Origin of the sequence: Pseudomonas sp. efr-133-TYG-5 (assembly GCF_030209175.1) — a bacterium.
GTDB lineage: Bacteria > Pseudomonadota > Gammaproteobacteria > Pseudomonadales > Pseudomonadaceae > Aquipseudomonas.
This window is the reverse complement of record NZ_JARVSM010000001.1, coordinates 399,272-514,614: the sequence shown is the minus strand read 5'-3', so window position 1 is coordinate 514,614 and position 115,343 is coordinate 399,272. Positions and strand designations below refer to the sequence as shown.

Here is a 115,343-nt window from a genome sequence, read left to right as displayed (position 1 = left end):
ACTTCTTGCCTTACGCCCGTTCGGTGCTGGAGCAGGTCGAGCTCGCCGCGAATGTCTCGCGTCAACTGGCGACGGGCGCGGTGGGCAATCTCGCGCTGGGTTACGCCAGTTCGATCGCCCTGTCGGACATCTTCAGCGCGGCCATCCAGACGTTCTGTTCGGCGCATCCGCAGGTGCAACTGAACATCGAGGAAGGCGCGTCCAGCCAGCAATTCGCGCAGTTGATCGACGGACGCCTGGACATCGGTCTGAGCCGCATGCCTCCGCCCGCCGAAGCCAGCGAGATCGAAGCGACCTGCCTGGACAACGAGCCGCTGATCGCCGCCATCGCCAGCGACAGCCCGCTGGCCCGGCAGGCACAGCTGACTCTCGCCGAGCTGAGCGCCTACCCGCTGATCGCCTTCCCCACCGATTACGGTTCCGGGCTGAACCAGATCATCGACGCCTTGTACCGGCGCCACGCCCTGACGCCCCTGCCCGGCCCCAAGGGCAAGCAGATCACCTCGATCATCGCGCTGGTCGCCGCTGGCCGTGGCGTCGCTGTCGTGCCGCAATGCACCCAGGTACTGGCAAAACACGGCGTCACCTACCGCCCCCTGGCCGAACCCGAGGCCAGCGCGCCGTTGCTGCTACTGACGCGCAAGCACGAGCGCAGTCCGCTGGTCCGGGCGTTTGGCGAAATCATCCGGCAGACAGCGCAGAAGCAGCCTGCGACGTCTGTCCTTCCAGCGTAGTGTGACGGCGAACAGCGCCCGCCCGGAACACATCCGGATGGGGCGCTGCGCATCAGCCGCCACGGGCGTTTAAAAAAGCCGATTGGCCATGTGTTCCCCGCGTTCTTTCCAGCGTCGCACTGTTCACTGCCCGTTCCTGTCTGTCTGGAGTTTTTCTCGATGCCGTCGCCCAAATCCCTGCCCACCGCATTCCTCGGGCTCGCGCTGGCCTGTCCGGCGATGGCCGAGTCTCAAGGCCTGGAGCTGGGGCAGGTACTGATTCAAGCCGATGCACGCAGTGCCGAGGACGCGCCTGTCGCGGATGCCGAGAATCGCCTGGCGCAGGTGCCCGGTGGCAGCAATGTGGTGGACATGCGCCAGCCGTTGCAGGGCCGTGTGGCCAGCAATCAGGACGTGCTCGCCTATCAGCCCGGGGTCTATGCGCAGTCGGCGGGTAACGAGGGGGTGAAGATTTCGATCCGTGGCTCGGGGATCAACCGCGCGCCCGGTGCCCACGCATCGGGGCTGTACACCTTGCTCGACGGCCTGCCGCTGACCGGCCCGGGCGGCACGCCCTATGAACTGCTGGAGCCGCTGTGGCTCGATCACGTCGAAGTCCTGCGTGGCGCCAACGGCTTAGACCGTGGGGCCCTGGCCCTGGGCGGCGCCATCGATTACGTCAGTCACACCGGCTACGACGCGCCGAAGCTGCAAGTGCGCTATGCGCTCGGCAGCCATGGTTATCAGCAGCGTCAGGTCAGCTCCGGGCAGGTGCTGGGCGACTTCGACTACTACCTGTCGCTGACCGATGCCAATGCCGACGGCTATCAGGATCACACCGCCAGCCAGAGCCAGGGCGTGATCGCCAACGTCGGCTACCGCTTCAATCCGAACCTGGAAACGCGCTTCTACTTGCGTTATCGCGAGACCGACAACGATCTCGCCGGGCGAGTCAGCAAACATTCCATCGAGCACGATCCGCGCGCGGCCAACCCGGCCTACGTGTCACGCGACGACAGCCGCAAACAACCGGGCAGCATCTTTTTCGGCAACAAGACCACCTATTACATCGATGACGATTCGAGTATCCAGACCGGCCTGGTCTACCACGATTACCCGATGGACCTGCGCGAAGGGCCGAACCGCCTCAGAGTCGCCTACACCGACGTCAGCGGCACCTTCGATTACAAGCGCCGCGATACGCTCTGGGGCCGCGAGAGCAACAGCACGGTCGGCCTGCGCGTGACCAAGCACCTGCCGAATGACGGTGCCAGCGAACTGGTGCGCATCCCGACCGGCAACACCGCCGGCTACGCGCCGGGCACGCACATGCGCAACTTCACCTATCAGGGCTCGGACAGCGTCCTGCATGTCGGCAATGACCTGGAAATCGCCGATGACCTGTGGCTGACCACCGGCCTCGCCGCCATCTACACCCGTCGCGAAAGCGCTGTCACCTACCCGCAAAGCGGCGGCAAGACCAGCCTCGGCGATTGGGATTACGCGCCGCGCCTGGGCCTGCGCTATCAGCTGACACCCGACCTGCAGTTGTTCGGCAACCTCAGCCGTTCGGTGGAAGCGCCGCACCCGTGGTCGCTGATCTACAGCTCGAACATCCGCTTCCCCGCCGGCAATGGCCCGGCAACGGGCACCCAAAGCGATCCGATCAAACTGCAAAACCAGACGGCGACCACCCTCGAACTCGGCGGTCGTGGCGACAGCAGACTGGGCGCATGGAGCCTGGCCTGGTACTACGCGCAAGTGCGCCACGAATTGCTTTCGGTGCTGCCGGACGCCAACGCCACCACGCCGTACGAGCTCAATGCCAGCCCGACCGTGCACCAGGGCGTGGAAGCCAGCCTGCACAGCCCATTGTGGTCGGCCAACGATGGCGGCCGGTTGAGCCTGCGCCAGGCCTATACCTTCAGCGACTTCCATTACCGCGATGACGAGCGCTTCGGCGACAACCGCCTGCCCGGGCTGCCGATGCATTACTACCAGGGCGAACTGCGCTACGACTGGCCGCAGGGGTTCTTTGCGGCGCTGAACACGCAACTGTCATCCAAAGTCGCCGTGGATTACGCCAATAGCTACTACGCCGACCCTTACGCCACCTTCGGCGCCACCCTGGGCTACAACGCGCCCAAGGGCGACTGGCAGACCTGGCTGGACCTGCGCAACCTGACCGACCAGCGCTACGCGGCAACCGTCACCCCCGGCTATGACGACAAGGGTCAGGACGCGGCGCGTTCGACGCCGGGTGAAGGCATGGCGATGTATGTCGGGGCATCGTGGAGTTGGCGCTGAGGGCGGCTCACTTCAGCGGGACCGGGTTGAGCACTTCGACCCGCACCCGCATCCCGGGGGGATGCAGTTCGAGAAAACGCTTGAGAAACAGGCCCTGCGCCGGTTTCCCGTTACGGGTCAACTGCACGCAAAGCCATATCACCTGGCCGTTGATGGGCTCGCTGCGAATCATCAGGCGTTTCTCCAGATGGGTGTCTATATCGCCGACGATCACGCCCCGCAGGGCCTGCCCTTCTGCCTTCTTCGTATAGTCATGGGCCTCGTCCGGTGCCGGTTCGATATCGAGCAGAGCCTCGTAGCTCATCACATAATCGAACTTGAAATTCTGGCGGCGTGCAGCCTCCTCTTTCAACGTTTGTAGAAGCCTTTTCGCATCCTGCGCCGCTTTCGAGTCGTCCGGCATGCCTTGCACCACCAGATCGTAAATGATCGGCAAGTGGTCGCTGACGTACTTATGGTAGATGTAGAAGGCCCGGTTCTTGGCAGGCAGACTGTCGAAATTCGCGGGCGGTTCGTGCTCCGGCCCGAGCTTGAATTCGTCGATGTGCGCTTCGATCCATGCAATGACATCGATCACCGCCGCGTTGGCCGTCTGCTCATGCAGCACCTGGCCTTTGAGGAACATGTTGTCGTAGGCGCTGCTGGTGAAATTCGACGTGCTGCTCGGAGGGATTTTCCTCCAGGCCGCGGCCTTGTCGTAAATGCTCTTGAGCGAGGTGGCGGTGCATGCGTCGACCAGGGGTTCGAAGCCCTGTCCTTTGAACCGTTGATAGAGTTGCTCCGCCGCCTGCTGCTTCTTGCCGTTCGCCTGTACGCCTTGCCAGTCGAGGTTGAAGTCGCCCATGACCAGGGCATGCTCGGTGTCGGCCAGCGCGACACCCGCGCCGACGTCCGCTTTCATCAATTCATCCATCGAAGCCGCCCGTGCCTGCACGCCCTCGATCGTGTCGGCACCATAGGGGCCGTGGAACGTGACCAGCGCCAGCCGCGTCTTCGCCTGCGCATCGAACAGCCACACGTCGATGGGCGCCTTGTACGGACAGCGTCCATAGAATTTCGTCTTGCCGTCCTGATAACCGAGCACGTTGCCGCTTTTCTGCTTGATCGAATCCGCTTGGGAGGCCGGTGCATGCATCAGCAGCCCGGCCTGAAACCAGGACATCTGCGCACGCTTGCCGTTGAGCCAGACACCGTCCTGTGACGGCGCGAAAATCGTTGTGCTCTGGCGGACCAGCAGCGAATAGCTTTCCTGGGCACTGCCACGATAGAACGTGATTTCGTTGATGCACCCGCGCAGGTTGTTCAGGCTGGGCAACAGGGGGCCCATTTCCTGGCAGGTCAATGTGCCGTGGATGACCTGATCGCAGGCGCCGGTGCCCAACGGTTGCTTGCAGCCCGGACAGCGTTTTATGCGCAGGACGTAGCGCCAACTGTCATCCGTAGCAAGTTTCTTCAAGTCGTCCCAGTTTTTCTGCTGGACCTCGTTGAAGTTGTCGTCGAGGTAAAACCCCTCGTAGTAAAGACGAATCAGCGTGCAATCTTCCGACAGCAGTCTTTGCTTCCAGAGGTCGGTCGCCACTTTGCCGTTCACTGCCCAGCGTGTGAGCCACTTGGGAAACGCCGAGTACGCGGTGCAGAAGTTTTTCTCGGCATCTGTGGCTGTCTTGACCGGGTCGAAGCGCTTGGGGTCTGCGGCGTAGGCCACGTACATGCGCAGGATGGCCTTGGCGTTCTTTTCGCTGAATTTCTTCCGGCCCTTGTACGCGCCTTTGTGATCTGCCACGAACTTCATGATCGCTTTCTTGCCATCGAGCTTCTTGGCAGCGCGGGCCGCGCTTGCCAGGCAGGTTGCGACATCCTTGGTGTTCTTGGCGGTTACCTCGCAAAGCTTTGTCCACAGCTCGCAGAAGGCTGCGTAGTCGCGCCCCAGCTTGGCGCGCTCCACCCAACGCGGGTGATAGACGTAGATTCTCGTGGGCGGCATCCAGCGCTTGCCGGTCATTTCGCTGACCAACTGCAGGTAGCGCAACGGTTCGCCACCGTCCGGCCCGGGAGTGCCGTCATCGGGGCTCGTATCCTGGTCGTCGACGTCATCCAGGGGGGTCGAGTACGACACGTCCATGCTGTTGTCGTCCGGCACATCGTATTGGGCCGCATCCGCAACGTCGTCTTCGTCTTCGCTTTCTTCATCTTCGTCCGAGTCGGCATCCAGCTCGGCCTCATCGGCGACGGCCTTCCAGCCTCCCTGGCCGACATGCTTGCCTTCGATGGCATTCATGTTGACGTAAGACTCGGCGCGGGTTTCCAGCAACACGCAGACATCCACTGCCAGGTCTTCGAGGATGCGACTGATGATCACGTTGGCAAACGGGCTGGACAGACTCTTGCCGGCTTCGAAGGTCTGCACGTTCCACGAGACGATGCTGAGAATCGCCGGTGCCGGCGGGGTGTTGACCGTGACCGTATGGTCGCTTTCATCCGACATCGACCCCTGCACCGTGGATGTGGCGGCGTTGGCCTGTTTCAAGCACACGGCCTGAAGTTTGTCCTTGCGATTTTTGAGCAACTGCTCGAGGGTCAACAGGCTCGCCATGACGCTCAACTCCCTGAAGCGTATTTGCCATGTGCCGGAGGGGCCGCCTGACGGCCGTCATGCACGCTGCGGATTTTTTCGATGGTGATCGCGTCGGCGGTGCCTGTGACCGGCAACCCCCAATATTCCTGAAAGCGCCCGATGGCACGTTGGTCTGCCGCCGACAGCGGTTGCCGGTCTTCGGCATCGCAGGCGAACCCCAGGTTGCGTAAACGCTGGCGCCAGCCACCGGCAACGCGCCCGGGCAGCAAGGCGCCGAGGCTGATGTTCAGTTCGCGCAGGGCGCCGTTGGCAATGTACGACAGCACCGCCGAGGATGCCGCCGCGCTGACCCAGGCTTGCAGCACGCCGTCAGCGTCGGTGCGGCCCTGCACGGAGGCCTCGCCCGGCACTGCCAAGGTCCAGGCCAGGTCTGCCAGCGGCTGGAAGTCATCCAGCAGGCGCAGGCGCAGGCGCGAGGGCACGCCATGTCGCTTGAGGATGTAGCGCACCTTGGGCTGTACCGCGATGGTCTTGCGGCGGATTGCGGGGATAAACAGCACGTCGCCCTGAGCCAGGACGTTGCGGCTCTGGCGCACTTTGCGCAGTGCGTCATTGCGCGGGTGTTGCCACACGGTTGCGGGAAACAGGCCATGGGCCAGCGCCAGGCGATCCACCGAGTCGTCGGCCGCCGCCGTGTGCAGCGTCCCGCCGCGGATGTCTTCGTCGGCGGCCGCCGCCCAGTTGGCCTTGCCGGCACTTCGAGCCTGATCCTCGGACAGCGACTGCTCGGCTTCCAGCGTCCAGGCATCAAGATCCAGTTCGCAGGGGCAGAGGGTGTAAGTGCTGGCATCCAGGCCGTCAAAACGGGCCACGCCTTCTGCGCTGGTGCGGCTGCGCAGGCAAGCATTGCCCTGGCGCAATTCCAGGGCCACCCCGGCTACCGGTGCAGCGTCCTCCCCCAACATCAGGACTTCCACGGCAAACCTGTTCTGACAAGCGCTGACCGGCGAGGCGGATAGCGATCGGGCGGCGGCGGCCGCTTCAGCGGCGCTGATCATCGCAGCCACTGCGGCGCAGCGAGGCTGGCGTTGTCGGCCTGCACCCGGGCTTGATGCTCGCGGGTCGAAGTCAGCAGTTCCAGGCGCTGCGAGGGGCTGGAAACCGCCGGATCGAGCAGCATCGTGCGCATCCAGGCGTTTTCCGGTTTGAGGTCGAAATCGATGCCCTCTTCTGCGCACACGTTGACGAAACGGTGCAAGTCGCGCTCGTTGTACAAGTCATACGAGGCGGCCTTGGCCCGGGCCGCGGGTATCAGGACCGCAGCCTCTTGCGCGCTCAGCGGGAAAAATTCTTGCACATGATCCTTCAAGGTCTGCTCGAGGCGATCGCTCCAGACCTGCGTCATTGCCTGCATCTGTTCACTGCGAATGATCAGCATGGGGGCGCTTCCTTACACCGGACGCGAAAGAGATTATCGCTTCCCGCGGCATTTGGCCATCAGGGTTTTCCGCTGGATTCGCAGCCGTTCGCGCGCGTGCCGCGCGCCAGGCGCCAGTGGCATTGCACGCACGTTCTGTGGTGTGCTGTCTGCCACAGCCCAAACGGCTCTATCCAATCTCAGCCCGCAAACGATGAGGTCCGTTTCATGAGCAAAGCGCCCTACGTTCCGCCCAAAGTCTGGAAACACGAAGCGCCGTCCGGCGGTCAGTTCGCCAATATCAACCGCCCTACGGCCGGGCCGACCCACGAAAAAGCCCTGCCCGTCGGCAAGCATCCGTTACAGCTCTATTCTCTGGCCACGCCCAACGGCGTCAAGGTCACGATTCTGCTCGAGGAATTGCTGGCACTGGGGCACGCGGGTGCCGAATACGATGCGTGGCTGATCCGCATCGGCGAAGGCGATCAATTCTCCAGCGGCTTTGTCCAGATCAATCCGAACTCGAAGATCCCTGCCCTGCTCGACCACAGCGTGGCACCGCCGATCCGGGTGTTCGAATCGGGCTCGATTCTGCTGTATCTGGCGCAGAAATTCGGCGCCTTCCTGCCGGACGATCCGGCGGGACGCACCGAAACCCTCAACTGGCTGTTCTGGCAAATGGGCGCGGCACCTTACCTGGGCGGCGGTTTCGGGCATTTCTATGCGTATGCGCCGGAAAAAATGGAATACCCGATCAACCGCTTCACCATGGAAGCCAAGCGCCAACTCGATGTGCTGGATCGCCGCCTAGCGGAGAGCCCCTACCTGGCCGGCGACAGCTACACCATCGCCGACATCGCGGTGTGGCCGTGGTACGGGCAACTGGTGCGCAATAACGTCTATGCGGCGGCGGAGTTTCTGGCGGCCGAGGAGTACACCCACCTGCAGCGCTGGGCCGAAACCATCGCGCAACGCCCCGCCGTCATTCGCGGGCAACGGGTCAACCGCACCTGGGGCGATGAGGCGAGCCAGGTGCCGGAGCGGCACGAGGCAGCCGATCTGGACTGAGAAGCTGTACCCGCAGTGCCCGTCACCGTTCGCGCGCGGGCACTGCGCCGCGCCCTGCCCTGTGCCAGCTGCTGGCGCAGGATCAGGAAGGCTGCGGCAAAGGCAATGAATGTCGATCCCCCACGCGGCCGACCTGACGCGACAGCATGTCAGCGATACCGTCGAATCACTTGCGCCAGAATGCCAATGCCTTGCTCGATCGCCTCCACGGTCAGCCCCGCGTAACCGAGGATCAGCGCTGCCGGGCGCTCCCCCGTGGCCGGTACGGACTCGGCAAATAACGGCGTGAGTGGATAAACCCCGACTCCCTGTTCCAGCGCGGCAGCCTGCAAGGCCGGCTCTGCCTGCGCGCGAAGTGTCGGCAGCAACAACACGCCATGCAGGCCCGCCGCCATGCCGAGCAATTGCGCCTGTCCCGGCAGATGCCGGTCGATGGCTTCGATCAATGCTTTGCGTCGTCGCTCATTGGCCCGGCGCAACCGGCGAACATGGCGCTCGTAGATGCCACTGTCGATCAACGTCGCCAGGACGCTGTGCTCCCAGCGTGGCGATTGTCGGTCAGAGAGGCGTTTGGCCTGGTTGAAGACATGAACCAGTGCATGGGGCAACACCAGATAACCCAGCCGCAGCCGGGGCGTCAGGGCCTTGGAGACGGTGCCGGCGTAGATGACCCGTTCGTTTGCATCGATTGACCGCAGCGCATCGATAGGGCGCTGGCCATAACGAAATTCACCGCCGTAGTCGTCCTCGATAATCCACGCGTGGTGTTCATTTGCCCATTCCAGCAGCTCCAGTCGACGTGTGACGGACAACACCGAGCCCATGGGAAATTGATGCGACGGCGTCACATAGGCCAGTCGCACACGTTCGTCGTTGGGTAACTGGCCGGTGTCCAGGCCACCTTCGTCCACCGCAATCGGCAGCGCATGCGCGCCGACGGACTCGAAGCTGTAGCGAGCCATGCGGTAACCGGGGTCCTCGAAGACAAATGCATCGCCCGGATCGAGCAGCAGCCGGGCGCACAGATCCACACCCTGCTGCGATCCTTGCACGATGACTATTTGCTCGACATCACATGCCAGCCCCCTGGCGCGCCGCAAATAACCTTGCAAGGCGCTGCGCAGGCGCGCTTCTGCCGCAGGTTCGCCGTCCGGACGCTTGAGCAGCTCGGTGCGGTAGGCGCGCTGCCAGTCCAGCGCCGGAAAATCCCGTGAGTCCACCGCGCCATACCTGAAATCGATACGCGCACCGGGCGTAGCCATGCTGTAGGACTGCAGGGCGGCGACTCGCTGACCGTATAGCGACAGTGGCGGTTCCTGGTGGCGAGCCAAGGGTTTGTCGAGCGTCGGGGGCAAGGTATTCATACCGTCGGCCACCCGCGCCGTCTTGCCCTTGGCCGTGGTGATAAACCCCTCGGCGGCCAGTTGTTCGTAGACCGCCGTCACGGTGGTGCGCGACACACCAAGCTCCACGGCCAGCGCCCGCGTCGACAGCAGCGCCGCGCCCGGTGCGAGGGTTCGATCCTCTATCTGCGCGCGCAGCCGGGCATAGATCCGCCGTTCTGCGCCACGCTGGGGTGCCTTCGCCCGTGTTGACAACTGGTCCATGGAAAAACCTCGAAACTGGTACTTTTTCTTAGTCAGGTGATGCTCGAGATTATTGCTATGCCCGCCGCCCGAAGGAAATCCCTATGTACCATTTCGAATGCTTTGCCCAGACGCAACCTCAACCAGTGCGCAGAAGCACCAGGCAGGCAGCGCTGTGGAACTGACCCCTGTCACCGTCCTGGTCACCTTCGCCGGGGTGTTTCTGATCTGCTTCATGAAGGGCGCGTTCGGCGGTGGATTTGCCATCATCGGCATTCCGTTGCTGTCCCTGGTGATGGATCCGATCACAGCGGGTGGCCTGCTCGCGCCCCTGTTCATCGCCATGGACCTGTTCGGTCTGCGTTACTGGAAACCGTCCACCTGGTCCCGACCCGATCTGCAATTGCTGTTGCCCGGGTTAATCAGCGGAATCGGAATCGGCTACCTGGTGTTTCGCCTGCTGGATCACCGCGCGGTCGCCATTGTGATGGCGGTGATCACGCTGGTCTTCGTCGGTCTGTGGTTCAGATCCGGCGGCGAAATCCGGGTACAGCCGCGTTCCTCGCGCAAAGCGCTGGCGGCGGGCCTGACCTCCGGCATTACCACAATGGTCGCGCATTCCGGCGGGCCACCCCTGGCGATTTACCTGCTGCCGTTGGGCTTGAGCAAGCAGCTCTACGCCGGCACGACCAGCCTGTTCTTCACCGTTGGCAATCTACTCAAGGCGTTGCCCTGGCTGTTGCTGGCGAAACCGACGGGCAACGTGTTGAGTCTTGCGGCGATCTGCCTGCTGGCCGTCCCCAGCGGCGTCTGGCTGGGCTGGCGGCTGCACGAACGGCTGGAGCAACGGCAGATGTATCGAGCCTGCTATGCCCTGCTGGTGGTCACCGCGGTGAAACTCTTGTGGGATGGTATTGGAGGGTATATCGCCTGACTGCATGGCCAAATGGATTGGCGTTAGCGTTTGATCGACGAGGACGTGGATATGGCTGAGGGTACGCACAAGCAAGTGCTGGTAGCCGGCGCGGGGCCGCCGCTGCAACCCTAACGCCGTAGCTAGTCGGCGCTATCGAGCCGAGCCAGCAAGGGCTGGGTGCACAGGCTCATCTGTGCCGTCAGCCACGCCTTGAACGCCATGCAACTGGCGTTTTCGCTGAACGGTCTGGGCGACAGCAGGCAATAGCTCGAGCCATCCTGAATAAACCCGAACGGCGCGATCAGTTGTCCCCCGTCGAGTTCGTCCTGAACCATCAGCAACGACGCCATGCCGATTCCCAGCCCCGCCGTCGCCGCCTGGACACACAAATAGAAATGCTCGTAGTCGACGCGGCTGGCATCCGGCATGGCCTGCCCGGTCAGGCGCAGCCAGTTGTCCCACGCCTGCGGACGGGTCCTGCTGTGCAGCAGGCGCTGGCCGTGCCGTTGGCCATTGGCGAGCGGGCTGGACGGCACGCAGACCGGGCCGATCCACTCCGCGCAAATCGTCACGCTGTGCAGTGACGGGTCCCAGTGGAAGTCATCGCGGCGAATGGCGAGGTCGGCACCTGAACGAACGAAGTCGATCGGCCCGCCGGCGGTGAGCAACTGCACCTGGATATTCGGGTGGGCCGCATGAAAATCCGGCAAGCGCGGGATCAGCCATTTCATGGCGATGGTCGGTTCGCACGACAGCACGATGACCTCCTCGCGCACCTCGCGCTGCAGGCGTCCGACCACACTCTGCAGTTGCTCGAACATCGGTGCCGTCACGTCGAACAACAGGCGCCCGGCCTGATTGAGAAAGATCGCCCGATTGCGCCGTTCGAACAGCTCGACCCCGAGGGCCTCCTCCAGCAAGCGCACCTGGCGGCTGACCGCGCCATGGGTGACGTGCAGCTGCTGTGCGGCTTTGACGAAGCTCTGGGTCTGGGCGGCGGTGTTGAAAAAGCGCAAGGCGGCTAACGGAGGCAGGTTCATATAGACGATGAATTCTCACAGATTTCGCCGACTATAAATCGTTTTTCCCGGCGCCGCTCCTTCTCCATTATCCGCACGACTGTTGTTTCGAACGCCATAGGCGTCGCGTTGCAACCAATACCCTGCTGATCAACCTGTGACGAAAACTGGCGCAAACGCCTGCCGCCAGCTGGAGCGTGTTCATGAATGAAGTGTTTCTAATCATCGCCATCACCACCCTGGCGGTGATCAGCCCGGGCCCGGATTTCGCGATGGTCACCCGCAACAGTTACGCCTACGGGCGCAGAAGTGGGTTGCTCGCCGCGCTCGGGATTGCCTGTGGCGTGCAGGTTCACGTGCTCTACACGGTGTTCGGCGTCGCCGTGATCATCACCCAGACCCCCATGCTGTTCATGGCCATGAAACTGTTCGGTGCGGGCTACCTGATTTACCTTGGGGTGAAATCCCTGACGAACACCGGCGTACTGACACTGGAACAGGCAAGCAGCGCGGCGCCATCGGCGTGGAGCGTGTTTCGTACGGGTTTTCTGACCAACGCGCTCAACCCGAAAACCATGTTGTTCGTGGTTGCGACGTACAGCCAGGTGGTGCAGACCAGCCGTTCGCTCGGCGCCGATTTCGCTTATGGCCTGTTCATGTCGTTCAGCCATTGGGCGTGGTTCAGCATCGTTGCGCTGTTCTTTTCCGCCGCGTCGCTGCGCCGTCGAATGCTGGCAAAGCAGCGGATCATCGACCGGGTCATTGGCGTAGCGCTGATTGCCCTGGCGGGATGCCTGGTGCTGCCGGGATTGGGATTTGCCTGAGGCAAAACAGCACACCGGCTCAATCCTCGCGCGCGCGACTCGTCGATGATCCGCGCATCTTTGGTTATCGCTGGTCACTGCGCCATGATCGCTTTCGCGCCATCACGTCTCACCCTGCTTGCGTTGTTTTGCGGGCTGTCCGAAGCGGCCTTCGCCGCTGGTTTTGTCGACGACGCCAAGAGCGAGGTGCTGCTGCGCAACTTCTACCTGAGCAACGATTACCGCTCGCCCTCACCCTCCGGCAAAAACTACAAACAAGAGTGGGCTCAAGGGTTTATCGGCACTTTCGCATCCGGTTTCACCGAAGGCACCGTGGGCCTTGGCCTCGATGCCCACGCCTTTTCCGGACTGAAACTGGATGGCGGCAAGGGTCATTCCGGCACCGGGCTGCTGCCGGTGGACAGCAGCGGTCGCGGTGAAAGCGAGTATTCCAGCGCCGGCGCTGCGCTCAAGCTGAAAGTCTCGCGCACCACCCTCGCTTTCGGCGAAATGACCGTGGAAACCCCGGTGTTCGACACCTCGGACAAACGCCTGCAACCGGAATACGCCACCGGTTTCCTGCTCAATAGCCGCGAGATCGACCAGGTGAATCTGCTCGCCGGGCATTTCACCGCGTTCAAGAACCAGGACAGTTCTTCGGCGAAAGGTGATTTCTTCGGCTACGGCGCCAATACCGAGGCTGGCGGCATCAGCTTTGTCGGCGCCGATCTGTTCGCGGACAACCCGGTCGGCGGCGCGCTGTATGCCTCCGAGCTGAGCGAAACCTGGCATCAGTACTACGCCAACCTGCACTTCAAACAGTCCGGCCTGCTGCTTGACGCCAACCTTTACCGCACCCGCGATACCGGGCGGGCGCTGGCCGGCGCGATCGACAACACGGCGTTCAGCCTCGCCGGCAAATACGCCTTGGGCCCGCATGCGGTGCTGCTGGGCTGGCAACGCATCATCGGTGACACGCCATTCGATTTTGTCGGCGGCGACTCGATCTACCTCGCCAACTCCATCAAGTACGCCGACTTCAACGGTGCCAACGAACGCTCCTGGCAGGCCCGCTACGATCTGGATCTGGGCGCCTTCGGCATCCCCGGGCTGAATTTCATGACCCGCTATGTCGCCGGCAGCCACATCGACGGCAGCCACGCGCCCCGCGGCGGTGCCTACAACCCGTTCGATGCCGACAGCGGCCGCTATCAGCCGCAGCAAGGCGATGGCGGCCGGCATTGGGAGCGCGACATCGACGTCAAGTACGTCGTCCAGTCCGGTGCGGCGAAGGATCTGTCCGTGCAGTTGTCCCACGTCTCGCACCGGGCCAACACCGCACAGGCCGGGGATGACATTGACCGCATCTACGTGGTGATCCAGTACCCGCTGGGCTTCTGACGAGACGGCCGCGATGGCCGGAAATGGCGGAAGGCAGCCGGAGTCGAACCTGCCCGGGAACGGATGCCGTCCCCAACCGGGTTTGAAGCCCGGCCGCGCCACCGGGCGCGATTGCCTTCCTTGAACTCAGAGTGCGCCGGGGTTGGCCAGCGCATTGTCGAAACGGATCTGTCGGTGGTCACCCAGGCGCCGGGTGAGGCCGAGGCGGTCGAAGTATTCGAGGATCTGAATACTGCGTTTGCGTCCCAAGCCTAGCGCATCGCGAAACGCCGTGACTTGAATCTGCGAATTTTCTTCAGCCAGGCGCAACAGCACGGCGGCCATCTGCCGCAACGTGATGTCAGTGACAAACAGGTCGCGCACCACTTGATGCAGCACGCCCTGGCGCGCCAGTTTACGCAGCAGCAAGCGCACGCTGGCATCGTCCTGGTCGAGCTTCTGCGCGGCATCGCGCACCCACGGCGGATCGAAACCGGCCTGTTCGAACAGCGGTTGCAGGCGCTGCCACAGCGCCTCGTCGTCAGCGCTCAAGCGCACTTGATGATCGGGCAAATGCAGCCACGGGCCACTGGTGCTGATCGATCCGGCCTCACGCAGCTCCTCCAGCAGACTGATGAACGTCGGGCGATCCACGTTCAACGCGCTGAAACGGCGCAGGCGATCGCGATCCGGGCCCATCTGGTCGGGCTCCTGCTGGTGAAAGCGCGCCAGTTGTTCCAGCAGGCTGAATTTCAGCGTACCCCAGCGCTGCGCATTGAACAGCACCGCACCCTGGCGCGTGTCGATCAGGCGGACATTCTCCGGCAGCGTCCAGCTCGCCTGCGGGCGGTTGAACTGGCGGGCCAGGCGCTGCGGATCGAGACCGCTGGCGCTGTGATCGAGCAAGGCCGGCAGCGCGCCTGGTAGATCGTCGTGCAGCGCCAGGGCCAGCAGTTGCGCCAGGCGCTCGGGGCTGCGCCGCTGCCGGGCCGGGGCGAACGGATCGAGCACGCGGCCGCCGCCGAGGGTGCGCTGGGCACTGGCATCACGCAGGATCAGGCGATCGCCGTGAGCCGCGTGCACCGGCACATTCGTCAGCAACTGCGCGAACATCTGCTCGCCGGGACGCAGGCGCGGACCTTCGAGCAACGCAACCCGGGCGATCACATCCTGGGTGCCCAGATGCAGGTGCACCGGTTGGAAATGTTCGAAGGTTCGCTCACCCGGCAACAGCTGGAATTGGATGTCCAGGCGCTGTGTCGGCGCGTGCAGCCAATCGGCCAGCAGCCAATGGCCACGATGGATCTGCCCGAGTTCCAGACGCTCGCCACCAAGGTTCAACGCCACCCGTTGCCCGGCGAATGCGCGCTCGGCGGCCTGGTTCTGCGCATGCAAGCCGCGCACGCGAACGCTTTTGCCGGTCGGGCCGAGCGCCAGTCGATCGCCCACCGCCACCGCGCCGGACAATGCCGTGCCGGTGACCACAATCCCCGCACCGGCGACGCTGAAGGCGCGGTCGATGGCCAGGCGAAACCCGCCGTCGACACGGCGTGCCGGCACATCGTCCTGCGCTTGCAACAATGCCTGGCGCAGCGCCTCGATCCCCTCTGCGGTCACGCTGGACACGGCGATCATCGGCGCAGCGGCCAACGGCCCCGGTGCCAGCAACTGGGCAATTTGCTGACGAACCACAGCCACCCTGCCCGCTTCGACCCGGTCGCACTTGGTGATTGCCACCAGCGCCCGGGGAATCCCCAGCAGCTCGACGATCGCCAGGTGCTCGCGGGTCTGTGGCATCACGCCGTCGTCCGCCGCGACCACCAGCAGCACCAGATCGATGCCCTGCGCACCGGCGAGCATGTTGTGAGTGAATCGTTCATGGCCGGGCACGTCGATGAAGCCGCTCAGGCCGGCGCCGGGCGCCAGTTCGGCGTAGAGGTAACCAAGGTCGATGGTCATGCCGCGCTCGCGTTCCTGCGGGCGGCGGTCGCCGGCTTGTCCGGTGAGAGCCTGGAGCAACGAGGTCTTGCCGTGGTCGATGTGCCCCGCCGTGCCGACGATCACGGATTGACCTGCAAGTGCGGCAGCTGCGCCAGCCACGCCGCTTCGTCGTCGAGCTGGCGCAGGTCCAGCCACAGCGCGTCGTCGTCGATGCGTCCGAGCACCGGGATTGGCAACCCGCGCAGCGCCGCTTCGAGGTCGAGCAGGCACCGCCCGCGCAAGCGTTTCGACACGTGTGGGCGCAGACACAGCGCCGCGCTCGGCAGCCGCGCCACCGGTTGGCTGCCGCTGCCGATCATGCCCAGTGCCGTGATCGCACTGACGTGCCAGGGTTCGCCCAACGCCCGCGCCAGCTCCGGTTGCAGGCGTTCAGCCTGGGCGAGGATGTCGGCTTGTGGACGGGTCAACAGGCGCAGGCTCGGCAAACGCTCGGCGAGACGATCCGGATCGCGATACAGGCCGAGCACCGCTTCCAGCGCGGCCAGGGTCAGTTTGTCGACGCGCAGCGCGCGTTTCAGCGGGTTCTTCTTGATCCTGGCGATCAGGTCCTTGCGCCCGACGATCAACCCCGCTTGCGGCCCGCCTAGCAGTTTGTCGCCACTGAACGTGACGATGTCGGCGCCATCGAGCAACGCCTGGCGCACCGTCGGTTCCGCCGGCAGGCCCCAGCGGGTCAGATCGAGCAGGCTGCCGCTGCCAAGGTCTTCGAGCAACGGCAAGCCGTGGCGATGGGCCAACTCGGCCAGTTCGGCGGTCGGCACCCGGGCGGTGAAGCCCTCGATGCTGTAATTGCTCGCATGCACGCGCATGATCAAACCGCTGCGCGGGCTGATCGCCGCTTCGTAATCGCGGGCATGGGTGCGATTGGTGGTGCCGACTTCGTGCAGGCGCACACCGGCGCGGGCCATGATGTCGGGAATGCGGAACGCACCGCCGATTTCGATCAGCTCGCCGCGAGAAATGATGCCTTCCTTGCGCACGCCGAGGCTGTTGAGGGTCAGCAGCACGGCCGCGGCATTGTTGTTGACCACCGTGACGGCTTCGGCGCCGGTCAGCTCACGGATCAGGCCTTCGATCAGATCGTCGCGGTCGCCACGTTTGCCGCTGGCCAGATCGAACTCCAGGTTCAGCGGATAACGCGCGGCCATGTGCACCGCATCGATGGCGGCCTCGGGCAACAAGGCGCGGCCGAGGTTGGTGTGCAGCACCGTGCCGGTCAGGTTGAACACGCGGCGGACATGGCTGCGCTGCTGTTGCGCCAGACGCTCGCCGGCGCGCCCGGCCAGGGCCTCGGGGCCGATTTCGACGGCCGCCAATTGCCCGGCCAGGACTGCGCCGCGCAGGTCGTCGAGCAACTGGCGCAGACACGCCAGCAACGCTTCGCGTCCATAGCGCTCGTGCAGTGGCTGGCAGGCGGGATGACGCAACAAGCTGTCGAGGGACGGCAATCGCAGGGCAACACTCACAGACATCAGGCACTCCTGAAAACCAAGGACCGGCGCAACACTCAGGTGAAAAGCAGAGTGTAGACGCTGCGGTCATTCGTCTCCCGGCGCCAGCAACAGATTCGGTGCCAGCCGTTGATAGCCGTCCTGTGCCAGGCGCATGTCGAGCAGCAGACTGGCCAGATCCGCCGAGAGGGCTTCGCCCTCGGCATCGTTCTCCAGGTACAGCAGTTTCAGGTAGCTGTTGCACGCGGGGCACACCTCCGCGCGCAGCGGCGCCTGATTGGCGGCGTGGCGGTCATCCTCCAGGCTGAGGTATTCGAGGCCTTTGCTCTGCTCGCAATACACGCACTTGACGCGCACCACGTGCCATTCGCAGGCGCACAGCGAGCAGACCAGGTAACGCAAGCCGTTGTGCTTGCCGCGATGGCGGACGACCCCGGCCATCGCCGGCGAACCGCAAGCCGGACATTGACTGAGGCTGGTGCCCGGGGTCAGTTGCAGATTCGGCGCGCTGAGCAGCCAATGGCTCCACGCCGCTTGCAGCGCCGCGCCAAGAAACGGCACCAGCGCCGCCGGCAGCAGCGAGTACTGGCCGCTGACCAGCGCCACGGCCCACGCGCGCACCTGGCCAGGGCTGGCGCCGCGCAGGCTGTCCAGCGCGGCGATGACGGCAGGTTGCGGCGGCGCAACGTAGCGCTGCAGCAGAGCCTCCAGCCAGATTTGCCAGGCGTCCTCGCGAATCAACGTATCGGCAGCGAACGGCGGCAAGCCATGTTGCTGGCAAAGGTCCAAGCGTTGCTGCTCGAAGGGTGCCACGCCAGGTGGATCATCCAGCAACTGTTGTTGCACCCGGCACAGGCTGGCGATCAGGTGCAGATAGTCGGCCAGCGGATGGCCTGCGGCCAGTTGCTCCAGCCGCTGCGCCCGCAGGTGAAACAGAATGTTCGGTGGCAGGAACAGAAACGGCGGCGAACTGGCCGCCGCTTCGATCTGTCCCGGTTCAAGAATGGTCGGCAAAGGTCAGCCCTTTTTGGTGATCGGTCGCTCTGGCAGTTTGTCCCTGGTTTGCTCGCCGGTGATATCGCGATACCAGAGTTCGTGGTGTTTCCTCGCCCAGGCGCGGCTGACCCAACCGTGCAGCATCGCGTCCACCGAGCCCTTGATCCAGATCCCGGCGTAGATGTGGACGATGATGCTCAGGATCAGCACGAACCCGGCCAAGGCGTGCAGCAACATGGCCCAGCGGATCACGCTGATGCCGAAATACGCGCTGAAATACGCACGCCAGATCACCAGTCCGGTGAACAGCAGGCCGAGCATGCACAACAGTAAAGTCCAGAACAGCAGCTTCTGCCCGGCGTTGTATTTGCCCACCGGCGGCACGGTTTCCTCGTCGTTGACCAGCACCCGGTCGATGCGGCGCATCCACTTCCAGTCGTTGTCGATAAAGAAATTGGCGCGCCAGAAGCGAAACACCAGGCCAAGGAAGAACACGAACATCAGCACGCCCATGAACGGGTGCAGGATGCGTGTCCACGGCCCGCCACCGAACAGGTGGGTCAGCCAGAACATCGATGGATGGAACAACGCCAGGCCGGACAACCCGGCCATGAAGAACAGAATCGCCACCAGCCAGTGATTGGTGCGCTGGTTGGCGGTGTAGCGCAGGATCGTCTTGTTGCTCATGGCCGGTCCTCCCCGCGTGGGTCGTAGGTGTGCACCGCCGGATCGACGACGTGCACCGAGGTATCGGGCGGCGTCGGGTGGTCATCCTCCTCGACCCGGTTCGGCCCGATGCGCACGTAGTGAAAGAACCCGGCGAGCACCGCCGCGCCCATGGCCAGCAGGCCCAGCGGTTTGCTGATGCCTTTCCACAACCCCACCAGCGGGCTGATCGCCGGGTTGTCCGGCAGGCCGGCGTAGATCCTTGGCGTATCGGCGTGGTGCAGCACGTACATCACGTGGGTGCCGCCGACGCCTTCGGGGTCGTACAGGCCAGCATTGTCGAAACCGCGGCTCTTCAGATCGACAATGCGTTCGGCGGCGTGGGTCTTCATGTCTTCCTTGGTGCCGAACACGATGGCGCCGGTCGGACAGGTCTTCACGCAGGCCGGTTCCAGCCCCACGGCTACCCGATCCGAACACAACGTGCACTTGTAGGCCTTGTGATCCTTCTGCGAGATGCGCGGGATGTTGAACGGACACCCGGTGATGCAATAGCCACAGCCGATGCAGTGATCCTGGTCGAAGTCGACGATGCCGTTGGCGTGCTTGATGATCGCCCCGGGGCTCGGGCACGCCGCCAGGCAACCGGGCTCGGCGCAGTGCATGCAACCGTCCTTGCGGATCAGCCATTCAAGGTTGCCGGCGTCGGTTTCGTGCTCGGTGAAGCGCATCAGCGTCCACGAGTCCGCGCTCAAGTCCTGCGGATTGTCATAGGTGCCGTGGTTATGGCCGACCTCGTCACGCAGCTCGTTCCATTCCGAGCACGCGACCTGGCAGGCCTTGCAGCCGATGCACTTGGTGGTGTCGATCAGCTTGGCCACAGCCTCCTGGCCGCGCACGGACGGTGCCGGGGTGGTGGTGGCCGAGCGGGCAATGATGTCTTGGCTGGCCATTTACAGTTTCTCCACGTTGACCAGGAATGACTTGGATTCCGGGGTCTGGGTGTTGCCATCGCCGAGGAACGGCACCAGGGTGTTGGTCAGGTAACCGTGGCGGGTCAGGCCGGTGAAACCCCAGTGCAGCGGGATACCGATCTGGTGCACCACCTGGCCGTTGACCTGCAATGGCCGTATACGCTTGGTCACCACCGCCACCGCTTCAATGAAGCCGCGCTTGCAGCTCACGCGCACGCGGTCGCCGGCGGCGATGCCTTTTTCCCTGGCCAGCACCTCGCCGATCTCGACGAACTGCTCCGGCTGGGCAATCGCGTTCAACTTGCAGTGCTTGCTCCAGAAGTGGAAATGCTCGGTCAGCCGATAGCTGGTGGCGGCGTACGGGTAGTCCTTGGCCAGGCCGAGGCTGTCCCACACCGAATCGAAGATGCGCGCCGCCGGGTTGCTGATGGCTTTCTTGTTCTGCGGGTGCAGCGGGTTGATCCCGATCGGGGTTTCGAACGGCTCGTAGTGCTCGGGAAACGGCCCCTCGTTCATCTTGTCGACGGCGAAGAACCGCGCCACGCCTTCGGGGTTCATGATGAACGGGTTCATCCCGGCTTCCGGCGGTACGTCGGCCTTGTAGTCCGGCACGTCGGTGCCGCCCCAGGCCTTGCCGTTCCACCACACCAGGCATTTTTTCGGGTCCCACGGCTTGCCGGAGACATCCGCCGAGGCGCGGTTGTAGAGAATCCGCCGGTTGGCCGGCCAGGCCCAGGCCCAGCCCTGATGCTGGTGCATGCCGTACGGATCGTTGTTATCGCGGCGGGCCATCTGGTTGCCGGCTTCGGTCCAGCTGCCGCAGAAGATCCAGCAGCCGGACGCGGTGCTGCCGTCGTCCTTGAGCTGGGCAAACCCGGCCAGTTGCGCATTGCCCTTGATCGCTGCGCCCGTGGCATCGGTGAAATCGGTGGTGGCGTAGCCGTTGACCTCCTTGGCGATCTCCTCGGGCGATGGCTCGTCGGCAATCTTGTACGGCCACGACAGGTTCAGCAGCGGCTCGGCGAACTTGCCGCCATTGGCCTGATAGCGCTCGCGCAGCCGCAGGAACAGCGCGCTCATGATCTGTACGTCAGTGCGTGCCTCGCCAGGGCCGTCGGCACCCTTCCAGTGCCATTGCAGCCAGCGGCTGCTGTTGACCAGCGAGCCGTCCTCTTCGGCGAAGCAGGTGGTCGGCAGGCGAATCACTTCGGTCTGGATCTCGGCGCTCTTGACGTCGTTGAACGGCCCGACGTTCTCCCAGAACTGCGAGGTTTCGGTGGCCAGCGGGTCCATCACCACCAGCCATTTCAACTTGGCGAGAGCGGCCATCACGCGGTTCTTGTCGGGCAACGCGGCAATCGGGTTGAAGCCCTGGCAGACGTAGCCGTTGACCTTGCCCTGCCCCATCAGGTCGAACACCTTGAGGATGTCGTAGTTGGGGATGTCGAGCTTGGGCAGGTAGTGGTAGGCCCACTGGTTCTCGGCCGTGGCGTTGGCGCCGTACCAGGCTTTCATCAGGCTGACGTGGAATTTGCTGTAGTTCTGCCAATAGGACAGCTGCCCCGGACGCAACGGCGTCTGCGTGCGTTTCTTGATGTAGGCGGCGTAGTCCTGCTCGGCATCGGTGGGCAGGGTCAGGTAACCCGGCAGCGCGTTGGACAGCAGACCGAGGTCGGTCAGGCCCTGAATGTTCGAGTGCCCGCGCAAGGCATTGACGCCCCCGCCCGGCATGCCGACGTTGCCCAGCAACAACTGCACCATCGCCGCGCTGCGGATGATCTGCGAGCCGATCGAGTGCTGGGTCCAGCCCAGTGCATAGAGGATGGTCATGGTCTTGCCCGGTTGCGAGCAAGTGGCGATTTCCTCCCAGATCTTTTTCATGGCATCGACCGGCATGCCGCAGATCTGGCTCGCCAGGTCGATGTTGTAGCGACTGTAATGCTGCTTCATCAACTGATAGACGCAGCGCGGGTCCTGCAGGGTCGGGTCGACCCTGACGAAACCGTCGTCGCCCAGTTCGTAGCCCCAGGTGGACTTGTCGGTATAGCTGCGCTTGGCCACGTCGTAACCGGTGAACAGGCCGTCCTCGAAACCGAATCCGGCTTTGACGATGAAGGACACGTCGGTGTAGTTGCGCACGTACTCGTGCTGGATCTTGTCCTCGCTCAGCAGGTAATTGATCAGGCCGCCCATGAACGCGATGTCGCTGCCGGTGCGAATCGGCGCGTAGTAATCGGCCACGGAAGCGGTCCGGGTAAACCGTGGGTCGACCACGATCAGCCGCGCCGCGTTGTGCGCCTTGGCCTCGGTCACCCATTTGAAGCCGCACGGATGCGCTTCTGCTGCGTTGCCACCCATCACCAGGATCAGATTCGCGTTGGCGATATCGGTCCAGGTGTTGGTCATGGCTCCACGGCCGTACGTCGGGGCAAGACTTGCCACCGTCGGGCCGTGTCAGACACGCGCCTGGTTATCGAACCCCAGCATGCCGAGACTGCGCACCACCTTGTGGGTGATGTAGCCGGCTTCGTTGGACGCTGCCGACGCCGCGAGGAACCCGGTGGTCAGCCAGCGGTTCACCGTTTGCCCCTGGGCGTTCTGCTCGATGAAATTGGCGTCGCGGTCGGCCTTCATCAGGTCGGCGACGCGGTCGAGCGCTTCGTCCCAGCTGATCCGGGTCCATTCGCTGCTGCCGGGCTTGCGTACCTGCGGGTACTGCAGACGGCTCGGGCTATGGATGAAATCCAGCAGGCCGGCGCCTTTCGGACACAGGGTGCCGCGGTTGACCGGATGGTCGGCGTCGCCCTCGATATGGATGATGTTTTGCGCAACGTTCTTCGCGGCATCGCCCTGGCTGTACATGATCAAGCCGCAACCGACCGAGCAATACGGGCAGGTGTTGCGGGTTTCATGGGTGTGGGCAAGCTTGAAGTGGCGCACCTGCTCGGCGAAGGCCAGCGTCGGGGCCATGCCCAACGCGCCCAGGCTAGAGCCTGCAAGGCCGATACCGGCGACCTTGAAGAACTGACGACGGCTGAGATCCATCGTGCACTCCTGATCAGGTGGAACCCGGTACGTAAGCCGGGCTTTTTCTGGACAGACACGGTTACGGCAGGATGCCTGCCGACTTTTTCACTGTAGACAACGACCATGCGTTTTGTGTGAAAACCGACCGTCGGCCGTTTGTCGGATCTGCCTCCACAAATTCTTGTCGCAGCGAGCGTGCTCGCGATCACGGTGGCTCAGCTTGCTCGAATGGTGAATGTCAGGCCGCAATCGCGAGCAGGCTCGCTCCTACAGGGATGGAGGCTTATCATGGCCAGCAGGACCAATCCCGCCTTTACGAGACCGCGCATGACTTTCGATTTTGATCAGGTATTCGACCGCCACGACACCGGCAGCACCAAGTGGAGCCGCTACGCGGCCGATGTGTTGCCGATGTGGGTCGCTGATATGGATTTCGCCGCGCCACCGGTGGTGATCGAGGCGCTGCAACAGCGCCTGCTGCACCCGTTGGTGGGTTACAGCGTGGCCCAGGACAACCTGCGCGCCGCCATCGTTGCCGACCTGTGGGCCAAGTTCGCCTGGCGGGTCAAGCCGCAGGAACTGATTTTCCTGCCGGGCGTGGAGTCGGGCTTCAACATGGCGCTCAAGGCGCTGGTGCAGGCGCCGCAGAATGTCGTGGTGCAGACGCCGAACTACCCGCCATTGCGGCATGCGCCGGGGCATTGGGGGCTGAACAAGGTCGAGCTGGAGTTCATCGCCCAGGCCGACGGCACCTACGCCACTCCTTTGGACGCCCTGCGTGAAGCCCTCAACGGTGGCGGCGCCCTGCTCCTGAGCAACCCGCACAATCCCATTGGCAAAGTGTTCGACCGCAGCGAGCTGCAAGCGCTGGCGGACATCTGTGTGGCGCAGGACGCCTGGATCATCTCCGACGAGATCCACGCCGAGCTGTGCTACGACGGTCGTGTGCATGTGCCGACAGCCTCGCTGAGCGCCGAAATCGCCCAGCGCACCATCACCCTGATGTCGGCGAGCAAGGCCTACAACATCGCCGGGCTGAAAACCTCGTTCATGATCATTCAGGACGCCGCACTGCGCGAGCGCGTCAACCACGCCCGTTGTGGCATGGTCGACAGCGTCAATCCACTGGGCATGGAAGCCACTCGCGTCGCCTACAGCGAAGCCGGGCCGTGGCTCGAGGCCCTGAAACAGTACCTGCAGGCCAACCGCGATTACCTGGTCGATGCGGTGCGCAGCCGCTTGCCCGGGGTCACCATCAACGTGCCGCAAGGCACTTACCTGGCCTGGCTCGACTGCTCGGCGCTGGACCTGGGCAATCCGCAGCAGTTTTTCCTCGAGCAGGCCAGGGTCGGCCTCAGTCCCGGGCTGGACTTTGGCGATCACAGCCAGCAGTTCGTGCGCTTGAATTTCGGCTGTCCGCGGGCGCTGCTGGAAGAAGGCCTGGCGCGGATGGAACGCGCCCTGGCCACGCGCCAGGGTTAAGTCGCGCACGCGCCTCAGGCTGCGTTCCTGTTGCTCTTGAGCACAAGCGCGCGGCCTGCGGGATCTGCGGCCAGCGCCAAGCGCCTGGCCAGACACCCTCGTCAATCCGATCGAACTCACGGCAAACGGTCCGGGTCAACCACCCATACCTGCCATCAGACCGGAGACCGACGATGACCGACTATCCAAAACCACCCTTCCCGAAACAGCCACAATCCGTGCCTGGCTCCCAGCGCAAAATGGAGCCGTACCCCGACTGCGGCGAACAGAGCTATGTCGGCTCGGGGCGCCTGGCCGGCAAGATCGCCCTGATTACCGGCGCCGACAGCGGCATCGGTCGCGCAGTGGCGATTGCCTACGCCCGTGAAGGCGCCGATGTCGCGGTGGCCTACCTCAACGAGCATGAAGACGCCAAGGAAACCGCGCGCTGGGTCGAACAGGCCGGTCGCCAGTGTCTGTTGCTGCCCGGCGATATCGCGCAGAAGAGCCAGTGCCAGGCGCTGGTCGACCAGACCATCGAACGCTTCGGCCGTATCGACATTCTGGTCAACAATGCCGCCTTCCAGATGACCCACGAAAACTTCGAGGACATCCCCGATGACGAGTGGGTGATGACCTTCGACGTCAACATCACCGCGATCTTCCGTTTGTGCCAGGCGGCGATCAAACACATGCGGCCCGGGGCGTCGATCATCAACACCAGTTCGATCAATTCGGACATGCCCAAACCCACCCTGCTCGCTTACGCCACCACCAAGGGCGCGATTGCCAACTTCACTGGCGGCCTGGCGCAGATGCTCGGGCCCAAGCAGATCCGCGTCAACTGCGTGGCACCGGGGCCGATCTGGACGCCGCTGATCGTCTCGACCATGCCCGACGAGGAGGTGCAGAACTTCGGCGCGCAGACCCCGCTCGGTCGTCCCGGGCAACCGGTGGAAGTCGCGCCGATCTATGTCTTGCTGGCCTCCGACGAAGCCAGTTACATCACCGGTCAGCGCTATGGCGTGACCGGCGGTAAACCGATGCTGTAAACCCTGCCGTCCGTGCAGGAGCTGCCGCCGCCGACGATTTGCCGGCGCACGCATATGAGCGCTGGCAGCTCCTGCATGGGTCCTGGCGAGAAAAACTGAACCGGCGCCCGGCCCACCTCTCAATACCTGTAGAGCCCATATCAGCTCGCGAGAGATCAGGAGGTCGTCATGTCCGCACCTATCGTCAAACTCTTCACCCAGCCCAACTTCGCCTGGACCGATATCCGCCGCGAAGAAGAGGCGCACCCACGGCATTACCTCGCCCATTTACTGGTACTGGCGCTGATCCCGGCCGTGTGCCTGTTCATCGGCACCACGTACGTCGGCTGGAGCCTGGCCGTCGGCGAAATCGTCAAACTGAGCAGCGCCAGCGCCTTGCAGCTGAGCGTCCTGTTGTACGTGACCATGGTGCTCGGTGTTGCGATCATTGGCGGGTTTATCCGCTGGATGTCGCGCACGTTCGATGCCCGGCCGACCCTCAACCAGTGCATCGGGTTTGCCGCGTACACCGTCACCCCGTTCTTCATCGCCGGCATCGCCGGGCTGTATCCGAGCCGCTGGCTGGCGGTGCTGGTGCTCGGTGCTGCGGCGTTGTATTCGACGTTCCTGCTGTTCGTTGGCTTGCCGACCTTCATGCACGAACGCAAGGAGCAAGGCCTGTTGTATGCGGCCAGTGTCTGGGGCGTGGCACTGTTGGTGCTGGTGACCATACTGGTGTCGATGATCCTGCTGTGGTTCAACGTGCTGACGCCTGAATATCTGCGCACGCCCGTTGTTTAAGGTTCCTACGTCACGCCGGCGTCGAGGCGGAGCAATGCCAGCCAGGGCGGGCCGCACACCATGAGCTTCATTATCTGGGTGGCCGTGCTCGGCGCCGTGCTGCTGACCCTGGCACTGACCTCGTCGTACCTGCGCTGGATGCCGGTCACGACCTCGGCGGTTTGCCTACTGCTGGGGATCGGTATCGGCCCCAGTGGTCTCGATCTGCTGAAACTGTCGCTGGATGACGCTTCTTTATGGATGGAGCACCTGACCGAGGTCGCGGTGCTGTTTTCGTTGTTCATCTGCGGTTTGAAGCTGCGTTTGCCACTGCGTGACAAAAACTGGCGGATTGCGTTTGGCCTCGCCGGTCCGGTGATGGTGCTGACGATCATCGGTGTCTGTCTGCTGCTGCATTACGGCTTGCAGCTGGCGTGGGGGCCGGCGCTGTTGATTGGCGCGATTCTGGCGCCGACCGACCCGGTGCTGGCCGCGCTGGTGCAGGTCAACGATGCGCGGGACGTCGACAGCGTGCGGTTCGGCCTGTCTGGCGAGGCCGGGCTGAATGACGGGATTGCCTTTCCGTTCGTGATCCTCGGCCTGCTGTTGCTGCACGGTGACGGATTCGCCAACGAGTGGCGCGACTGGCTGCTGCGCAGCGTGGTCTGGGCCGTCCCTGTCGGATTGCTCACCGGCTACTGGATGGGCCGTGGCATCGGCCGCGCCACGCTGGCCCTGCAGATCCGCAATGCCGACAGCACGGTCAGCCCCAATGATTACCTGGCACTGGCCTTGATCGCCCTCGCCTACGTGGTGGCTGAATCCATCGGCGGCTTCGGTTTCCTTTCGGTTTTCGCTGCCGGGCTGGGCTTGCGCCAGGTCGAGGTGAAATCCACCGGCGCCAGCCAGCCCCCGGCCGAACACCTGGTGCAACCGGTGGTCGGCCATCAGAACGTCGAACCGCAGCACGCGGTGCACGGCGATACCGAACGCCTGGAAGACAGCCAGGTAGCGGCCGGGATCATGATGGGCGACATGCTCGCTTTCGGCGGGCTGGTCGAACGCGCCATGGAGGTATTTCTGGTCACCCTGCTCGGCGTGGTGCTGCTCAGTCACTGGGACTGGCGGGCCCTGCTGATCGGCGCCGTGCTGTTCGGCGTGATCCGCCCGCTCTGCGTGCTCGGCATGCCGTGGGGAACGCTGCTGGAGGGCCGTCAGCGCCTGTTGATCGGCTGGTTCGGTATCCGCGGTATCGGCAGCCTGTTCTATCTGTTTTATGCGCTCAACCACGGTTTGAGTGATCGCGTCGGCACGTTGTGCACCGATCTGACTTTGTCTGTCGTGGCGCTGAGCATTCTGGTCCATGGCATCAGCACCCAGCCGATCCTGGCGCGCTATGAACAGCTGAAAAAGCAAAAAAGCTGATTTTTTCCTGCGGTTTTGAGCCTTGCACTGATCAGATTTTTTTCTGCAAAAAAATGGATCCCGCGCAAACCGGCCACGGTCACAAGCATAACCCCCCGCCGGATTGTTCCGGCGGGGCCCGGCAGGTTCGGTTCCCCTGCGGCGTTACGCCCGGCAAAAGGAATCCCGCAGAATAAGGTCACGGTCATGAAAGAATGCACGACTCCCGCACAGATCAAGGCATGCAGAGCCCTCGCCCTGGAACGCAACCGGCAGCTGTTTGAAGAGGCCCAGGCGCTCAATCGCGCGGCTCACGAGTTGCTCGAATCCGATCAGCTGGACATCCAGCAGTTCGACCACTACCGGGCGTTGCGCAAGAAAGCCGACCTGAAATTCGAAGAAGCGATCGAGCATCTGTGTGTGCTCAACGAAGATTTCCCACCGATCCCGATGTCGGCGCAAAACTCGCAAAGGTTGCGCGAGCAACTGGAAACCAGCGTGTAAACCGGCATGAAAAAGCCCGACCTGATGGTCGGGCTTTTTTCTGCCGTCGGGTTTGCGCCTGGTCAACCGCCCGGGTTGGTGACCTGAATAAACACCGCATAGGTGCCCAACAACACCCAGAAGGTGGCGAAGATCCACGGCGTGCGCACGGAAAACAGCAGCGACTTGCGATAGCCCTTGTGGCTCGACTCCATTTCACTGAACAGCGGCGATTCGTCGTAGATCAGGCCCATCACCGGCTCGGCGCTCAGCAGTTCGCTCTGCTTGTAGTGCCAGTGATCGATGATGTCGTAGGCCGCGCGAATCCCCGGCCAGGCGTTCAGCGAACTGAGCAGGCCGAGCAACGCCAGGAACGGTGGCACGATCAGGGTAAACAGCTTGCCCCACTCCGGGTTGAGGTTGGACATACACGAAGCGAAGGCAATCACCAGGAATGACTGCGCCGCCAGGTAGGCGTCGGTACGGTTGGCGAGGATGCTGGTTTCGTACTGGATTTCCCGTCGGTAGAAGTCCAGGCGCTCCTTGGGTGAGCCGAACATCTTGGCGTTGTGTTCGGTGAGCACTTCTTCGTTGGTCGGCTGGGTCAATATGCGAGGCACTGCACAGGCTCCGGGTCGTAAAGCGTTTGGAGGCAGCGCGGCCTGGACAAGTTCAGGCGGATTCGCCAACGGCTCACGTCATCGACTGGGCAATGACCTCCAGCAGATTGAGCTGGGTGAAGGGCTTGGGCAGACGCGGCAGATTGGCCGAAAAGCCTTCCAGGCGATCGGCGTAGCCAGTGGCAAGAATGATCGGCAGATCCGGCTTGAGCAGGCGCACGGCGTGGGCCAGTTGCGCGCCGCTCATCTGCGGCATGGCCATGTCGGTGATCATCAGGTCGATGACCTCGCCTTGATCGAACAGCTGCAGGGCCTGCGCCCCGGAAATCGCACTGACGACCCGGTGCCCGAGGTCTTCGAGCAACAGCGTGGTGCTGGTCAGTACCAGGCTGTCGTCATCCACCACCAGGACGCTGAGGCGTGGCACGGCAGCGGCATCGGCATTCTGGTCATGCGGCCTGGCCGTTGCCGCATTGTCGGCCACTGGCAGCCACAGTTCAGCGGTGGTGCCGTGACCCTGCTGGCTCTTGAGGATGAAGCGGCCACCGAGTTGCTCGATGAAGCCGTGCACCATCGACAAACCGAGCCCGGTGCCTTTGCCCAGGCCCTTGGTGGTGAAGAACGGATCCATGGCCGAAGCCAGGGTAAGCGCGTCCATGCCGGTGCCGGTATCGCTGATGCTCAGGCACACGTAGCGCCCCGGTGCCAACGACGACTGGGCCGGCTCGAGCACGACTTCGCGGCGGGCACTGATCATCACGCTGCCACCTTCGGGCATGGCGTCGCGGGCGTTGGTTGCCAGGTTGAGTACCGCCAGTTCGAGCTGATTGGTGTCGGCCAGCACCGCTTCGAGATCGTCGGCAAATGCCGTTTCGATGCGGATACCCGGCCCCAGCGAACTGCGCAGCAGACCGGTGATGCCCTGCACGAGCTGGTCGATGTTGACCGGTTCGGTCTTGAGTTCCTGGCGGCGGGCGAAGGCCAGCATGCGTTGGGTCAGCGAGACGCCACGCAGCGCGCCCTGGGTGGCGTTTTCCAGCAGCCGGTTGACCTTGGGATCGTCGCCGACGCGTTTGCCGAGGATTTCCAGATTGCCGAGTATCACCGTCAGCAGATTGTTGAAGTCGTGGGCAATGCCGCCGCTGAGTTGGCCGATGGCCTGCATCTTCTGCGCCTGGAACAGCGCTTCGCGGGTGCGCTCCAGGGCTTCCTGGGCCTGATGGGCTTCAGTGATATCACGGGTGATCTTGGCAAACCCGAGCAGAGAACCGGTTTCGCCACGAATCGCATCGACCACCACATGGGCCAGGAACCGCGTGCCGTCCTTGCGCAGGCGCCAGCTCTTGTTTTCGAAACGGCCCTCGCGAACGGCGGTTTCCAGGGCGCGCTGCGGCTCGCCGATGGCGCGATCCTCAAGCGTGTAGAACATCGAGAAATGCTGGCCGATGACCTCTTCCGGGGTGTAGCCCTTGATCCGCTGCGCGCCGGGGTTCCAGTTGGTCACCCGGCCTTCCGGGCTGAGCATGTAGATCGCGTAATCACTCACGCCCTGAACCAGCAGGCGAAACTGCTGCTCGCTCTGCTTGAGGGTTTCCTCGGCCATCTTGCGGTCGGTGAGATCGCGGGTGATCTTGGCAAATCCGAGCAGTTGCCCGTCAGGGCTGAAAATTGGGTCGATCACCACGTGACACCAGAAATGTGTGCCGTCCTTGCGTACCCGCCAGCCCTCGCCTTCGAAGCGGCCTTCGCCGATTGCCGTGTCCAGTGCGCGTTGCGGCAAACCGGCGGCACGGTCTTCAGCGGTGTAGAAGCGCGAAAAGTGCTCGCCGAGGATTTCGGCTTCTTCATAACCCTTGAAACGTCTGGCGCCCGAGTTCCAGCTGGTGATGACGCCTTGCGGGTCAATCATGTAGATCGCGTAGTCGACCACTGCATCGATCAACAGGCGAAAACGCATGTCTTCAATCGCTACAGCACTTTTGTCGTTGTCACTCATCGGGCTCACCGCACATAGGTATTAGTGCAAGTATGCGGCAATCCGCTCGATTAGGGAGCGGCCTGTGCAATATCGAGTTGCCACCATTGCGGCAACAGCTGCTGGATCCGGCCCTCGGCAAAGCGATCATCGATCAGCATCACCACACCACGATCCTGCTGCGTGCGGATCACCCGACCGGCGGCCTGCACCACTTTCTGCACACCGGGATACAGGTAGGTGTAGTCATAGCCGGCACCGAAGATGGCGGCCATGCGGCGCTTCATCTGCTCGTTGACCGGATTGAGTTGCGCCAGCCCCAGGGTGGCGATGAACGCCCCGATCAGCCGCGCGCCGGGCAGGTCGATGCCTTCACCGAACGCCCCGCCGAGCACGGCGAAACCGATGCCGCGGCTGTCGGCGGTGAACTGCTCGAGAAACGCCTGGCGCTGCCCCTCGGCCATGCCCCGCGATTGCAGCCAGCGGGGGATCTGCGGATGCCGCTCGGCCAGCAACTGCGCCACTTGTTGCAGGTAGTCGAAGCTGCTGAAAAACGCCAGGTAATTGCCAGGCCTTTCGCTGAACTGACGGGCGATCAGTTCGACGATCGGCTCCAGCGACGCCTGTCGATGGTTGAACCGCGTGGAGATCCGGCTGACGATCTGCACCTGCAATTGCTCGGCGGCAAACGGCGATTCAACGTCGATCCACACGGTATCGGCCGGCGTCCCGAGCAGGTCGGCGTAATAGTGACGCGGGCTCAGGGTCGCGGAAAACAGGATGCAGCTGCGGGCGGCCGTCAGGCGCGGGCCAATCAGTGCGGCGGGCACTACGTTGCGCAGGCACAGTTGCGACAGCGGTTTCTTGCGCTCCAGGTCGCGCTTGCTGATATCGAACAGGTAATGCGCATCGAACAGTTCCGCCACACGAGCGAACTGCAGCAGCTCGAAATAGACGTTCTGCAGGCCGCTGTCGAGGCCTTGCGGGTGATCGTTGAGGTAGTCGCCAATGCTCGCGCTGCACAGTGAGATGGCTTGCAGGAGTTTTTCCGGGGCCTTGTCATAGGCCTGATACGGCGCCAGCTGCGCGTTGTGGAGGCTGTTCCATTCGCGGTTGACCCGTTGCAGAGACTTTTTCAACGGCTCGGGCGCGGTTTTGCGCACACTGTTCAACGTGGCCTGATCGAGGGTCGCGCTGTACATCTGGCGGCCGCGCTCCACCAGGTTGTGCGCCTCGTCCACCAGCGTCGCGATCTTCCATTGATTGAGCTGGGCCAGGCCAAACAACAGCGCGCTGAAATCGAAGTAATAGTTGTAGTCCGCTACCACCACGTCGGCCCAGCGTGCCATTTCCTGGCTCAGGTAATACGGGCACACCGAGTGTTGCGCGGCGACGTCGCGCAGCGCCGCCTGATCCAGCAAGCGCAATTGACTGGCGGCCTGCCGGGCGGCGGGCAGGCGATCATAGAAGCCCTGCGCCAGCGGACAGGATTCGCCATGACAGGCCTTGTCCGGGTGCTCGCAGGCCTTGTCCCGGGCGACCATCTCCAGCACCCGCAGCGGCAGGCTCGCGTTGCGCGCGAACAGCACCTGCGCCGCGTCCAGCGCCAGTTGGCGCCCCGGCGTCTTGGCGGTGAGGAAATACACCTTGTCGAGCTGCTGCGGCGCCAGGGCCTTGAGCAGCGGAAACAGGGTGCCGAGGGTTTTGCCGATGCCGGTCGGTGCCTGGGCCATCAGGCATCGCCCGGTGCTGACGGCCTTGAACACCGACTCGGCGAGATGACGCTGGCCGGGACGAAAGTTGCCATGGGGAAAGGTCAGCGCTTGCGCGGCGTGATTGCGCGCGGCGCGGTGGGCCATTTCCTGTTCGGCCCATTGCAGGAACAACTGGCACTGCTGCTGGAAGAACGCCTGCAAGGCATCGGCGCGGAAGGCTTGCACCAGGCAGGTTTCCTTTTCGCTGACGATATCGAAATACACCAGGGCCAGATTGATCTGCTCGAGCTGCAACTTGCAGCACATCAGCCAGCCGTAGATCTTCGCCTGGGCCCAATGCAACTGGCGGTGGTTGGCCGGTTGCTTGCCGAGGTCGCCGCGATAGGTCTTGACCTCCTCCAGGCAGTTTTGCGCCGGATCGTAGCCGTCCGCCCTGCCCTTGACCTGCAATTGGCCGAACGTGCCTTCCAGTGCCACTTCGCTCTGATAGCTTTCGCTGCGCCGCGAGGCCACGGTGCGATGGCCGACGATGCCTTCCAGCGCCGTGGGTGACGGGGTGAAGCGCAAGTCGAGGTCGCCGCTCTTGGCGGTGAACTCGCACAACGCGCGCACGGCAATGCGGTAGCTCAAGCGTCTTGCTCCGCCCATTGCACGTAGCACACGGCAACCGGCATCTGGTGCGCGTGGCAGAACTCCAGCCAGCGCAACTGGTTGTCCTGCAAGCGGTCGCCGGGGCCCTTGACCTCGATCATCCGGTAGGTCTTGTGCTGCGGCCAGAACTGGATCAGGTCCGGCATGCCGGCGCGGTTGGCCTTGATGTCGAGCAGCAGGCGATTGAACCAGTGCTTGAGGTGTTCGGCCGGTACGCAGGCCAGCGCCTGTTCCAGCAGCTCGGCGTTGAGGGCGCCCCAGAACACGAACGGCGACTGCACGCCCCACTTGGCGGCAAACCGCGTGCGGATCGTCTCGAGGTAGCGGCCATCGTCGAGTTCGCTGAGGCAGGCATGGAACAGCTGCGCGCGACGCGGATGGAAGTCCTCGTTGAGCAGGTCTACCGGGCCGCGCTGGAACGGGTGGAAAAACGCCCCCGGAAGTGGCGCGAAGATCGCCGGCCAGCACAACAGGCCGAACAGCGAATTGATCAGGCTGTTTTCCACGTAATGCACCGGGCCGGCGTCTTCGTGCAGGTGCGCCTGCACGTAATACTCGACCGACCGCGTCGGATCGGTGCGCGGCAAATGCAGGTCGAGCCGTTCCACGGGCCTTGGTGCAACGCGCTTGAGCGGTGGACCGCCGAGCTTGCGGCGCAGGCGCGGCACGATCCGTTGCAGGCCTTGCTGTTCAGTGGCGCTTTGCGGTGCCTGTTCGGCGCTGCTCGCCAGCTCCAGGGCGAGCGCATATTCGCCGCAGCGCTCCAGCACGCGAATCATGCGCAGGCGCGCGCCGGGATAGGCGCAGTCGCGGTAGATGTTCAGGGCCAGGGCGAACTCGGCAATGCGCTCGCAATACTGGCCGATCTGAAACAACAGTTTGTCGCGCCGGCGTTGCAGCCAGGGATTGGCGAAATGCAGCGCGGCAATCTGCTCGACAATCGGCTCCAGCGCTTCACCGGCTTCGAAACGCGCCTGGCAATCGTGCAGGAACAGGCAGGCATCGACGTCGGCGCGGCTGCGCAGGCCGCGGGAATCGGCGCAGAACTCGACTTTTTCGTAGGTAAATATCCCCAGGTCGGCGAGGACGAATTCCGACCAGTCCTGATACAGGTTGCCGAAGAACATCAGGCGCAAACGGTCGCACAGTTCCATCAGGGTCAGGCTGAACAGGCGGTCGGCCAGTTCCGGGCACCAGTCGCGCAATGTCCGTGGTTCGGGAAACTGTTCATGCAACGCCTGCAGCCAGTCGACCTTCCTGCCCTTGGGGTGTGCGATCGCCGTACCGAAGGCTTGCAGGATCTCGGCTTTGAGCAGCAGGTCGAACAACTCGGCGATCGTCACGGGTGCCTGCTCGTCGAGCCAGCCATGTTCCAGCAACGGTTGTGCGGCAGCGCCGATGTCGCCGATTTCCGCATAACCGAGCTTGCCGGCGCGAAAATGCACGCCCTTGCGCATCACCATGCGCACCAGCAAACCCTGCGAGGGCTGGGGCAACGTGCGGAAGTCACGAATGAAGGCGTGTTCGCTGTCGCTCATCACATCGGCATAGCGCAATTCAAGCCAATCAAGCACTTGCCGGAAGTTGTTGAGGTAATAGAACGGGTCTTCGAGAGGATTGGCAGTCACGGTGATGTCGGGGCCATGCGATCAAATACTGGTTATGCGTACAGATACCAGCTCTGCCCCGCCCGGCGCAAACGGAAAAGGATCAATGGCAGCGCGCCGAGGAAATTATTTCCCCGCGCCGTGAACTTTTCCCGGCCCGGCGGCACCAACCGCGTTAGAGGACCGACTGCGGTCAACGACATGGAATGAGAGGTGGTTATGAAATTCACGACATTGGGCGCGCCATTGCTTGTTGCAGCGCTGCTGGCATTGGCCGGTTGCTCCACCCCGACGGTGGTGACGCTGCAGAACGGCACGCAATACCTGACCGAAGACATGCCGAAAACCAAGACCGAAGACGGCTTCTACGAGTTCAAGGATATTTCCGGGGCCAAGGTGCGCGTGCGTGCCGATGAAGTGGCGACGGTGCGCAAGGAAGACTGACGCGTAACGAGCGACAGGCACTGTCGAGGTTGCCAACGTGCCGATGTGAAGATCGCAGCCGCGTTGCACTCGACGGCGCCTGCCGGCGCTTTTGAATGAATTATTGCGGCAGGGTCATGCCGGGAATGCTGTCATCGCAACTCAGGTATTGCCCGCCTCGCCGGACCAGTTCGGCCTGCAGACGCTGGCAGCGCTCACGCTCCTGCTGCGCCATGCGATCAATGCTCAGGTTGCCGGTGGTTTGCACTGGTTTGCCGTCACCCAGACGCAGGGTCACGAACGGCTGTTCGGGCTGGATCTGAAATCGGCTTTTCTGTTCGACCGGCTTCACTTCTGCAGTCTCGGCCGGTGCCGGCAATTGATCGGTACTGACCCCATAACGGCTCAGAATCGAGCTGTGAGGCAGATCGGCCCAGGCATGGGCCGCTAACAGCGCCCCTGCGACGATACCGACAGACCCCTTGAAACCTTTCACGTGTGCATCTCCTGTACTCATTGGCGGCCTCTACATGACGAGCGTGCATGCGATGGCTTTAGGCCGCATTTGCTGTTTTGCAGGGTTTTGAGTCAGGCCATGGCCGGCGAGTCACTTTAAATGTGGCGAGGGCGCCGGCGCCCTCGCCTGCCTGCCGTCAGGCGATGACAATCCCGTCGCCGTTCAGGCTGCTCAACGCGACCCCGACCAGCGTCACCGAATCAGCACCGAATTTCAGCACCGTATCCTGCCCCACCGCCGTGGCGTGGGTACGGAAGTCGTCGCTGGGCAGCACGCCCTGCACGCCGAGGAACACCAGTTTGTCGTTGGCCGTATAGCCGACCAGCCGATCCTGGCCGAACGCACCGCTGAAGACAAAGGTGTCGGCGCCACCGCCCGACTCCAGCAGATCATTGCCGGCGCCGCCGACAAAGACGTCGTTACCCGCCCCGCCGATCAAATGGTCGTTGCCCTCCAGGCCGAATAACCAGTCGCCGCCGGCGTGAGCCTTGAGCGTATCCGCACCGCCGGTGCCCTTCACGCTGGCCGCGTACTGGGTGAGGTGGTCGCCGACCTTCAAGCCGCTGGCCGTGACGCTGTGAGTGACATCGTCCTTGAACAGGCCCCAGAGCAGGCCTGGCTCTTTGCTGACGATGCTACCGATGTCGCGGGTGATGCTGATGCCGCCACTGGCATCGCGGATGTACAGGTTGCCGGCACCGTCGTTGGCGAAGTCGAAGCTGTTCAGCGACTTCTGCAGCTCCAGGGTATTGCTGCCCGAGCCGCCGAGCAGCAGGTTATAGCCGCCGCCGTCGCGGAAGGTGTCGTTACCGGCGCGGCCCTCCAGGTAATCGTTGCCGCTGCCACCCTGGATCAGGTCGTTGCCGTCGCTGCCGATGATGAAGGTGCTGCCCTTGTGGGGCTCGGCATTGCGGTTGAGGTCCTGCACCCAGGTAGTGGCCCGGGCCGGGTCCGACAGGTTGGCGACGATGATCGTCGAGTCCTTGCTGGTCAGGTCGTAGAACGCCGATTCGATCACCCGGTTCATGCCGTCGCCATACGCGGTGGGCAGGTGCGAGATCCAGGTCGGAACGTTGAGGATCGAGTACGGCAGCACGTTCCACGCATTCGAGGCGTAGTGATCGTTGAAGCTGACAATGTTGTCGGTGGCCGATGCCTTCGCTGCGTCGTGCACGCCGACCGAGGCGCCGGTGAAGGTCGAGCCGTCCAGGGCGCGGAACACCGGATCGTTTTCATAGCCGACGTTGAGCACTTTGTCCGTGCTGCTCTGGGTCGGCGATGCGTAGGCAATGTAATTGGAGTCGGCGAAGAAACCGCCCCATTTGCCGCTGCTCAGATCCGCCATGCTGTTGACCGCCAGCCCGCCGAGGCTGTGACCGCTGACGAGTACGTCCTTGCCACTGAGGCCGTTGGCTCTGGCGAATGCCACCACGTCGTCGAGCAGATTGCCGAACGCTTCGCCGACGTAATTCTTCGCGTAATCCTTGGGCCCGAAGGCGGCCAGCAGATCGTTGATCGCGTCGGCGATGGAATCGCCAATCAGGATTTCCCGCGGGCCGCTGGTGCCGCGAAAGGCAATGCCGAGTTCCTTGAGATGGCCCTGCGCGTCATATTTGCCGAGGACTTCGACCTGGGCACTGGTGTAACCCGGCTTTTCACCGAAAAAGGTCCCACGGGCGTCGGTCTTGCCCTCATAGCCCAGCTGCGCCGCCGTGATCGGCGTCCAGCCAGCCTTTTTCACCGCATCGAGGGCGAGTTTCTCCGAGTCCGGGTTCCACGGCACACCAGGGATCACCCCTTGCGAATCGGTACCGCCGATCAGCGCGGCGACCAGCGTAGCCGGCAAGCCGAGGCCGAAGCCATTGTGCTGGTAACCGACGGCGAAGCCGTTATCGAGGTTGTGGTAGGAATACAGCGTGATGGCCATGGCGTCGCTGAACAACGCCTTGGAGTCTGCCGTGCCGAAGTTCTTGTAGTCATATACACCCATTGCTATTGCCTCTCTTTTGTTGGAATTGTCAGAGATAGCTCACAGCCAGAGCGCCCCTCGCGGGACGCCCCGGAGCATTTTGAAACGACTTGCCTGCGCCTTGCCGGCGCTGCCGGTGGTTGCGATCTTTCCGCGATCGCAGCCACCGGCAGCGCGTACAGAAGCTGAGCATCGCCAGGCTTCCCAGCGAAACCTGTCCGCTCCTTTGGTTCAGAACTGCCAGTCGAGGGTCAGACCCACGCCGTGGTCCTTCTCGTTGGAGCCGATCAGGCCGTTGTAATCCAGGTTCACCCGCACATCGCGATTGAGCGCCAGACCGGCGCGGACGCCGACCACGGCCGCATCGCGATCCAGCGACACGCTCTGCACGTTGAACGCGCTGTTGCCATTGGCGAAGGCCAGGTGATTGCTCGCATCGACACTGCTCAGGTTGTGCTGCCAGCCCAGGCTCGCACCAAGTTCCAGTTGCTGCTTGTCCGACAGCGCAAAGCTGCGCTTGGCGCGCACGCCGAGGGTCGACAGCACGGCGTCACGATTGTCCTCGCCGCCCTTCAGCGCCGCCGCATCACCCTTCTCGGTGAAGCTGTCGCTGTTGAGGTGCACGTAGGCGAGGTTGGCGAACGGCTCCAGGTTCAGCGGGTGCAGACGCAGGTCATAGGCCGCTTCGGTGAACAGCTGTGCGGTGCTCGCGTCGCGTTTGACTTTCTGCTTGCTGCTGACATCGGCCAGTTGCAGGTCACGTTTGACGTCGATGCGGTGCCAGCTGTAGGCGCCGCCAACGGTCAGGCGCAAGGCGTCGATTTCATGGCCCAGATACGCACCCAGGTGGTAGCTGTCGACCGACGCCGACGAATGGGTGCCACTGCCCATGCTCAGCGAGCTGTCGCTGTAACCGGTGACGAAACCCAGGCGGGTGTCTTCGGCGATCAACCCATCGACACCGGCCAGCAGGCCGCCGATGGAGCTGTTGCTGTCGGCATGTTCATGCCCGCCATCGCTCTTGCCCCACGAGCCGAGCACTTTGACCCAGGCGTTGCTGCGCGCGTCAGTCGGTGCATCGGCGTTGAACAGATCACGCTCACGCAGGCGCTCGCCCACGGCGTCGCGCAGGTAACGGCTGTCGTTGATCAGCAGTGTGCCGATGGCCGGATGAATCTCGCCGGACAGCTGCTGGAAAGCCTGTTGCGCCGCGGCGGCGTTTGGCGACAGCAGCAGGGTTTCAAACAGCGCATTGCCGGCGCCCAGGCGCTCGGCGGCAGCACCGACGGCGCGTTGGTTGTCGGTCAGACCGACGCTGGCGAACGAGGCGCCGTTGCGCCCGACCTCCAGCTGCACGCCGCCCGGCGAATACGCCAGGGTGCCGCCGAGAAACGCGTAGTTCGGCAGCACCTGGCCAAACTGGCCCTGGATACCGTCCGCCGCTTGCAGGATGTTGAATTGCCTGCCGAGCAGACTTTGCACGTCGCCGGTGGTCAACAAGGTCGGGCTGTTCTCCAGCGACAGGCTGACCGTGGCGCCATCGATCCGCGCGGTGCCACCAGCGACTATCCGGTCGCTGCTGGTCGGCGAGACCTCCACGGCATAGGTCGAACCTGCTGCGAACGTTACATCGCCGGCCACATTCAGCGTGCCGATGGAGTTGCCCGGCGCGACCGTAGCGCCGCTGTTGGCGGTCAGTGCGGCGACCCGGCCGTTACCGCCGAGGATGCCGCCGGCATTGACGGTGACGGCCGATTGCAGCGAACCATTGATTGCCAGTCGGCCCTGGTTGACCAGGGTCGGACCGCTGTAGGTGTTGGCCCCGGTCAGCACCAGCGTGCCAAGGCCCTGCTTGGTCAGGCCGCCGTGACCGGCGATGTCGTTGCGCCAGGTATCGAGGCCGCAGGTGATGTCGTTGCACACCCGCTCGGTCGGCTTGCCCTTGTCGATGATCGCGCCGATACCCGGCAGGTCGGCGACGAACTGACTCGAACCGTAGGCACCGTCGATGCGGAATTCGCTCGGAATGTCCTGTTCGGTGACGAACATCGCCGGGCCGTCGATGCCTTTGCGCAGGTTGATCATGCCCCAGCCGTACAGGGCATCGACGCCTGGCGCACCGAGATCGGTGGCGGTGGTGCGCAGCACGCTGGCGACCTGCGCGCCGGTCATGTACGGGAAACGCTCCATCAGCACCGCCATGGAGCCGGCAACGTGCGGCGCCGCCATCGAGGTGCCGTTGTAGTTGGCGTAGCCGGTGCTCAGGTTGTCGGCGTTGGTGCCGCTGATGATCGAGCTGTAGATCCGCGTGCCGGGTGCCGCCACGCAGAAACTCGCGGTGTAGCCGCAGCGCGAGGAAAACGTACTCATGATGTACGGATTGGCACTGTTCAGGTCGGGGTTCTTCTGCAACGCGGCGACGGTCACCCAGTTCGGCGCGATTTCCGGCACGAAATAGCCGAGGCCGGCGATGGCGTCGGGGTTGTTCAGGTTGTAGTCGTTACCGGCGGCGAAGATCGTCACGATGCCCGAGCGCGCGGCGGCGATTGCGCCGTCGTAGGCACCGCCAGGCTTGGTGCCGAGCAGCGTGCGGATTTCGTTGAACTGCACCTGCGCGTCGTTGACGGTGAAGTGCGGATACGCCGGGTCGCGGCCGCCGAGGTCGAAACGGTCGGTTATACCGATGCCCCAACTGTTGTTGATGATGCGCGCGCCACTGGCGATCAAGGCGTCCCAACCGGCCTTGTACACCGCGCCGTCGTTGCCACGGACGATGCCGTCCTCCGGGCCTGGGTCGCCGTTGTCGGCGCTGATGATCTGCGCGCCGTAGGCCACGCCGTGCATCACCCCGCCGTCGCGGCTGCCGGCGGCGATACCGCCGACGTGGGTACCGTGGGCGCCAAGCTTGCCGTCGGAGCCGACCGAAGGCGAGCCGTCATAACGAAACGCGTCCCCGGCTTTGACCGGGATGTACGGGTCGGTGTATTCGCGGATGCCACTGGTGACCAGGGTCACGACCTTGTTCGCCCCGGAAAACTCCGGGTGCGCGGCATACACCGGCTGGTCGAAGATCCCCAGCTTGACGTTTTTCCCGGAATAACCGGCGGCATAGGCGTGATCCGCACCAATCGCGCCCAGCCCCCAATCGGCCTGGAATTCGCTGCTGCGCCAACTGGCCGGGTCCCCTGCCCGACCGGCCTCCACATACGGCGCCGCGTGCGCGTTGCCCGAGGAGGCGAGCGCGCACAGCAGCGCCGCGTTGAGGGTTTTCAGGCGAAAGCAGCCACCCGCTTGCGCGGGAGTATTGTGGTTTTTCATCCAGCGACCTTCCTTAGTGATGTTGCGAAAAATCCGTCTGTGGTTTGCCTGGCAGGTTGCCGTGCTGACCTGTCGATTACGTTTATGGCGAGCGCGCATGCCGTTGCTGGCGACGCACTCAGAACTGCCAGTTCAGGCTGAGCCCGACGCCGTGATTCTTTTCGCGACTGGCCAGTTGCCCGGTGTAATCGAGATTCACCCGCACGTCCCGGCTCAATGCCAGGCTCGCCTGCACCCCGACCAGGGCGGCGTCGCGCGCCAGCGGCGCGCTTTCGACGCTGTACGGCGCGCTGCCGCTGGCGAAGCGCAGGTGTTGTTCGGCATCGATGTCGCTGAGGCTGTGCTGCCAGCCCAGGTGCCCGCTGACATCCAGCTGCTGCGCCGAGGCCAGGGTGAAGGTTTTGCTCGCGCGCACGCCGAGGGTGCCGAGCACCGCATCACGCTGTTCATCGGCGCTTTTCAGCGCGGCGGCGTCGCCCTTCTCGGTGAAGCCATCCGTGTCCAGGTGGACATAGGCCAGGTTGGCGAACGGCTCCAGCACCAGTGGTTGCCAGTGCACTCGGTACGCCGCTTCAGCGAACACCTGAGTGGTCGCGGCGTCGACCTTGGCTTTCTGCTTGGCGCTGAGGTCGCCGTATTGCAGGTCGCGCTTCACCTCGGCGCGATGCCAGCTGTAGGCCGCACCGGTACTCAGGCGCCAGGCGCCGATATCGTGGCCGGCATAGGCGCCGAGGTGGTAGCTGTCGACCTTCGCCGAAGCATGCGTGCCCGAGCCCATGCTCAGCGAACTGTCGCTGTAGCCGGTGACCAGACCGATGCGCGTCTGCTCATCGACGGCGCCATCGACCCCCGCCAGCAAGCCGCCGATGGATTGGCTGTAGCCGGCGGTGTCGTTGCCCGAATCAGTGCTGCCCCAGGCGCCCAGGGCCTTGATCCAGCCGTTGCTTTGCGTGGCCGCCGCGTCGTGCAAGCGCTCACCGATGGCATCGCGCAACTGCCGACTGTCGTTGATCAACACCGAACCGAGGGCCGGGTAGATCTCCCCGCTCAGTTGCTGGAACGCCTGTTGCGCCGCCCCCGCCGTCGAAGACAGCAGCAGGCTTTCGTACACCGAATTACCCGCGCCCAAACCCTCGGCAGCCGCCGCCACGGCGCGTTGATTCGGTGTCCGGGCGACGCTGGCGAAGGATGTCGCCGTACGCTCGACATTCAGCGTGATGCCATTGCCGGCGTAAGCCAGGTTGCCGCCGATGAACAGGTAATCCGGCAGCACCGCGGCGAATTGCCCTTGAATGCCGCCCGCCGCCTGCAGAATGTCGTACTGATGGCCGAGCAGGCTTCGCGCTTGGGGGGCGCTTAGCAGTGTCGGGCTGTTCTCCAGGGCCAGGCTGACGGTCGCACCGCTGACGGTGGCCGTCCCGCCGGCAACGAGGCGATCGCTGCGGGTCGGTGATAGCTCCACGGCATAGGTCGATCCAGGGGCGAAGGTCACGTCACCGGCGACGTTCAAGGTGCCGATCGAATTGCCGGGCGCCACGCGTGCGCCGCGGTTGGCGGTCAGGCTGGCGATCTGCCCGGAGCCGCCGAGGGTGCCGCTGTCGTTGACGGTAACCGCCGACGTCAGCGTGCCGTTGACCGTCAGCAGCCCGCCATTGACCGTGGTCGGGCCGCGATAGCTGTTGGCACCGCTGAGGACCAGGCGGCCATCGCCGGACTTGGTCAGGCTGCCTTGATAGACCCGGCTGGCCGCTGCTGCATCGCGGGCCATGCCAACGGCGTAATCGGTCTGATCCTGTTGGCTGGCACCGGCCGGGAGACCGTTCTGCCAGCCCCGGTCTTGCACGGTTTGCTGCCAGGCAGTGTGCTCGGCGAGGTCTTCACCCTGGCGCTGGAGCAGCGCCTTGTCGGAGATGTCGTTGCTCCACACATCGCTTTGTCCAGCGGCCAGATGGGCGTCGAACGCACCGAGCAGTTGCCCCGGGCCGTGCATCGCCCGGTTCAGGTTGGCCACGCCCCAGCCGACCCGCTCGGTCGGTGCTGCGGTGACGGAGCCGTCGAGTTGCGTGGCGGTCGTCAGCAGCACTTCGAGCGCCTGCTGATTGTTCATGTACGGGTAGCGTTCCATCACCAACGCCAGCGCGCCGGTGGCATGGGGCGCAGCCATCGACGTACCGGACTTGATTGCGTAGTCGCCGCCGGGAATGGTGCTGTCGATCTTCGCCCCCGGCGTGGTGATGCACCAGTATTTGGCGACGCCGCACTGGTTGTACTTCTGCTGGTTGGCCTGGTCGAGCCCGGATACCGCCAGCCAGTGGCCTTCCAGGTCCGGCTGGAAATACGGCAGCGCCGAACGCACGCTGGCGTTGGGATAGCCGCTGTTGCCGGCGCTGAACACGTTGATCACGCCGCGTCGCGAAACATCCGCCGCCGCGTCGAGCCAAGTGCCCTGGTTCCAGTGCTGGGCGTAGGCCGCGTGCAGGTCGGCCAGGGTGCGATAGCTGACATCCGGCGGCTGACTGCCCCAACTGTTGTTGATCGCACGCACGCCGGCATCGGCCAGTGCGTCGTAGACCGCTTTGAAATAGCGCGGATCGGGCTTGGGACCGAAGAGGAAACTGTCGTTGGCGTTAGTGTTGCCGACGTAGATTTGCGCGTTGTACGCCACGCCGTGCATGCCGTTGCCATCGCGCGAAGCCCCCATGGTGCCGACTACGTGAGTGCCGTGGGAGTCGTTGTTCGGATTGAGGGTGCCGGCAACGTTGAACAAGCTGCCATTGACGTAGCTGCCGCTGGCCTGCACCGGGTGATAGCGGCTCGGATCGAACTCCGGGTGGGCGGCATCGAAACCGGAATCCAGCGCTGCGATTTTCACCCCCTTGCCGGTGATCCCGGCCGCGTAGGCCTGATCGGCCTGCATACGCTCCAGGCCCCAGTCGCGGAGAAATTCCGTCGAGCGCCAACTGCCCGGATCGCCGGGTTTGCCGGTCTCAAGGTATTGCGCCTGCGCCTGGGCTACGGCGATTACGAGCAACAGCGTACCGACCGGGATCGGCTTGATGCGTGCGTCCATGTTCACACTCACTTTTCTTGTTTTATGCAGATTCTTCTGCGGTGTTGCCTGAACGCTTGCCCCAGCCCTCTGGCAGAGACTCAGGGGCCTCTCTAAGCCCTGTACATCAGCGATGCGCAACACCGAATGCTTCGTCCACCCTCGCCAGATCCTGCTCGCTCAAGGTGCCCGCGTAGTAATGCAACTTGGTCCAGGCCATCAGGTAGTCATACCGTGCCTGGGCCAGATCGCGGCGGGTGGTAAACAGTTGTTGTTCGGCGTTCAGCGCGTCCAGGTTGGTCCGCTCGCCGCCCAGAATGCTTTGCCGGGTCGAGACCACCAGCGCCTCGGCCGAGGTCAGGGCCTTTTGGTAGGCGCGCAGTTTGTTCACCCCCGACAGGCAGGCGCTGAACTGGCGGCGTAACTCGATCAGCGTTTCGCGAGTCTTGCCGTCCAGTTCGTACTCGGCCTGCTCCATGGTGCGGCTGGCCTGTCGGGTCGAGGCCGACACCCCGCCGCCGGCATACAGCGGCACGTTGATCTCGAAGCCGATGGTGTTGGTGTCATAGCGCTGGTTATAGGTGTTGCCGCTTTCCGATTCGTTCTGGCGCATGGTCGCGTAGGCGCTGACTTTCGGCAGATGCCCGGCACGGTTGCGCTCCACTTCATAGCGTGCGACTTCCACGGCCTGGCGCTGCGAAGCCAGATTGGGGTTATTACTGATCGCCAGTTCGTGCCAGGTGTCGTAGTTGGCCGGTTGCAGGGCGAATGTCTGGAAGTTCTGGTCCAGTGGCGCCAGCTCGCTGATGTCCACCGCCGGTACGCCGACCAATGCCCCGAGCTCACGCAGGGCGGCGTCCTGTTCGTTGCGCGCCTCGATTTCCTCGGCAGTCGCCAGCTCGTAGCGCGACTCGGCTTCGAGGATGTCGGTGCGCGTGCCCTCACCCTGCTTGAACAGGTGCTCGTTCTGCTGGAACTGCTGCTCGTAGGCCTTCTTCTTGGCCTGGGCGATGTCGATCTGATCCTGGGCGAACAACGCCTGGGTGTAGTTGGCGAGCACCCGCACCAGCAGTTCCTGGCTTTTGCCACGGAAGTTCTCGTCGGCAAACAACGACTGCGCCACGCCTTTGCGATATGCGGCATAGGCCTCGTAGTCGAGCAGCGGCTGCTGCAGGGTCAGGTTCGAGCCATAGCTGTTGTAGTTACGGTTTTCGGAGAAATTCCCTCGGTCGGTCAGCTGAGTGACCTTCGAGGTGTTGTGGCCCTTGTTGTAGTTGTACCCGATTCGGGGCAACAGCCCGGCGCGGCCGATGGCGCGGTTTTCCAGCCCGGCGTCACGCTCCTTGATCGCCCCGAGGAACACCGGGTCGTTGCGCAATGCCTGTTCGTAGATCTCGAACGGCCCCATCGCCGCCACTGCACTGTTGCCCGCCAGCAGCGCGAACGCTGCCGTCAGCATCGAAAGCTTATTCATACAGCCGAACATCCTTATTCTTCGGTCAACGCAGAGCCGGCCCGGTCGAGCAGCGGTTTGAACAGGTAGTTGAGGAGTGAACGTTCGCCGGTGCGCACGAACATTTCCGCCGGCATGCCGGGCTTGATCACCAGGCCGTGGAGTTTTTCCATGGCCTGATCGCTGACGCTGCTGCGCAGCACGTAGTACGGCACGCCGGTTTTCTCGTCGACCATCTGATCGGCGGAAATCAGGCTGACTTCGCCGGGAACGCGCGGGGTCTTGCTCTGATTGAACGCGGTGAAGAGGATGTCCACCGGCAAATGCGCGCCGACCTTGTCGATCAGGTTGATCGGCAGATGCCCTTCCACTTCCAGGCGCGTGCCTTGCGGGACGATTTCCAGCAGGGTCTCGCCCTGCCGCACCACCGCGCCTTCGGTGTGCACGCCAAGATTGACCGCCACGCCGTCGGCGGTGGCGAGGATCTCGCTGTGTTGCAGGTCGAAACCGGCGGAGGTCAGTTGCTCGGAGAGGGTCACGCTCTTGAGTTGCGCGTCGGCCAGTTGGCTGCGCACCTCCTTCTGGTACTCCTCGCTGTGCTGTTGCAACTTGAGCCGCGACTCGAGAATGCCCTGCTCGGCCCGGCCGCTTTCGCCGGTGTTCTCGGCCAGTTGCTGCTGGACCTGCGACAACTGCCGCTGGTAATCCAGCAAGCGGTTGCGCGGGATGTAGCCGTTGTCAGCCAGCGGTTGCAGATTGCGCAATTGCTGTTGCAGGGAATCGGCCTGGGCATTGAGATCGGTACGGGCCCGGCGCATGCCGGCCAGCTGCGCGGTGGCGCCTTCGATGCTCGCCCGCAACGCGGCCTGCTCGCGGGAAAACGCTTCGCGGCGGCTGCTGAACAGTTGCCGCTGGCCTTCGAGTACCAGCGCCAGGCGTGGATCCGGGTCGTTGCTCAATTCGGCGGGGAAACTCACCTGCTTGAGGTTGTCACGCTCGGCCTGCCAGCGCGCCAGGCTGGCCCAGGCCATGCGGTACTGGGCTTGCAGCGATTGCACGTCGGCGGCGACCTGAGTCTGGTCGAGGCGGAACAGCGGCTGCCCCTGCTGCACGATCTCGCCTTCGCGCACCAGGATCCGGCTGACCACGCCGTTGCTCATCGACTGCACGGCTTTGCGCTTGCCGGACACCACCACGGTGCCCTGCACCGGTATGCCCTGATCCAGCGGCGCCAATGCGGCCCAGGTGAAAAAACTGCCGGCGCCGACCAGCGCCAGGATCCAGCCCATGCGGGCAAAAAACTTCGCATCGCGCTCCGGGCGTTCGTTGAGGTAATCGTGTTCCATGGTCGCTTCGTTTGCCGCGTTCATGCGTGCGCTGCTCATACACCCGAATTCCTTGTCGAGGGCTGGTACTGGCGGCTCATGCTGAGCCCGCCCGGTGCTGGCGCAGGTTTTTCCCGAGGTGGTTCCTGATTGCCGGAGAGTGCCTTGAGCACATCGTGGCTGGGGCCGAAGGCCTGCAAGCGGCCATCGCTGAGGACCAGCAGCTTGTCGGCCTGGGCCAGCACCGAAGAACGGTGCGTCACCAGCACCACCGTGGTGCCCTGGGCCTTGAGTTGGACAATGGCGCTGGACAACGCCGCTTCGCCGACGGTGTCGAGGTTGGAGTTCGGTTCATCCAGTACTACCAGGCTCGGGTTGCCATACAGCGCACGGGCCAGGGCCACGCGCTGTTTCTGCCCACCGGACAGGCCGCTGCCGTCCTCGCCCAGTGGGGTGTCGTAGCCCTGCGGCATGCGCAGAATCATTTCGTGCACGCCGGCCTGTTGCGCGGCGGCCACCACTTGCTGCGGATCGGCTGCGCTGAAGCGCGCGATGTTTTCGGCGATGCTGCCGCTGAACAGCTCGATGTCCTGCGGCAGATAGCCGATGTACGGGCCGAGCTGATCGCGATTCCAGCGATGGATGTCGGCGCCGTCCAGGCGCACGGTGCCGCCGAGGGTCGGCCACACACCGACCAGAACCCGCGCCAGGGTCGATTTGCCGGAGCCAGAAGCACCGAGCACACCGAGCACCTCACCGGCCGCCAGACTGAAATTGACCATGTGCAGGGTCGCGGCGCGCTGCCCGGGCGGGCCGGCACTGACCTGCTCGAAGGTGACCTGGCCTTTCGGCGCCGGCAACGCCATGGCCTCGTCGCTGGGCGGGAATGCCCGCAGCAACGCATCGAGACGGCGATAAGCCAGCTTCGCCCCGCTCCACTGCTTCCACACGGCGATCAACTGATCGATCGGGCTCAGCACCCGGCCCATCAGGATCGAACCGGCAATCATCATACCGGCGGTCATGTCGCCCTTGATGACCAGCAAGGCGCCGAGGCCCAGCACCAGCGATTGCAGGCACAGGCGCAGGGTCTTGCTCAGCGAACTGATCACGGCGCCGGTATCGCTGGCCTGGTTCTGCAGACCGAGAAACCGCGAATGCACCTCAAACCAACGCTTGCGCAGCGCGCCGAGCATGCCCATCGCCTGAATGGTTTCGGCGTTGTGCAGGTGGCTGGTGGCCAACTGGCTGGAGCGCTGCGAGAAACCGGCGGCTTCACCCAGCGGCTTTTTGGTCATGTATTCGTTGAGGCATGCCAGGGCGATCAGCAGCAGCGCGCCTGCGGTGGCGAGCACGCCCAGCCAGACGTTGAACAGATAGATCACAAACAGATAGACCGGGAACCACGGCGCATCGAAAAACGCGAACAGCGCAGGTCCGGTGACAAATTGACGGATGTGGGTCAGGTCGCCCAGCGATTGCCCGGCATTGCCTTCGCCCTTGAACAGGTTGCGCTCGAACGCGGCCTGGTAGACCCGCAGGTTGAAACGGCGCTCGAGCTGGCTGCCGATGCGGATGACGATAAAGCTGCGCACCACTTCCAGCAGGCCGATGAAGGCGAAAAAGCCCACCACCATCAACGACAGCATCGCCAGGGTGGTTTCATTCTGCGAAGACAGCACCCGGTCATAGACCTGCAGCATATAAATGGAGGGCACCAGCATCAGCACGTTAATCAGTGCGGTAAAGCATCCGACGCTGATCAGAATGCTTTTGTAGTCGCCCAGTGCCTTGAACAAAGGGGCTGTGGTCGGGTCCTTCGCCATCTTCATTTATTATCCCTGAAATGATATATCCCGCCGTTCATTGGCGAGACGCTTAAATAATTGGCACATGTTCAGTCAGAGATGACTGCGGCTCTTTGCTTACACTTCAATAACAACTTTCGCGAGCCAATCGAAACTTGAAGTATTGCGCGGCTGCTTATAACCGCCACGCACCATCTTATATTCAACTAACGATTAGGCTGTTATTCATGGCTGTTGTGCAGAGCGCTTGAGGGTTATCACCAGGCCTGACTTCAAACTGCTCAGGTAAAGCCCGTCACGTTGCCGGCTGAAGAACTGGATTCGCGAACCTTCCTTGCCGGTGATCGACAGGCCGTCCGGATCGGGAAACCAACCGATGGCGCTGTCTTGCAACCACGCGCTCAGGCAGTCGGCGCCCTTGCCCAGCGTCTGGTTCGGTTCCAGGTCGATCAGGCAGGTGTTCGACGGTTTGTCCTGCAGCGCTTGCGCCTGGGGCGCGTCATCGGGCGCGGTGAGAATGGCCTGCCATTGCCCGGCGAACACTGATGGATCTTCAAGTCTGAGGCTGCTTGCCATGGTTGTTCCTCCGGAAATCATCATCAGCATCGACAGCAGACTGGCTGCGGCCTTGCGGGTAAAAGCACTTTGGATCATAGGAATTTTCACTCCGGCACGTAGCCTTGCTTACCAGCCAAGCTGATGCAAGGAGAGCGGCGCATGGAGCGCCGCTTCCTGTTTCACATCACGCCACGATGTCGCTGTACGCCGCCTGGCCTACGGTGCTGACCTGGAAATCAGCCACGCCGTGCCCGGAGAAGTCCACCGACAACAGGCTGTTACCGCCCGACGACGTCAGCACTGCATCGCCCGCCGCGCCCGTGAAGGCGCCGACGAAGTGCAGGCCGGCACCATTGGTGATGGCCGTCAGGTCGATTTTGTCCAGGCCGCTGGTGAAGTCGAGGATCTGGTCGACCGCACCTGGCTTGGAATCGGAACTGGCGGCGAACACGAAGGTGTCCGAACCTGCACCGCCCCACAGTTTGTCGGCGCCACCGGCTCCGTAGAGGATGTCGTTGCCGGCACCGCCCTTGAGCTCGTTGGACACGCTGTTGCCGATCAGCAGGTCGTTGCCCGAACCGCCGATGGCATTTTCGATGGTGACGCCCTTGGCGATGGACACGTTGCCTACCAGGCCGCCAACGTCGGAGAACGAGGCGTCATTGAGGTTGATTTTCTGGTTCTGGGTGAAACCCGAGAAGTCGAAGGTGTCCTTGCCACCGGCGTCCCAGGCCGAGAACACCAGCTTGTCGGCCGACGACGAAGCGCTGAGGAAATCGCGCCCGGCGTTGGAGTTGAAGCCGTAAGTGGTGTCACCGGTACGGGTGCTGGTGTTGGCGCCGTAGAGCTTCTGGATCGCGGCGATGTCGTCCATCAGCGGCCCGGACGAGTAGGCTTCCACCCCGCCCTTGCTGAAGTTCTGGCTGGTGTTGCTTTCACTCCAGTAACTCATGACGCTGTAGCCGCGGGTGTCCTGGCCGTAGGACGCGTCGTTGTAGGTCGGGTTGCCGTTGCCGGCGTTGTAGTCGCCCGGATGCGCCAGGCCCAGGGTGTGGCCGATTTCGTGAGTCAGGGTCTGACGCCCGTAGTTGTTCAGGTCCGGGGTCTTGTTCGGCGTGTAGCTGCTGTTGGTCAGGTACCACGAGGTGCCGTCATAGCCGGCGCCTGTGCCTGGCAGATAAGCGAACGCCGCCGCGCCATCCTGACCGCCGCTGTAGTTGGCGAAGGTCATGTGGGCGTCACCGCCCGAGGCTTTCTCGGTGAAGGTCACGTTGGCCACATCGGCCCAGGATTGCATGGCGAGCTTGGCCTGGGATTGCTGCTGGGCATTGAACTGGCTGAACCCGGTGATCCCGTGCTTGTTCATCGTGCTGGACGATGCCGACGTCAGGAACGTGTAGGTCAGCTCGATCTTGCCGCTGCCGTCCTTGTCCTGGTAGGCAGCGCCGTCACGCAGCAACTGAGTGGCGGCCTGGTCGACGGAGAACGATGGCTTGCCATTGACCGTGAGGTTGCCGCCACGATCGTACTGGTGGCTGAAGCTATTGATCTGGTTCCAGGCGCTGCTGGATGCGGCCAGCGGTTGCACGGCGCCGACAGGCTGGAATACCTGTTCGGCGGCATCAATAGCGTTAGCTTTTACTTTCGACATAAACACACTTCCTTGTTTAGCAATGGAACAGTTTTTGTCCGATAGCGACAATCCCTGGCGAGATCGTCCTATCACTCGCCCAATGAAGGCGTAAGAAACCTGACACAATTTGAAATCAGACGTCTAGCGTTTTTTTGAGATCAAATTGAACTGTTGCGCAAAGTGCCCGTAAACAATGACTGCGCGGTCGAAAGAATGTTTGTCGAGTGCGGCTTTCGCCTAATTGTCTGACGATTTTCTATTTAAATATTAAATATCGGTAAGTTACGTTTTGATAGATACGTCTCACTTTGCTGCACTTTATTAGTGCAATGCCAGTGTATTGATATCAATCGGTTAATTAAGTCGGATGCCTCTGTCAGGCAGGCACTGTCGAATGACACAAGGCTGCGATCCGTTGCAGATCGCAGCCTTTGCCACTTATGCAGGTGTCGAGCGATCAGCTCCCGGTGCGAATCTTGTTCCACACCCGCGTGCGGATCCGGTCGATGTTCAGCGGCATCGCCTCCAGTGCGAACAACTTGCCCATCATCTCCGGGCTCGGGTAGACCTTGGTGTCGTTCTTGATCGCCGGATCGATCAGGGCGTCAGCCTGCTCGTTGCCATTGGCGTAATGCACGTAGTTGCTGATGCCAGCCATCACGTCCGGCCGCAGCAGGTAGTTCATGAACGCGTAACCGGCCTTCTCGTCCGGGGCATCGGCGGGCATGGCCACCATGTCGAACCAGATGGCCGCACCTTCCTTGGGAATGGCGTAGCCGATGTCGACGCCGTTCTTGGCTTCCTTGGCGCGGTTTTCCGCCTGCAGGATGTCGCCGGAGAAGCCGACCGCCACGCAGATATCACCGTTGGCCAGGTCACTGGTGTATTTCGAGGAGTGGAAGTAGCTGACGTACGGCCGCACTTTCATCAGCAGCGCTTCAGCCTTCTTGTAGTCGTCGGGGTTCTTGCTGTGATGCGGCAAGCCCAGGTAGTTGAGGGCGGCCGGCAGCAGTTCCGGGCCGTTGTCGAGAATCGCCACGCCGCACTTCTGCAGCTTCTCCATGTACTCGGGCTTGAAAATCAGGTCCCAGGAGTCCACGGGCGCGTTATCCCCCAGTACGGCTTTGACCTTGGCGACGTTGTAGCCGATGCCGGTGCTGCCCCACAGGTACGGGAAGCCGTGCTCGTTACCCGGATCGTTGGTCTGCAAGGCCTTGAGCAATACCGGGTTGAGGTTTTTCCAGTTCGGCAATTGGCTCTTGTCGAGTTTCTTCAGTGCCCCGCCCTGGATCTGCCGCGCCATGAAATGGTTGGACGGGAACACCACGTCGTACCCGGATTTGCCGGTCATCAGCTTGCCGTCGAGGGTTTCGTTGCTGTCATAGACGTCGTAGGTGACGCCGATGCCGGTTTCCTTCTGGAAGTTCTTCGTCGTGTCCGGGGCGATGTAGTCGGACCAGTTGTAGACCTTGACCGTGTCCGCCGCCTGAGCGAGGGAAACGGCGAGCATCAAGGGTGCCAGAGCGAGGGTCTTTCGGATCATGGATCGATTCCTGTATGGGTTGTTATTGGCAGGCAATCAAAGGATCAAACAATCAGAAAATCAGGACGTAGGTCTTGCGCACGGTTTCCTGGATATCCCAGATTCCGAGCGTGTTGGCCGGCAACATCAGTGCGTCGCCACCTTGTATGTGCAGGGTTGCGCCACCGTCGTCCGGGGTAAACGTGCAGCGCCCGGAAATGAAGTGGCAGAACTCCTGTGCGGTGATCTGCCGCCGCCAGCGGCCCGGCGTACATTCCCAGACGCCGGTTTCCACGCCGTCATCGCGCTCGACACTGGTGGTCGAGGCGACTGCGACGGGGGTGCCGAGCGGCACGGCCACCGGATTGGATTCGTCGAGTTGCAGTTCGGCGGTGTTCTTGAATTGGGTGATGCTCATGGCGTTACCTGTCTTGGAGAAAAACGACGTTCAGTGCATGAAACCTTCCATGAAGCCCGCCACCCGACTGGCGAGCTTGCGCCGCCACGGGGCCGTCGCCGGGTTGGCCAGGGTCTGGTCCTCGTGAACGAAACTTTTGATGATCGCGTTGTAGCCGAGCCAGCGGCACGGCTCCGGCTCCCAGGCACGCAATGCATGGATGCCGCCGTCGGGCAGCACCCACGGCTGCTGCACCAGTTCGGTGTCGCGCTCGAGAATCAGGTCGGCCAGCGTGCGGCCACCGAGGTTGCTGGCCCCCACGCCCTCGCCGCCGTAACCACCGGACAGCGCAATGCCGTTGGCGCGATCGCAGAGCATGTGCGGCTTGAAATGCCGCGACATGCCGAGGTTGCCGCCCCAGGCATGAGTGATCTGCACATGTTTGAGTTGCGGGAACAGCTCGCCGAACAGATAACGCCGCAGTTCCACTTCGTCGCGGGTCAGGTCGAAGTTGTGGCGCAGCTTGCCGGCAAACTGGTAGCCGCCGCGGGCGCCGAACACCAGGCGATTGTCGGCACTGCGCTGGCCGTAGGTGACCTGGCGACTGAATTCGCTGAACGCCTGGCCGCGATTGAGGCCGATTTCGTCCCAGGTGGCTGCCGACAGTGGCTCGGTGGCGACCATCAGGCTCTGTACCGGTAACTGATAGCGGCCCAGCGGCGGCAGGGTCACCGAATAGCCCTCGACGGCCGGCACGATCCAGCGGCTGCGCACGCTGCCCTTGTCGGTGCGCAGGCTGCCAGCCTGCCAGTGCGTGACCGGGCTGTTTTCATAGATCTTCACGCCCATGCCCTGCACGGTGCGCGCCAGTCCGCGTACCAGTTTCGCCGGGTGGATCGTCGCCACGTGCGGGGCATAGATGCCGCCGTACGGTTTGGCGATGCGGATCTGCTGTGCCAGTTGCTCGGGGCTGAGCCAGCGGTAATCGTCGTCGGTCAGGCCTTGGGCGTGCAGTTTGCCCAAGTATTCGCGCAGGTTGGCTTCCTGCTCCGGATAACGCGCGGCGCAGTACAACACACCGCCCTTGCGGTAATCGCAGTCGATGCCTTCACGTTCGAGGACGATTTCCACTTCATCGGGGATGCTGTGCAGCAGATCGAAGGACGCCCGCCGTTGCTGCGGCGACAAGCCGCCCAGCAGCCGATCCTCGCCCAGCAGATTGCCCATCAGCCAGCCGCCATTGCGCCCGGAGGCGCCGAATCCGGCGGTTTGCGCCTCGACGATGGCGATGTCCAGGCCGGGTGCGAGCTTCTTCAGGTAATACGCCGTCCACAACCCGGTGTAGCCGGCGCCGATGATTGCTACATCGACGTCCAGGTCCTGTTCCAACGCAGGACGCGCGACGAGCGCCTCGTCGAGTTGATCCATCCACAAACTGATAGTGCGCCACGCCGGCATGCAAGACTCCGCCAATCAAGCTTTCGATGGCGTCGATCCTAGTGGCTGACCTCAGGCGCTGTCTTGCGCGCGTGTCCGCAAAGAAATTTGTTTCGCGTAGGCCTTGGGCGACTGCCCGGTGTGCTGGCGGAAGCAGCTGTAGAACGCCGACAGCGAGTTGAACCCGGCCGCGAAGGCCAGTTCGTCGATGCGCAGCGGTGGCGTGGCGCCCTCGAGCGAGCGCAGCAAGTGCTGCAGGCGTGCTTGGTTGACGTAGCGGTAGAAACTTTGCCCGAGCACTTGGTTGAGCAGGTAGGAAATCTGATTGCGGCTGTAACCGCACTCCTTCGCCACCCGTTGCAGGTCGAGTTCGGGATCGAGGTACGGCTGCTGGCGCTGAAAATATTGCTGCAGGTCGTCGGCCATGAAGCTCAACTGGCGCGGTGACAGCCCCAGGCGACTGGCTGCCGGACGCTGATTCGGCGCCGCCGCACCGGACGTCTGTGTACGCACCAGCGAGGCATATTCGTTGACCCGCCAGATCAACCCGTCCTTGACCGTAATCGCCTCGCTGGAACGAAACGACACCAGGCCATCGCCGCCACGCAGTGTCACCTCGTACTGAATGAATGCCGTGTTGCCATCGATACGGATGCGATCGCAGTGCTCCAGGGCTTCGTCCGACTCGCGCGGCATGCTGACGCGCACGTATTCGCGCAGCTCGTCGAGCGCGAGCACGCGGTTCTGGAAAAAGTCGTTGTACTGGATGTCCGGGTGGTACAACGCCATGACGCCATCCAGATCCCGGTGTTTCCAGCACAGGTGATAGCGCAGCACGGTTTCGCCCGTGGCCCGGCTCTGCTGCGGACCGTCGTCTTCGGGGTGCATAGGGGACTCGATGAAAAAGAACCGAGCTTGCCCAACTTCGTGCGTGTCTTCAATGATCCAGCCGTGATGGCACTTTGGCGAAAGCTGTAACCAGCGTGACATACATCAAAAAAATCACTGCAATCGCCAAATGAACTGAAAATTCTCACGGGAATTTCACATCCGGATGCTACTTTTAAGAACAGTCACCGGTTGAGCCAATGAAGGCTCTTCCCACCTAACATGAGCAAAGGGAAGCGCTCGATGAATCAGGCGGGCAACATATGAATAAAGGTTCAAGCAAAGTCACGTTTCCCAACGCTTGCCAGCTGATGCGCTGGCATTTTCATCCCATGGGTTTTGAAGCGACGATGGACGCACCGGGCAGCATGATCGCGCGCCTGTTCGATCGAGCCAGTGGCGAAACCATGATCGCCATCGCCGGCATCCCCTGCGCAACGGTGATGAACGCGGCGGATGTCGAACGGATCATCGAAGCAGTGGAAGACGAACTGGAGGCGTTCACTCCTCCGGAGTCTCTTAGAAACTACGCATAACCTTTTGTTTTTAAAAAAAAAAGCCCGCTGATAGCGGGCTTTTTCATGGCGCTGGATTCAGGCGCGTTTCGGCTGCGGCCGATGATCGGCGAAAAACGCTTTGTCTCTGGCGACTCGATCAGAGGCACGCGGCATATTTGCCGCTGGCGTATCCTGTGGCTCGACATACCAGTAGCAATGGCTAACGGCGCGAGTAATGCCGACGTAGGCCAGACGCAGGATCTCGTCTTTCTGCGCGCTGTCGTAGGGCTCGCTGTCGCCAGCATTGCCCAGTCCGGCCATGCGATAAACCTGGTTCTTGTACGGCGAACTGGTCAAGTGCTGGCAATCACCGAGCAGAAACACCGCATCGGCCTGCAGGCCCTTGGCGCTGTGAAAGGTCAACTGCTTCAGGCGCCGGGCTTCGTACGGCAAGCTCGAATCAACATTAACTACTGACTGAATATGCTGTTCAATCAATAACTTATCGCTGCTTTTTCGATAAAGCAGCAAGATTGAATCGCCGTTGCGGTAGTGCTCCGCCACGCGTTGCGCCAGTGCCTGGTCGTCGCGCTCCAGCACGCTGACAGGGTGCAATGGCCGCTCGGCGCCGCACGCCCGGGCTTTCTTGCCGGGGATCGCCGGCGCCGCGCGCACCACGTGTTCCGCCGCGTCGATGATGTGTTGGTGGCTGCGATAGTTGTCGCTGAGCATGACCCGCGTGGTACTCGGCGAAGCAAACGTCTTGTTGAACTCCATGAAGTAACTCGGCGAACTGCCGCGCCAGCCGTAGATCGACTGCCAGTCATCGCCCACACACAGCAACGACGAGCGCTGCGCACCTCGCCCGACGTGCATGGCCGGGCCACGACTGCGGATTTCTGCGAGGCTGGCGCGGATCCAGGAAACGATCTGCGGCGAGACATCCTGGAATTCATCGATCATCAGGTGCGAAAGCGGCCGCAGCAACTCGTCGCCAAGCAGCTTGAGATTTTCCGGCGAGTGTTCGCTGAACAGCGCGAACATGCGGTTGTAAGTCATCACCGGCGGTTTCTGGTCGAGCAGGTGATCTTCGAAGGCACGCCAGAACAGGCTCAGAGCCTCGAAGAAGAACCGGTCAGGATCGTCCTTGGCGAAACTCATGCGTCCCACTGCGTCCGGCACGTCCAGCCCGAGGTTTTCGATAAACCCGGCAGCAGCAACGAAACAGTCGAGCAACGGCGCAGACGCCAGTTCACCCTTGACCTTGTAATCGAAGCCCGGACCGGCGCTCGCATCACCGGCCAGGGTCGCCAGAACGCGTTTTGAAGCTTCGTAACTATCCATCCAAATCAATGGCTTACGGCAGAAAGCTTGAAACAGTGTGCGCTTGACCGCCCACTCCGCGCGCACGCTCAGCTTGGCATTGGGCCGGCAGAGCTGCGGGTTTTCCCTTTGATCGAAGCCGAGCACGACCCAGGCATCGAGACTGGGAATGTAGCCATGGCTATGGAATGTGGCGCCGTTGATCTCGAACGTCTGTCGTTTGGGTTGAATGCCTTTGATCGGCCAGGCGCCGGCGCGCAACCACAGATCTTCAATCACGTCGCAGAGTTCTTCGTCTCGCTTGGCCGCCAGTTCGGTCACGGCGATGCGCTTTTGCACGTCGGGATGGTCGCGCTCCAGCTCTTTCAACTGCAAGGCATGCCGCGACAGCGGCTGGATCAACTGGCGAAAGCGCTCATCTTCAGTGAACAAGCGGTGGTAACAGGCGTTGAGCTGTTGCCGCTGGGCGTCGTTGATGCGCAGATCAAAGGGATTGCTGTCGACCTCATCAGCACTGCCCTGCGGACGATGGCTGAGGTTCTCAAACGCCTGCAAGCGCTCGAAGCCCGGTAGGCTGCGCACCATCGGCAGGATTCGCGAGTGGAAAGTACGCACCAGCTCCCGTGCCTGTTGCTGCGCGAGTGGGCGTCCCCAGAGGCCAAACAACTCGATCAGTTTGCTGATGAAGTCCTTGCGCGATTCACGGGTGAAAGTCACTACGGTCATCGAATCCAGTTCGAAGCCGAGGTAATGCACCAGCAGCAGAATGCGCAGCACCAGCGTGGTCGACTTGCCAGCACCAGCGCCGGCAATGACCGACGTTGACGGCGTATCGCTGAAGATCATCTTCCACTGCGCCGCGCTGGGTTGAGCGTGGGCTGGCAGCAAGCGGGCGACGTCGGCCTTCATGCGCTTCTTCAGTTCCGCGGTGAGCGGCAGGCGCCAGTCGTCGAACAAATGGTGGTCGATGTGCGGCGGGCGATGTTCGGTGCTGCGACTGTCGCGGATCAACAGGACCTGGCGGCCCTCTTCCAACCCGTCTGCCTTGCCCTCCTTGTAGCCGTAATCCACGCCGGCCGTGTGCCCGCTGCGAAAACCGTCCGCCTGCCCGTGCAGCCAGGACGCCCGGTGCTGCGCACGCAATCGGGTCAGGCCGTGGCCGAAGAAGCGCGCCGCCAGGCGCTTGAACCATGGCATCTCGCTGAGTGGGCGAAGTTCGGGAGGAAGATCGGGGGTGTGTTGCGCCACGCTGACGGACTCCGGGGTTTGCGACTGTTGGTGAGTATGGTGGCCGCATTTGCTTATGGTTTCTAGCGAAATGCTTGCGGTTCATGGGTTTAGCGGATGAATTGAAAGTTGCATGAGATCGATTCGAGGTTTTTCATATCGATCGATTCGATCAGAATGCCGCGGTTTTTGCGCTTTTTCTCGATGAGTGGCTGATAGATGATGCCCGTCATCAACCACCGGTCTCGCTTCGTGGCCCAGGCGCTACGCCCCATGACGAACCTATTGAGGAGACGATCATGCTTGAACTCAGACCTTTCAGCTCGCTGGGCGGCGCCCATCACGGCTGGTTGGATGCCCATCACCACTTTTCGTTCGCCGAGTATCACGACCCACAGCGCATGAACTGGGGCAACCTGCGGGTATGGAACGACGACATCATTGCGCCCGGCACGGGTTTTCCGACGCACCCGCACCGTGACATGGAAATCATCACTTACGTCCGTGAAGGTGCAATCACCCACCAGGACAACCTGGGCAACAAGGGCCGCACCGAAGCGGGTGACGTGCAGGTGATGAGCGCCGGCACCGGCATTGCGCACAGCGAATACAACCTCGAGGCGAAGGAAACGCGGATCTTCCAGATCTGGATTCTGCCGACCGAAACCGGAGCACCGCCGTCCTGGGGCGCCAAACCGTTTCCCAAAGGTGAGCGCGAAGGCTTCGTGACCCTGGCCAGCGGCAAGGACGGCGATGACCAGAGCCTGCGCATTCGCGCCGATGCCCGTCTGGTGGCGGCGACGATCAAGGCTGGCGAAACCGCGCAATATCGCCTCGATGCCGGGCGCCGTGCCTACCTGGTGCCTGCCACCGGCGTAATTGAAGTCAATGGCTTGCGCGCACAAGCTCGCGACGGAGTTGCCGTGGCCGAGGAGTCCGTGCTGAGCGTCACCGCCATCGAAGACAGCGAAATTGTCCTGGTGGATCTGGCCTGATTCGGCCCAGCAACGACAAAAAAAAGGGGCGACCGCTGTGGTCGCCCCTTTTTATTGCCAGTCGCTACGCCGCCATCACTTCGCGGAAATGGCACCGTCCACCAGCGTTTGCGCTTCGGCCACCAGTTGCTTGAGGTGGTCGTCGCCGATGAAACTCTCGGCGTAGATCTTGTAGATGTCTTCAGTGCCCGACGGACGAGCGGCGAACCAGCCGTTTTCCGTCATCACTTTCAGACCACCAATGGCCTGGTCGTTGCCCGGTGCGTGGCTGAGGATGTGCTGGATCTTCTCTCCGGCCAGTTCGGTCGAAGTCACCTGATCCGGCGACAGTTTGCTCAGCAGTGCCTTCTGCTGCGGATCGGCCTTGGCGTCCACGCGCACCGAGAACGGTTCGCCCAGTTCGTCCGTGAGCGCCCGGTAGGCCTGGCTTGGGTCACGACCGGTACGCGCAGTCATTTCCGCCGCCAGCAGCGCCGGGATCAGGCCGTCCTTGTCGGTGCTCCAGACGCCGCCATCCTTGCGCAGGAACGACGCACCGGCGCTCTCCTCGCCGCCAAAGCCCAGCGAACCGTCGAACAGACCATCAGCGAACCATTTGAAACCGACCGGCACTTCGTACAGACGCCGGCCGAGGCGCTTGGCCACGCGATCGATCAGACCGCTGCTGACCACGGTCTTGCCCACGGCCGCATCGGCACGCCATTGCGGACGGTTCTGGAACAGGTAATCGATGGCGACCGCCAGGTAGTTGTTCGGCGCCAGCAAACCACCGGACGGCGTCACGATACCGTGGCGATCATGGTCCGGGTCGCAGGCGAAGGCGACATCGAAGCGCTCTTTCAGGCCGATCAGGCCTTGCATGGCGTGGCTGGACGACGGGTCCATGCGGATCTGGCCGTCCCAGTCGACCGTCATGAAGCGGAAGGTCGCGTCGACGTCCTTGTTGACCACATCCAGGTCGAGGCGATAGTGCTCGGCAATCGCCGACCAGTAGCGCACACCGGCGCCGCCCAGCGGATCGACACCCAGACGCAGCTTGGCGTCACGAATGGCATCGAAATCGATCACGTTGATCAGGTCGGCGACGTAGGTGTTGAGGTAGTCGTGGCGGTGCGTGGTACTGGCCTTCAGCGCCTGCTCGTAGCTGATGCGCTTGACCCCGGCCAGTTTGTTGGCCAGCAGTTCGTTGGCCTTGGCTTCGATCCACTTAGTGATGTGGGTATCGGCCGGGCCGCCGTTGGTGGGGTTGTATTTGTAGCCACCGCTTTGTGGCGGGTTGTGCGACGGGGTGATGACGATACCGTCGGCCAGGCCGGAAGTACGACCCCGGTTGTAGCAGAGAATGGCGTGGGACACGGCGGGTGTCGGCGTGTATTCATCGCCTTCGGCGATCATCACCGTCACGCCATTGGCGGCGAGCACTTCCAGCGCACTGGCTCCGGCGGGTGTCGACAGGGCGTGCGTATCGATACCGACGAACAGCGGACCGGTGATGCCCTGGGCCTCACGATACAGGCAGATCGCCTGGCTGATGGCCAGGACGTGCCATTCGTTGAAACTCAAGTCGAAGGAACTGCCCCGGTGCCCGGAGGTACCGAACGCTACACGCTGGGTAGAGATCGAGGCGTCGGGTTGGCCGGTGTAATAAGCCGTTACCAGTCGCGGGATGTCGACCAACAAGGATGCCGGTGCCGGTTTGCCCGCAAAAGGACTGAGTGTCATGCAAAACCTCTGAGTCAGAGTGGTTCGAGAAATACCGCGCAGTTTACTGGCAGTTTGACCGCAGTGCGATGAGATCTATCCGGGCCTTCCTGACTGTTTTTCACGCTCATTCACCAGGCGCCAGACGCAAGGCATCGCCCAGCAGTCCGACGACTCCGGCCAGTTCTTCGTCAGCGTAGCCGATGGGGCTCAGGCGCAAGTGCTGCGCGTGCAGTCCGTGCAAACTGAACAGCTCGCCCGGCGCGATAATCACCTGCTGTGAGAGCAGGCGCTGGAACACCAGCGCCATGTCGACCTGGCGCAACGAACGCAGCCACACCGTCGCCCCGCCCTGCGGTTCGACGATGTGCAGCGATTCCCCGAGGCGCTCGCGCAACAGCTGGATCAGCTGCGTGCGGCGTTCTTTCAGGAGCCGGCGCAGAATCAACAGGTGCTGGTCAATGCGTCCGCCGTTGTACAGGCGGGCGATCGCTTTCTGCCGTACCGGCGACAGGCGGAATGAGCGCAGCAGGAAATGCCGCTGCAACTCGCTGCGCCACGCACGGGCCAGAACAAACCCGTACGGTGCTTCCACTCCCATGAACTTTTCGAAGGTGGAAAACACCAGCAGCCGCTCAGGGTCGAGCAGATCCCGCAAGCGCTGCCCTTCGCCGTCGTCATCCAGCTCGCTGTAGCAGTCGTTCTCCAATACCCAGGTGCCGTGATACGCCAGCAGATGGGCGATGACATGGCGATTGTCCTCGCAAATCAGGCTGCCGCAGGGCATGTTCAGCTTCGACGACAACAGGATCAGACGCACCGTCTCGGTCTTGAGCAGTGCTTCCAGGCGCTGCGGATCAAGCACCCCGCCCGCCTCCAGCGGCAATTCGATGACCCGCACTTCAGCGCTCTTGAGCAGGCGCAGAATCACCCAGTCGCAGGGCGATTCGACCACCATCGTCGACTGGCGCAGACCGAGCACGCTGATCAGAATCTCCAGCACCCCGCGCAGATCGGCACCGATATAGACATCTTCGGCATGCCAGCAATGGGCGGGCGAGGTAGTGAAGCGCGCCGCCAGCACTGTGCGCAACTCCGCTTCTCCGCAAGGCTGGCTGAGCCATTGCGGTTGTCGAGGGTATTGCCGCAGCAGTTCGCGTTCGAGCATCAGCAGCGGGCTGTCCAGTGGCTGCAGCGCGGCCGGATCATCCGCGCTCAACACCCGCATGCCAGGCCGCCGGGCGTTGACGTAAATGTTCTCCAGCAGGTCGCCGCTGCTACCCGGGGCAGCGCTGCTGGGTACGGCCTGAGCGTAGTAGCCGGACTTGGCCACCGAATACACCCGCCCTTCCTTCTCCAGTAACGAATACGCGTACTGAATGGTGGAAATCGACACCCCCAGTCGCTCGGACAGTTGCCGCAATGACGGCAGGCGCACTTCGCCGTGGCTTTGCGGCTCGTTGATCAGTTGATTCAGGTAACGGTAGACGGCCTGATAAGCAAAGTCGGTTTCTCGCGGGGCTTTCATAAGCCGGCATCCACAGGACGCAACGCCGCGCCGCGCATGCTGTTCACGCTCAGCCTTCCGCCGAACGGTCGCTCGCTACCGCGTCGGCCTCGTCGAATTCGCGGTTCGCCGGCGCTGCATCCATGCGCAGCGGCGCCATGGCGTACAGCCGCCCGATCAACTTCACCGGCAGGCCGCTGACATCGCTCATCCAGTGCAGAACCTGCTCCGGCGCATGCAGCCCTTGCATCGCCCGGTGCAGGTCAGGCATCGCTACCAGCATGCCGGGGTGGCAACTGCGCAGGAAGCGTTCGAGCCCGGCGCCACCGTCGATAAAGGGCGCAAACAGCAGGCAGACGACTTGAGCCTCGCTGAGGCCGAAGCTCTGTTGCAGGCATTGTGCAGCCAGCACGCGCTGCTCATCGTGGTCGCGCAGGTTACCGAGGGTGGCCAGCAGGCGTTCGCAGACCGGTTCCGGCACTTGTTTGCGGCGCATGGTCGCGAGGCACTGCTTGAGGTGCTCGGCGATGCCATCGGCGTACGCCCCGCCCTCGATGTAGCTGGCCTGCATACCGCGCAAGTGCGCCGCTATCAGCGGGTCGACATAGTCACTCTCGCCCAGATGCAGGGCCATTTCTTCGGCGTGAAAACCGAGGAAATCCGTGAGCAGCGGCCAACGCTCCTCGAGTTTGCCGACCACCATGTCGTGGATATCGATGAAGCTGGTGCGCCGGCACGCCTCGAACTGGCCTGCCGGACGCCACGGGGTACGTTCGTTATCGGAATAGAACTCGCGATAACCGTCACCGCCGAGCCCGTCCAGGACGACGAACAAATCATCGAAACTGCCGGCGCTTGCCGGTAACGCACCGATACCGGCCTTCTGCACGGCGCGGTTCAGCCCTTCGAGAAACTGCCGCTGACGCGGCAACGGTTCGCTGCCGACCAGCGCGTCGACGCCATTGTTCCAACGCGCGATCTGCCCGTAGAACTCGGCCGTCGCCAGGTACACGTCATCCCACAGTTCCCGCACTTCGTCGCAGGCACGACGGTGCGCCATCATCAGCAGGTTGACCCGATTGGCCTCGCTGCCCGCCTCGCTGACCGGAGCCTGATAATCGAATGGCAGCACTTCCCGATCGTCGACCATGAGCAATTCGACCCGTGGATCGTCGTACAGGAACAGCGCACTGAAACTGCGATGCATGTTCTGCAGCGCCGGCGCCGCCATGCCGTTCCAGCGCAGGGTCGCCACCCGCAGCTGGAACGTGGCCGGTGCACGCCCGGCAATGCTCAGTTGGGCGGCGCGCATCAGGGCCAGGGTGTAGCAGCTGTCCCGCGTGCCCGATTGCACCACCAGCACTTTGAAGCTGCCGATGCGCTCCATGCCGCCGGCGGCAACCGCCAGTCGCTGAATCAGCAATTGCAAGGCCGTGCGCTCGGCGCGCGAGAAGAAACTCAGCAAGCGTTGCAACACTTGCTGGTAGACGTAATTCATTGCCTGGTCATGGATTGTGCTCATCGGTACTTCACCCGGTATCAATAGTTTCATATCACGCAGCCAGTACGCGCGCCGCGCAATAATTCAATGAGTAATTAATAGACGCTCAAATGCTAACACTTAGCTTTTCGTAGTTATTTGAAACACTTGACTCGACGGCGAGTGCCGAAAGCCGGCTTTGCAAGCGCAAACCCCCGCCAGTGCTGGGTTTTTCTTGAGTGTAATTTGTCCTAGGAAACTTCTTACATAGGCCCACGGAATATGAGTACGTAAAAATAAGAACGGATTACACGGCAGCCCTACAAGTATTAAACAGAAGTTCAAGTGTCGCCCGGTAATGGCGAATGGAAGTCGCACGGGACAAATAGAATGCACAGACATGGCTCATTCCTTGAGATGAAAGTAATCATTCAATTATCAGGGCTTATAGGACGATTAGAAGATACAGATCACAGGCAAAAACCAGTTCAGTTGCTGAACGGTCCGGCAAGTGACGTCGAAATGGAGGATTTTGCGGGGGGATAAACACAAAAGAGTCCGTGAACGTCACGGACTCTGTCAGGGCGGCTATCAGGCCGGTTCGACCTGCAGGGCTACCCGCTCGCGGCATGGGCATTCGTCCATGTAGCGGTGGGCTTCAACGAACTCGCTGAACGGGAACACCCGGGTTTTCAGCGGCAGCAGCACACGATCGGCCGTCAGTTGGTTGATATCACGCAGGGCACGCTGCAAGGCAACATGATCCTGGACGATGCCCAGCTCCGGTTTGCCGGTGAAGTTGCCGATGCAGTGCACGAAGAACTGAATGTTCTTCTGGAACGCCGCGCAAGCCGGGAATGGCGTCTGGTTGCCACCTTGCAGGCCGTACAGCACCAGGCTGCCTCGCGGCGCCAGGACATCACCGAGCAACGACATCTGCGGGCCGCCAAGACCGTCGAACACCACGTCGACACCACGATTGTCGGTGATCTTGTTGATCCGCATGAGCAGATCTTCTTCCTCGGTGACAATCACTTTCTCGGCGCCGAGCGACAACAGATACTCACGCTCTTGCGCAGTTTTCGTCGCGGCAATCACCCGCACACCCAGCGCCTTGCCCAGCTGGACAAAGGACGGTCCGGCGCAGTGACTGGCGTCGGTGACCAGCGCGAACTGCCCAGGCTTGACCCGCGCCAGATCGATGTAGCCGAAATAGGCGATCAGCAGTGGCGTGTAGTGCACGCTGGCTTCGATCGGGCTGAGCACGTCCGGATAACGGGTCAGCGCGGTGCGCGGCAGCAGGATCTGCTCGCCGTACACCGGATAGTCGTTGGGGCTCTCGGCCGGGAAGCTGGCGACCTTGTCGCCCACCGCGAGGTCTTCGACGCCATCACCGACAGCGGTGACGACACCGGCCATTTCATGGCCAAGACCCGACGGCAAACGTGCCTGGGACGAGGCCAGGTTCTGCCGCCAGAGCGTGTCATACCAGCTGATGCCGATTGCCTCGACACGCACCTGCACTTCGCCAGGACCTGGCTGAGCGGCCGCATGCTCTTCGCATTTGAGCACCTCGGCCGGACCAAACTTGTGAAAACGGATCGTGCGGGACATCGCAAACCTCGTCAAAGTAACCTCTAATGCCATGAACTCTATCTGGGCTTTTGACCCAAGACTATCAGTGGCTATTAATAGTCGACATGCCTGTCATTGATTCCGCAGTATGGCCAGCATTCAAAAAAATCCATCAAAAAAATGCCGACGCCTTCTCGGTAAAGCTGAATTACCCGGTGCAGAGTACCAGCCTTTACCCGTAATATTCATGCCGGCCATTGTTCCCATATGGCTGCCCTCGTCAAGCTTGATGACTCTGCCAGGACTCCAGATGAATCGTAATGACCTGCGTCGTGTCGACCTGAACCTGTTGATCGTATTCGAAACGTTGATGCACGAACGCAGCGTGACCCGCGCCGCGGAGAAGCTGTTCCTCGGCCAGCCGGCCATCAGCGCCGCGCTTTCGCGCCTGCGCGGGCTGTTTGACGACCCACTGTTCGTGCGCACCGGACGCAGCATGGAACCGTCCGCCCGCGCCGTGGAAATCTTCGCCTTGTTGTCGCCGGCCCTCGACTCGATCTCTACCGCCGTCAGCCGCGCGGCGGAATTCGATCCGGCGACCAGCACCTCGGTGTTCCGCATCGGTCTGTCGGACGACGTCGAATTCGCCCTGCTGCCGATGCTGCTCAAGCGCCTGCGCGCCGAAGCCCCGGGCATCGTGCTGGTGGTGCGGCGGGTCAACTACATCCTGATGCCCAACCTGCTGGCCTCCGGCGAAATCTCCATTGGTGTCAGCTACACCACCGACCTGCCGGCCAACGCCAAGCGCAAGGTCCTGCGGCGCAGCCAGCCGAAGCTGCTGCGCGCAGACACCGTGCCAGGCCCGCTGAGCCTGGACGACTACTGCGCCCGCCCGCATGCGCTGGTGTCGTTCGCCGGCGACCTCAGCGGCTTCATCGATGAAGAGTTGGAGAAGCTTGGGCGCAAACGCCATGTGGTATTGGCCGTGCCGCAGTTCAACGGTTTGAGCACCCTGCTCGCCGGCACCGACATCGTCGCGACCGTACCGGATTACACCGCAGATGCGCTGACCGCGGCCGGCGGCGTGCGTGCCGAAGACCCGCCCTTGCCTACCCGCACGTTCGAGCTGCACATGGCCTGGCGTGGCTCGCAGGACAATGATCCGGGCGAGCGCTGGTTGCGTTCGCGGATCCAGATGTTCTTCGGCGACCCGGACAGCCTTGAGCAGCCGGTACATTAACGGCCCCGTCTCGGGACCGTGCGCGCACCTTCCGAGACGAACCGATGCCACCCTGGAATGATGTCTCTGCCGGTCGAACAGCCGGCTCTGGTCAAAATCCCTGCCAATGAACAAATCCCTCGGCGCCATCTGTGTAGCGGTACTTCTCTGCACCGGTTGCGTAAAAACCGCGAGCATTCCGCCTGCCGACCTCACGCTGTTGTCGTTCGGGCCGGGCGCCAGCCAGCTGCTCACGGCCCGTTTCAGTTCCACCGTGGATTTGCAGCGCGCGTTCAATGACTACGAGAACACCAATCAACTCGCCCCTACGCTGATTTGCTCACTGGACGGCGACGGGGATTTTTCGACGGAGCACGAGATCGCGGTAAAAGCCGAGGGGCGGGTCAGCGCCAGCAGCGACAGCCAGGCCAATGACCGTTTTTTCTCCGAGCTGATTTTTTACTACCGTGACGCGAACGGAACCCAACGGGACTTGAACGACTACCACGCTTTCAAGCCGCTGCTTGCGGCGCAAGCGTCAATTCCCTGCAAAGTGCGCATAACCGCCTACGGTTACAAAGCCTATTACACCCATACGTTGCTGATTCCGTCCCCGCTCATGCTTGAGCAGATGTCCAGATAAACAACCGTGCGCACTTTTGCGTTTCTGCGTCGCTTTTGCCGGACTGTGCGACACGTCCCGTTTCAACGCTCCCGCTCTAGACCGCGGCAGTGGTAGTTTGTAAGTGTATGTGTCTCAGCGTTGAGACACCCTTTATTAACTGCCTAGCAAAGGAATGCCATTTCCGATGGATTTCTCTCTCAAACAATTGGCCGTTGCCACGATGCTGGTGGCCGGTCTGTCGACCATTACTGCCTCTGCCGAAGCCAACGTTACCCCGCAACAGAGTGCGGCGATTCTCAAGAGCTTCAGTGACAACTCGGTCAGCGACTTCCGTCAGTTCCTCGGCACACTGGCCAAGAGCGACGTGGCCAAAGCCGCTGACCTGGGCCCGACCATTGACGCGTTCCTGGGCAACAAAACCCTGACCACCGAGCAACAGAACGAGATCTATCGCCTGCTCGGCCTCTACACGCGAGTGAAATACGGCGCTGCGGCCACTGAGACCCTGCGCGAGCTGGTGGAGATCCCGACCTATCGCAAGGAAGGCGTCGAACAGCACGACAACCCGGAATTCATCAAGATTGCCGCGAAGATCAAGAGCCTGGCCGAGTCCTTCCAGCTGAACTTCCGCAACATCGACAACCGCGTCTACGAGATCTCCCTCGACGGCAGCGGCAGCGAAGTGGTCGGCATTCATGCCCACGCCGACGTGGTGCCGGTGACGCCGGAGAACTGGGTGCTGCAGGACGGCACGCGCCTCGATCCGTTCAAGGTCACGCTGATCGGCGACCGCATGTACGGGCGCGGCACCGAGGATGACAAGAACGGCATCGTGGTGACGCTCTACGCGATGAAAGTGATCAAGGAAGAGAAGCTGCCGCTGGCGCGCAACTTCAAGCTGCTGGTGGACACCACCGAAGAAACCACCGGCGACGCCATCCCGTATTACTTCGAGCGCAATCCGACGCCCAACTACAACCTGGCGCTGGACGGCGGCTACCCGGTGGTGATTGCCGAAAAAGGCTACGGCACCGTCATGGCCAACTTCGCCAAGCGCAAGGCTGAGGGCAAAGGCGCGGAAATCGTCTCGCTGACCGGCGGCCTGGCGACCAACCAGATTCCTTCGGCTTCGGTCGCCACCCTGCTCACCGACAAACCCGCCGAACTGGCGGCCAGCCTGCAAAAGTCCGGCGCCGAGTACGCCAAGCGCAACGGCGGCAACTTCGAGGTCAGCGCCAAGGTTGACGGCAAAGACGTCAAACTGACCGTGACCGGTGTTTCCGCGCACTCCTCCGAGCCCGAATCCGGGGTCAATCCGGTGGCGCGCATCCTCGACTTCATCAATAGCCTTGATGGCAAGGTCGCGCTCAAGCGCAACCACATCACCGATGCCGCCCGCTACGCCGCCGACAACTGGGGCCTGGACTACCTCGGCAACAAACTCGGCGTGGGTTTCTCCGATGCGTTCATGGGCCCGTTGACCACCTCGCTGACCTACGTTGGCCAGGACGACAAGACCTTCAAGCTCGCGGTCAACCTGCGTGTGCCAAAGGGCAAGTCACCGGAGACGCTCAAGGCGCAAATCGCCGAAAAACTGGCGGCGTGGAGCAAGCAGACGCACGTCGCAGTCGCTTTCGATTACTCGATCGCCGAGCCGATGTACCGTAACCCCGAGGGTGAATGGGTCAAGGCACTGCTGGCGGTGTCTACCGAAAACCTCGGCATGAAGCATGAGTTCGGCACCTCCGCCGGCGCCACCTCGGTGCATGAACTGCCCAACGGCGTGCAATTCGGTCTGGCCATGCCGGACGTGAAATACACCGGGCATACCGATAACGAGTTCAAGACGACCGGGCAATTCCTGCTCGATCTACAGATCGTCACCGAGATGATCGGTCGCATCGGGCAATTGCCGAAGCTCTGATCTGACTCCGCGAACCCGCCGCAATGGCGGGTTCGCGCTGTTAATCGGCCGATAATCGCCGCCACCCAGTCTCAATCGCGATTCTTGCACTTTCGGCAAGACAAAATTGTCATCAAGCAGATTGATAGCCACCTAACGAAAGGTGCATGCTAGAGGGCTCGTTCGAGCCTTATATCATTCCGAATGATAGTTACCTTCGTGTCATTCGATTCGTAGCGTCCTACCCCCGCCGAGCATCATCCGCCCATCTTCAATACATTGGCGGATGATTCCATGGAACAGTCACTCAAACATTTGCGCTTCCCCCTGGCCATGTTGGCCGTGCTGGTGATGAGCGCCTGCGGCAAGACTCCGGAGACTGCCGCCACCCTGCCCGCTGCCAAAGTCAGCGTGGCCAAGGTGCTGGAACAGCCGGTCAACGAGTGGGACGAATTCACCGGGCGCCTCGAAGCGCCGGAAACCGTTGAAATCCGTCCACGGGTCTCCGGCCAGATCGACGAGGTCGCTTTCACCGAAGGCGCACTGGTCAAGAAAGGCGACCTGCTGTTCCAGATCGACCCGCGTCCGTTCCAGGCCGAGGTCCGCCGCCTCGAGGCACTGGTTGCCCAGGCCCGCGCTAACGCCACCCGTAGTGAAAACGAAGCTGGCCGCGGTGAACGTCTGCGCGCCAGCAACGCGATCTCTGCCGAACTGGCCGACTCGCGTACCAGCGCTGCCCAGGAAGCCCGCGCCGCCGTCGGTGCCCTGCAAGCGCAACTGGACCTGGCCAAGCTCAACCTGAGCTTCACCCGCGTCACCGCGCCAATCAGCGGTCGCGTCAGCCGCGCCGAGATCACCGCCGGCAACCTGGTGACCGCCGACACCACCGCGCTGACCAGCGTGGTTTCCACCGACAAGGTCTACGCCTACTTCGACGCTGACGAACGTGTGTTCCTCAAGTACACCCAACTTGCACGCCAGGGTCAGCGCGGCGCCACCACCCCGGTGTACATGGGCCTGTCCAATGAAGACGGCAACCCACACCTGGGCCAGATGAACTTCGTCGACAACCAGGTCAACCCGAAAACCGGCACCATCCGTGGCCGCGCGGTCTTCGACAACAGCGACGGCACCTACACCCCGGGCCTCTATGCACGGCTGAAACTGGTCGGCAGCGGTACCTACAACGCCATGCTCATCAATGACGAAGCCGTCGGCACCGACCTCGGCAAGAAATTCGTGCTGGTGATGGACGCTGACAACAAGACCGCCTATCGCGCCGTTGAACTGGGGCCGAAGATCGAAGGCCTGCGCATCGTGCGCAGCGGTTTGAACAAGGACGACACGATCATCGTCAAGGGCCTGCAGCGGGTACGTCCCGGTTCGCCGGTCACCCCTGAAGTCATCCCGATGGCCAGCGAGCAGACCATTGCTGCCCTGGCTCAACAACGACAAGCGCTGGAAGCCAGCAACCTGCCCAAAGTCGCACCTGCCAAAGGCGCACCGGGTTCGGTTGTAAAAGTGGCTGCTGCGACCCCACGCGGTTAAGGGACGACAACTCCGATGAATTTTTCCCAATTCTTCATTTCACGGCCGATCTTCGCAGCGGTGCTTTCGCTGCTGATCCTGATCGCCGGTGCGATCTCGCTGTTCCAGTTGCCGATCAGCGAATACCCGGAAGTCGTGCCACCGACCGTGGTGGTACGCGCCAACTTCCCCGGTGCCAACCCCAAAGTCATCGGTGAAACCGTGGCCGCTCCGCTGGAGCAGGCCATCACCGGCGTCGAGAACATGCTCTACATGTCCTCGCAGTCCACTGCTGACGGCAAGATCACCCTGACCATCACCTTCGCCCTGGGCACTGACCTGGACAACGCGCAGGTGCAGGTGCAGAACCGGGTGACCCGAACCGAGCCGAAACTTCCCGAGGAAGTCACGCGCATCGGTATCACCGTCGACAAGGCTTCGCCCGACCTGACCATGGTTGTGCACTTGACCTCGCCGGACAAACGCTACGACATGCTCTACCTCTCCAACTACGCGATCCTCAACATCAAGGATGAGCTGGCGCGTCTGGGCGGTGTCGGTGACGTGCAGCTGTTCGGTATGGGCGACTACTCGCTGCGGGTCTGGCTCGACCCGAACAAGACCGCGTCGCGCAACCTGACCGCCACCGATGTGGTGACGGCGATTCGCGAGCAGAACCGTCAGGTTGCTGCCGGTCAACTGGGTGCGCCACCTGCACCGAATGCGCAGAGCTTCCAGCTGTCGGTCAACACGCAGGGCCGTCTGGTTTCCGAGGAAGAGTTCGAGAACATCATCATTCGCTCCGGTGAAGACGGTGAAATCACCCGCCTGAAAGACATCGCCCGGGTCGAACTGGGGTCCAGCCAGTACGCCCTGCGTTCGTTGCTGAACAATCAGCCGGCCGTGGCGATCCCGATCTTCCAGCGTCCAGGCTCCAACGCCATCGAAATCTCGAACGAAGTTCGCGGCAAGATGGAAGAGCTGAAGAAAGGTTTCCCGCAAGGCATGGACTACAGCATCGTCTATGACCCGACGATCTTCGTGCGCGGCTCCATCGAGGCGGTGGTTCACACCCTCTTCGAAGCGCTGATCCTCGTGGTCCTGGTAGTGATCCTGTTTCTGCAGACCTGGCGCGCCTCGATCATTCCGTTGGTGGCCGTGCCGGTATCGTTGATCGGTACGTTTGCGGTGATGCACCTGTTCGGGTTCTCGCTCAACGCGCTGTCGCTGTTCGGCCTGGTACTGGCGATCGGTATCGTGGTGGACGACGCCATCGTGGTGGTGGAGAACGTCGAGCGCAACATCGAGCTGGGACTCAACCCCTTCGACGCAACCAAAAAGGCTATGGGGGAAGTAACGGGCCCGATCATTGCAACGGCGTTGGTGCTGTGTGCGGTGTTCGTACCGGCAGCGTTCATCTCGGGCCTCACCGGGCAGTTCTACAAGCAGTTCGCGCTGACCATTGCGATCTCGACCGTGATCTCGGCCTTCAACTCGCTGACGCTGTCGCCAGCGCTGGCCGCTGTACTGCTCAAAGGTCATGACGCACCGAAAGACCGCTTCTCGCGAGTGCTGGACAAGATCTTCGGTGGCTGGCTGTTCCGTCCGTTCAACCGGTTCTTCGACCGCGCCAGCCATGGCTACGTCGGCACCGTGCGCCGGGTCATCCGTGGCAGCGGCATCGCCCTCTTCCTGTACGCAGGCCTGATGGTGCTGACCTTCTTCGGTTTCTCCAGCACGCCAACCGGTTTCGTACCCGGCCAGGACAAGCAATACCTGGTGGCCTTCGCGCAACTGCCGGATGCCGCAAGCCTTGACCGCACCGAAGACGTGATCAAGCGCATGTCCGACCTGGCCCTGAAACAGCCAGGCGTGGAAAGCGCCGTGGCCTTCCCCGGCCTGTCGATCAACGGCTTCACCAACAGCCCTAACGCCGGCATCGTGTTCGTGACCCTGAAACCGTTCGACGAGCGCAAGGATCCGAGCATGTCCGCCGGGGCGATTGCCGGGGCCTTGAACGGCCAGTACGCGAACATTCAGGAAGCGTACATGGCGATCTTCCCGCCGCCGCCGGTACAGGGCCTGGGCACCATCGGTGGTTTCCGCCTGCAGATCGAAGACCGGGGCAACCTGGGCTACGACGAGCTGTACAAGGAAACCATGAACATCATCGCCAAGAGCCACAGCGTGCCTGAGCTGGCCGGGCTGTTCACCAGCTACACCGTGAACGTGCCGCAGGTCGACGCTGCCATCGACCGGGAAAAAGCCAAGACCCACGGCGTGGCCGTCAGCGACATCTTCGACACCCTGCAGATCTACCTGGGTTCGCTGTATGCCAACGACTTCAACCGCTTCGGACGCACCTATCAGGTCAACGTTCAGGCCGAACAGCAGTTCCGCCTTGAATCCGATCAGATCGGTCAGTTGAAAGTGCGTAACAACAAGGGCGAAATGATCCCGCTGGCGACCTTCATCAAGGTCAGCGACACCTCAGGACCGGATCGCGTCATGCACTACAACGGTTTCATCACCGCGGAAATCAACGGTGCGGCAGCCCCCGGCTACAGCTCCGGCCAGGCCGAGAAGGCCATCGAGAAACTGCTCAAGGATGAACTTCCGAACGGCATGACCTACGAATGGACCGACCTGACCTACCAGCAGATCCTGTCCGGCAATACCGCGCTGTTCGTGTTCCCGCTCTGCGTACTGCTGGCGTTCCTGGTGCTCGCCGCGCAATACGAAAGCTGGAGCCTGCCACTGGCGGTGATCCTGATCGTACCGATGACCCTGCTGTCGGCCATCACCGGGGTGATCATCTCTGGCGGCGACAACAACATCTTCACCCAGATCGGCCTGATCGTACTGGTAGGCCTGGCGTGCAAGAACGCGATTCTGATCGTCGAGTTCGCCAAGGACAAACAGCTCGAAGGCCTCGACCCGCTGGCGGCGGTACTGGAAGCCTGCCGTCTGCGTCTGCGGCCGATCCTGATGACTTCGTTCGCGTTCATCATGGGTGTGGTGCCACTGGTGTTCTCCAGCGGTGCCGGTGCCGAGATGCGTCATGCCATGGGTGTGGCGGTGTTCTCCGGGATGCTCGGGGTGACCTTCTTCGGTCTGCTGCTGACGCCAGTGTTCTACGTACTGATTCGCAACTTTGTCGAGCGCAGTGAAGCCCGCAAAGCGGCCAACGCCCTCAAACTGGAGGCGCAACAATGAGTCTGAAAGTCTTCCTGCCGAGCCTGCTGGTCCTGGCGCTGAGCGCCTGTGCCGTCGGCCCCGACTACAAGACCCCAGCCACGGAGGCGGCCAACATCACGGCCGCCACCGACGGCGCCGCCGGCCAGAAGAACTTCGACCGTTCGAAGTTCGAAGGCATCTGGTGGCAGCAGTTCGAGGACCCGACCCTCAACCAGCTGGTGACGCAATCGCTGCAAGGCAACCGTGAGCTGCGCGTGGCGTTCGCCCGCTGGAAAGCCGCCCGGGCGATCCGCGACGACGTCAGTAACGACGCCATGCCGACCATCACCAGCCGTGCCAGCAGTGACCTGGCCAAGGGACAGATTCCTGGCCAGACCACCAAACGTGTCAACAGCGAACGCTACGACCTCGGCCTGGACATGGCCTGGGAACTCGACCTGTTCGGGCGGATCCAGCGCAACCTGGAAGCCAGCGACGCCGACCAGCAGGCGGCCGAAGCCGACCTGTACCAACTGCAAGTCACCATGATTGCCGAACTGGTGGATGCCTACGGTCAGCTGCGCGGCGCCCAGCTGCGGGAAAAGATTGCGGTGGCCAACCTGAACAACCAGCAGGAGTCGCGCAAGATCACCATCAGTCTGCGTGACGCCGGTGTTGGCGATCAGCTCGACGTCGAACGTGCCGACGCGCGTCTGGCGTCGGTTGAAGCCAGCGTGCCGCAATTGCAGGCCGAGCAGGTTCGGCAGAAGAACCGCATCGCCACCCTGCTGGGTGAGCGCCCGGACAAACTGAGCGTCGACCTGAGCCCGAAAGAGCTGCCGGCCATTGCCAAGGCCCTGCCGATCGGTAATCCGGGCGAATTGCTGCAACGCCGTCCGGACATTCTCAGCGCCGAACGTAAACTGGCGTCCGCCACGGCGCGCATCGGCGTGGCCAAGGCCGACCTGTTCCCCCGGGTCAGCCTCAGCGGCTTCCTCGGCTTCACCGCCGGGCGCGGTTCGCAAATCGGTTCCTCGGCGGCCAATGCCTGGGCACTCGGCCCGAGCATCACCTGGGCGGCGTTCGACCTGGGTAGCGTGCGGGCCCGCCTGCGCGGTGCCGACGCCGATGCCGAAGGCGCCCTGGCGACCTACGAGCAGCAAGTGCTGCTGGCTCTGGAAGAGTCGGAAAACGCCTTCAGTGATTACGGCAAACGGCAGCAGCGCCTGATCTCGCTGATCCGCCAGAGCGAATCGAGCCGCAAGGCTGCCGATCTGGCCGAGATCCGTTACCGCGAAGGCACTACCGATTTCCTCGTGCTGCTTGATGCCCAGCGTGAACGCCTGAACGCCGAAGACAGCCAGGCCCAGGCCGAAGTCGACCTGTACCGCGGCATCGTCGCGATCTACAAGGCCCTCGGTGGTGGCTGGCAGCCGGAGACAGTCGCCAGCAAATAACCGTTTTTTTAAAGAGCTCCTTTGGTTGGCCGCAACCAACCAATTCTTTGCCCCGCGTCTCATTCGGTCGCGGGGCTTTTTTGTGCCTGCTCGCCAAGGGTCAGCGTGTATCCATGACGGTCACGGTGGCTGTCGTGCCTGCCCGCAACCGATCCTTGCCGACATAGTCCGGATCAATGCCGATCCGCACCGGCACCCGTTGCGCCAGCTTGACCCAGGTGTAACTGGGGTTGATGTTGGCCAGCAAGCGACTGCCCGGCGAATTCTCCCGGTCGGCAATGGCGAACGCGATGCTCTGCACGGTGCCGCCGAAGGTTTCGCCGCTCATCAATTCGATGCGCACGCGGTCGCCCTCGGCGATCCGTGGCAGCTTGGTTTCCTCGAAATAACCGCTGACGTAGAACGAATCGCTGTCGACCAGCGCCAGCATGGCGTTGCCCGCGACGGCGTAATCGCCCTGGCGGGTCAACAGGTTGGTGACATAACCACTGACCGGCGCCTCGACACGGGTGCGTTGCAAGTCCAGCTGCGCCTGGGTCAACGCGGCAATTGCCAGTTGCACATTGGCTTCGGCCAAACCGAGGTTGGCCTGGTTGCGCAGCAGGTCAGCCTGGGCCACGGCGACGTCGGTGCTGGATTTTTCCCACTCTTCGCCGGAAATTGCGAAGCCCTGTTTCAGCGTGCGCCGCCGACGCTCCTCGCTTTGTCGTTGCTTGAGCAGCGCCTCACTGGCGACGATGGCCGCCTGTGACTGGCCCAGCGAGGCTTTGGCCACCTCTACCGAACGCCGAGCGTGTTCCACTGCCAGGCTGTAGCGCGCCGGGTCGATTTCCAGCAGCAACTGGCCCTTGGCGACATGCTGGTTGTCCTGCACTGCCAGGCTGACAATGCGCCCGGAAACATCGGCCGACAGCGTCACCACGTCGGCCCGCACCCGTGCGTCACGGGTCCAGGGCGCACGCGTGTAATGTTCCCAGGCGAACCAGCCGAGAATGAGCGCCAGCAAGACCACCGCCAGCGTTGTGAGTCGGGAAAGCAATGTGTTCAAGGCTTCAGGCTCCCATCAACAGAATCAGCGTGGCGCAGACACAGGCATACAAGGCACCCTCGAACAGTGCTTCGTGCCAGACAAAACGCAACAGCCCCAGGCGACGCAGCCCCCAATCGAGCAGCATGAACAGCGGTATGGCCAGCAACAGGGCCTGGGCAATCGGCGGCAGGTAGACCCCGCCAATCTCGAAATCAATGGGCAAGGGCCGGTACTCCTTCCAGGGGGCTGTGTTGCAGGTATTCGCCGTGGCGTTCGAGGAACGACACCACGATCAGCAAGGCGACACGCATGCGAAACACCGACCACACGTGCTCATGGCTGGGCACATGCAGCTCGTCCAGTTCATCGCCGAGCACATGCAGGGTGGCGAGCAGCGGCGGCAATTGCGCATCGTCGCGCCCGGCGACAAAACGACCGGTCTGGCGCAAGGCGGCCGACAGCGTTTGAGTGAAGCTGTCACTGACCAGCCGGTTGTTTTGCGTCTGCTGTCGCAATTGATGCATCGCGACCCCCAGCGCCACGCAGCCGAGGCTGATTTCATACAGCCGCGGCATGGCCCGGTCGCTGGTGGCTGGCAACAAGCCGAGCATCATGGTCAGGCGATCGACCATGCGGCTCTCGAAGGCGAACTGCTGTTCATCGGTCGGCGCGGTCTTGGTCAGGCTGTAGACCTGCTCGCGCGCTTCGTTGTACAGGCGCCGAATTCGCAGCTGCGGGCGAAACGGGAAGATCCAGGCGTAGACAAGCAGCGCCAGCGCCGCCGCGCTGACGTAGGCCCCGGCAAACTCGAACCACTGGATTGCCGTGTTCTGCCCGGTGCCGACGTTCTGCGGGCCGAGCATGAGGAAACTCGACAGCCCCAACCCCATGCCGATACCTGCCGTGGCCGGACTCGCCAGCCCGACCGCGATCACATACAGCAGCGGCGCCAGGAGCAATGCCAACGGCTCGAAATCACTGATCGCCGGCACCAGCATGAATTGATAGAACGCCGAAACCACCAGTGCCAGCCCCAAACCCTTGGCGTAGCTCTGCGCTGCCAGCAGTGGCCGAGGAAACGTCGCCATCAGTGAACAGAGAATGCCTACCAGGATCATCCCGCCCCGGGCGCCGTCCCAGGCCGTTTCGATCCAGATCAGCCCCGCCACCAGCAACGCGCTGAACGCGCGGATGGCGTTCATGCTCGCCAGGGTGAAGTCCAGATGCAGCGGATTGCTCTGGCCGCGAAACGCGCAACTGGCCTCCCGCCCCTCCTGGATCGCTTCGCTCAATTCCAGAATTTCCTCCAGTTGCTGCAGCAACCGCGCCTGCTCCCAGCGCAGCGCCCACGCCAGCGAACGCAGCGTCGCCGTCATCGGTTCGGTCAATTGTTCGGCTGCATAGGCCAGTTCGTCGAACTGTTGTTGCAGGTGCACGAACTGATGCCGGGCTTCGGCGGGTAACGCGCGGCCCTGTTGCGCCAGTTGATCGAGCAGCGCCAGTTCCTCGGCACGCAGACGCTGCACATCCGGCGGCAGATCGCCCTCCCACCGCTCGGTAAGCAATTGCCGCTGGTGGCGCAGCGCCGTCAGGCGCGCGGTCAGCAGCGTCAATTGGTTGCCCAGCAGCAGCACCAGATTGTTGGCACTGCGCAGGCGCGGAGCGTCGAAATACAAATGCCGACGCAGGCCTTCGAGGGCGCTGATCTCGCCGAGCAACTGCATTTGCCGGCGCTGAAAGTCGGCCTCGCTTTCTTCGGTGCGAATCACCGCGGCGGCATGGGTCGCAGCCAGTCTGATGACCTGGTCGACCTTGGTGAAATAGCCTCGGGCCACGGCTTCCGGGCGCGCCGTGAGGAGACTGACCACGCATACGCAGGCCACCGCCAGCAAGGTTTCGGTGACCCGCGTCACCGCCAGCAGAAAGGTGCCGTCCTGATCCGGAATCGCCAGCAACGCCACCACCACCGCGGTATAGCCACTGAGGACGAATGCCTGCGAGCTGGTGTAGCGCAGCAGCGTGCCACCGGCGGTGCACAGCGCGAGCCACAGCGCCAGCGTGGTGATAAACGGCAACCGTGCCTGGGGAAAGATCGCCATGATCAACACCGCCACCGCCGCGCCCAGCGTTGTGCCGATGACCTGGCCGAAGCTGCGTGCCAGGGCCATTCCGGCCAGCGGTTGACTGACGATGACCACCGCCATGATCGACCACTTGGGCTGGTCGAGGTCGAACAGGAACGCCAGATACAGGGTCAGCAAGCCGGCGGCGATGGTCCGCAGGGCAAACAGCAGCACGGCCTGACCGGGGTGGATCACGGCTTTGAAATAGTTGAACAGGGCTTGCATAAGCACACTCGTGAAGGCGACTTCTGCAAGCGTAGTCACTGCTTTGAGGAATCGACGGCTCACGTGGTCGACGCGAGATGTAGGGCAATTCGTCAGCCTGTAGGACGTCAGCCTCGGAAACACGGCGCCAGGCGAAATACGCCGGGCGCAGGGTTTGACTCACGGGCGAAGCTGACCGAAGCTTGCCGCTCTGCTTCAGTACGAAAAGCTTCGGATACCCGCATGCCTCAGTCCCGCCGCTACCTGTTTGTCAGCCTTGGCCTCGTGCTTGTACTGGTTGTTGCCTGGATGTCCCTGCGCAGCACCACTCCGGTGGTGCCGGAGGCCATCAAGCACGGTTACAGCGAAGCGTTGTCCGCCGCCCGCGCCGGCCAGCCGGGGGCCGCGCGAATGCTGTATCAGCAATTGGCGCGCCCGGATCTGTCGGTCAAGCGTCGCGTCTGGCTGCACGCCGAACTGGCCAATTATCCGAGCCCGCAGGCGTTGAAACTGGCGGACGCCGATCTGCAGAACGAGGCGCCGCCAGTGCGTCTGGCGGCGATCAGAAGTGTCGTCGGCCTGGTGCCCGGCGGCCCGCGCAGCCTGTTGCTGGGGCCGCTGCTCGATGACGAAGACCAGAGCGTGCGTTTCGCCGCGATCAACGCCCTGCTCGGCCTGTCACCGGACGAACTGGGGCTGTACTTCGCTCCACTGCAGCAAGCCATCGACGGCTGGGAGCAAGTGCTCAAGAGCCAGCCACCGAGCGCGGCCAACTACGCACAACTGGCGCGCCTGCACCTGCACAACGCTGAATTGCAGCAGGCCCAGGATGCCCTTGAGCAAACCCTGCAACTGGAGCCGGGCAACCTGCCGGCCCTGGTCATGCAGATTGAAGTGCTCGATCGCCAGGGCCAGAGCGATGCCGCCCGCCAGTTGCTGGCCAGACAACTGAAGACCCAACCCGATTCCGCTTATCTGCAACACGCCCTCGGCCTCTGGCTACTGCATCACGACCAGCGTGAATATGCCCTGCTCGGTTTGTCCAAAGCCGTCGAACTGGAACCGGACAACAAGGATTATCGCTACGACCTGGCGACCACGCTGCACAGCGCCGAAGAACTGGAAGCGGCGCAGAAACAGCTGCAGGAAATCGTCCAGCGACATCCCGCCGACCGCAAGGCGCGGGTATTGCTGATCAATTACTGGAAAGAAAGCGGCCAGTTGCAGAACGTACAGATTCTGCTGGCGCAGCTTGAGCAGATGAATCCGGATGATCCGGCGTTGCAGCAGGGACTCTGAACGACTTTCGACAGCCTTCCCGACACTTCTTGAAAGAAATATCGGAACCGTCATCACGGGCAAGGGTCAAGTATTCAGGCAGTTCAATTTGGCATTCACAGCCTGTTGCCTCGCCTCCCCTAGTCATGAGAGGGCATTTTTTGTCTACATCTAACGAGTTGATCAGTGCAAAAGCCGCCACCGGCATCGAAGGTCTGGATGACATCCTCGCCGGCGGCCTGTCGCGCAGTCATGTGTTTTTGCTCGAGGGCGAACCCGGTACTGGCAAGACCACCGTCGCTTTGCATTTTCTTTTGGCTGGCGCCCGTGCCGGCGAACGCTCGTTGTACATCACGCTGTCGGAAACCGAGCGTGAATTACGTCAAGGGGCGGCGTCCCACGGTTGGGAACTGGACGAGAACATTCACATTTTCGAGCTGACGCCGCCGGAAAGTCTGCTCAACGCCGAGCACCAGCAGAGTCTGCTGTACTCCTCCGACCTGGAATTGGGCGAAGCGACCAGACAGATTTTCGAAGTGGTCGAGCGCGTCAAACCGACCCGGGTGGTCCTCGACAGTCTGTCGGAGATTCGTCTGCTGGCACAGAGTTCGTTGCGCTATCGCCGTCAGATCCTGGCGATCAAGCACTACTTCGTGCGTTATGACGCCACGGTGCTGCTGCTCGACGACCTGACCACCGAATCGCTCGACAAGACCGTGCACAGTGTTGCCCACGGGGTGATCCGCCTTGAGGAATTGACGCCGAATTATGGTGCCGAACGCCGGCGTATCCGGGTGATCAAGTACCGCGGGCAGAAATATCGCGGCGGTTACCATGACTTCACCATCATGGGCGACGGCGTGCATGTCTTCCCGCGCCTGGTGGCGGCTGAGCACCGTGGCGACTACCCACGCCTGCAGTTGACCAGCGGCATCAAGGAAATGGACGCCCTGCTCGGCGGCGGTATCGAGACCGGCTCGAGCACGTTGATCCTCGGCCCGGCCGGTACCGGCAAATCGTTGATTTCGATGATATTCGCCGCTGCTGCGGTGGCGCGTGGGGAAAAAGCCGCGCTGTTCATCTTCGACGAAGAACTGGAGCTGCTGTTCGAGCGCATGAGGAACATCGGCATCGATCTCAAGGCCCTGCGCGCCACCGGTAATCTGCTGATCGAGCAGGTCGACGCCGCCGAGTTGTCGCCCGGCGAGTTTTCCCATCGGGTGCGCCGTTGTGTCGACGAAGGCAAAATCAAAACCGTAGTGATCGACAGCATCAACGGCTATCAGGCCGCGATGCCGGAAGAGAACGCACTGGTGCTGCACATGCACGAACTGTTGCTGTACCTCAACCGCAAAGGTGCGGCAACCTTCATGACCGTCGCCCAGCATGGCCTGGTCGGCGACATGCAGGCCCCGGTCGACATCACTTATCTGGCCGACACGGTGATTCTGCTGCGCTATTTCGAAGCCCTCGGCAAGGTGCGCCGGGCGATTTCGATCATCAAAAAACGTACTGGCAGCCACGAGTCGACCATTCGTGAATACCGTATTTCGACGCAAGGCATGACTATCGGTGAACCGCTGGAAGCGTTCCAGGGCGTGCTGCGCGGCGTGCCGACCTACCTCGGCGCGAGTAATCCGCTGCTCAAGGATGACAAGTTGTGACTATCGCCGTGCCGCTGTCCGAACGGGCGCTGATCCTGGCGCCCTTGGGTCGTGACAGCCAGGTTGCCCTGATGATCCTCAATGAAGCCGGATACGGCGGGGTCATCGCTGCCGATCTGGGCAAGCTCTGCAGCGAGCTGGACTCGGGAGCCGGACTGCTGTTGATCGCCGTCGAAGCGCTGCGCGGTCCGGAACTGGAAACCCTGCTGCATTATCTGGAGCATCAACCGACGTGGTCGGACCTGCCGATCGTGCTGCTGACTCATCACGGTGGGCCGGAACAAGGCCCCTCCTCGCGCCTCAGCGCCTTGCTCGGCAACGTCACGTTTCTCGAGCGACCGTTTCATCCGGCAACGCTGGTCAGTCTGGTCTCCACCGCCCTGCGCGGCCGACGACGACAGTATGAAGCCCGTGATCGCCTGATCGACCTCAGTGAAAGCGAACGTCGCCTGCAATCGACCCTGGAAACTCTTGAGCAACAGGTCGAAGAACGCACGGCGCAGTTGCGCCACAACGAAGAAGCCCTGCGTCAGTCGCAGAAAATGGAAGCGGTCGGCCAACTCACTGGTGGTATCGCCCACGACTTCAACAACATGCTGACCGGGATCATCGGCAGCCTGGAGTTGCTGCGCCGACGTCTGGCGCGCGGCCGCATGGACGATCTCGACAGCCTGATCGATCTCGGGGTCACCTCGGCCAACCGTGCCGCCGGCCTCACCCACCGCTTGCTGGCATTCTCGCGGCGGCAGTCGCTGGACTCCAAAGCAGTGCAGATGAATACCCTGGTGCTGTCGATGGGTGAGCTGCTGCAGCGCAGCCTCAACGAAAGCATTCAGCTCGACATGCGCCTCAACGAGCAGTTGTGGATCGCCGAGGCCGACCCCAACCAACTGGAAAGCGCTCTGCTCAACCTCGTGCTCAATGCCCGCGATGCCATGCCCGACGGCGGCAAACTGGTAGTGGAGACCAGCAATCAGGTGCTCGACAGCGACTTCACTGCCGGCTACAGCAACCTGCAGCCTGGTGAATACGTAGTGCTCAGCGTCGCAGACACCGGTTGCGGCATGCCGCCCAGCGTCATGAGTCGCGCATTCGATCCGTTCTTCACCACCAAGCCGATTGGCCAGGGCACCGGGTTGGGCCTGTCGATGATTTACGGCTTCAGCAAGCAGTCGGGTGGCCATGTGACCATCGACAGCGAAATCGACAAGGGCACCACGGTCAAGCTGTACCTGCCGCGTTTTGCCGGCGAATCCCAGCCGCAGGTTACCGTCGACCCACCGCAATCCCCCGATGCACAGGACGGCGAAACCGTACTGATCGTCGAAGACGATCCGGCCGTGCGCGTACTGGTCAGTGCAGTGCTCAGTGAGTTGGGATATGCCTTTGTCGAGGCCGCTGATGCCGATGGCGCGGTGCCGATTCTCGACTCGAACCAGCGCATCGACCTGCTGATCAGTGACGTCGGCCTGCCGGGCATGAACGGTCGTCAACTGGCGGAAATCGGCCGGCAATACCGCCCGGACCTCAAGGTGCTGTTCATCACCGGTTACGCCGAACACGCGGCGGTGCGCGGCGGTTTCCTCGACTCGGGCATGCAGATGATCACCAAGCCGTTCACCTTTGACCTGTTGACCGCCAAGGTTCGGGAGATGATTCGCGCCTGAACCTTCACGCCCACGATTACCGTGTCATTGACGGCCTATTGCGCAGCATAGGCCGTTTTTTCATGCCTGAAACCTGTCAGCTCTGACAGTATCCGCTGTTGCCCATCAATGTTGGAATCTGTACCCGAAGGAGGCCTGAATCGCGCTCGAACCGCGCCTGATTCAGCCGTAAAACACCTGACAAGGACAGACCCAATGAACAAGCCCTGCGCAATGTTGTGGGTGCTGATGCTTTCCCTCCCGGGATGTCAGCCCCTTGATCAATCGCCGAGTATTCCCGCGGCAAATGAACAAAGCACGGCTGCCAAGACCTCGGGCACCGTGCTCAACGGCCCCGCAGTGGTGGCCAATCTGACCAGGCGTTACAACGATGTCCGTATCAATTGCGGTTCGGTTTCGACCCCGGCGTTTCTATGTGCAGGGGTGATTGTTCGCTCGACGGTGCCAGGTCCCACCTACTCTACGTGGAATCCCAGCCCTCATTCACAACAGAGTGGTGGCGTGTCCTTTTCCTATCTGCGCAAGGATTCGAAATTCCAGAAATTGATATTCGGCCAGAACAGCGGGTTTATCTTCTATCCCATCCTCAACAGTCCGCCGGACAAACGCAAAATCGAAGTACTGTGCGCCTACCCCATCGATGGCTGGACGCAATTGCGCGAGAAGCCAGGCTGTGGCGGACATCCGTACTACCCAACGCAAAGCCGCCGCTGCCAGACCATCGGCATTACCACTGCAGAGCAGTGGATGACGCACTGGCGAGCGGCGCCAAGCCCCGGCAATGCACCGGCCTACCAGTGCAGTTTCGATGTGCGCGACAGCATGAATCACCTGGGCGCCGATTCCTTCTACCAGTCGATCCGCGCCCGAAGCCTGCTGGGCACATCCTGGTTTCACCAGCACAACGAGCTGATCCTGGCGACATGGCCGCAGAATATTGCAAAGCAATTGCCGATCGAGGCGTTTTTTTACGTCAATGAGGGCCTGGCGAATGCGCGGCATGACCAGCGTGATTTTTACAACAGCACGGGCGGCATGGTCATTCCGATCATCAAGATAGTCTTGCCGTCCACAGCTTCGGCGGAGGCCACTTTCAGCTTCAGCCAGGCGGATCAGCTTTATTGAGGCGAGTCGGACGGACAGGCGTCGGCATTGCGCCGATGCCTGTTCTCAGGCCAGCAATTCCTGAATTTTTTCCTGCAACACGTCCAGGTCGAACGGTTTTTCCAGGATCGGCGCCTTGCGGGTGATCGGGCTGCCGGTCTCGCGGATTTCCTGCGGATAACCGCTGATGAAAATCACCTTCAGGTCCGGTCGCAGCTTCACCGCAGGCTCGGCGATCTGCACGCCGGAGATACCGCCAGGCAGACGAAAATCAGTGATCAACATGTCCAGGTGCGGCTTGCTGGCGAGGATCTCGAAAGCCTGCTCGCCGTTTTCCGCTTGCAGCACGCGGTATCCCTGGCCCGACAAGTAGTCCGTCAGCACCATCAAGATAACCGGTTCGTCCTCGACGACGAGTACTACATCTTGTGCATCTACGCTCATGGGAAGCCTTTGTTCGGTCAATAGCTGCTGATACGACCGTGTGGTCACTCAGAGGTTGCGTTTGTTTCACCGATTTCCTGGAGCGGCAGACAAACGCGAAACAGGGCGCCTTCGTTGATCTTGCTTTCGACGACGATGGAGCCGCCATGGGCGGCGACGATCTGCTCGGAAATGAACAGACCCAGCCCGAGCCCGGCCACCACCGTCTTGGCGGATACCCGTTCGAACTGTTGAAAAATACGCTTCTGGTTCTCTTCGCTGATGCCGATGCCACGGTCCTGCACCTCGATCCGCGCCTCTTCTCCGGCGCGATAGACACGCACCTGGATCGGGCTGCGGCCACCGTAGCGCAGGGCATTGGTGATCAGGTTCGACACCACCTGCTCGATGCGGAATTCGTCCCAGCAGCCGAAAACCGGCTCGGGCGCGGTGAAGCTGACTTCGGTCTCGGCGGCTTCGATCTGTTGCGCGAAGTTTTGCAGCAGGTGGTCCACCAGTTGCGCCAGATCGAAGCGACTCGGTCGGATCGACAGCTTGCCTGTACGAATCCGCGACACGTCGAGCATGTCCTCGATCAGGCGGATCAGGCTTTTGATCTGGCGCTCGTCGCGGTCGACCATGGCGTGCATCTTGTCCAGGGTGAACGCGGCGGCGTTATCCCGCGCCAGGTGCATCTTGCGCAGCTGGGTTTCGAGGATAAGGCCGTTGAGCGGCGTGCGCACTTCATGGGCGACGATCGACATGAAATCGTCACGCATGCGCACTGCCTGCTCCAGCTCGCGTTGCGTGCTCTGCAGCTGTTGCAACAGCGCTTCCTGCTCGCGGCGGCTCTGTTCCAGGGCTTCGACCTGCTGCTTCATGGCCTTGCTCTGGCGGTACAGATCGACGAAGACGTTGACCTTGCTCTTCACCGCATGGATATCCAGCGGTTTGTGCAGGAAGTCCACCGCGCCGCTTTCATAGCCCTTGAACGCGTAGTTCAGTTCACGGCCGGCGGCGCTGACGAAAATGATCGGGATGTTCTTGGTTTTCTCGGTGCCACGCATCAGTTCGGCCAGTTCGAAGCCGTTCATGCCGGGCATTTGCACGTCGAGAATGGCCATGGCGAATTCGTGTTGCAGCAGCAGCGACAGTGCTTCGTCGGCCGACAGCGCCTTGTACACCGTGCGGTCCTCGCGCTTGATCAGCGCTTCGAGGGCGAGCAGGTTTTCCGGCAGATCGTCGACGATCAGCAGTTTGGCTTGGATATTACTCAGCATGCGATTCGTTCCAGCTCGACAAGCAGACGGCCGATGCCGTGTAGGGGAAGTATGTGATCCGGTTGGTGAGTCTTCAGTGCTGCCGCCGGCATGGTCGCCACGTGCGCTTCAGCGGGATCTTGCACGATGGTCAGCCCGCCCTGCCGCTTGACGTGGGCCATGCCTCGCGCGCCGTCATGATTGGCGCCGGTCAGCAGCACGGCGGCCAGCGCCGGACCGTAGACGTCGGCAGCCGACTCGAACAGAAAATCGATCGACGGCCGCGAATGATGCAGACGGTCTTCAAGGCTCAGCGACAGACTGCGATCCTGCTCCACCGACAGGTGATAACCGGGCGTCGCGAAATACACCGTGCCTGGGGCGATGTCCTGCTTGTCGATGGCTTCAGCCACCGGCAGCGCCACGCGCCGGGAAAACACTTCGGCCAGTTGGCTGCGGCGCTCTTCCGGCAGGTGCAGAACGATAATGATCGGCAGCTGGAACCCCGTGCGCAGCGGGCCGAGCAGGTTCAGCAAGGCCTCGACGCCACCGGCCGAAGCACCCACCACAATCGCCTCGACCCGAGGCAAGTCCGCTGCACTGTTCATGATTTGCGGTAGATCCGTTCTTGTTTGACCAGCGCCTCGAAGTGGTTCGAGTAGCTGGAAAAATCCAGGGTTTCCTTGCTGCCCAGCACCAGGAAGCCGCGATGGCAGAGCGACTCATGGAATAAGCCGAAGGCGCGATCCTGCAACTTTTTATTGAAGTAAATCAATACGTTACGGCATGAAATTAATTGAGTTTCGGAGAATACGCTGTCGGTTGCCAGGCTGTGATCGGCAAACGTCACGTTCTCGCACAGGCTCTTGTCGAAAATCGCGTAGCCGTACGCAGCAGTGTAGTAGTCGGCGAACGAACGCTGGCCGCCGGCCTGCTGGTAATTGGCGGTGTAGGCGCGCACGTTCTCCATCGAGAAGATCCCTTGCTTGGCCTTTTCCAGCGAGCGCGGGTTGATGTCGGTGGCGTAGATGATCGTACGGTCGAGCAGACCTTCCTCGCGCAGCATGATCGCCATCGAATAGACCTCTTCGCCGGTACTGCATCCGGCAATCCAGATCTTGATCGACGGATAAGTCTTGAGCAGCGGCACCACTTCCCGGCGAATGGCAAGGAAGTGCGACGGATCGCGAAACATTTCGCTGACCGGGATCGTCAGCAATTGCAGCAGTTGCATGAAAGCATGCGGGTCGTGCAGGACTTTCTCCTGCAACGCCGAAATGGTCGCGCATTCGAACTGGCCGAGCGCGTGCTGCACCCGGCGCTTGATCGAAGCGCCGGAATAATCGCGAAAATCGTAGCTGTACTTGAGGTAAATCGCCTCGATCAACAGGCGCAGCTCGATCTCGCTGTTGCGCTCCATGGGATGACTGCTTTCCACTAAATGCGTTCCATCTTCGGTAACCACACGCGAATCAGCGAGAACAGGCGATCCAGATCGATGGGCTTGGCCAGGTAATCATTGGCGCCCGCCTGCAGGCAACGCTCCTGATCGTCCTTCATGGCCTTGGCCGTCACCGCAATGATCGGCAGCTTGCGCCAGCGCGGATCCTTGCGGATTTCAATGGTGGCTTCGAAACCATCCATTTCCGGCATCATCACGTCCATCAACACCAGATCGATGTCCTCGACTTCATTGAGTTTTTCAATCGCTTCGCGACCGTTACGGCCGATCACCACGACTGCACCTTTGGTTTCCAGGGCACTGGTCAGGGCAAAGATGTTGCGTACATCGTCGTCCACCAGCAGCACTTTGCGGCCCTCGAAGACCTTGTCGCGGCTGCGCGCGGTCTTGAGCATCTTCTGCCGTTCATGGGACAACTGCGATTCGACTTTGTGCAGAAAGAGTGTGACCTCATCCAGCAGGCGCTCTGGCGAGCGGGCGCCCTTGATGATGATCGAGCGCGAATACTTGCGCAGATCAGCCTCTTCGTCGCGGGTCAGGTTGCGCCCGGTGTAGACAATCACCGGCGGGAACGAGCAGATGTCTTCGGTGGACATGCGCTTGAGCAGCTCATTGCCGAGCATATCGGGCAGCTTGAGGTCGATGACCATGCAATCGAAGATCGTCGTGCGCAGCAGTTCCAGTGCATCCTGCGCCAGGCCGACGGCAGTGATTTCAATGTCGTCGTCACCGATCAGGCGGGCGATGCTTTCGCGCTGCAGATCGTCGTCCTCGACCAGCAGCACACGCTTGACCTTCTGCGTCAGCTTAGCTTCGAGACGGGCGAACACGTCCTTGAGCTCTTCGCGGGTGGTCGGCTTCACCGCATAACCAATGGCGCCCATGTGCATGGCGGCTTCGACGCGATCCTCGACAGAAATCACGTGCACCGGAATGTGGCGGGTTTCGGCGTGTTCCTTGAGGCGTTGCAGCACCGTCAGGCCGGAATGGTCCGGCAGGCGCATGTCGAGCAGGATCGCGTCCGGGACGAATTCCCGGGCCAGGTCGTAGCCTTCATCCGCACCGTGGGCGACCAGGCACTGATAGCCCAGCTCATGGGCCAGGTCATAGAGGATGCGGGCGAAGTTCGGCTCGTCCTCCACCACCAGGATGCAGCGCGTGGCAAACGGTGCCTTGCTGCGGTCGTCGTTGAAGCGCGGGATGTGTACCGGCGCCATCGGCGCAACCGGCGCGGCTGCGGCGACCACGGGCTGCGCGGCCGGCGGGGTGAAGGTCAACCGTGCTGCCGGCGTTTCGCCTGGTTCGAGGTACTGCTGCGGCAACACCAGGGTGAATACACTGCCCTGCCCCGGCGCGCTGCTGACGCTGATCGAACCACCGAGCAATGTCGCCAGATCGCGCGAAATCGACAGCCCGAGGCCGGTGCCGCCGTACTTGCGGTTGGTGGTGCCATCGGCCTGGCGGAACGCTTCGAAGATGCTTTCCTGCTGATCCGCGGCAATCCCGATACCCGAATCACGGACGATGAACGCGATGCGATCGTGCGGCTGACCGGCGATGGTCAGGCTGACTGCGCCGTGTTCGGTGAATTTCACCGCGTTGGACAGCAGGTTTTTGATCACCTGCTCCAGGCGCTGGCGGTCGGTGTAGAGCATGGTCGGCGCATCGGGCTGCAGATCGACGCTGAAGGTCAATTGCTTGTCCGCCGCCAGCGGCTCGAACATCGAGCGCAGGCCGTCGGCCAGGCGCGCGACACTGGTGCTTTCCGGCACCACTTCGAGCTTGCCGGCCTCGACCTTGGAGATGTCGAGAATGTCGTTGATCAGGTTGAGCAGATCGTTGCCAGCCGAATAGATCGACTCGGCGAACTTGACCTGCTCGCTGCTGAGATTGTCCTGCGGGTTTTCCGCGAGCAACTTGGCAAGGATCAGCGAACTGTTCAGCGGCGTGCGCAGCTCGTGGGACATGTTGGCGAGGAATTCGGACTTGTACTTGCTCGAACGCTGCAGTTCTTCGGCGCGTTCTTCCAGTTGCACCTGGGCCTGATTGAGCTCGGTGTTCTTCTGGTCCATGGCGTCGCGCTGGTCGGCCAGGATCTGCGCCTGTTCGGCCAGTTGTTCGTTGGTCTGTTCCAGCTCGATCTGCTGGGTTTCCAGGTGCGCCTGGGATTCCTTGAGAATCCGCGACTGCTCTTCCAGCTCTTCGTTGGCGGTTTTCAGCTCTTCCTGCTGCACCTGCAGTTCTTCGTTGAGCTGCTGGGTTTCGGCCAGCACTTCCTGCAGACGCTGACGGTAACGCGCGGCTTCGATGGACGTGCCGATGTTGCCGGCAATCAGCTCCAGCAGTTCGATGTCGCGGTCGCTCAGAGGACGCAGGAAGCCCAGCTCGATCACGCCGTTGACGCGCTCGTCATCGCTGGTTGGCACTACCAGGACGCTGCGCGGCAGGCCCTGGCCGAGGCCGGAGCTGACTTTGAAGTAGTCGGACGGCACTGAGTCCAGTCGGATCAGGCGTGCCTGCTGCGCCACCTGACCGACGATGCCTTCACCGTCGAAAATGGCTTGCTGCTGTTCTTCCTGCTCGCGGGAGAAACCGTAAGTCGCCACACGCTTGAGGCCGCCGTGCTCTTCACGCACATACAGCGCCGCCACCGCAGTCCCGAGATATTGCGCGCAGAATTGCAGGATATTGCGCCCCAACAGGTTCAACGTCAGTTGCCCCAGCACCTGCTCGGCCAGCTCGGTCTGGCCGTTGCGCAACCACGCCTGCTGTTCCAGACGCTGCGCACTGGCTTCCTGCGCAGCCAGCGTCGCGCTGTAGCTCTGGGAAAGATTGACCAGGTCACGCCGGCCGATGTAGGCCAGCAAACCGCTGATCCCGGCAATGAACAGCAGATAAAGACTGATGCTCCAGATCGTCGTGCGGCGCACGTCTTCATTGCGCGTGGTACGCAGAACCTGTTCGGTCTCGATCACGTCTTCGAATTGCTTGCGGATCTCGTCGGTCAGGCGCTTGCCGCGTCCGGCCTTGACCGCGCCACGGTAATCGCCGCTGGAGCGTTGCAGATCGATCATCGACTGCGCGTAGTTGGCCCACTCGGTCTGCAAGGCTTGCAGGCGACGCAAGCGGTCGGTCTGCGCCGGATTGTCGGCGGTCAACTCCAGCAAGGTTTTCAGTGCCACGGCGATGCGCGGCTTGGCCGTCTCGTACGGATCGAGGAAGTGCTCGTCGCCACTGAGCAGGAAGCCGCGCATGCCGGTTTCCAGGTCAACGGTGAGTTTCACCGCTTCATTGGCGTTATTGATCACCCGATCCGTGTGCTCGACCCATTGGATCACCGACAGCAGATAGGTAATCAGCGATACGAAGAACACGGCACTGAGCACACCGACGCCCAGGGGCAGACTGATGTTGCGACTCAGGAGTTTGCGAAACCGTTGCTCATCAACCGAAGACGGAGAGGACATGGGGCAGCCTTGTCGAACTGTTGAAAACCAGGGAGTTTGCCCCAAAACGGTCGCCTGGATCCATTTTTCTCACAGATTTAGCAGCAATTTCCTACATTTGCCTGCATCAGATTCCTTACCAGCGGTTATCCTTGCCGCCCCCGGAACACCTATTCTTTTTTGTATCCGACAGGGAACTTGTGGCCATGCGCCATTTACTCATGCAAGAGTCCGGCAATTTTGATCGACCGGCACAAACCTGAATTTTATTACCGAGAGTTGCCACTATGTCCGCCACCGCCTCCACCATCCTAGTCGTAGAAGACGACGCAATCGTGCGCATGCTGATCGTCGATGTGCTGGAGGAGCTGGAATTCAAGGTCCTGGAGGCCGATGGCAGCGAGCAGGCGCTGGAAGTGCTCAAGGACGTCAACCAGCATATCGACCTGATGATGACCGACGTCGGCCTGCCGATCATGGACGGTCGCCAGTTGGCCAGCGAAGCCCGCATTCTGCGCCCGGCCCTGCCGATCCTGTTCGCCAGCGGCTACGCCGAAACCATCGAAGTGCCTGCCGACATGCATGTGATCGGCAAACCGTTCTCCATCGATCAACTGCGTGACAAGGTCAAAGGCATCATCGGCGCCTGATCCGGCGCAGCACCTGCGAGCGCAGGCCGGGAGCAAACGCGGCGGGCTATGGTTTAATGGCGCCCCCTCGTTTCTCCCAGGCGCAGGCCTGCATCCAGGAAGTCCCGTTCATGAGTCAACCCCGCCCCACCACTGTTCTGGTCATCGGCTATGTCTGGCCGGAGCCACAATCCTCAGCGGCCAGCGGGCACGTCATGCAGATCCTCGAGGCGTTCCGGCAACAGGGCTGGGACATCACCTTCAGCAGCCCCGCCGGCCACGGCGAACACAAGGCTGACCTTGCCGCCCTGGACATCCATGAGGTGCCGATCGAGCTCAATCACAGCAGTTTCGACACGTTTGTCCGCGAGCTGGCACCGGATATCGTCCTGTTCGATCAGTTCATGATGGAAGAACAATTCGGCTGGCGCGTCGAAAAGCACTGCCCGAATGCGCTGCGCGTGCTGGAAACCTCGGATCTGCAAAGCCTGCGCCACGCGCGCCACCAGCGCCTCAAGGATCGTCTCAAGGCCAGTGACGACGACAATGACTTCAGCCAGCTGTTCGCGCCGGCCCTGCGCGAAGAGTTCGCACACATGGCCGACACTGACCTGGCCCGACGCGAGATCGCCGCGCTGTATCGCTGCGACCTGAACCTGATGATTTCGCCCGTGGAGATCGAATTGCTGGTGCAGCAGTTCCACCTGCCGCGCGCGCTGCTGCACTGGTGCCCTCTGATGGTCGATGCGCCTGAGGCGCCAGCCAGGTCATTCGCGCAGCGGGCGCATTTCCTCAGCATCGGCAACTTCCGCCACGCGCCGAACTGGGACGCGGTGCTCTGGATGAAAAACAGCCTGTGGCCGCGGATTCGCGCGCAACTGCCAAGCGCGCAACTGCACATCTATGGCGCCTACACCCCGCCCAAGGCAACCGCGCTGCACAATGCGGCACAGGGCTTTCACGTGATGAACTGGGCCGAAGACGCGTTGCAGGTGATGTCGGACGCGCGTATCTGCCTGGCGCCGCTGCGTTTTGGCGCGGGCATCAAGGGCAAACTGCTCGATGCAATGCTTTGCGGCACGCCCAGCGTGACCACACCGGTCGGCGCAGAAGGCATGCATGGCGACCTGCCGTGGCCGGGCGTCATCGCCGAGTCCGCGCAGGCGCTCGCCGATCAGGCTGTTCAGCTGTACCGCGACGAAGCGCTTTGGACCCAGGCGCAGGCCCACGGCAGGCACTTGCTGGTCGAGCGCTACGATCGCGCTACCCACGCGGCCGCCCTGATCGACACGTTGGAGGACTGCCGGCAACACCTGCAACAGCGGCGCCGGGACAACTTCACCGGCAGCATGTTGCGTCACCACACGCTCAAGAGCACGCAATACATGGCGCAATGGATTGAAGAAAAGAATCGCGTCCGATAACCCCGCAAGCGCTCGACGCCACGCCGACGGGCTGGCGCAGCAACCGTAGAAAGAGGCATGATCGGCGGGCGATTACAGCAGAAGCGCCCCGTCATGACTCGAACCGCTCGCGTGACCGATCCCTCCTATGAACTGATGGATGACCATAACGGCTTGTCCATCATCTACCGCGAGCACGGTTTTCCCTGCCCGCTGGTGCGCTGGCATTTTCACAAGGAATACGAGCTGCACCTGATCGTCGCCAGTTCCGGCAAGGTGTTCATCGGCGACTACATCGGCAACTTCTATCCGCAGACCCTGTTTCTCACCGGCCCCAACCTGCCGCACAACTGGATCAGCCAGGTTGCCGAAGACGAGGTGGTGGAAAAGCGCGACATGCTGGTCAACTTCACTGACGAGCTGTTCGAAAGCGGTCATCAGGTGTTCGCCGAGCTCAAGAGCCTGGCGCCGCTGCTGGAGCGCGCACAGTACGGTATCGAATTCCGCTGCCAGCGCACCATTGCCCAGGCCATGAGCCTGATGCAGCGCATCGCCGATTCCCGCGGCATTACCCGCCTCGGGCATTTTTTCATCCTCATGGAGCTGCTTGCGGCGAGCGATGACTATCAGTTGCTGTCCGGTGCGACCACCGAGCAACTGGCCGACGAACACAACGTCGACCGCACCAACCGCGCGGTCGACTATATCTTCGCCCACTACGCCCGAGAGCTGCCGCTGGAGGAAGTTGCCGAGCACCTGGGCATGAAACCGACCTATTTCAGCCGCGTGTTCAAGCAGGCCACCGGCCGCAATTTCATCGAATTCGTCAATCGCCTGCGCATCAGCAAGTCCTGCGAGCTGCTGGCCGACGGCGACAAACCGGTGACCGAGGTGTGTTTCGAGTCGGGCTTCAACAATATTTCCAATTTCAACCGGCGCTTCCAGCAACTCAAGGGCATGACACCGTCGCATTACCGGCGCCTGGTGGTGCAGCGATTGACGGAACAGAACCACGCCTAGCGGTAAGCAGATCGCAGCCTTGGGCAGCTCCTACCGTTGAAAACATGCTTCTGCAGCAACTGCCGAAGGCTGCGATCAAGGCTTGCCCCCTGCCCTCACACCAATACACATTCAGCACACGCTTACGCGTCTCTCAACGTTCTTCACGCGTCGCCGACAAAAGCGCAGTGCAAAAAAGTATCGATTCAAGTGCTAGGGATGATTTGTCAGCCCTGCGTCAGAAGGCTGTAATCAGTGCACATTCTTCCCTCATCAGGAAGACACAAAAACAATAACTGTCCTTCTGCCCCCCTGGGTGCAGAAAAGGAGTGCACGATGCAACCCACTGCAAAAGCTCTGCTTGCCCTCACCTGCATGACCCTCAGCAGCGTCAGCCTTGGCGCCCAGACCCTGACCATCGCCACCGTCAACAACAGCGACATGATCCGTATGCAGAAACTCTCGAAAACCTTCGAGAGCGAGCACCCGGACATCAAGCTCAACTGGGTGGTGCTGGAGGAAAACGTCCTGCGCCAGCGCCTGACCACCGACATCGCCACCCAGGGTGGCCAGTTCGATGTGTTGACCATCGGCATGTACGAAGCGGCACTGTGGGGCGCCAAGGGCTGGCTGGAGCCGATGAAGGATCTGCCGGCCAGTTACGCCCTCGACGACGTGTTCCCGTCGGTGCGCGAAGGCCTGTCGGTCAAGGGGTCGCTGTACGCGCTGCCGTTCTATGCGGAAAGTTCGATCACCTATTACCGCACCGACCTGTTCAAGGATGCCGGCCTGACCATGCCCGAGCGTCCGACCTGGGAGCAGATCGCCGAGTTCGCCGGCAAGCTCACCCACAAGGACAAAGAGCAGTACGGCATCTGCCTGCGGGGCAAGGCCGGCTGGGGCGAGAACATGGCGCTGATCACCACCGTCGCCAACGCCTATGGCGCACGCTGGTTCGATGAGAAATGGCAGCCTGAATTCACCGGCCCCGAGTGGAAAAACGCACTGAACTTCTACGTTGACACCATGAAGAAGTCCGGCCCGCCGGGTGCCTCCAGCAACGGTTTCAACGAAAACCTGGCGCTGTTCAACAGCGGCAAATGCGCGATCTGGGTCGATGCCAGCGTCGCCGGCTCGTTCGTCACCGACAAGACCCAGAGCAAAGTCGCCGATCACGTCGGCTTCACCTACGCCCCGCACCAGGTCACCGACAAAGGCTCGGCCTGGCTGTATTCCTGGGCGCTGGCGATTCCGACCAGCTCCAAGGCCAAGGACGCGGCAAAAACCTTCAGCGCCTGGGCCACTTCCAAGGAGTACGGCGAGCTGGTGGCCAAGACCGATGGCATCGCCAACGTGCCGCCTGGCACCCGCACCTCGACCTACAGCGAGGCCTACATGAGCGCCGCGCCGTTCGCCAAGGTCACGCTGGAATCGCTCAAGGCTGCCGACCCGAGCAAACCGACCCTCAAACCGGTGCCTTACATCGGCATTCAACTGGTGACCATCCCCGAGTTCCAGGGTGTAGGCACTCAGGTTGGCAAACTGTTCTCGGCCGCCCTGATCGGCCAGACAACGGTCGACCAGGCGCTGACGGCAGCGCAGCAAACCACTGAACGCGAGATGAAGCGCGCCGGTTACCCCAAGTAACCCGCTACTTCTCCCTGTAGGAGCTGGCTTGCCAGCGATGGCGATTGAGCAGCCAACATCAATGTCGGATGTGCCGGCCTCATCGCTGGCAGGCCAGCTCCCACAGGATTCGCGTCAGTGTCAGGAATGGTGTCTTTCCTGAACCTGTATCTGCACCCAAACGGTTGTGATCGCCATGAATACTTCAACTGCCAAAGCCCACATCGACCTGTCCGCGCCGCAGCGCAAAAGCCGCGTGGCCAACCCCGGCTGGTTCCTGGTCAGCCCCTCGGTGGCCCTGTTGCTGCTGTGGATGGTCGTGCCGCTGGGCATGACCGTCTATTTCTCGATGATCCGCTACAACCTGCTCGATCCCGGGGTGAACGAGTTCGTCGGACTGGATAACTTCAGCTACTTCCTCACCGATTCCGGGTTCCTGCCCGGGGCCACCAACACGTTGCTGCTGGTGGGCAGCGTGTTGCTCATCAGCGTGGTGTTCGGCGTGCTGATCAGCGCGTTGCTGGAAGCCAGCGAGTTTCTCGGCCGCGGCATCGTGCGGGTCATGCTGATTTCGCCATTCTTCATCATGCCCACCGTCGGCGCACTGATCTGGAAAAACCTGATCTTCCATCCGGTGTCAGGGATCCTCGCCTACCTCTGGAAAGTGTTCGGCGCCGAGCCGGTGGACTGGCTCGCGCACTACCCGCTGCTGTCGATCATCATCATTGTCTCGTGGCAGTGGCTGCCTTTCGCGATCCTGATCCTGATGACCGCCATGCAGTCCCTCGACCAGGAACAGAAAGAAGCCGCGCGCCTCGACGGTGCCGGACCGATTGCCATCTTCTGGCACCTGACCCTGCCGCACCTGGCCCGGCCGATCGCCGTGGTGGTGATGATCGAGACGATCTTCCTGCTGTCGGTGTTCGCCGAGATTTTCACCACCACCAACGGCGGCCCCGGCTACGCCTCGACCAACCTCGCCTACCTGATCTACAACCAGGCGCTGGTGCAGTTCGACGTCGGCATGGCTTCGGCGGGCGGCTTGATCGCCGTGGTCATCGCCAACATCGCCGCGATCATTCTGGTGCGGATGATCGGCAAAAACCTGACCGACAAAGCCTGAGGCCTGCCATGACTCTTCAACAATCCCGTCGTCTGCAAAGCCTGCTGCTCGGCACCCTGGCCTGGGCCATCGCCATTGTGATTTTCTTCCCGATCTTCTGGATGGTGCTGACCAGCTTCAAGACCGAAATCGACGCGTTCGCCACGCCGCCGCAGTTCATCTTCATGCCGACGCTGGAGAACTATCTGCACATCAACGAACGCAGCGACTACTTCAGTTTTGCCTGGAATTCGGTGGTGATTTCCTTCAGTGCCACCGCGCTGTGCCTGTTGATTGCGGTGCCGGCCGCCTACTCGATGGCGTTCTACGAAACCCAGCGCACCAAAGGCACGCTGTTGTGGATGCTCTCGACGAAAATGCTGCCACCGGTGGGCGTACTGATGCCGATCTACCTGCTGGCCAAGAGTTTCGGCCTGCTCGACACACGCATCGCGCTGATCGTGATCTACACGCTGATCAACCTGCCAATCGTGGTCTGGATGATTTACACCTACTTCAAAGACATTCCCAAGGACATCCTCGAGGCTGCGCGCCTGGACGGCGCCACGCTGTGGCAGGAAATGGTCCGGGTGCTGCTGCCGATCGCCAAGGGCGGCCTGGCGTCGACCGTGCTGCTGTCGCTGATCCTGTGCTGGAACGAGGCTTTCTGGTCACTCAACCTGACCTCGTCGAAAGCCGCGCCACTGACCGCGCTGATCGCCTCCTACTCGAGTCCTGAAGGCTTGTTCTGGGCCAAGTTGTCGGCGGTGTCGACCCTGGCTTGCGCGCCGATCCTGATCTTCGGCTGGATCAGCCAGAAACAGCTGGTCCGCGGCCTGTCGTTCGGTGCCGTGAAATGACGTGCTCCAACTGCACCCAATCCCCTGTGGAAGCGCGCCTGCTCGCGAAGTGGCCGTGTCAGTCGGCCTTGATGGTGATTGACGCACCGCGTTCGCGCGCAGGCTCGCTCCCACACAAAAATTCGCCCGGCCCAAACGAATAACAATACTGCGGAGGCCCATTATCATGGCCAACCTGAAAATCAAGAACCTGCAAAAAGGCTTCGAAGGCTTTTCCATCATCAAGGGTATCGACCTGGAGGTGAACGACAAGGAATTCGTAGTTTTCGTCGGCCCCTCGGGTTGCGGCAAATCCACCCTGCTGCGACTGATCGCCGGGCTCGAAGAAGTCAGCGGTGGCACCATCGAGCTGGATGGCCGCGACATCACCGAAGTCAGCCCGGCCAAACGTGACCTGGCGATGGTGTTCCAGACCTACGCCCTGTACCCGCACATGACCGTGAAGAAGAACATGTCGTTCGCCCTCGACCTGGCCGGCGTGCCGAAGGCCGAAGTGGAGAAAAAAGTCGGTGAAGCGGCGCGCATTCTGGAACTGGGGCCGATGCTGGAGCGCAAGCCGAAACAGCTCTCCGGCGGCCAGCGCCAGCGGGTGGCCATCGGCCGGGCGATTGTGCGCAACCCGAAAATCTTCCTGTTCGACGAACCGCTGTCCAACCTCGACGCCGCGCTGCGCGTGCAGATGCGCCTGGAGTTGCTGCGCCTGCACAAGGATCTGCAAGCGACCATGATCTACGTGACCCACGATCAGGTCGAAGCGATGACCATGGCCGACAAGGTCGTGGTGCTCAATGGCGGCAAGATCGAACAGGTCGGCTCGCCGCTGGACCTCTATCACAGCCCGGCCAACCTGTTCGTCGCCGGTTTCCTCGGCACGCCGAAAATGGGCTTCCTCAAGGGCAAGATCGCCCGGGTCGAAGGCCAGAGCTGCGAGGTCTCACTGGACGCCGGCACCCGCATCACGCTGCCGTTCAATGCGGCCAATCTGAGCATCGGCAGCGCCGTGACCCTGGGCATCCGCCCGGAACACCTGGAACTGGCGCAACCCGGCGACTGCACCCTGCAAGTCACCGCCGACGTCAGCGAACGCCTCGGCAGCGACACCTTCTGCCACGTCACCACCGCCGCCGGCGAAGCCCTGACCATGCGTGTGCGCGGCGATCTGGCCAGCCGCTACGGCGAGCAACTGAACCTGCACCTGGATGCCGCTCATTGCCATCTGTTCGATGCCGAAGGCGTTGCGCTGACCCGTCCGCTGCGCGCTGCGGCCTGATATTTCGAGACCTGCCCAATGAAACTCAATCAACACAACCTCCATCGCCTCGCCGCCGAAGTGCAGTTGCCGGCCTATAACCTCGGCGACACCCGCCAGGGCATCGCGCACATCGGCGTCGGCGGTTTCCACCGCGCCCACCAGGCGTATTACACCGACGCCCTGATGAACACCGGCGAGGCGCTCGACTGGGCGATCTGCGGTGTCGGCCTGCGCGCCGAAGATCGCCGGGCCCACGATGACCTCAAGGAACAGGACTACCTGTTCACCCTGTTCGAGCTCGGCGACAGTGATGACACCGAAGTGCGGGTGATCGGCGCGATCCGCGACATGCTGCTGGCCGAGGACGGCGCCCGGGCGTTGATCGACAAGCTCGCCGATCCACAGATCCGCATCGTCTCGCTGACCATTACCGAAGGCGGCTATTGCATCGATGACAGCAGCGGCGAATTCATGGCCCATCTGCCGCAGATCCAGCATGACCTGGCGCATCCGCATGCACCGACAACCTTGTTCGGCTTCTTGTGCGCGGCGCTGGAACAACGCCGCGCGGCCGGCATTCCGGCGTTTACCGTGATGTCCTGCGATAACCTGCCGCACAACGGCGCAGTCACCCGCAAGGCGTTGCTGGCGTTTGCCACGCTGCGCGACAGCGACCTGTGCAGCTGGATCGACGCCAATGTCAGCTTCCCCAATGCCATGGTCGACCGCATCACGCCGATGACCAGCACCGCGCACCGCCTGCAACTGGCCGACAGACACGCGGTGGACGATGCCTGGCCGGTGGTGTGCGAACCGTTCGTGCAGTGGGTGCTGGAAGACAAGTTCGGCAACGGCCGCCCGGCGTGGGAGAAGGTCGGCGTGCAGTTCACCGACGACGTCTCGCCTTACGAAGAGATGAAAATCAAACTGCTCAACGGCAGTCATCTGGCGCTGACTTACCTGGGTTTTCTCAAGGGCTACCGCTTCGTTCACGAAACCATGAACGACCCGTTGTTCGTGCGCTACATGCGCGCCTACATGGACCTCGACGTGACCCCGCAACTGGCACCGGTGCCAGGCATTGACCTGGCCGATTACAAGGACACGCTGGTCGCGCGCTTCTCCAATCAGGCGATTGCCGATCAATTGGAGCGCGTGTGCTCCGATGGCTCGTCGAAGTTTCCCAAGTTCACCGTTCCGACTATCAATCGCTTGATTGCCGATGGGCAGGAGACCAGACGGGCGGCGCTGGTGGTGGCGGCTTGGGCGCTTTACTTGAAGGGTGTGGACGAGAATGGCGACACTTATTCGATTCCGGATCCGCGCGCGGCGTTCTGCCAGGGGCTGGTGGCCGATGATGCCTTGATCACCCAGCGTCTGCTGGGCGTCGAGGAGATCTTCGGCACGGCCATTCCTCGGTCGGCGGAGTTCGTGGCGGCGTTCGAATGGTGCTGCAACAGCTTGCGCGAGGTGGGGGTGACGCGGACTCTGGAAAAGATTCTCGCCGCCTGATCGTTCCCGCGGTCTGCACGGGAATGACTCAATCGACGCTCTGCGTCTGCTGTTGAATGGGACGCGAAGCGTTCCGGGCTGCATTCCCACGCCGAGCGTGGGACCGATCTGTGTGGAGAGCCTATGACAACACAACAACTGTTCCTCGGCATCGACTGCGGTACCCAGGGCACCAAGGCAATCATCCTCGACGCCGCCAGCGGCGAGGTGCTCGGCCAGGGCGCCGCCGCGCATACGCTGATCAGCGGCGCCAACGGCCGCCGCGAACAGGACACCCAGCAGTGGCTAGACGCCTTCGCCCTCGCCACCCGCCGCGCCTTGCTGGCGGCGAATGTCGACGGCCAGGCGATTCTCGGCATCGGCGTTTCGGGCCAACAGCACGGTCTGGTGTTGCTTGATGATCAGGGCCAAGTACTGCGCCCGGCGAAACTCTGGTGCGACACCGAGACCACCGCCGAAAACGATCGCCTGCTCAAACACCTGGGCGGTGAAAACGGCTCGCTGGAGCGCCTCGGCGTGGTCATTGCTCCGGGCTACACCGTGTCCAAACTGCTGTGGACCAAGGAGCAGCATCCCGCCGTGTTCGCCCGCATCGCGCGGGTCCTGCTGCCCCACGACTACCTGAATTTCTGGCTCACCGGCCGTAGCTGCAGCGAGTACGGCGATGCCTCCGGCACCGGCTACTTCAACGTCCGCAGCCGCCAGTGGGACCTGCAACTGTTGCGGGACATCGACGCCAGCGGACGCCTGCAAGCCGCGCTGCCGGAGCTGATCGATGCCCATCAGGCCGTCGGCACGCTTCTGCCGGCCATCGCCGAACACCTGGGCCTCAACCCCCAGGCACTGGTCTCCAGCGGCGGCGGCGACAACATGATGGGCGCCATCGGTACCGGCAATATCCACCCCGGCGCTATCACTATGAGCCTCGGTTCCTCCGGTACCGTGTACGCCTACGCCGAAGCGCCGAAAGTCAGCGCCGATGCCTCGGTGGCAACCTTCTGCTCCTCCAGCGGTGGCTGGCTGCCGTTGATCTGCACGATGAACCTGACCAACGCCACCGGGGTGATCCGCGAACTGTTCGACCTCGATCTCGAGCAGTTCAACGCTCTGGTGGCGCAAGCGCCCATCGGCGCCGAAGGCGTGAGCATGCTGCCATTCCTCAACGGTGAGCGCGTCCCCGCCCTGCCTCATGCCAGCGGCAGCCTGCACGGCCTGACCATGAGCAACCTGAACCGGGCCAACCTGTGTCGCGCGGTGGTCGAAGGCACCACGTTCGGTTTGCGCTATGGACTGGATCTGCTGCGCCAGAATGGTTTACAAAGCCGCAGCATTTGCCTGATCGGCGGCGGTTCGAAGAGTGCGGTGTGGCGGCAGATCGTCGCCGACATCATGAACACCCCGGTGATCTGCACCGAACAAAGCGAAGCTGCCGCCCTCGGCGCGGCGATTCAGGCGGCGTGGTGCAAGTCGTGGTCGAACGGCCACGAGGACACCCTGGCCGATCTCTGCCAGCGCTGCGTGAAGCTCGACCTGAACAGTGGAACCCTGCCAGACGCCGCCCGTGTCGCCGCGTTCCAGCAGGCCTATGAACGCTATCGACAGCATGTCGCAACCCTATAAAGAGCAAACAACTATGTACCTGGTGTGTGGCGAAGCCCTGTTCGATTTCTTCAGCGCCGACGATGCCAGCGGCCTGGCATCGAAAGTCAATTTCAAGGCGATTGCCGGTGGCTCGCCGTTCAACGTCGCAGTCGGTTTGCGCCGCCTGGGCGTGGACTCGGCATTGTTCGCCGGACTGTCCAGCGACTACCTCGGCCGCCGCTTGCAGCAGGTGCTGCACGAAGAAGGCGTGCACCCGGACTATCTGCTCGAGTTCGCCGCGCCGACCACCCTGGCGATGGTCGCGGTGGGCGCCAATGGCTCGCCGCATTACAGTTTTCGCGGCGAGGGCTGCGCCGACCGGCAACTGAGCCTGGTGCACCTGCCCACGCTGGGCGCTGAAGTACGTGGCTTGCACATCGGTTCGTTCTCGCTGGTGGTGCAGCCGATTGCCGACACCCTGCTCGCCCTGGTCCGGCGTGAAAGCGGCAAGCGCCTGATCACCCTCGACCCCAATGTGCGCCTCAACCCCGAACCGAACATCGACCTGTGGCGCGAGCGCATCGCCACGCTGGTGCCGCTGGCAGACCTGATCAAGGTCAGCGACGAAGACCTCAGCCTGCTCTACCCCGAGCAGGATCCGCAGCGCGTCATCGAAGGCTGGCTGGCGCATCGTTGCCGGTTGGTGTTCCTTACCCGTGGCGGCGAGGGCGCCACGGTATTCAGTCGCGTCCATGGCTCATGGTCGGTACCGGCATGCTCGGTGAAGATCGCTGATACCGTCGGTGCCGGCGATACCTTTCAAGCGGCGCTGATCACCTGGCTGACCGAGCAGGAACTGGACTCGGTCGCAGGTGTTGAGGAACTCCGTCGCGAGCAGATCGACGCGATGCTCAGGTTTGCCGTACAGGCGGCGGCCCTGACGTGCAGCAAGACCGGTCCGGATCTGCCCTATCGTCACCAGTTGAGCTGAGCGCGTAGACTGTCGCCCTTTTTTGCGCATGACGGGATGACGGCTTTTGAATTCGCGGCGGACGGTTGGACTTTTTACACTGGCGGCACTTCTGACTGGCTGCGGCACCTCGCCGCCGCGTTCCCCTGAGGACATCTGCGAGATCTTCCGGGAAAAAAGCGACTGGTACGACGCGGCGCAAGTCACGCAGAAGCGCTGGGGCGTACCGATCCAGGTGCCGTTCGCGATCATGTACCAGGAGTCCGGCTATCGCTACGACGCCAAGACGCCACGCAAATACCTGTTGTGGGTGATTCCGTGGGGTCGGGTTTCCACCGCGTCGGGCTACGCGCAAGCCAAGGATGAGGTGTGGGCTGATTATCAGAAGAGCACCGGCCGCCACGGCGCCGACCGCGAAGACTTCGATGACGCCATCGATTTCGTTGGCTGGTACATGGACAAGACCACTTCGATCAACGGCGTCTACAAGTACGATGCCTACAACCAGTACCTCAACTACCACGAAGGCTGGGGCGGTTATCGACAGCGGACCTTTGCCAGCAAGGCCTGGCTGATGGGCGCCGCAAGCAAGGTGCAGAACCGTTCCAACGTCTATGCCCAGCAATACGCCGGGTGCAAGAACGACCTGAATCGCGGTTTCTGGAGCCGGTTCTGGCATTGGTTGTAGGTGAGTCTGTAAAGACGCCTTCGCGAACAAGCCCGCTCCCACCGAGGGTCATCCGCGAACACAGATTTTGTGCTCGGAACTGATCCCCGGTGGGAGCGGGCTTGCTCGCGAAAGCGCTCCTGCAGACACAGCTGCTCCAACAGTTACAACAGCGAAAAGTTGTAACTGACAATCAACCGGGTCTCATCCACATCCCGCGCAAATTTTTCATAGTTGCTGCGGTAAGTCGCATTGCGCAGACGCAGGCTGACATCCTTGAACGTGCCCGTCTGGATCTCGTACTTCAACTCGCTGTCGCGTTCCCACTCCTTGCCTTCCTGATCGCTGCCCGGGACCTTGATGTGGTCACCGTTCACATAGCGGGTCAGGAAGCTCAGGCCGTTGATGCCGATGGCTTTGAAGTCATAGTCGTAACGCAGTTGCCAGGAGCGCTCCTGCGCGGCGGCGAAGTCGTTGACCTGCACGTAGTTGACCAGATATGGGTTGCTGCCATCGAGGTACGGCATCGAGTTGTCGCCGTTCATGCGCTGCCACCCGGCGCTGAACGTGTGGCCGCTGATGCCGTACGAGAGCATGCCGCTCAACGCGCGGTTGTCGATGGAGCCGGCACGGGCGTCGCCGCTGTCAGCGCTTTTCAGTACCCGCAGATCGGCTTTCAACACGCCTTCACCCAGCGGCTGATTGGCCAGCAGGCCGATGAAGTGCTGACGGTAGATGTCCTCCAGCTCCGCGTAGTGATACTGCGCCGTCAGGCGATCGTTGATCTTGTAATCGAAGCCGTACATGTCGAAGTGATCGGCAGTGATGTTGCACGCGTAACGCTTGTTCTTGCAGTGCACCCGGATGTCCTGCGAGTCGGTGGAATCGCGAGCGGTGTAGTTGTCCAGACGTGCCGCCATGAAGGTCAAGTCCTTGATCTCCCTGGAGGTCAGCAGCGCGCCGTTGAACAGGGTCGGCAGCAGGCGCCCATCGTTGTACTTGAGCAGCGGCAGATCCGGCAGCAGCGCGCCGTACTTCAACACCGTGTCCGAGACTTTGACCTTGGCGGTCAGGCCCATTTTCGCGTACTGCCCCTTCGAGCCGCGCGGGTTCTCGCCGCTGGATGGCAGCAAGCCGCTGTTGCTACGATCAGGGCTGGAGTCGAGCTGAAGACCGAGCATGCCCAGGGCGTCGATGCCGAAACCGACGGTGCCCTCGGTGTACCCCGATTGCAGGTTGAGAATAAAGCCCTGCGCCGACTCTTCGCGCTTGGACGCGCCCTGGTCGCTGGCGGTGTGGCCATCACGAAAATCGCGATTGAAGTACACCGTGCGCGATTCGATCTTCGCCGTGGTGTCTTCTAGAAAACCGCTGGCCTGGGCCGGAACGCTAACGCCGACGCACAGCAGTACGGCGCCGACGCCGAACGACTGGCGCGGGGTGACAAGGGGAAATGGGGGACGCATGAAAAACTCCAACCGAACAGCGTTTGCGCAGTGGCGCAATAAGCCAAAAAAATAGCTCCCGTCCCGGCTCAATGCTGAGCCAGGAGGAAGTGAAACACGCGGGGGTGAACAGCAATGATGGCAGATGGCTTTGACGGGCCAAAGACGACTTTAGTCTGAAACTGACTGATTGTTCTTGTGCGTGCGGTCGGGTCTGCGGGCAACACGTGTGTCAGCCGATTGCCGGCGAATGCCTGATTTTACGGGGCGAAACGCTCTATCTAAGGGTTTTCCCTAGTCCCGCGACGGTCATTGCCTACGCCTTCTGCGGGTTGTACGAAATCGACGAATCCTGCAACATCCGTCCCCTGCTTATTCAATGGACGGAATTCAAGGCATGCTGGACGCCAACGCTACCCACATTACCCTTACCCTCGAAGGCACCAACGCCGACCTGCAGGTTCTCAGCTTCACCGGTCGCGAAGCCCTCAACCAACCCTTCCGTTTCGACCTCGAACTGGTCAGCGCGCGTCCCGACCTCAAGCTCGAAGAACTGCTGCACAAGCCCGGCGTGCTGACCTTCGGCGCCACCGGCGAAGGCAAGATCCACGGCCTGGTCTATCGCATCGAGCAAGGCGACTCCGGCAAGACCCTGACCCGCTACAGCCTGAGCCTGGTGCCGCAACTGGCCTACCTGCGGCACAACCATGACCAGCAGATCTTCCAGCACCTGAGCGTGCCGAAGATCATCGCCCAGGTGCTGGAAGACCGCGGCATTCTGGCCGACGCCTACAGCTTCCAGCTCAACGCCGAGTACCCCGAGCGCGAGTACTGTGTGCAGTACGACGAGTCCGACCTGCATTTCATCCAGCGCCTGTGCGAAGAGGAAGGCATTCACTTCCACTTCCAGCACAGCAGCAGCGGGCACAAACTGGTGTTCGGCGACGATCAGACGGTATTCCGCAAACTCAAGGCCGTGAGCTACCAGCAAGACTCCGGCATGAGCGCCGACAAACCGGTGATCAAGCGCTTCAACCTGCGCCTGGAAACCCGCACCAGCCGCGTCAGTCGTCGCGATTACGACTTCGAGAAACCGAAGATCCTCCCCGAAGGCGCGGCCAAGTCCGCGTTCGCCCCGGACCTCGAGGATTACGATTACCCCGGCCGCTTCACCACCCGCGAGCGCGGCAAGTTCCTCTCCACCCGCGCCCTGGAACGCCATCGCAGCGACTACAAACTCGCCGAAGGCAAAGGTGACGAACCGACCCTGACCAGCGGCCACTTCCTGACCCTGGCCGAACACCCGCGCGCCGAGTGGAACGACCTGTGGCTGCTGCTGGAAGTCTTCCACGAAGGCAAACAGCCGCAGGTGCTGGGCGAGAACGTCACCAGCGACGTCACCGACAACAAAAGCGATTTCCACCAGGGCTACCGCAACAGCTTCCTCGCCACCCCGTGGGACGCGCACTACCGCCCTGCCCTCGAGCACCCGAAACCCAAGGTCCTCGGCAGCCAGACCGCCATCGTCACCGGCCCGCCCGGTGAAGAAATCCACTGCGACGAGTACGGCCGGGTCAAGGTGCAGTTCCACTGGGATCGCGACGGCCAGGCCAACGACCAGACCACCTGCTGGCTGCGCGTCGCCAGCGGCTGGGCCGGCAGTGCCTACGGCGGCATCGCCATCCCGCGCGTGGGCATGGAAGTGCTGGTCACCTTCCTTGAAGGCGATCCCGACCAGCCGCTGGTCACCGGCTGCCTGTACCACAAGGAAAACGTCGTCCCCTACGACCTGCCGGCGAACAAGACCCGCAGCACCTTCAAGACCCTCAGCTCCCCGGGCGGCAAGGGCTACAACGAATTTCGCATCGAAGACAAAAAGGGCGTGGAGCAGATCTACCTCCACGCCCAGCGCGATTGGGACGAAAACATCGAGCACGACCAGAAGATCCGCATCGGCAATGAGCGGCATGACACGGTCGAGGCCAACACCCTGAGCGAGTTCAGGGTGGAAGAACACCGCATCACCCACCTCGACCGCAAAACCGAAACCCGCGCCGACGACCACCTCACGGTGGGCGTGACCCGTCACCTGAAAGTGGGCACCGCGCAGTTCGTCGAGGCCGGCACGGAAATTCATTACCACGCCGGCGAAAAAGTCGTCGTGGACGCCGGCATGGAACTGACCGCCAAGGCTGGCGGCAGCTTCGTCAAGGTCGATGCCGGTGGCGTGACCATCAGTGGTGCGCAGGTCAAGGTCAATTCCGGCGGTGGGCCGGGTGTGGGTTCCGGGATCGCGATCTTGACACCTCTCACTCCTGCACTTGCGGCGGCAGACGCAAAAGGTAACCTCCTTAGTGCACCTCCAATCGGAAAATTCAGTGCAGCACCTGAGGTCGCACCAACCAAGACTATGCCCACTACCGCGGAAGATACGCTCGAAGAAGAAGAGGAAGAAGTAGAAATTGAAGACATCACCCTTCGGCTAGGTATGTTCTTCGACGGAACTGGTAATAACCGTAGTAACAGCGAACGTGTCTATGGTTGCTTTGCGCCAGACGTAAACCTGCAAGACGTGGCGGAAGAAATTCGCAAGTTTTGCGCTTCTTACGGTTATGACGGCAAGGGAAGTTCGCCGGACAACAGCTATGGTAATGACGTCAGCAATGTGGCCAGACTTTATGAGCTGTATATAGATCAGTCGGTCGAAGAAATTCCCGCAGATGCGGAAATGGCGAGCATGCCAATCTACGTCGACGGAATCGGGACAAGCAGCACCGCTGAAGACTCTGTTTATTCACAAGGCACGGGACTTGGTGCCCAAGGGGTCAGGACACGAGTTGAAGAAACCCCCCAACAAATTTTAAAAGCGATCCGAGCCTTCCAAAGTAACAATCCAGATAAGCGCATTAAGGAAATTCAATTCGATATTTTTGGATTCAGTCGTGGTTCTGCCGCTGCGAGGGACTTTGCAAACGAGGTGATGAAAGGGCAAGAGAGCCTTCTTGCCAAGGCTCTGCCTGCTGGTTCGCCAGTACTGACCGACGCGTTCAAATGGCGACCCAAGACAGATGTCTCAATCAACTTCATCGGAATCTACGACACTGTGGCGGCCATTGCGAATCCCTTGGTTGGGGACTTCACGGGCCATAACGCCAGAAACCCAGGCATCAATATTTACCTGCCTCCCGGAATCGCCAAGAAAATTGTTCACCTGGTCGCGAGAAATGAGCGCCGTTACAACTTCTCTTTGAATAGCGCAGGGTCAGCCGACATCGTCATGCCAGGCGTGCATTCTGATCTGGGGGGCGGATATCTTCCCAAAGCAGTGGAGCGCGTACTGGTCAGCAAACCACGCCGGAGCGATGTTGACCGTTCAACACCGATTTCTGAGGCTAATAGCTACAAACTTGCACAACAGGATTTGCGACGCTTGCAGGATCAAATGGCCCAATACAACCTTCCTCTTGAGCTGCGCACTTGGGAAGTCCCCTTCACCAGCAGGGAAAGAGATGATCGAACACCAAAAAAACACGTTTATGCGGCTGTGAGCAGTCAGCGTGAGGTTCGCAGCGATCTCTCCTTGATCTATTTGCGAATCATGAGGCAACTAGCCGTTGATAACGATGTACCGTTTGATGAGATTGACGAAGGGGAGCCGAGACTTGCGCTACCGAGCGAGTTGCTCCCAATCTCTGAAAAACTGATGAGCTATGCATTAGGCAAAAGCCCAACCGCAGGATTGACTGCTCAGCAAGAGGAGCTTCTTTTTCAACGCTACGTCCACTTGTCCGACAACTGGAATGCTGCTAAAGGAATGAACAATAGCGATTTGGAAGTTCTATTCATTAATCGTCCTACGGACAACAATCTGAGAACGGTTCATCCTAATGAATAACTACTGTTTAAAAACCACCTTCATTCTATTTTTTCTTGGAATTTTCAATTTCGCACATAGCGCATCACTACCTTATGAAGCGTGGCGCTTGGGTTTTTCGTCCCCAAGCTATATGGAGGTCTGGATCGAGACGGCTGACGTTGTAGACATCAAAGGCCAAGTTTACAGGCGCGCGATGAGCGGTAATGCAGCAATACAAAATCCTCCTGGCAATTCAGGAGATCCAAAGGGCTGGCCGGTAAAACCCGGTTGGGGCAAAGGGAAATATGTCACAGGCGCAGACCTCCCCAAAAAAATCTACGTCCGGTGGCAGTCCTTGGTTGAACCTCAAACCTATCAGATGAGCATAGACGTCCCTGAGTCGGCTAGGGAAGTCATGCGAAAAGAGGAGCAAGCCTACTGCGCTGCCGATGGAAAATGGATTGCTGCTTATCGAGAAGCTTTGGTCATCGGACTTGCTCCAGGTGGCGTTGCCAAACTCTGGGCTCTCGGCCCATGCCTGCCCCCCGTTGAAATTACTCGAGTTCAAGCTGAAATTGATCCACGCGGTCCTTACGAAGGAGAGTCCGGAGGAAAGCATCGGCCACTTTCCGCAGTGTCGAAAGCCTATGTTGATAAATTCGGCGTGCCGTATGGCTCTTGGTAATCAAGAAATAAAAAAGTTTTGGTTTAGTCTCATTTTTGCGCTCGCGTGTCTTCCTGCTTTTGCTGAAACGAAGACAGCGCTACTGGATTGCCCGCTTTCAGATGGAACCACTGCTTCACTTTTGTCCACTTCAAGTGAGGACGGGAAGCGACTGTTCGTCAAAATCGACAACCAGACAGAAAGTGCCTTCACTGACATTCCCGACTCGGATTTCGTAGGTGAAATTGCATTGGCAAAATGCACGGGCTCCGGTTTGATATACGCCATGAACTATGGTTCTCCCTACTTGAAGGGCGCCGCTTTACGCAAGAATCCAGAGAGCGGAACGCTGGAGCGCATTGATTTTGCCGAAAAGGCCCTGCCGGTCTTTCTGTACCTGAATGCTCGAAATATGCGGCTGGTCATCCCCAACGAAGGCTATGAAATTCCCGAAAAATTTATCGTCTACGACTACATCACCCCAAAAGGCCAGTCGGAGGAACCCAAAGGAATGAATACGGCGCCCGATGAAAAAGGATTCAAAGTCATTGATCTGAAATAGCAACTTCTGCACTGAGCTTCGCGTCCTCATCGATCGGAAAGTTATTCCCGATGGAATTCGCCGAGACGCCCTTCGAAACAATCCCCGCCCAGACAGTCGGCGTTCAGCCCGGTTAACCCTCGCTTAACGCCGTGGTCAAAGACTCTACTGAACCGCACACCTCAGCCCCGGGCTGACGCCGAGTGCGGCAGGTTCGGCGGTATTGCGCCGAACGCTCATTCCGTCGCACGGGAGTCAGATTCATGAATATTCGCACGCTTCTGCTCACCACCACCCTCGCCTGCACTGCCTTCACTGGCCTGGCTCAGGCCAATGACACCGCCGGGACCTCCAAAGCCGTTCCCTACCAGTACGGCATGCCGCTGCATGTGGCGAAGGTGGTGTCGTTGACCGAGCCGCAGACGCTGGATTGCAAGGTGGTCACTGCCGATATGAAGTACATCGACAACACTGGAAAACCCGAGGAGATCAGCTATCGGAAATTGTCTGACGCGTGCAGTTATCAAAACTGAAGGAAAGCTCTGATTTGCGGCTTTGCGGTAGGCGTAGAGGGGGCTGCGCGGGTATGCTCGGGACTCTTCTTACTGCCGCAAGGACTCGCCATGCAGTTGTCATTTCGCACGTTGTCGGGCATCACTTCTTCTCTGTGTTTCTTGCTGGCCCTGGTCTGGGGCTTTTTGCCAGACGGGTTGCTGGCGATCTGGAGCATCGAGTATTCGAGCGCGGCAGGGTTTGTCGCACGCCGCAGTGCGGTGCTGTTCGCGGCGTTGGGCGTGATGTTCTATCTGGTGCGCAATGCACCGCCGTCGATGGCGCGAAACGCCCTGAGCAGCGGGTTTATCGTCGGTTGTTTCGGATTGGCGATGCTGGGTTTTGCAGAATGGCTCAACGGTCATGCCGGCCCCGGGATTCTGCTCGCGGTGCTGGTCGAGCTCGCGCTGGGCCTTGGTTATGTGCAGGCCCGGCGCGTGACGGTCGAACTGACTGAAACGGTCGGTTAAATGGCTCTGGATCGCGGACTGTAGTGATGCGGTGTGGCTTGCTGGGCCAGGTCGGAACGCAGCCCCGCGATCAATTCGTTGATCTCGCGACAGCCGTTCAAATGACTGGCATCAATGCCACTGACCTGCAACTCGACCTGATCGGTCTGGTGATCGCCGAAGACTTTTACGGTCATCGACAAGTCTGGCGACAGCGTGCACTGGCAGCGTTTCGGCAGAAAACTGCTTTCAATGATGTTACGAAGTTCCAAGGCAGACAGAAACATGGCGAACCCTCTCCTTACTGTGAGACTGCCAATCAAGTATTCACCGCTGTTGCTGCCCCTTCACGGGTGTGCCCCCGTTGTTTCCCTGGACGCGGCAAGCAGTTGTACGGCGAGATGCCCATTGGAGTGTAGGCGCCCGAACCCGGTGCGCTGCACCAAACAGACGCATAAAACATGCCTTTCATCGGGTCATTTCGACCCTAATAAAATCAGGCACTTGGCGGCTTGGCCATTATTTTGCTATTTGCAAAATGCAAGAAGCGCCCTGCTGGACACTGCAATTTGCAACTCGACGCTGGTTTGCATTCGTTACCCGTGAAGGTAAGAATGCCCAGCAACCACATTACACCCGCCAGGAGGCTTCAATGGGTTCTTTACGCGTCTACGCGACCACCGGGCTGCTGATCGCCAGCCTGTCCACCCTTGTCCACGCGGCCAAACTCGAAGATACCGCGCCGTATCCGAAAGCCGAGGCTGGCTTCAGCCGCCAGGTGATCTATCTGCCGCAACAGTCTGAGGAAGAAAACTTCAAGGTCGAGCTAATCGCTGGCAAAACGCTTGAGGTCGATTGCAATCGCCAGCGTCTGGGTGGTGTTCTCGATGAGAAGAACCTCGAGGGCTGGGGCTATCCGTTCTATCGCCTGGAAAAGGTCATCGGCCCGATGAGTACGATGATGGCCTGCCCCGACGGCAAGAAAACCCGCAAATTCGTTCCCGTCGTGGGTGACGGCTTCTTGCTGCGTTACAACAGCAAGTTACCGCTGGTGATCTACGCGCCGCAGGACATCGAAGTGCGTTACCGCATCTGGTCGGCGTCGGACAAGGTCGGCACCGCCATTCAGGAATAACCTGCACAGGAGTCGCATGTGATCACCTGCCACGTCAGATACGTGATCGATCCGTACCAGTTGACCGAGTTCGAAGCCTACGCCAAGGCATGGCTTGGCATCGTCGAGCGACTGGGCGGCACCCATCACGGTTACTTCCTGCCCTCCGAGGGCGCGAGCAACATCGCCTACTGTCTGTTCAGTTTTCCCTCGCTGGCAGACTACGAAAGCTATCGCCATATCGCTCTGACCGATCCGGAAAGCGTCGCGCTGGTGGCCGATCTGGTGGAGAAGAAGTTCATTGTCAGCTACGAACGCAGTTTCCTGCGTCCGCTGCTGCCCTGACCGCCATTACGCCGGGACGCCGCATGCCGCGGCGCGCTCGGCGACATGGCGCAGGCTATCGAAATTGATGTTCGCCCCCGAGTCGATCGCTACCAGGGTTTGCCCGCGTGCAGCGGTTCGCGCCACATACTGCTTGATCCCGGCTACCGCCAATGCACCGGAAGGTTCGGTGATGGAGCGGGTGTCGTCGTAGATGTTCTTGATCGCAGCGCACAGCTCGTCATTGCTGACGGTGATCACCTCATCCACACAAAAGCGGCAGACTTCAAAACCGAACGCGCCGATCTGCGCCACCGCCACCCCATCGGCGAATGTGCCGACTTCGGGCAGCACCACGCGCGCTCCGGCCTGCATGGCGGCCTGCAAGCACGCCGAGTGCTCCGACTCGACACCGATGATCCGTACCTGCGGCCGCAGGTATTTGACGTACGCGGCGATACCGGCGATCAATCCGCCACCGCCCACCGGGACGAATATTGCGTCCAGCGGCCCTTGATGCTGACGCAGGATTTCCATGGCGACGGTGCCCTGCCCCGCGATCACGTCCGGATCATCGAACGGGGAGACGAAAGTCCGCCCGCTCTGCACGGCCAGTTGCAGGGCATGCGTCAGGGCAAATGGAAAGCTTGCGCCGTGCAGCAACGCCTCGGCGCCGCGACTGCGCACGCCGAGCACTTTCAGTTCAGGGGTGGTCGCCGGCATGACGATGGTCGCGGCGATTCCCAGCTCCCGCGCCGCCAGCGCCACTCCCTGGGCGTGATTGCCCGCCGAAGCGGTGATCACGCCAAGCGCTTTCTGCTCGTCGCTCAACTGCACCAGGCGGTTGTAGGCACCGCGAATCTTGAAGGAGAACGTCGGCTGCAGGTCTTCACGCTTGAGCAGAATGCGGTTGCCCAGCGTTTCGGACAAGGCCGGAGCGGCTTGCAGCGGCGTGCGCACGGCGACGTCGTACACCGGCGCGGCGAGGATCTTCTTTACGTAGTGCTCGAGCAGGGTTTGCTGTTCGGGGGTGTACGGCATGATCGTCTCCTGACGCTTGATCAAAACCCCGGAGACAGAAAGTGAAAACCCGCCTCTAGGGCGGGTTGGGTGCTGCAGTCGTGAGCTAGCCCGCCAAATGAGGAATGGCGGTAATAATGCTTGGCTGGCAGCGCAATACGGTGGAAGTCATGGAGTGGAAATTAGCCCGCAGACGGCTGGCAAGTCAATGCTCATGTTGTGTCACAACGGCAGGCTGGCCGCTCTGCTCATCACTCGCACAAGCTACTTCGCCAGACACCTGAGCCCCAACAGCATCCCGCCGGCCCCCAGCAGCATCGCGGCCAGAAACAACGGGTATGACACCCACCACGGCGTACCGGCGGTCATCATGCTGAACTCCGACATGCCGCCAATGCTCGCGATCAGGTTCAGCGGCAGGAACACCACGTTGATCAACGTCAGCTTGCGCAGCAGATTGTTCATGCTGTTGTTCATCAGGTTGCCGCGCGCGTCGATCAGGCCGGAAAACACCGTGGAATAGATTTCCGCCTGTTTGTAGCACTGGTTGTTCTCGATGATCAGGTCATCGATCAACCCCAGCGCCTCGCTGCTGAACTGTTGTTTTTCCGCGTGGTTGCGCAGCCGGGTGAGGACTGCGCCGTTGCTGTGCAGCGCATTGATGTAATAGATCAGGCTTTCACTGAGGTTGAACATCTGCACCAAATGCTGGTTTTGCATCGAAGCGTTGAATTTCTGCTGCAACTCGCGGGCGACCAGTTTGATCACCTTCAAGTGCCCGAGATAGTGATGGATGTTGTTGAACAGCAGGTCAAGCAGCACATCCAATGGCGTGTTCAGCGGCTGCCGTGTGCCGAGGCCATGCAGCGGCGTATCGTCGGTAGCAATCACCAGCAGTTGCCCCGGCGCGAACAACAGGCCGCAGGACGACACCTCGAACGCCAGGCTACCGCCGCCGGAATAGTTTTCCGGGCGTTTCCAGATCAGGAACAGGTGGTCGGGGTGAAACTCGATGCGCGAGACTTCATCCGGGTCCAGCGCCGAGGCCAGCGCGTGTTCGTCGACCTTGAAATGTGTCTGCAGCAAATCGCGCTCGGCGGCATCCGGATGACTGAACAACATCACCGGCGCATCGAGTCGCTCGACTCGCTGCAACGCGCCATGGCTCAGTGCGAAGCTGCTGATCATCGGCGCGTCACCAGGCCTGGCCGCGACGTTTGAGCTCCAGGCGCCGGACGAACTCCTCCAGCACCAGGGAATACAGATCGTCCTGCAAGTAAGCGTCTTCAATGCCGGCGTCGAGGTTGGGGTTGTCGTTGACTTCGATGACCACCACTTTGTCGCCGGCCTGTTTCAGATCGACGCCGTAGAGGCCGTCGCCGATCAGGTTGGCGGTTTTCACTGCCAGCTCGACCACCGCGCGGGGTGCTTCGTGAACAGCCAGGGTGCGGCACTCGCCGTTGATGTCCTGGCCTTTGGCCTTATGGTTGTAGATTTGCCAGTGGCCCTTGGACATGAAGTATTGGCAGGCGAAGATCGGTTTGCGATTAAGCACGCCGATACGCCAGTCGTACTCGGTGTAGAAGAACTCCTGAGCCAGCAGCAACACCGAATGTTCGAACAGTTCGGCGGTGGCTTCGAGCAAGGCCTGTTGGCTCTCGACCTTGATCACTCCACGGGAAAAACATCCGTCGGGAATCTTCAGCACCAGCGGAAAACCGAGGCGCTCGCCAACCCGCTCGAAGTCTTCCGGTCGCTCCTTGTAGAGGATTTCCGTGGCGGGCATGCCCAGTTGATGACTGTTGAGCAAGTCGGTCAGGTAGACCTTGTTGGTACAGCGCAGGATCGACGTCGGGTCATCCATGACCACCAGCCCTTCACTTTCGGCCTTCTTGGCGAAGCGATAAGTGTGGTTGTCGACACTGGTGGTTTCGCGGATCAGCAAGCCGTCGTATTCGGCCAGCCGTGCGTAATCCTTGCG

General features: G+C 61.8%; 88 protein-coding genes, 1 tRNA gene and 1 pseudogene (2 of these 90 running past the window's edge). 43 read left to right on the top strand and 47 right to left on the bottom strand.

Annotation, left to right across the window (positions count from 1 at the left end; translation table 11 throughout):
• Both QRN70_RS02245 and QRN70_RS02240 read left to right on the top strand, forming a co-directional pair.
• Window positions 1-734, top strand: the 3' portion of a protein-coding gene (locus tag QRN70_RS02245) for a LysR family transcriptional regulator (RefSeq protein WP_285415592.1). The gene continues 190 nt to the left of window position 1, outside the view; 734 of the gene's 924 nt are visible here — the last part of the coding sequence; its start codon lies off the left edge, out of view; it ends in the stop codon at window positions 732-734.
• 159 nt (window positions 735-893) lie between these two features.
• Entirely contained in the window at window positions 894-3,020 is a 2,127-nt protein-coding gene (locus QRN70_RS02240) for a TonB-dependent receptor family protein (protein WP_285415591.1), read from the top strand.
• A gap of 7 nt (window positions 3,021-3,027) precedes the next feature.
• Here the strand turns inward: QRN70_RS02240 and QRN70_RS02235 are convergent, their stop codons facing one another.
• The gene (locus QRN70_RS02235) at window positions 3,028-5,379 is read right to left on the bottom strand and encodes an exonuclease/endonuclease/phosphatase family protein (RefSeq protein ID WP_285415590.1); all 2,352 of its coding nucleotides are present in this window, start codon (window positions 5,377-5,379) and stop codon (window positions 3,028-3,030) included.
• Between QRN70_RS02235 and QRN70_RS02230 the strand changes: the two genes are divergently transcribed.
• Entirely contained in the window at window positions 5,372-5,560 is a 189-nt protein-coding gene (locus QRN70_RS02230) for a hypothetical protein (protein WP_285415589.1), read from the top strand. The genes QRN70_RS02235 and QRN70_RS02230 overlap by 8 nt on opposite strands.
• A 58-nt stretch (window positions 5,561-5,618) precedes the next feature.
• Here QRN70_RS02230 and QRN70_RS02225 read toward each other — a convergent pair whose 3' ends face one another.
• Both QRN70_RS02225 and QRN70_RS02220 read right to left on the bottom strand, forming a co-directional pair.
• The gene (locus QRN70_RS02225; RefSeq protein WP_285415588.1) at window positions 5,619-6,560 is read right to left on the bottom strand and encodes a peptidoglycan-binding domain-containing protein; all 942 of its coding nucleotides are present in this window, start codon (window positions 6,558-6,560) and stop codon (window positions 5,619-5,621) included.
• An 89-nt stretch (window positions 6,561-6,649) separates the two neighbouring features.
• Entirely contained in the window at window positions 6,650-7,033 is a 384-nt protein-coding gene (locus QRN70_RS02220; protein ID WP_285415587.1) for a hypothetical protein, read from the bottom strand.
• 207 nt (window positions 7,034-7,240) lie between these two features.
• On the opposite strand from QRN70_RS02220, the gene yghU reads away from it, so the two are divergent.
• Complete coding sequence (yghU, locus tag QRN70_RS02215; protein ID WP_285415586.1) at window positions 7,241-8,080, top strand: glutathione-dependent disulfide-bond oxidoreductase; 840 nt, start codon at window positions 7,241-7,243, stop codon at window positions 8,078-8,080.
• Window positions 8,081-8,229: 149 nt separating this feature from the next.
• Here the strand turns inward: yghU and pdxR are convergent, their stop codons facing one another.
• Window positions 8,230-9,687 (bottom strand): MocR-like pyridoxine biosynthesis transcription factor PdxR, encoded by a 1,458-nt coding sequence (pdxR, locus tag QRN70_RS02210; RefSeq protein ID WP_285415585.1) that lies wholly within the window; start codon window positions 9,685-9,687, stop codon window positions 8,230-8,232.
• 154 nt (window positions 9,688-9,841) lie between these two features.
• Between pdxR and QRN70_RS02205 the strand changes: the two genes are divergently transcribed.
• Window positions 9,842-10,600: a sulfite exporter TauE/SafE family protein gene (locus QRN70_RS02205; RefSeq protein ID WP_285415584.1), complete on the top strand. Its 759-nt coding sequence runs from the start codon at window positions 9,842-9,844 to the stop codon at window positions 10,598-10,600.
• A gap of 122 nt (window positions 10,601-10,722) precedes the next feature.
• Here the strand turns inward: QRN70_RS02205 and QRN70_RS02200 are convergent, their stop codons facing one another.
• Window positions 10,723-11,622 (bottom strand): LysR substrate-binding domain-containing protein, encoded by a 900-nt coding sequence (locus tag QRN70_RS02200; RefSeq protein WP_285415583.1) that lies wholly within the window; start codon window positions 11,620-11,622, stop codon window positions 10,723-10,725.
• 182 nt (window positions 11,623-11,804) lie between these two features.
• On the opposite strand from QRN70_RS02200, the gene QRN70_RS02195 reads away from it, so the two are divergent.
• Both QRN70_RS02195 and QRN70_RS02190 read left to right on the top strand, forming a co-directional pair.
• Window positions 11,805-12,425 (top strand): LysE family translocator, encoded by a 621-nt coding sequence (locus QRN70_RS02195; protein WP_285415582.1) that lies wholly within the window; start codon window positions 11,805-11,807, stop codon window positions 12,423-12,425.
• A gap of 84 nt (window positions 12,426-12,509) precedes the next feature.
• On the top strand, window positions 12,510-13,805 hold the full coding sequence (locus tag QRN70_RS02190; RefSeq protein ID WP_285415581.1) for an OprD family porin: 1,296 nt from the start codon (window positions 12,510-12,512) through the stop codon (window positions 13,803-13,805).
• Window positions 13,806-13,829: 24 nt separating this feature from the next.
• On the opposite strand, the gene QRN70_RS02185 is transcribed toward QRN70_RS02190, so the two are convergent.
• The 7 genes from QRN70_RS02185 to fdnG form a co-directional block, all read right to left on the bottom strand.
• Window positions 13,830-13,925 (bottom strand) — tRNA-Sec (locus tag QRN70_RS02185).
• A 6-nt stretch (window positions 13,926-13,931) separates the two neighbouring features.
• Window positions 13,932-15,848 (bottom strand): selenocysteine-specific translation elongation factor, encoded by a 1,917-nt coding sequence (gene selB / locus QRN70_RS02180; protein WP_285415580.1) that lies wholly within the window; start codon window positions 15,846-15,848, stop codon window positions 13,932-13,934.
• The gene (gene selA, locus QRN70_RS02175; RefSeq protein WP_285415579.1) at window positions 15,845-17,257 is read right to left on the bottom strand and encodes an L-seryl-tRNA(Sec) selenium transferase; all 1,413 of its coding nucleotides are present in this window, start codon (window positions 17,255-17,257) and stop codon (window positions 15,845-15,847) included. The genes selB and selA overlap by 4 nt, the downstream gene beginning before the upstream one ends.
• Before the next feature lie 66 nt (window positions 17,258-17,323).
• The gene (fdhE, locus tag QRN70_RS02170) at window positions 17,324-18,250 is read right to left on the bottom strand and encodes a formate dehydrogenase accessory protein FdhE (protein ID WP_285415578.1); all 927 of its coding nucleotides are present in this window, start codon (window positions 18,248-18,250) and stop codon (window positions 17,324-17,326) included.
• 3 nt (window positions 18,251-18,253) lie between these two features.
• Window positions 18,254-18,919, bottom strand: coding sequence for a formate dehydrogenase subunit gamma (locus QRN70_RS02165; protein WP_285415577.1), 666 nt, complete (start codon window positions 18,917-18,919; stop codon window positions 18,254-18,256).
• Entirely contained in the window at window positions 18,916-19,851 is a 936-nt protein-coding gene (gene fdxH / locus QRN70_RS02160) for a formate dehydrogenase subunit beta (RefSeq protein ID WP_285415576.1), read from the bottom strand. The genes QRN70_RS02165 and fdxH overlap by 4 nt, the downstream gene beginning before the upstream one ends.
• The gene (gene fdnG / locus QRN70_RS02155) at window positions 19,852-22,917 is read right to left on the bottom strand and encodes a formate dehydrogenase-N subunit alpha (RefSeq protein ID WP_285415575.1); all 3,066 of its coding nucleotides are present in this window, start codon (window positions 22,915-22,917) and stop codon (window positions 19,852-19,854) included.
• Between the two features lie 309 nt (window positions 22,918-23,226).
• Here fdnG and QRN70_RS02150 point away from each other — a divergent pair, with 309 nt between their 5' ends.
• The 5 genes from QRN70_RS02150 to QRN70_RS02130 all read left to right on the top strand — a co-directional run bounded on the left by QRN70_RS02150 (window position 23,227) and on the right by QRN70_RS02130 (window position 28,079).
• On the top strand, window positions 23,227-24,381 hold the full coding sequence (locus tag QRN70_RS02150; protein WP_285415574.1) for a MalY/PatB family protein: 1,155 nt from the start codon (window positions 23,227-23,229) through the stop codon (window positions 24,379-24,381).
• A 173-nt stretch (window positions 24,382-24,554) separates the two neighbouring features.
• The gene (locus QRN70_RS02145; RefSeq protein WP_285415573.1) at window positions 24,555-25,412 is read left to right on the top strand and encodes an SDR family oxidoreductase; all 858 of its coding nucleotides are present in this window, start codon (window positions 24,555-24,557) and stop codon (window positions 25,410-25,412) included.
• A 168-nt stretch (window positions 25,413-25,580) separates the two neighbouring features.
• The gene (locus QRN70_RS02140) at window positions 25,581-26,192 is read left to right on the top strand and encodes a Yip1 family protein (protein ID WP_285415572.1); all 612 of its coding nucleotides are present in this window, start codon (window positions 25,581-25,583) and stop codon (window positions 26,190-26,192) included.
• 60 nt (window positions 26,193-26,252) lie between these two features.
• Window positions 26,253-27,596: a cation:proton antiporter gene (locus QRN70_RS02135; RefSeq protein WP_285415571.1), complete on the top strand. Its 1,344-nt coding sequence runs from the start codon at window positions 26,253-26,255 to the stop codon at window positions 27,594-27,596.
• 186 nt (window positions 27,597-27,782) lie between these two features.
• Window positions 27,783-28,079: a hypothetical protein gene (locus tag QRN70_RS02130; protein ID WP_285415570.1), complete on the top strand. Its 297-nt coding sequence runs from the start codon at window positions 27,783-27,785 to the stop codon at window positions 28,077-28,079.
• Between the two features lie 62 nt (window positions 28,080-28,141).
• Here QRN70_RS02130 and QRN70_RS02125 read toward each other — a convergent pair whose 3' ends face one another.
• The 4 genes from QRN70_RS02125 to QRN70_RS02110 form a co-directional block, all read right to left on the bottom strand.
• On the bottom strand, window positions 28,142-28,678 hold the full coding sequence (locus QRN70_RS02125) for a hypothetical protein (protein ID WP_285415569.1): 537 nt from the start codon (window positions 28,676-28,678) through the stop codon (window positions 28,142-28,144).
• Between the two features lie 73 nt (window positions 28,679-28,751).
• A complete protein-coding gene (locus QRN70_RS02120; RefSeq protein ID WP_285415568.1) occupies window positions 28,752-30,674 on the bottom strand; it encodes a hybrid sensor histidine kinase/response regulator in 1,923 nt (640 codons plus the stop codon).
• A 50-nt stretch (window positions 30,675-30,724) separates the two neighbouring features.
• Window positions 30,725-32,998: an ATP-dependent DNA helicase gene (locus tag QRN70_RS02115; protein WP_285415567.1), complete on the bottom strand. Its 2,274-nt coding sequence runs from the start codon at window positions 32,996-32,998 to the stop codon at window positions 30,725-30,727.
• The gene (locus QRN70_RS02110; RefSeq protein WP_285415566.1) at window positions 32,995-34,647 is read right to left on the bottom strand and encodes a VRR-NUC domain-containing protein; all 1,653 of its coding nucleotides are present in this window, start codon (window positions 34,645-34,647) and stop codon (window positions 32,995-32,997) included. The genes QRN70_RS02115 and QRN70_RS02110 overlap by 4 nt, the downstream gene beginning before the upstream one ends.
• Window positions 34,648-34,845: 198 nt before the next feature.
• Here QRN70_RS02110 and QRN70_RS02105 point away from each other — a divergent pair, with 198 nt between their 5' ends.
• Entirely contained in the window at window positions 34,846-35,070 is a 225-nt protein-coding gene (locus QRN70_RS02105) for a YgdI/YgdR family lipoprotein (RefSeq protein ID WP_285415565.1), read from the top strand.
• Between the two features lie 100 nt (window positions 35,071-35,170).
• Here QRN70_RS02105 and QRN70_RS02100 read toward each other — a convergent pair whose 3' ends face one another.
• From QRN70_RS02100 to QRN70_RS02040, 13 genes are all read right to left on the bottom strand, one after another.
• Window positions 35,171-35,545: a hypothetical protein gene (locus QRN70_RS02100; RefSeq protein WP_285415564.1), complete on the bottom strand. Its 375-nt coding sequence runs from the start codon at window positions 35,543-35,545 to the stop codon at window positions 35,171-35,173.
• A 157-nt stretch (window positions 35,546-35,702) separates the two neighbouring features.
• Window positions 35,703-37,556: a polyurethane esterase gene (locus tag QRN70_RS02095; protein ID WP_285415563.1), complete on the bottom strand. Its 1,854-nt coding sequence runs from the start codon at window positions 37,554-37,556 to the stop codon at window positions 35,703-35,705.
• Window positions 37,557-37,766: 210 nt separating this feature from the next.
• The gene (locus tag QRN70_RS02090; protein WP_285415562.1) at window positions 37,767-40,853 is read right to left on the bottom strand and encodes an autotransporter serine protease; all 3,087 of its coding nucleotides are present in this window, start codon (window positions 40,851-40,853) and stop codon (window positions 37,767-37,769) included.
• A gap of 118 nt (window positions 40,854-40,971) precedes the next feature.
• Window positions 40,972-43,923 carry an autotransporter serine peptidase EprS gene (eprS, locus tag QRN70_RS02085; RefSeq protein ID WP_285415561.1) on the bottom strand — a complete coding sequence of 984 codons (2,952 nt, stop codon included), beginning with the start codon at window positions 43,921-43,923 and terminating at the stop codon, window positions 40,972-40,974.
• 106 nt (window positions 43,924-44,029) lie between these two features.
• Window positions 44,030-45,388, bottom strand: coding sequence for a TolC family outer membrane protein (locus QRN70_RS02080; RefSeq protein WP_285415560.1), 1,359 nt, complete (start codon window positions 45,386-45,388; stop codon window positions 44,030-44,032).
• A gap of 2 nt (window positions 45,389-45,390) precedes the next feature.
• On the bottom strand, window positions 45,391-46,740 hold the full coding sequence (locus QRN70_RS02075) for an HlyD family type I secretion periplasmic adaptor subunit (RefSeq protein ID WP_285415559.1): 1,350 nt from the start codon (window positions 46,738-46,740) through the stop codon (window positions 45,391-45,393).
• On the bottom strand, window positions 46,737-48,512 hold the full coding sequence (locus QRN70_RS02070; protein ID WP_285415558.1) for a type I secretion system permease/ATPase: 1,776 nt from the start codon (window positions 48,510-48,512) through the stop codon (window positions 46,737-46,739). Before QRN70_RS02070 ends, QRN70_RS02075 begins: the two co-directional genes overlap by 4 nt.
• A 201-nt stretch (window positions 48,513-48,713) precedes the next feature.
• The gene (locus QRN70_RS02065; RefSeq protein WP_285415557.1) at window positions 48,714-49,142 is read right to left on the bottom strand and encodes an AprI/Inh family metalloprotease inhibitor; all 429 of its coding nucleotides are present in this window, start codon (window positions 49,140-49,142) and stop codon (window positions 48,714-48,716) included.
• Between the two features lie 88 nt (window positions 49,143-49,230).
• On the bottom strand, window positions 49,231-50,697 hold the full coding sequence (locus tag QRN70_RS02060) for a serralysin family metalloprotease (protein ID WP_285415556.1): 1,467 nt from the start codon (window positions 50,695-50,697) through the stop codon (window positions 49,231-49,233).
• 439 nt (window positions 50,698-51,136) lie between these two features.
• Window positions 51,137-52,222: a polyamine ABC transporter substrate-binding protein gene (locus QRN70_RS02055; protein ID WP_285415555.1), complete on the bottom strand. Its 1,086-nt coding sequence runs from the start codon at window positions 52,220-52,222 to the stop codon at window positions 51,137-51,139.
• A 52-nt stretch (window positions 52,223-52,274) separates the two neighbouring features.
• On the bottom strand, window positions 52,275-52,619 hold the full coding sequence (locus QRN70_RS02050; protein ID WP_285415554.1) for a cupin domain-containing protein: 345 nt from the start codon (window positions 52,617-52,619) through the stop codon (window positions 52,275-52,277).
• 30 nt (window positions 52,620-52,649) lie between these two features.
• A complete protein-coding gene (locus QRN70_RS02045) occupies window positions 52,650-54,056 on the bottom strand; it encodes an NAD(P)/FAD-dependent oxidoreductase (RefSeq protein ID WP_285415553.1) in 1,407 nt (468 codons plus the stop codon).
• Window positions 54,057-54,107: 51 nt separating this feature from the next.
• Entirely contained in the window at window positions 54,108-54,923 is an 816-nt protein-coding gene (locus tag QRN70_RS02040) for a helix-turn-helix transcriptional regulator (protein ID WP_285415552.1), read from the bottom strand.
• A 263-nt stretch (window positions 54,924-55,186) separates the two neighbouring features.
• Here QRN70_RS02040 and QRN70_RS02035 point away from each other — a divergent pair, with 263 nt between their 5' ends.
• Window positions 55,187-55,459 (top strand): DUF1652 domain-containing protein, encoded by a 273-nt coding sequence (locus QRN70_RS02035; protein ID WP_285415551.1) that lies wholly within the window; start codon window positions 55,187-55,189, stop codon window positions 55,457-55,459.
• Window positions 55,460-55,516: 57 nt separating this feature from the next.
• On the opposite strand, the gene QRN70_RS02030 is transcribed toward QRN70_RS02035, so the two are convergent.
• Window positions 55,517-57,991, bottom strand: coding sequence for a UvrD-helicase domain-containing protein (locus QRN70_RS02030; RefSeq protein WP_285415550.1), 2,475 nt, complete (start codon window positions 57,989-57,991; stop codon window positions 55,517-55,519).
• A gap of 278 nt (window positions 57,992-58,269) precedes the next feature.
• Here QRN70_RS02030 and QRN70_RS02025 point away from each other — a divergent pair, with 278 nt between their 5' ends.
• Window positions 58,270-58,965 carry a pirin family protein gene (locus QRN70_RS02025; protein WP_285415549.1) on the top strand — a complete coding sequence of 232 codons (696 nt, stop codon included), beginning with the start codon at window positions 58,270-58,272 and terminating at the stop codon, window positions 58,963-58,965.
• A gap of 75 nt (window positions 58,966-59,040) precedes the next feature.
• On the opposite strand, the gene pgm is transcribed toward QRN70_RS02025, so the two are convergent.
• The 4 genes from pgm to QRN70_RS02005 all read right to left on the bottom strand — a co-directional run bounded on the left by pgm (window position 59,041) and on the right by QRN70_RS02005 (window position 65,267).
• A complete protein-coding gene (pgm, locus tag QRN70_RS02020; RefSeq protein ID WP_285415548.1) occupies window positions 59,041-60,687 on the bottom strand; it encodes a phosphoglucomutase (alpha-D-glucose-1,6-bisphosphate-dependent) in 1,647 nt (548 codons plus the stop codon).
• A 106-nt stretch (window positions 60,688-60,793) separates the two neighbouring features.
• Window positions 60,794-62,194, bottom strand: coding sequence for an aminotransferase-like domain-containing protein (locus QRN70_RS02015; RefSeq protein WP_285415547.1), 1,401 nt, complete (start codon window positions 62,192-62,194; stop codon window positions 60,794-60,796).
• Window positions 62,195-62,243: 49 nt separating this feature from the next.
• On the bottom strand, window positions 62,244-63,695 hold the full coding sequence (locus QRN70_RS02010; RefSeq protein ID WP_285415546.1) for a hypothetical protein: 1,452 nt from the start codon (window positions 63,693-63,695) through the stop codon (window positions 62,244-62,246).
• 549 nt (window positions 63,696-64,244) lie between these two features.
• Window positions 64,245-65,267, bottom strand: coding sequence for a zinc-dependent alcohol dehydrogenase family protein (locus QRN70_RS02005; RefSeq protein ID WP_285415545.1), 1,023 nt, complete (start codon window positions 65,265-65,267; stop codon window positions 64,245-64,247).
• Window positions 65,268-65,538: 271 nt separating this feature from the next.
• Between QRN70_RS02005 and QRN70_RS02000 the strand changes: the two genes are divergently transcribed.
• The 6 genes from QRN70_RS02000 to QRN70_RS01975 all read left to right on the top strand — a co-directional run bounded on the left by QRN70_RS02000 (window position 65,539) and on the right by QRN70_RS01975 (window position 75,136).
• Window positions 65,539-66,468: a LysR family transcriptional regulator gene (locus QRN70_RS02000; RefSeq protein WP_285415544.1), complete on the top strand. Its 930-nt coding sequence runs from the start codon at window positions 65,539-65,541 to the stop codon at window positions 66,466-66,468.
• Between the two features lie 106 nt (window positions 66,469-66,574).
• Complete coding sequence (locus QRN70_RS01995; protein WP_285415543.1) at window positions 66,575-67,090, top strand: hypothetical protein; 516 nt, start codon at window positions 66,575-66,577, stop codon at window positions 67,088-67,090.
• Between the two features lie 166 nt (window positions 67,091-67,256).
• Entirely contained in the window at window positions 67,257-68,996 is a 1,740-nt protein-coding gene (locus tag QRN70_RS01990; protein WP_285415542.1) for a dipeptidase, read from the top strand.
• Between the two features lie 273 nt (window positions 68,997-69,269).
• Window positions 69,270-70,523 (top strand): multidrug efflux RND transporter periplasmic adaptor subunit MexE, encoded by a 1,254-nt coding sequence (gene mexE / locus QRN70_RS01985; RefSeq protein ID WP_285415541.1) that lies wholly within the window; start codon window positions 69,270-69,272, stop codon window positions 70,521-70,523.
• 15 nt (window positions 70,524-70,538) lie between these two features.
• Window positions 70,539-73,718 carry an efflux RND transporter permease subunit gene (locus QRN70_RS01980; RefSeq protein ID WP_285415540.1) on the top strand — a complete coding sequence of 1,060 codons (3,180 nt, stop codon included), beginning with the start codon at window positions 70,539-70,541 and terminating at the stop codon, window positions 73,716-73,718.
• Entirely contained in the window at window positions 73,715-75,136 is a 1,422-nt protein-coding gene (locus QRN70_RS01975; RefSeq protein ID WP_285415539.1) for an efflux transporter outer membrane subunit, read from the top strand. The genes QRN70_RS01980 and QRN70_RS01975 overlap by 4 nt, the downstream gene beginning before the upstream one ends.
• A gap of 100 nt (window positions 75,137-75,236) precedes the next feature.
• On the opposite strand, the gene QRN70_RS01970 is transcribed toward QRN70_RS01975, so the two are convergent.
• The 3 genes from QRN70_RS01970 to QRN70_RS01960 are packed head-to-tail and all read right to left on the bottom strand — an operon-like array spanning window position 75,237 to window position 78,514.
• Window positions 75,237-76,184, bottom strand: coding sequence for an HlyD family secretion protein (locus tag QRN70_RS01970; RefSeq protein ID WP_285415538.1), 948 nt, complete (start codon window positions 76,182-76,184; stop codon window positions 75,237-75,239).
• A 4-nt stretch (window positions 76,185-76,188) separates the two neighbouring features.
• On the bottom strand, window positions 76,189-76,389 hold the full coding sequence (locus QRN70_RS01965; protein WP_285415537.1) for a DUF1656 domain-containing protein: 201 nt from the start codon (window positions 76,387-76,389) through the stop codon (window positions 76,189-76,191).
• Window positions 76,379-78,514: an FUSC family protein gene (locus QRN70_RS01960; RefSeq protein ID WP_285415536.1), complete on the bottom strand. Its 2,136-nt coding sequence runs from the start codon at window positions 78,512-78,514 to the stop codon at window positions 76,379-76,381. Before QRN70_RS01960 ends, QRN70_RS01965 begins: the two co-directional genes overlap by 11 nt.
• A 222-nt stretch (window positions 78,515-78,736) precedes the next feature.
• Here QRN70_RS01960 and QRN70_RS01955 point away from each other — a divergent pair, with 222 nt between their 5' ends.
• The 4 genes from QRN70_RS01955 to QRN70_RS01940 all read left to right on the top strand — a co-directional run bounded on the left by QRN70_RS01955 (window position 78,737) and on the right by QRN70_RS01940 (window position 84,227).
• Window positions 78,737-79,792, top strand: coding sequence for a tetratricopeptide repeat protein (locus QRN70_RS01955; RefSeq protein WP_285415535.1), 1,056 nt, complete (start codon window positions 78,737-78,739; stop codon window positions 79,790-79,792).
• Between the two features lie 140 nt (window positions 79,793-79,932).
• Entirely contained in the window at window positions 79,933-81,435 is a 1,503-nt protein-coding gene (locus QRN70_RS01950; RefSeq protein WP_285415534.1) for an ATPase domain-containing protein, read from the top strand.
• Window positions 81,432-83,102 (top strand): ATP-binding protein, encoded by a 1,671-nt coding sequence (locus QRN70_RS01945; RefSeq protein ID WP_285415533.1) that lies wholly within the window; start codon window positions 81,432-81,434, stop codon window positions 83,100-83,102. The genes QRN70_RS01950 and QRN70_RS01945 overlap by 4 nt, the downstream gene beginning before the upstream one ends.
• Before the next feature lie 195 nt (window positions 83,103-83,297).
• A complete protein-coding gene (locus QRN70_RS01940) occupies window positions 83,298-84,227 on the top strand; it encodes a halovibrin HvnA (RefSeq protein ID WP_285415532.1) in 930 nt (309 codons plus the stop codon).
• A 45-nt stretch (window positions 84,228-84,272) separates the two neighbouring features.
• On the opposite strand, the gene QRN70_RS01935 is transcribed toward QRN70_RS01940, so the two are convergent.
• From QRN70_RS01935 to QRN70_RS01915, 5 genes are read right to left on the bottom strand one after another with little or no spacing between them, the layout of a single operon-like run.
• Window positions 84,273-84,650: a response regulator gene (locus tag QRN70_RS01935; RefSeq protein ID WP_003225116.1), complete on the bottom strand. Its 378-nt coding sequence runs from the start codon at window positions 84,648-84,650 to the stop codon at window positions 84,273-84,275.
• 44 nt (window positions 84,651-84,694) lie between these two features.
• A complete protein-coding gene (locus tag QRN70_RS01930; protein WP_285415531.1) occupies window positions 84,695-85,909 on the bottom strand; it encodes a hybrid sensor histidine kinase/response regulator in 1,215 nt (404 codons plus the stop codon).
• On the bottom strand, window positions 85,903-86,496 hold the full coding sequence (locus QRN70_RS01925; protein ID WP_285415530.1) for a chemotaxis protein CheB: 594 nt from the start codon (window positions 86,494-86,496) through the stop codon (window positions 85,903-85,905). Before QRN70_RS01925 ends, QRN70_RS01930 begins: the two co-directional genes overlap by 7 nt.
• Entirely contained in the window at window positions 86,493-87,308 is an 816-nt protein-coding gene (locus tag QRN70_RS01920; protein ID WP_285415529.1) for a CheR family methyltransferase, read from the bottom strand. The genes QRN70_RS01925 and QRN70_RS01920 overlap by 4 nt, the downstream gene beginning before the upstream one ends.
• Before the next feature lie 17 nt (window positions 87,309-87,325).
• Window positions 87,326-90,817, bottom strand: coding sequence for a response regulator (locus QRN70_RS01915; protein ID WP_285415528.1), 3,492 nt, complete (start codon window positions 90,815-90,817; stop codon window positions 87,326-87,328).
• A 266-nt stretch (window positions 90,818-91,083) separates the two neighbouring features.
• Between QRN70_RS01915 and QRN70_RS01910 the strand changes: the two genes are divergently transcribed.
• The 11 genes from QRN70_RS01910 (at window position 91,084) to QRN70_RS01860 (ending at window position 103,418) form a co-directional block, all read left to right on the top strand.
• Window positions 91,084-91,446, top strand: coding sequence for a response regulator (locus QRN70_RS01910; protein WP_285415527.1), 363 nt, complete (start codon window positions 91,084-91,086; stop codon window positions 91,444-91,446).
• A 110-nt stretch (window positions 91,447-91,556) separates the two neighbouring features.
• On the top strand, window positions 91,557-92,849 hold the full coding sequence (locus QRN70_RS01905; RefSeq protein ID WP_285415526.1) for a glycosyltransferase: 1,293 nt from the start codon (window positions 91,557-91,559) through the stop codon (window positions 92,847-92,849).
• A 93-nt stretch (window positions 92,850-92,942) separates the two neighbouring features.
• A complete protein-coding gene (locus QRN70_RS01900) occupies window positions 92,943-93,848 on the top strand; it encodes an AraC family transcriptional regulator (protein WP_285415525.1) in 906 nt (301 codons plus the stop codon).
• A gap of 315 nt (window positions 93,849-94,163) precedes the next feature.
• Window positions 94,164-95,474, top strand: a complete 1,311-nt coding sequence (locus tag QRN70_RS01895; RefSeq protein ID WP_285415524.1) for an ABC transporter substrate-binding protein — start codon at window positions 94,164-94,166, stop codon at window positions 95,472-95,474.
• Between the two features lie 175 nt (window positions 95,475-95,649).
• On the top strand, window positions 95,650-96,576 hold the full coding sequence (locus tag QRN70_RS01890; protein WP_285415523.1) for a carbohydrate ABC transporter permease: 927 nt from the start codon (window positions 95,650-95,652) through the stop codon (window positions 96,574-96,576).
• A gap of 8 nt (window positions 96,577-96,584) precedes the next feature.
• Entirely contained in the window at window positions 96,585-97,415 is an 831-nt protein-coding gene (locus QRN70_RS01885; protein ID WP_285415522.1) for a carbohydrate ABC transporter permease, read from the top strand.
• Between the two features lie 166 nt (window positions 97,416-97,581).
• Entirely contained in the window at window positions 97,582-98,685 is a 1,104-nt protein-coding gene (locus QRN70_RS01880; protein ID WP_285415521.1) for an ABC transporter ATP-binding protein, read from the top strand.
• An 18-nt stretch (window positions 98,686-98,703) separates the two neighbouring features.
• Window positions 98,704-100,179 carry a mannitol dehydrogenase family protein gene (locus tag QRN70_RS01875; RefSeq protein WP_285415520.1) on the top strand — a complete coding sequence of 492 codons (1,476 nt, stop codon included), beginning with the start codon at window positions 98,704-98,706 and terminating at the stop codon, window positions 100,177-100,179.
• A gap of 123 nt (window positions 100,180-100,302) precedes the next feature.
• Complete coding sequence (gene xylB / locus QRN70_RS01870; RefSeq protein ID WP_285415519.1) at window positions 100,303-101,799, top strand: xylulokinase; 1,497 nt, start codon at window positions 100,303-100,305, stop codon at window positions 101,797-101,799.
• Between the two features lie 13 nt (window positions 101,800-101,812).
• Window positions 101,813-102,751: a carbohydrate kinase family protein gene (locus tag QRN70_RS01865; RefSeq protein WP_285415518.1), complete on the top strand. Its 939-nt coding sequence runs from the start codon at window positions 101,813-101,815 to the stop codon at window positions 102,749-102,751.
• Between the two features lie 46 nt (window positions 102,752-102,797).
• On the top strand, window positions 102,798-103,418 hold the full coding sequence (locus QRN70_RS01860) for a transglycosylase SLT domain-containing protein (protein WP_285415517.1): 621 nt from the start codon (window positions 102,798-102,800) through the stop codon (window positions 103,416-103,418).
• Window positions 103,419-103,561: 143 nt separating this feature from the next.
• Here the strand turns inward: QRN70_RS01860 and QRN70_RS01855 are convergent, their stop codons facing one another.
• A complete protein-coding gene (locus QRN70_RS01855; RefSeq protein ID WP_285415516.1) occupies window positions 103,562-104,863 on the bottom strand; it encodes an OprD family porin in 1,302 nt (433 codons plus the stop codon).
• Between the two features lie 376 nt (window positions 104,864-105,239).
• On the opposite strand from QRN70_RS01855, the gene tssI reads away from it, so the two are divergent.
• The 5 genes from tssI to QRN70_RS01830 all read left to right on the top strand — a co-directional run bounded on the left by tssI (window position 105,240) and on the right by QRN70_RS01830 (window position 110,925).
• Window positions 105,240-108,737 (top strand): type VI secretion system tip protein TssI/VgrG, encoded by a 3,498-nt coding sequence (gene tssI, locus QRN70_RS01850; protein WP_285415515.1) that lies wholly within the window; start codon window positions 105,240-105,242, stop codon window positions 108,735-108,737.
• A complete protein-coding gene (locus QRN70_RS01845; protein WP_285415514.1) occupies window positions 108,730-109,383 on the top strand; it encodes a DUF2931 family protein in 654 nt (217 codons plus the stop codon). Before tssI ends, QRN70_RS01845 begins: the two co-directional genes overlap by 8 nt.
• Entirely contained in the window at window positions 109,370-109,924 is a 555-nt protein-coding gene (locus tag QRN70_RS01840; protein WP_285415513.1) for a hypothetical protein, read from the top strand. Before QRN70_RS01845 ends, QRN70_RS01840 begins: the two co-directional genes overlap by 14 nt.
• 242 nt (window positions 109,925-110,166) lie before the next feature.
• A complete protein-coding gene (locus QRN70_RS01835; protein ID WP_285415512.1) occupies window positions 110,167-110,436 on the top strand; it encodes a DUF2790 domain-containing protein in 270 nt (89 codons plus the stop codon).
• A gap of 90 nt (window positions 110,437-110,526) precedes the next feature.
• On the top strand, window positions 110,527-110,925 hold the full coding sequence (locus QRN70_RS01830; RefSeq protein WP_285415511.1) for a hypothetical protein: 399 nt from the start codon (window positions 110,527-110,529) through the stop codon (window positions 110,923-110,925).
• Here the strand turns inward: QRN70_RS01830 and QRN70_RS01825 are convergent.
• Window positions 110,922-111,191 (bottom strand): DUF1652 domain-containing protein, encoded by a 270-nt coding sequence (locus QRN70_RS01825; RefSeq protein WP_285415510.1) that lies wholly within the window; start codon window positions 111,189-111,191, stop codon window positions 110,922-110,924. The two genes, QRN70_RS01830 and QRN70_RS01825, sit on opposite strands and share 4 nt — an antisense overlap.
• 365 nt (window positions 111,192-111,556) lie before the next feature.
• Here QRN70_RS01825 and eco point away from each other — a divergent pair, with 365 nt between their 5' ends.
• Both eco and QRN70_RS01815 read left to right on the top strand, forming a co-directional pair.
• Window positions 111,557-112,039 (top strand): serine protease inhibitor ecotin, encoded by a 483-nt coding sequence (gene eco / locus QRN70_RS01820; RefSeq protein ID WP_285415509.1) that lies wholly within the window; start codon window positions 111,557-111,559, stop codon window positions 112,037-112,039.
• An 18-nt stretch (window positions 112,040-112,057) separates the two neighbouring features.
• Window positions 112,058-112,363, top strand: a complete 306-nt coding sequence (locus QRN70_RS01815; protein ID WP_285415508.1) for an NIPSNAP family protein — start codon at window positions 112,058-112,060, stop codon at window positions 112,361-112,363.
• A 30-nt stretch (window positions 112,364-112,393) separates the two neighbouring features.
• On the opposite strand, the pseudogene ilvA reads toward QRN70_RS01815, so the two are convergent.
• The 3 genes and pseudogenes from ilvA to QRN70_RS01800 all read right to left on the bottom strand — a co-directional run.
• Window positions 112,394-113,383 (bottom strand): annotated as a pseudogene (ilvA, locus tag QRN70_RS01810) (threonine ammonia-lyase, biosynthetic); the annotation flags it as partial.
• Window positions 113,384-113,626: 243 nt separating this feature from the next.
• A complete protein-coding gene (locus tag QRN70_RS01805; RefSeq protein ID WP_285415507.1) occupies window positions 113,627-114,550 on the bottom strand; it encodes a magnesium transporter CorA family protein in 924 nt (307 codons plus the stop codon).
• A 7-nt stretch (window positions 114,551-114,557) separates the two neighbouring features.
• On the bottom strand, window positions 114,558-115,343 hold the final stretch of the coding sequence (locus tag QRN70_RS01800) for a RimK family ATP-grasp domain-containing protein (RefSeq protein WP_285415506.1). It continues 789 nt past the right edge of the window; only the last 786 of its 1,575 coding nucleotides appear in the window; the start codon falls outside the window, past its right edge; its stop codon occupies window positions 114,558-114,560.

What these genes read in the sequence shown, in the direction of transcription:
- QRN70_RS01880 (WP_285415521.1), top strand. Translation starts at nt 97,582, where the DNA reads ATGGCCAACCTGAAAATCAAGAACCTGCAAAAAGGCTTCGAAGGCTTT.
- QRN70_RS02105 (WP_285415565.1), top strand. Translation starts at nt 34,846, where the DNA reads ATGAAATTCACGACATTGGGCGCGCCATTGCTTGTTGCAGCGCTGCTG.
- QRN70_RS02140 (WP_285415572.1), top strand. Translation starts at nt 25,581, where the DNA reads ATGTCCGCACCTATCGTCAAACTCTTCACCCAGCCCAACTTCGCCTGG.
- QRN70_RS01805 (WP_285415507.1), bottom strand. Translation starts at nt 114,550, where the DNA reads ATGATCAGCAGCTTCGCACTGAGCCATGGCGCGTTGCAGCGAGTCGAG.
- QRN70_RS02000 (WP_285415544.1), top strand. Translation starts at nt 65,539, where the DNA reads ATGAATCGTAATGACCTGCGTCGTGTCGACCTGAACCTGTTGATCGTA.
- QRN70_RS02010 (WP_285415546.1), bottom strand. Translation starts at nt 63,695, where the DNA reads ATGAGCACAATCCATGACCAGGCAATGAATTACGTCTACCAGCAAGTG.
- QRN70_RS01980 (WP_285415540.1), top strand. Translation starts at nt 70,539, where the DNA reads ATGAATTTTTCCCAATTCTTCATTTCACGGCCGATCTTCGCAGCGGTG.
- QRN70_RS01925 (WP_285415530.1), bottom strand. Translation starts at nt 86,496, where the DNA reads ATGAACAGTGCAGCGGACTTGCCTCGGGTCGAGGCGATTGTGGTGGGT.
- eprS (WP_285415561.1), bottom strand. Translation starts at nt 43,923, where the DNA reads ATGGACGCACGCATCAAGCCGATCCCGGTCGGTACGCTGTTGCTCGTA.
- QRN70_RS02145 (WP_285415573.1), top strand. Translation starts at nt 24,555, where the DNA reads ATGACCGACTATCCAAAACCACCCTTCCCGAAACAGCCACAATCCGTG.
- QRN70_RS02065 (WP_285415557.1), bottom strand. Translation starts at nt 49,142, where the DNA reads ATGATCCAAAGTGCTTTTACCCGCAAGGCCGCAGCCAGTCTGCTGTCG.
- QRN70_RS02135 (WP_285415571.1), top strand. Translation starts at nt 26,253, where the DNA reads ATGAGCTTCATTATCTGGGTGGCCGTGCTCGGCGCCGTGCTGCTGACC.
- selA (WP_285415579.1), bottom strand. Translation starts at nt 17,257, where the DNA reads ATGTCTGTGAGTGTTGCCCTGCGATTGCCGTCCCTCGACAGCTTGTTG.
- QRN70_RS01990 (WP_285415542.1), top strand. Translation starts at nt 67,257, where the DNA reads ATGGATTTCTCTCTCAAACAATTGGCCGTTGCCACGATGCTGGTGGCC.
- QRN70_RS01905 (WP_285415526.1), top strand. Translation starts at nt 91,557, where the DNA reads ATGAGTCAACCCCGCCCCACCACTGTTCTGGTCATCGGCTATGTCTGG.
- QRN70_RS02230 (WP_285415589.1), top strand. Translation starts at nt 5,372, where the DNA reads ATGATCACGTTGGCAAACGGGCTGGACAGACTCTTGCCGGCTTCGAAG.
- yghU (WP_285415586.1), top strand. Translation starts at nt 7,241, where the DNA reads ATGAGCAAAGCGCCCTACGTTCCGCCCAAAGTCTGGAAACACGAAGCG.
- fdxH (WP_285415576.1), bottom strand. Translation starts at nt 19,851, where the DNA reads ATGGCCAGCCAAGACATCATTGCCCGCTCGGCCACCACCACCCCGGCA.
- QRN70_RS02220 (WP_285415587.1), bottom strand. Translation starts at nt 7,033, where the DNA reads ATGCTGATCATTCGCAGTGAACAGATGCAGGCAATGACGCAGGTCTGG.
- QRN70_RS01975 (WP_285415539.1), top strand. Translation starts at nt 73,715, where the DNA reads ATGAGTCTGAAAGTCTTCCTGCCGAGCCTGCTGGTCCTGGCGCTGAGC.
- QRN70_RS01935 (WP_003225116.1), bottom strand. Translation starts at nt 84,650, where the DNA reads ATGAGCGTAGATGCACAAGATGTAGTACTCGTCGTCGAGGACGAACCG.
- QRN70_RS02095 (WP_285415563.1), bottom strand. Translation starts at nt 37,556, where the DNA reads ATGGGTGTATATGACTACAAGAACTTCGGCACGGCAGACTCCAAGGCG.
- eco (WP_285415509.1), top strand. Translation starts at nt 111,557, where the DNA reads ATGGGTTCTTTACGCGTCTACGCGACCACCGGGCTGCTGATCGCCAGC.
- QRN70_RS02150 (WP_285415574.1), top strand. Translation starts at nt 23,227, where the DNA reads ATGACTTTCGATTTTGATCAGGTATTCGACCGCCACGACACCGGCAGC.
- QRN70_RS02055 (WP_285415555.1), bottom strand. Translation starts at nt 52,222, where the DNA reads ATGATCCGAAAGACCCTCGCTCTGGCACCCTTGATGCTCGCCGTTTCC.
- QRN70_RS02070 (WP_285415558.1), bottom strand. Translation starts at nt 48,512, where the DNA reads ATGAAGATGGCGAAGGACCCGACCACAGCCCCTTTGTTCAAGGCACTG.
- QRN70_RS01995 (WP_285415543.1), top strand. Translation starts at nt 66,575, where the DNA reads ATGAACAAATCCCTCGGCGCCATCTGTGTAGCGGTACTTCTCTGCACC.
- QRN70_RS01865 (WP_285415518.1), top strand. Translation starts at nt 101,813, where the DNA reads ATGTACCTGGTGTGTGGCGAAGCCCTGTTCGATTTCTTCAGCGCCGAC.
- QRN70_RS02090 (WP_285415562.1), bottom strand. Translation starts at nt 40,853, where the DNA reads ATGAAAAACCACAATACTCCCGCGCAAGCGGGTGGCTGCTTTCGCCTG.
- QRN70_RS02200 (WP_285415583.1), bottom strand. Translation starts at nt 11,622, where the DNA reads ATGAACCTGCCTCCGTTAGCCGCCTTGCGCTTTTTCAACACCGCCGCC.
- pdxR (WP_285415585.1), bottom strand. Translation starts at nt 9,687, where the DNA reads ATGGACCAGTTGTCAACACGGGCGAAGGCACCCCAGCGTGGCGCAGAA.
- QRN70_RS01835 (WP_285415512.1), top strand. Translation starts at nt 110,167, where the DNA reads ATGAATATTCGCACGCTTCTGCTCACCACCACCCTCGCCTGCACTGCC.
- QRN70_RS02240 (WP_285415591.1), top strand. Translation starts at nt 894, where the DNA reads ATGCCGTCGCCCAAATCCCTGCCCACCGCATTCCTCGGGCTCGCGCTG.
- QRN70_RS02035 (WP_285415551.1), top strand. Translation starts at nt 55,187, where the DNA reads ATGAATAAAGGTTCAAGCAAAGTCACGTTTCCCAACGCTTGCCAGCTG.
- QRN70_RS01930 (WP_285415531.1), bottom strand. Translation starts at nt 85,909, where the DNA reads ATGCTGAGTAATATCCAAGCCAAACTGCTGATCGTCGACGATCTGCCG.
- tssI (WP_285415515.1), top strand. Translation starts at nt 105,240, where the DNA reads ATGCTGGACGCCAACGCTACCCACATTACCCTTACCCTCGAAGGCACC.
- QRN70_RS01910 (WP_285415527.1), top strand. Translation starts at nt 91,084, where the DNA reads ATGTCCGCCACCGCCTCCACCATCCTAGTCGTAGAAGACGACGCAATC.
- QRN70_RS01900 (WP_285415525.1), top strand. Translation starts at nt 92,943, where the DNA reads ATGACTCGAACCGCTCGCGTGACCGATCCCTCCTATGAACTGATGGAT.
- QRN70_RS02025 (WP_285415549.1), top strand. Translation starts at nt 58,270, where the DNA reads ATGCTTGAACTCAGACCTTTCAGCTCGCTGGGCGGCGCCCATCACGGC.
- QRN70_RS02080 (WP_285415560.1), bottom strand. Translation starts at nt 45,388, where the DNA reads ATGTTCGGCTGTATGAATAAGCTTTCGATGCTGACGGCAGCGTTCGCG.
- QRN70_RS02015 (WP_285415547.1), bottom strand. Translation starts at nt 62,194, where the DNA reads ATGAAAGCCCCGCGAGAAACCGACTTTGCTTATCAGGCCGTCTACCGT.
- QRN70_RS01955 (WP_285415535.1), top strand. Translation starts at nt 78,737, where the DNA reads ATGCCTCAGTCCCGCCGCTACCTGTTTGTCAGCCTTGGCCTCGTGCTT.
- QRN70_RS01830 (WP_285415511.1), top strand. Translation starts at nt 110,527, where the DNA reads ATGCAGTTGTCATTTCGCACGTTGTCGGGCATCACTTCTTCTCTGTGT.
- QRN70_RS02130 (WP_285415570.1), top strand. Translation starts at nt 27,783, where the DNA reads ATGAAAGAATGCACGACTCCCGCACAGATCAAGGCATGCAGAGCCCTC.
- QRN70_RS02005 (WP_285415545.1), bottom strand. Translation starts at nt 65,267, where the DNA reads ATGTCCCGCACGATCCGTTTTCACAAGTTTGGTCCGGCCGAGGTGCTC.
- QRN70_RS02195 (WP_285415582.1), top strand. Translation starts at nt 11,805, where the DNA reads ATGAATGAAGTGTTTCTAATCATCGCCATCACCACCCTGGCGGTGATC.
- QRN70_RS01885 (WP_285415522.1), top strand. Translation starts at nt 96,585, where the DNA reads ATGACTCTTCAACAATCCCGTCGTCTGCAAAGCCTGCTGCTCGGCACC.
- QRN70_RS02120 (WP_285415568.1), bottom strand. Translation starts at nt 30,674, where the DNA reads ATGAGTGACAACGACAAAAGTGCTGTAGCGATTGAAGACATGCGTTTT.
- QRN70_RS01920 (WP_285415529.1), bottom strand. Translation starts at nt 87,308, where the DNA reads ATGGAGCGCAACAGCGAGATCGAGCTGCGCCTGTTGATCGAGGCGATT.
- QRN70_RS01890 (WP_285415523.1), top strand. Translation starts at nt 95,650, where the DNA reads ATGAATACTTCAACTGCCAAAGCCCACATCGACCTGTCCGCGCCGCAG.
- QRN70_RS01840 (WP_285415513.1), top strand. Translation starts at nt 109,370, where the DNA reads ATGGCTCTTGGTAATCAAGAAATAAAAAAGTTTTGGTTTAGTCTCATT.
- QRN70_RS02075 (WP_285415559.1), bottom strand. Translation starts at nt 46,740, where the DNA reads ATGAGCAGCGCACGCATGAACGCGGCAAACGAAGCGACCATGGAACAC.
- pgm (WP_285415548.1), bottom strand. Translation starts at nt 60,687, where the DNA reads ATGACACTCAGTCCTTTTGCGGGCAAACCGGCACCGGCATCCTTGTTG.
- mexE (WP_285415541.1), top strand. Translation starts at nt 69,270, where the DNA reads ATGGAACAGTCACTCAAACATTTGCGCTTCCCCCTGGCCATGTTGGCC.
- QRN70_RS01895 (WP_285415524.1), top strand. Translation starts at nt 94,164, where the DNA reads ATGCAACCCACTGCAAAAGCTCTGCTTGCCCTCACCTGCATGACCCTC.
- QRN70_RS01825 (WP_285415510.1), bottom strand. Translation starts at nt 111,191, where the DNA reads ATGTTTCTGTCTGCCTTGGAACTTCGTAACATCATTGAAAGCAGTTTT.
- QRN70_RS01960 (WP_285415536.1), bottom strand. Translation starts at nt 78,514, where the DNA reads ATGCAAGCCCTGTTCAACTATTTCAAAGCCGTGATCCACCCCGGTCAG.
- QRN70_RS02225 (WP_285415588.1), bottom strand. Translation starts at nt 6,560, where the DNA reads ATGTTGGGGGAGGACGCTGCACCGGTAGCCGGGGTGGCCCTGGAATTG.
- QRN70_RS02165 (WP_285415577.1), bottom strand. Translation starts at nt 18,919, where the DNA reads ATGAGCAACAAGACGATCCTGCGCTACACCGCCAACCAGCGCACCAAT.
- QRN70_RS01875 (WP_285415520.1), top strand. Translation starts at nt 98,704, where the DNA reads ATGAAACTCAATCAACACAACCTCCATCGCCTCGCCGCCGAAGTGCAG.
- QRN70_RS02040 (WP_285415552.1), bottom strand. Translation starts at nt 54,923, where the DNA reads ATGCACCCCGAAGACGACGGTCCGCAGCAGAGCCGGGCCACGGGCGAA.
- QRN70_RS01940 (WP_285415532.1), top strand. Translation starts at nt 83,298, where the DNA reads ATGAACAAGCCCTGCGCAATGTTGTGGGTGCTGATGCTTTCCCTCCCG.
- QRN70_RS01915 (WP_285415528.1), bottom strand. Translation starts at nt 90,817, where the DNA reads ATGTCCTCTCCGTCTTCGGTTGATGAGCAACGGTTTCGCAAACTCCTG.
- QRN70_RS01855 (WP_285415516.1), bottom strand. Translation starts at nt 104,863, where the DNA reads ATGCGTCCCCCATTTCCCCTTGTCACCCCGCGCCAGTCGTTCGGCGTC.
- QRN70_RS01845 (WP_285415514.1), top strand. Translation starts at nt 108,730, where the DNA reads ATGAATAACTACTGTTTAAAAACCACCTTCATTCTATTTTTTCTTGGA.
- QRN70_RS02190 (WP_285415581.1), top strand. Translation starts at nt 12,510, where the DNA reads ATGATCGCTTTCGCGCCATCACGTCTCACCCTGCTTGCGTTGTTTTGC.
- QRN70_RS02050 (WP_285415554.1), bottom strand. Translation starts at nt 52,619, where the DNA reads ATGAGCATCACCCAATTCAAGAACACCGCCGAACTGCAACTCGACGAA.
- QRN70_RS02060 (WP_285415556.1), bottom strand. Translation starts at nt 50,697, where the DNA reads ATGTCGAAAGTAAAAGCTAACGCTATTGATGCCGCCGAACAGGTATTC.
- xylB (WP_285415519.1), top strand. Translation starts at nt 100,303, where the DNA reads ATGACAACACAACAACTGTTCCTCGGCATCGACTGCGGTACCCAGGGC.
- QRN70_RS02045 (WP_285415553.1), bottom strand. Translation starts at nt 54,056, where the DNA reads ATGCCGGCGTGGCGCACTATCAGTTTGTGGATGGATCAACTCGACGAG.